Annotated in this window: 104 protein-coding genes, 1 tRNA gene and 1 pseudogene (2 of these 106 running past the window's edge); 59 read left to right on the plus strand and 47 right to left on the minus strand. The window is 71.3% G+C overall.

Translation table 11 applies throughout. The features are described from left to right. From mctP to ACYQ8Q_RS30535, 3 genes are all read right to left on the minus strand, one after another. Positions 1-490, minus strand: the 5' portion of a protein-coding gene (mctP, locus tag ACYQ8Q_RS30525) for a monocarboxylate uptake permease MctP (protein WP_460069346.1). 1,139 nt of this gene lie to the left of the window's left edge; the window shows 490 of its 1,629 coding nt (coding positions 1-490); its start codon is at positions 488-490; the stop codon falls past the left edge of the window. Continuing rightward, a complete protein-coding gene (locus ACYQ8Q_RS30530) occupies positions 487-744 on the minus strand; it encodes a DUF3311 domain-containing protein (protein ID WP_460069348.1) in 258 nt (85 codons plus the stop codon). The genes mctP and ACYQ8Q_RS30530 overlap by 4 nt, the downstream gene beginning before the upstream one ends. Before the next feature lie 148 nt (positions 745-892). Continuing rightward, complete coding sequence (locus ACYQ8Q_RS30535) at positions 893-1,657, minus strand: GntR family transcriptional regulator (RefSeq protein ID WP_460069350.1); 765 nt, start codon at positions 1,655-1,657, stop codon at positions 893-895. A gap of 368 nt (positions 1,658-2,025) precedes the next feature. Here ACYQ8Q_RS30535 and ACYQ8Q_RS30540 point away from each other — a divergent pair, with 368 nt between their 5' ends. From ACYQ8Q_RS30540 to ACYQ8Q_RS30555, 4 genes are all read left to right on the plus strand, one after another. Then, the gene (locus ACYQ8Q_RS30540) at positions 2,026-3,306 is read left to right on the plus strand and encodes an extracellular solute-binding protein (protein ID WP_460069352.1); all 1,281 of its coding nucleotides are present in this window, start codon (positions 2,026-2,028) and stop codon (positions 3,304-3,306) included. 74 nt (positions 3,307-3,380) lie between these two features. Continuing rightward, the gene (locus ACYQ8Q_RS30545) at positions 3,381-4,364 is read left to right on the plus strand and encodes a carbohydrate ABC transporter permease (protein WP_460069354.1); all 984 of its coding nucleotides are present in this window, start codon (positions 3,381-3,383) and stop codon (positions 4,362-4,364) included. Positions 4,365-4,369: 5 nt separating this feature from the next. After that, positions 4,370-5,206 carry a carbohydrate ABC transporter permease gene (locus tag ACYQ8Q_RS30550; protein ID WP_460069356.1) on the plus strand — a complete coding sequence of 279 codons (837 nt, stop codon included), beginning with the start codon at positions 4,370-4,372 and terminating at the stop codon, positions 5,204-5,206. A gap of 7 nt (positions 5,207-5,213) precedes the next feature. Further along, positions 5,214-6,695: a glycoside hydrolase family 3 protein gene (locus ACYQ8Q_RS30555; RefSeq protein WP_460069358.1), complete on the plus strand. Its 1,482-nt coding sequence runs from the start codon at positions 5,214-5,216 to the stop codon at positions 6,693-6,695. A gap of 82 nt (positions 6,696-6,777) precedes the next feature. Here ACYQ8Q_RS30555 and nagB read toward each other — a convergent pair whose 3' ends face one another. Further along, on the minus strand, positions 6,778-7,563 hold the full coding sequence (gene nagB / locus ACYQ8Q_RS30560; protein WP_460069360.1) for a glucosamine-6-phosphate deaminase: 786 nt from the start codon (positions 7,561-7,563) through the stop codon (positions 6,778-6,780). Positions 7,564-8,003: 440 nt separating this feature from the next. Here nagB and ACYQ8Q_RS30565 point away from each other — a divergent pair, with 440 nt between their 5' ends. Continuing rightward, the gene (locus tag ACYQ8Q_RS30565; protein ID WP_460073559.1) at positions 8,004-9,470 is read left to right on the plus strand and encodes a sensor histidine kinase; all 1,467 of its coding nucleotides are present in this window, start codon (positions 8,004-8,006) and stop codon (positions 9,468-9,470) included. 206 nt (positions 9,471-9,676) lie between these two features. On the opposite strand, the gene ACYQ8Q_RS30570 is transcribed toward ACYQ8Q_RS30565, so the two are convergent. After that, positions 9,677-9,934, minus strand: coding sequence for a WhiB family transcriptional regulator (locus ACYQ8Q_RS30570; protein WP_010353616.1), 258 nt, complete (start codon positions 9,932-9,934; stop codon positions 9,677-9,679). A gap of 321 nt (positions 9,935-10,255) precedes the next feature. After that, the gene (locus tag ACYQ8Q_RS30575) at positions 10,256-11,224 is read right to left on the minus strand and encodes a diacylglycerol/lipid kinase family protein (protein WP_460069362.1); all 969 of its coding nucleotides are present in this window, start codon (positions 11,222-11,224) and stop codon (positions 10,256-10,258) included. A 126-nt stretch (positions 11,225-11,350) separates the two neighbouring features. Here ACYQ8Q_RS30575 and ACYQ8Q_RS30580 point away from each other — a divergent pair, with 126 nt between their 5' ends. Continuing rightward, positions 11,351-11,806 carry a hypothetical protein gene (locus tag ACYQ8Q_RS30580; RefSeq protein WP_460069364.1) on the plus strand — a complete coding sequence of 152 codons (456 nt, stop codon included), beginning with the start codon at positions 11,351-11,353 and terminating at the stop codon, positions 11,804-11,806. Between the two features lie 21 nt (positions 11,807-11,827). Here ACYQ8Q_RS30580 and ACYQ8Q_RS30585 read toward each other — a convergent pair whose 3' ends face one another. The 3 genes from ACYQ8Q_RS30585 to ACYQ8Q_RS30595 all read right to left on the minus strand — a co-directional run bounded on the left by ACYQ8Q_RS30585 (position 11,828) and on the right by ACYQ8Q_RS30595 (position 13,897). Further along, entirely contained in the window at positions 11,828-12,958 is a 1,131-nt protein-coding gene (locus ACYQ8Q_RS30585; protein ID WP_460069366.1) for an RNA polymerase sigma factor SigF, read from the minus strand. Further along, positions 12,955-13,368 carry an ATP-binding protein gene (locus tag ACYQ8Q_RS30590; RefSeq protein WP_004925829.1) on the minus strand — a complete coding sequence of 138 codons (414 nt, stop codon included), beginning with the start codon at positions 13,366-13,368 and terminating at the stop codon, positions 12,955-12,957. The genes ACYQ8Q_RS30585 and ACYQ8Q_RS30590 overlap by 4 nt, the downstream gene beginning before the upstream one ends. Positions 13,369-13,636: 268 nt before the next feature. Then, positions 13,637-13,897 (minus strand): UBP-type zinc finger domain-containing protein, encoded by a 261-nt coding sequence (locus tag ACYQ8Q_RS30595; protein ID WP_055634103.1) that lies wholly within the window; start codon positions 13,895-13,897, stop codon positions 13,637-13,639. 59 nt (positions 13,898-13,956) lie between these two features. On the opposite strand from ACYQ8Q_RS30595, the gene ACYQ8Q_RS30600 reads away from it, so the two are divergent. After that, a complete protein-coding gene (locus ACYQ8Q_RS30600; RefSeq protein ID WP_460069368.1) occupies positions 13,957-15,552 on the plus strand; it encodes a Na+/H+ antiporter in 1,596 nt (531 codons plus the stop codon). A gap of 3 nt (positions 15,553-15,555) precedes the next feature. Here ACYQ8Q_RS30600 and ACYQ8Q_RS30605 read toward each other — a convergent pair whose 3' ends face one another. Next, entirely contained in the window at positions 15,556-16,440 is an 885-nt protein-coding gene (locus tag ACYQ8Q_RS30605; RefSeq protein ID WP_460069371.1) for a 1-aminocyclopropane-1-carboxylate deaminase/D-cysteine desulfhydrase, read from the minus strand. Positions 16,441-16,613: 173 nt separating this feature from the next. Here ACYQ8Q_RS30605 and ACYQ8Q_RS30610 point away from each other — a divergent pair, with 173 nt between their 5' ends. From ACYQ8Q_RS30610 to ACYQ8Q_RS30625, 4 genes are all read left to right on the plus strand, one after another. Then, complete coding sequence (locus ACYQ8Q_RS30610) at positions 16,614-18,020, plus strand: family 2B encapsulin nanocompartment shell protein (protein WP_460069373.1); 1,407 nt, start codon at positions 16,614-16,616, stop codon at positions 18,018-18,020. A gap of 44 nt (positions 18,021-18,064) precedes the next feature. Continuing rightward, entirely contained in the window at positions 18,065-19,138 is a 1,074-nt protein-coding gene (locus tag ACYQ8Q_RS30615) for a family 2 encapsulin nanocompartment cargo protein polyprenyl transferase (RefSeq protein WP_460073560.1), read from the plus strand. 244 nt (positions 19,139-19,382) lie between these two features. Then, positions 19,383-19,586, plus strand: coding sequence for a hypothetical protein (locus ACYQ8Q_RS30620; RefSeq protein ID WP_460069375.1), 204 nt, complete (start codon positions 19,383-19,385; stop codon positions 19,584-19,586). A 9-nt stretch (positions 19,587-19,595) separates the two neighbouring features. Then, on the plus strand, positions 19,596-19,934 hold the full coding sequence (locus ACYQ8Q_RS30625) for a DUF952 domain-containing protein (RefSeq protein WP_460069377.1): 339 nt from the start codon (positions 19,596-19,598) through the stop codon (positions 19,932-19,934). A gap of 1 nt (position 19,935) precedes the next feature. On the opposite strand, the gene ACYQ8Q_RS30630 is transcribed toward ACYQ8Q_RS30625, so the two are convergent. From ACYQ8Q_RS30630 to sodN, 3 genes are all read right to left on the minus strand, one after another. Then, the gene (locus ACYQ8Q_RS30630; protein ID WP_460069379.1) at positions 19,936-20,706 is read right to left on the minus strand and encodes a VOC family protein; all 771 of its coding nucleotides are present in this window, start codon (positions 20,704-20,706) and stop codon (positions 19,936-19,938) included. Positions 20,707-20,754: 48 nt separating this feature from the next. After that, positions 20,755-21,105, minus strand: a complete 351-nt coding sequence (locus tag ACYQ8Q_RS30635; protein ID WP_460069380.1) for a cupin domain-containing protein — start codon at positions 21,103-21,105, stop codon at positions 20,755-20,757. 238 nt (positions 21,106-21,343) lie between these two features. Continuing rightward, entirely contained in the window at positions 21,344-21,739 is a 396-nt protein-coding gene (gene sodN / locus ACYQ8Q_RS30640; RefSeq protein WP_055634112.1) for a superoxide dismutase, Ni, read from the minus strand. A 145-nt stretch (positions 21,740-21,884) separates the two neighbouring features. On the opposite strand from sodN, the gene sodX reads away from it, so the two are divergent. Continuing rightward, positions 21,885-22,319 (plus strand): nickel-type superoxide dismutase maturation protease, encoded by a 435-nt coding sequence (gene sodX, locus ACYQ8Q_RS30645; protein WP_460073561.1) that lies wholly within the window; start codon positions 21,885-21,887, stop codon positions 22,317-22,319. On the opposite strand, the gene ACYQ8Q_RS30650 is transcribed toward sodX, so the two are convergent. After that, positions 22,223-22,852, minus strand: a complete 630-nt coding sequence (locus tag ACYQ8Q_RS30650; RefSeq protein ID WP_460069382.1) for a CGNR zinc finger domain-containing protein — start codon at positions 22,850-22,852, stop codon at positions 22,223-22,225. The genes sodX and ACYQ8Q_RS30650 overlap by 97 nt on opposite strands. 99 nt (positions 22,853-22,951) lie before the next feature. Between ACYQ8Q_RS30650 and ACYQ8Q_RS30655 the strand changes: the two genes are divergently transcribed. Beyond that, positions 22,952-23,716 carry a class I SAM-dependent methyltransferase gene (locus ACYQ8Q_RS30655; protein ID WP_460069384.1) on the plus strand — a complete coding sequence of 255 codons (765 nt, stop codon included), beginning with the start codon at positions 22,952-22,954 and terminating at the stop codon, positions 23,714-23,716. 71 nt (positions 23,717-23,787) lie between these two features. On the opposite strand, the gene ACYQ8Q_RS30660 is transcribed toward ACYQ8Q_RS30655, so the two are convergent. The 3 genes from ACYQ8Q_RS30660 to ACYQ8Q_RS30670 are packed head-to-tail and all read right to left on the minus strand — an operon-like array spanning position 23,788 to position 26,513. Next, positions 23,788-24,549 (minus strand): amino acid ABC transporter ATP-binding protein, encoded by a 762-nt coding sequence (locus tag ACYQ8Q_RS30660; protein WP_358997826.1) that lies wholly within the window; start codon positions 24,547-24,549, stop codon positions 23,788-23,790. After that, positions 24,546-25,508, minus strand: a complete 963-nt coding sequence (locus ACYQ8Q_RS30665) for an amino acid ABC transporter permease (protein WP_460069386.1) — start codon at positions 25,506-25,508, stop codon at positions 24,546-24,548. Before ACYQ8Q_RS30665 ends, ACYQ8Q_RS30660 begins: the two co-directional genes overlap by 4 nt. Before the next feature lie 39 nt (positions 25,509-25,547). Then, on the minus strand, positions 25,548-26,513 hold the full coding sequence (locus ACYQ8Q_RS30670) for an ABC transporter substrate-binding protein (RefSeq protein WP_460069388.1): 966 nt from the start codon (positions 26,511-26,513) through the stop codon (positions 25,548-25,550). A 630-nt stretch (positions 26,514-27,143) separates the two neighbouring features. Here ACYQ8Q_RS30670 and ACYQ8Q_RS30675 point away from each other — a divergent pair. The 4 genes from ACYQ8Q_RS30675 (at position 27,144) to ACYQ8Q_RS30690 (ending at position 30,343) form a co-directional block, all read left to right on the plus strand. Beyond that, positions 27,144-28,373, plus strand: coding sequence for an NAD(P)-dependent malic enzyme (locus ACYQ8Q_RS30675; protein WP_460069390.1), 1,230 nt, complete (start codon positions 27,144-27,146; stop codon positions 28,371-28,373). A 197-nt stretch (positions 28,374-28,570) separates the two neighbouring features. Beyond that, positions 28,571-29,536, plus strand: coding sequence for a zinc-binding dehydrogenase (locus ACYQ8Q_RS30680; RefSeq protein WP_460069393.1), 966 nt, complete (start codon positions 28,571-28,573; stop codon positions 29,534-29,536). Positions 29,537-29,585: 49 nt separating this feature from the next. Beyond that, on the plus strand, positions 29,586-29,795 hold the full coding sequence (locus ACYQ8Q_RS30685; protein ID WP_016437953.1) for a helix-turn-helix domain-containing protein: 210 nt from the start codon (positions 29,586-29,588) through the stop codon (positions 29,793-29,795). Further along, a complete protein-coding gene (locus ACYQ8Q_RS30690) occupies positions 29,795-30,343 on the plus strand; it encodes a Clp protease N-terminal domain-containing protein (protein ID WP_460069396.1) in 549 nt (182 codons plus the stop codon). Before ACYQ8Q_RS30685 ends, ACYQ8Q_RS30690 begins: the two co-directional genes overlap by 1 nt. 820 nt (positions 30,344-31,163) lie before the next feature. Here ACYQ8Q_RS30690 and ACYQ8Q_RS30695 read toward each other — a convergent pair. After that, positions 31,164-32,171, minus strand: a complete 1,008-nt coding sequence (locus ACYQ8Q_RS30695; RefSeq protein ID WP_460069398.1) for a PadR family transcriptional regulator — start codon at positions 32,169-32,171, stop codon at positions 31,164-31,166. 1 nt (position 32,172) lies between these two features. Then, complete coding sequence (locus ACYQ8Q_RS30700) at positions 32,173-33,102, minus strand: DUF4097 family beta strand repeat-containing protein (protein ID WP_460069400.1); 930 nt, start codon at positions 33,100-33,102, stop codon at positions 32,173-32,175. A 157-nt stretch (positions 33,103-33,259) separates the two neighbouring features. Here ACYQ8Q_RS30700 and ACYQ8Q_RS30705 point away from each other — a divergent pair, with 157 nt between their 5' ends. Beyond that, positions 33,260-33,442, plus strand: coding sequence for a DUF6104 family protein (locus tag ACYQ8Q_RS30705; protein ID WP_018535226.1), 183 nt, complete (start codon positions 33,260-33,262; stop codon positions 33,440-33,442). Between the two features lie 105 nt (positions 33,443-33,547). Here the strand turns inward: ACYQ8Q_RS30705 and ACYQ8Q_RS30710 are convergent, their stop codons facing one another. The 4 genes from ACYQ8Q_RS30710 to ACYQ8Q_RS30725 all read right to left on the minus strand — a co-directional run bounded on the left by ACYQ8Q_RS30710 (position 33,548) and on the right by ACYQ8Q_RS30725 (position 40,322). After that, positions 33,548-37,348 carry a multifunctional oxoglutarate decarboxylase/oxoglutarate dehydrogenase thiamine pyrophosphate-binding subunit/dihydrolipoyllysine-residue succinyltransferase subunit gene (locus ACYQ8Q_RS30710; protein ID WP_460069403.1) on the minus strand — a complete coding sequence of 1,267 codons (3,801 nt, stop codon included), beginning with the start codon at positions 37,346-37,348 and terminating at the stop codon, positions 33,548-33,550. Between the two features lie 303 nt (positions 37,349-37,651). Continuing rightward, complete coding sequence (locus ACYQ8Q_RS30715) at positions 37,652-38,764, minus strand: sensor histidine kinase (RefSeq protein ID WP_460069405.1); 1,113 nt, start codon at positions 38,762-38,764, stop codon at positions 37,652-37,654. Then, positions 38,761-39,501 carry a response regulator transcription factor gene (locus ACYQ8Q_RS30720; protein WP_055635373.1) on the minus strand — a complete coding sequence of 247 codons (741 nt, stop codon included), beginning with the start codon at positions 39,499-39,501 and terminating at the stop codon, positions 38,761-38,763. Before ACYQ8Q_RS30720 ends, ACYQ8Q_RS30715 begins: the two co-directional genes overlap by 4 nt. A 122-nt stretch (positions 39,502-39,623) precedes the next feature. Next, entirely contained in the window at positions 39,624-40,322 is a 699-nt protein-coding gene (locus ACYQ8Q_RS30725) for a spermidine synthase family protein (protein WP_460069409.1), read from the minus strand. 228 nt (positions 40,323-40,550) lie between these two features. On the opposite strand from ACYQ8Q_RS30725, the gene ACYQ8Q_RS30730 reads away from it, so the two are divergent. Next, complete coding sequence (locus ACYQ8Q_RS30730; RefSeq protein ID WP_460069411.1) at positions 40,551-41,348, plus strand: rhomboid-like protein; 798 nt, start codon at positions 40,551-40,553, stop codon at positions 41,346-41,348. Between the two features lie 75 nt (positions 41,349-41,423). On the opposite strand, the gene ACYQ8Q_RS30735 is transcribed toward ACYQ8Q_RS30730, so the two are convergent. The 3 genes from ACYQ8Q_RS30735 to ACYQ8Q_RS30745 all read right to left on the minus strand — a co-directional run bounded on the left by ACYQ8Q_RS30735 (position 41,424) and on the right by ACYQ8Q_RS30745 (position 44,802). After that, entirely contained in the window at positions 41,424-42,926 is a 1,503-nt protein-coding gene (locus ACYQ8Q_RS30735; RefSeq protein ID WP_460069414.1) for a sulfatase family protein, read from the minus strand. A 133-nt stretch (positions 42,927-43,059) separates the two neighbouring features. After that, a complete protein-coding gene (locus ACYQ8Q_RS30740; RefSeq protein ID WP_460069416.1) occupies positions 43,060-44,079 on the minus strand; it encodes a DUF5954 family protein in 1,020 nt (339 codons plus the stop codon). 351 nt (positions 44,080-44,430) lie between these two features. Beyond that, positions 44,431-44,802, minus strand: a complete 372-nt coding sequence (locus ACYQ8Q_RS30745; RefSeq protein WP_460069417.1) for a hypothetical protein — start codon at positions 44,800-44,802, stop codon at positions 44,431-44,433. Positions 44,803-45,042: 240 nt separating this feature from the next. Here ACYQ8Q_RS30745 and lon point away from each other — a divergent pair, with 240 nt between their 5' ends. Next, positions 45,043-47,463: an endopeptidase La gene (gene lon, locus ACYQ8Q_RS30750; RefSeq protein WP_460069419.1), complete on the plus strand. Its 2,421-nt coding sequence runs from the start codon at positions 45,043-45,045 to the stop codon at positions 47,461-47,463. Between the two features lie 158 nt (positions 47,464-47,621). Then, a complete protein-coding gene (locus ACYQ8Q_RS30755) occupies positions 47,622-48,101 on the plus strand; it encodes a MarR family winged helix-turn-helix transcriptional regulator (protein WP_460069422.1) in 480 nt (159 codons plus the stop codon). A 13-nt stretch (positions 48,102-48,114) separates the two neighbouring features. Here ACYQ8Q_RS30755 and ACYQ8Q_RS30760 read toward each other — a convergent pair whose 3' ends face one another. Next, positions 48,115-48,912 (minus strand): hypothetical protein, encoded by a 798-nt coding sequence (locus ACYQ8Q_RS30760; RefSeq protein ID WP_460069424.1) that lies wholly within the window; start codon positions 48,910-48,912, stop codon positions 48,115-48,117. A gap of 369 nt (positions 48,913-49,281) precedes the next feature. On the opposite strand from ACYQ8Q_RS30760, the gene ACYQ8Q_RS30765 reads away from it, so the two are divergent. The 5 genes from ACYQ8Q_RS30765 to ACYQ8Q_RS30785 are packed head-to-tail and all read left to right on the plus strand — an operon-like array spanning position 49,282 to position 54,984. Further along, a complete protein-coding gene (locus ACYQ8Q_RS30765; protein WP_460069427.1) occupies positions 49,282-52,083 on the plus strand; it encodes a sensor histidine kinase in 2,802 nt (933 codons plus the stop codon). Next, complete coding sequence (locus tag ACYQ8Q_RS30770) at positions 52,080-52,586, plus strand: roadblock/LC7 domain-containing protein (RefSeq protein WP_460069428.1); 507 nt, start codon at positions 52,080-52,082, stop codon at positions 52,584-52,586. Before ACYQ8Q_RS30765 ends, ACYQ8Q_RS30770 begins: the two co-directional genes overlap by 4 nt. Beyond that, positions 52,583-53,053 (plus strand): DUF742 domain-containing protein, encoded by a 471-nt coding sequence (locus ACYQ8Q_RS30775; protein WP_460069430.1) that lies wholly within the window; start codon positions 52,583-52,585, stop codon positions 53,051-53,053. Before ACYQ8Q_RS30770 ends, ACYQ8Q_RS30775 begins: the two co-directional genes overlap by 4 nt. Then, positions 53,034-53,684, plus strand: a complete 651-nt coding sequence (locus ACYQ8Q_RS30780; RefSeq protein WP_460069433.1) for a GTP-binding protein — start codon at positions 53,034-53,036, stop codon at positions 53,682-53,684. Before ACYQ8Q_RS30775 ends, ACYQ8Q_RS30780 begins: the two co-directional genes overlap by 20 nt. Before the next feature lie 46 nt (positions 53,685-53,730). Continuing rightward, positions 53,731-54,984: a styrene monooxygenase/indole monooxygenase family protein gene (locus ACYQ8Q_RS30785; RefSeq protein ID WP_460069435.1), complete on the plus strand. Its 1,254-nt coding sequence runs from the start codon at positions 53,731-53,733 to the stop codon at positions 54,982-54,984. Here ACYQ8Q_RS30785 and ACYQ8Q_RS30790 read toward each other — a convergent pair. From ACYQ8Q_RS30790 to ACYQ8Q_RS30840, 11 genes are all read right to left on the minus strand, one after another. Beyond that, the gene (locus tag ACYQ8Q_RS30790; RefSeq protein WP_460069437.1) at positions 54,981-56,159 is read right to left on the minus strand and encodes a C40 family peptidase; all 1,179 of its coding nucleotides are present in this window, start codon (positions 56,157-56,159) and stop codon (positions 54,981-54,983) included. The genes ACYQ8Q_RS30785 and ACYQ8Q_RS30790 overlap by 4 nt on opposite strands. A gap of 114 nt (positions 56,160-56,273) precedes the next feature. Further along, on the minus strand, positions 56,274-56,582 hold the full coding sequence (locus ACYQ8Q_RS30795) for a hypothetical protein (protein WP_460069439.1): 309 nt from the start codon (positions 56,580-56,582) through the stop codon (positions 56,274-56,276). Between the two features lie 14 nt (positions 56,583-56,596). After that, positions 56,597-57,247, minus strand: coding sequence for a TetR/AcrR family transcriptional regulator (locus ACYQ8Q_RS30800; protein ID WP_460069441.1), 651 nt, complete (start codon positions 57,245-57,247; stop codon positions 56,597-56,599). A 94-nt stretch (positions 57,248-57,341) separates the two neighbouring features. Continuing rightward, the gene (locus ACYQ8Q_RS30805; protein ID WP_460069443.1) at positions 57,342-58,280 is read right to left on the minus strand and encodes an AurF N-oxygenase family protein; all 939 of its coding nucleotides are present in this window, start codon (positions 58,278-58,280) and stop codon (positions 57,342-57,344) included. A 272-nt stretch (positions 58,281-58,552) separates the two neighbouring features. Then, positions 58,553-59,083: a DUF3291 domain-containing protein gene (locus tag ACYQ8Q_RS30810; RefSeq protein ID WP_460069446.1), complete on the minus strand. Its 531-nt coding sequence runs from the start codon at positions 59,081-59,083 to the stop codon at positions 58,553-58,555. Positions 59,084-59,127: 44 nt separating this feature from the next. Then, positions 59,128-60,585, minus strand: a complete 1,458-nt coding sequence (locus ACYQ8Q_RS30815) for a peptidoglycan D,D-transpeptidase FtsI family protein (RefSeq protein WP_460069449.1) — start codon at positions 60,583-60,585, stop codon at positions 59,128-59,130. Between the two features lie 16 nt (positions 60,586-60,601). Then, on the minus strand, positions 60,602-61,975 hold the full coding sequence (locus ACYQ8Q_RS30820; RefSeq protein WP_460069451.1) for an FtsW/RodA/SpoVE family cell cycle protein: 1,374 nt from the start codon (positions 61,973-61,975) through the stop codon (positions 60,602-60,604). A 62-nt stretch (positions 61,976-62,037) separates the two neighbouring features. Further along, a complete protein-coding gene (locus ACYQ8Q_RS30825; RefSeq protein WP_460069453.1) occupies positions 62,038-62,685 on the minus strand; it encodes an SH3 domain-containing protein in 648 nt (215 codons plus the stop codon). A gap of 82 nt (positions 62,686-62,767) precedes the next feature. Further along, positions 62,768-64,033, minus strand: coding sequence for an ATP-binding protein (locus tag ACYQ8Q_RS30830; RefSeq protein WP_460069456.1), 1,266 nt, complete (start codon positions 64,031-64,033; stop codon positions 62,768-62,770). Then, positions 64,030-64,809, minus strand: coding sequence for a hypothetical protein (locus ACYQ8Q_RS30835; RefSeq protein ID WP_460069458.1), 780 nt, complete (start codon positions 64,807-64,809; stop codon positions 64,030-64,032). The genes ACYQ8Q_RS30830 and ACYQ8Q_RS30835 overlap by 4 nt, the downstream gene beginning before the upstream one ends. A 132-nt stretch (positions 64,810-64,941) precedes the next feature. After that, positions 64,942-65,451: a protein-tyrosine phosphatase family protein gene (locus ACYQ8Q_RS30840; RefSeq protein ID WP_460069460.1), complete on the minus strand. Its 510-nt coding sequence runs from the start codon at positions 65,449-65,451 to the stop codon at positions 64,942-64,944. A gap of 118 nt (positions 65,452-65,569) precedes the next feature. On the opposite strand from ACYQ8Q_RS30840, the gene ACYQ8Q_RS30845 reads away from it, so the two are divergent. The 3 genes from ACYQ8Q_RS30845 to ACYQ8Q_RS30855 are packed head-to-tail and all read left to right on the plus strand — an operon-like array spanning position 65,570 to position 67,088. Then, a complete protein-coding gene (locus ACYQ8Q_RS30845) occupies positions 65,570-66,373 on the plus strand; it encodes a nuclease-related domain-containing protein (RefSeq protein ID WP_460069462.1) in 804 nt (267 codons plus the stop codon). A gap of 41 nt (positions 66,374-66,414) precedes the next feature. Beyond that, positions 66,415-66,678, plus strand: coding sequence for a CopG family transcriptional regulator (locus tag ACYQ8Q_RS30850; protein ID WP_460069465.1), 264 nt, complete (start codon positions 66,415-66,417; stop codon positions 66,676-66,678). Then, complete coding sequence (locus tag ACYQ8Q_RS30855; protein ID WP_460069468.1) at positions 66,675-67,088, plus strand: DNA-binding protein; 414 nt, start codon at positions 66,675-66,677, stop codon at positions 67,086-67,088. The genes ACYQ8Q_RS30850 and ACYQ8Q_RS30855 overlap by 4 nt, the downstream gene beginning before the upstream one ends. A gap of 24 nt (positions 67,089-67,112) precedes the next feature. Here the strand turns inward: ACYQ8Q_RS30855 and ligD are convergent, their stop codons facing one another. Then, on the minus strand, positions 67,113-68,003 hold the full coding sequence (gene ligD, locus ACYQ8Q_RS30860; protein WP_460069471.1) for a non-homologous end-joining DNA ligase: 891 nt from the start codon (positions 68,001-68,003) through the stop codon (positions 67,113-67,115). A gap of 56 nt (positions 68,004-68,059) precedes the next feature. Here ligD and ku point away from each other — a divergent pair, with 56 nt between their 5' ends. Continuing rightward, on the plus strand, positions 68,060-69,094 hold the full coding sequence (gene ku, locus ACYQ8Q_RS30865) for a non-homologous end joining protein Ku (RefSeq protein ID WP_460069473.1): 1,035 nt from the start codon (positions 68,060-68,062) through the stop codon (positions 69,092-69,094). 778 nt (positions 69,095-69,872) lie between these two features. Here ku and ACYQ8Q_RS30870 read toward each other — a convergent pair. Beyond that, positions 69,873-71,228, minus strand: a complete 1,356-nt coding sequence (locus tag ACYQ8Q_RS30870) for an acyltransferase family protein (RefSeq protein ID WP_460069476.1) — start codon at positions 71,226-71,228, stop codon at positions 69,873-69,875. A gap of 313 nt (positions 71,229-71,541) precedes the next feature. On the opposite strand from ACYQ8Q_RS30870, the gene ACYQ8Q_RS30875 reads away from it, so the two are divergent. From ACYQ8Q_RS30875 to ACYQ8Q_RS30890, 4 genes are all read left to right on the plus strand, one after another. Then, positions 71,542-72,705, plus strand: a complete 1,164-nt coding sequence (locus ACYQ8Q_RS30875) for an MFS transporter (RefSeq protein ID WP_460069479.1) — start codon at positions 71,542-71,544, stop codon at positions 72,703-72,705. Positions 72,706-72,799: 94 nt separating this feature from the next. Beyond that, complete coding sequence (locus ACYQ8Q_RS30880) at positions 72,800-74,557, plus strand: glycoside hydrolase family 35 protein (RefSeq protein WP_460069481.1); 1,758 nt, start codon at positions 72,800-72,802, stop codon at positions 74,555-74,557. A gap of 834 nt (positions 74,558-75,391) precedes the next feature. Further along, a complete protein-coding gene (locus ACYQ8Q_RS30885) occupies positions 75,392-77,818 on the plus strand; it encodes a beta-galactosidase (protein ID WP_460069483.1) in 2,427 nt (808 codons plus the stop codon). Positions 77,819-77,945: 127 nt separating this feature from the next. Then, positions 77,946-79,016 carry a LacI family DNA-binding transcriptional regulator gene (locus ACYQ8Q_RS30890; RefSeq protein ID WP_460069485.1) on the plus strand — a complete coding sequence of 357 codons (1,071 nt, stop codon included), beginning with the start codon at positions 77,946-77,948 and terminating at the stop codon, positions 79,014-79,016. Here the strand turns inward: ACYQ8Q_RS30890 and ACYQ8Q_RS30895 are convergent. Then, complete coding sequence (locus ACYQ8Q_RS30895) at positions 79,013-79,687, minus strand: DUF4232 domain-containing protein (protein WP_460069488.1); 675 nt, start codon at positions 79,685-79,687, stop codon at positions 79,013-79,015. The two genes, ACYQ8Q_RS30890 and ACYQ8Q_RS30895, sit on opposite strands and share 4 nt — an antisense overlap. A 169-nt stretch (positions 79,688-79,856) precedes the next feature. Between ACYQ8Q_RS30895 and ACYQ8Q_RS30900 the strand changes: the two genes are divergently transcribed. The 6 genes from ACYQ8Q_RS30900 (at position 79,857) to ACYQ8Q_RS30925 (ending at position 87,192) form a co-directional block, all read left to right on the plus strand. After that, on the plus strand, positions 79,857-81,683 hold the full coding sequence (locus ACYQ8Q_RS30900) for an alkaline phosphatase D family protein (protein WP_460069490.1): 1,827 nt from the start codon (positions 79,857-79,859) through the stop codon (positions 81,681-81,683). A 15-nt stretch (positions 81,684-81,698) separates the two neighbouring features. Continuing rightward, positions 81,699-83,366 (plus strand): FG-GAP repeat domain-containing protein, encoded by a 1,668-nt coding sequence (locus ACYQ8Q_RS30905; protein ID WP_460069492.1) that lies wholly within the window; start codon positions 81,699-81,701, stop codon positions 83,364-83,366. A gap of 299 nt (positions 83,367-83,665) precedes the next feature. Next, positions 83,666-84,646: an ATP-binding cassette domain-containing protein gene (locus ACYQ8Q_RS30910; RefSeq protein WP_460069494.1), complete on the plus strand. Its 981-nt coding sequence runs from the start codon at positions 83,666-83,668 to the stop codon at positions 84,644-84,646. Continuing rightward, entirely contained in the window at positions 84,643-85,497 is an 855-nt protein-coding gene (locus ACYQ8Q_RS30915) for an ABC transporter permease (protein ID WP_460069496.1), read from the plus strand. Before ACYQ8Q_RS30910 ends, ACYQ8Q_RS30915 begins: the two co-directional genes overlap by 4 nt. A gap of 85 nt (positions 85,498-85,582) precedes the next feature. Then, the gene (locus ACYQ8Q_RS30920; protein ID WP_460069499.1) at positions 85,583-86,341 is read left to right on the plus strand and encodes a hypothetical protein; all 759 of its coding nucleotides are present in this window, start codon (positions 85,583-85,585) and stop codon (positions 86,339-86,341) included. Between the two features lie 98 nt (positions 86,342-86,439). After that, on the plus strand, positions 86,440-87,192 hold the full coding sequence (locus tag ACYQ8Q_RS30925) for a ferritin-like domain-containing protein (RefSeq protein WP_460069500.1): 753 nt from the start codon (positions 86,440-86,442) through the stop codon (positions 87,190-87,192). A gap of 78 nt (positions 87,193-87,270) precedes the next feature. Here the strand turns inward: ACYQ8Q_RS30925 and ACYQ8Q_RS30930 are convergent, their stop codons facing one another. The 3 genes from ACYQ8Q_RS30930 to ACYQ8Q_RS30940 are packed head-to-tail and all read right to left on the minus strand — an operon-like array spanning position 87,271 to position 91,272. Beyond that, positions 87,271-88,398: an SPFH domain-containing protein gene (locus ACYQ8Q_RS30930; protein ID WP_460069502.1), complete on the minus strand. Its 1,128-nt coding sequence runs from the start codon at positions 88,396-88,398 to the stop codon at positions 87,271-87,273. After that, positions 88,395-89,762 (minus strand): hypothetical protein, encoded by a 1,368-nt coding sequence (locus ACYQ8Q_RS30935; protein ID WP_460069503.1) that lies wholly within the window; start codon positions 89,760-89,762, stop codon positions 88,395-88,397. Before ACYQ8Q_RS30935 ends, ACYQ8Q_RS30930 begins: the two co-directional genes overlap by 4 nt. Before the next feature lie 31 nt (positions 89,763-89,793). Next, positions 89,794-91,272 (minus strand): S8 family peptidase, encoded by a 1,479-nt coding sequence (locus ACYQ8Q_RS30940; RefSeq protein WP_460069505.1) that lies wholly within the window; start codon positions 91,270-91,272, stop codon positions 89,794-89,796. A gap of 522 nt (positions 91,273-91,794) precedes the next feature. Between ACYQ8Q_RS30940 and ACYQ8Q_RS30945 the strand changes: the two genes are divergently transcribed. Next, complete coding sequence (locus ACYQ8Q_RS30945; protein ID WP_460069508.1) at positions 91,795-92,190, plus strand: contact-dependent growth inhibition system immunity protein; 396 nt, start codon at positions 91,795-91,797, stop codon at positions 92,188-92,190. Between the two features lie 51 nt (positions 92,191-92,241). On the opposite strand, the pseudogene ACYQ8Q_RS30950 reads toward ACYQ8Q_RS30945, so the two are convergent. After that, positions 92,242-93,120, minus strand: a pseudogene (locus tag ACYQ8Q_RS30950) (IS5 family transposase); the annotation flags it as partial. A 210-nt stretch (positions 93,121-93,330) separates the two neighbouring features. On the opposite strand from ACYQ8Q_RS30950, the gene ACYQ8Q_RS30955 reads away from it, so the two are divergent. The 5 genes from ACYQ8Q_RS30955 to ACYQ8Q_RS30975 all read left to right on the plus strand — a co-directional run bounded on the left by ACYQ8Q_RS30955 (position 93,331) and on the right by ACYQ8Q_RS30975 (position 96,394). Next, a complete protein-coding gene (locus tag ACYQ8Q_RS30955; protein ID WP_460069510.1) occupies positions 93,331-93,513 on the plus strand; it encodes a hypothetical protein in 183 nt (60 codons plus the stop codon). A gap of 139 nt (positions 93,514-93,652) precedes the next feature. Continuing rightward, positions 93,653-94,351: a hypothetical protein gene (locus tag ACYQ8Q_RS30960; protein ID WP_460069512.1), complete on the plus strand. Its 699-nt coding sequence runs from the start codon at positions 93,653-93,655 to the stop codon at positions 94,349-94,351. Positions 94,352-94,353: 2 nt separating this feature from the next. Beyond that, on the plus strand, positions 94,354-94,746 hold the full coding sequence (locus ACYQ8Q_RS30965; RefSeq protein ID WP_460069514.1) for an HNH endonuclease: 393 nt from the start codon (positions 94,354-94,356) through the stop codon (positions 94,744-94,746). Continuing rightward, entirely contained in the window at positions 94,743-94,937 is a 195-nt protein-coding gene (locus tag ACYQ8Q_RS30970; protein ID WP_460069517.1) for a helix-turn-helix transcriptional regulator, read from the plus strand. Before ACYQ8Q_RS30965 ends, ACYQ8Q_RS30970 begins: the two co-directional genes overlap by 4 nt. Further along, positions 94,934-96,394 carry a tyrosine-type recombinase/integrase gene (locus tag ACYQ8Q_RS30975; protein WP_460069519.1) on the plus strand — a complete coding sequence of 487 codons (1,461 nt, stop codon included), beginning with the start codon at positions 94,934-94,936 and terminating at the stop codon, positions 96,392-96,394. Before ACYQ8Q_RS30970 ends, ACYQ8Q_RS30975 begins: the two co-directional genes overlap by 4 nt. Positions 96,395-96,405: 11 nt before the next feature. On the opposite strand, the gene ACYQ8Q_RS30980 is transcribed toward ACYQ8Q_RS30975, so the two are convergent. Then, positions 96,406-97,011, minus strand: a complete 606-nt coding sequence (locus ACYQ8Q_RS30980) for a hypothetical protein (protein WP_460069521.1) — start codon at positions 97,009-97,011, stop codon at positions 96,406-96,408. A 350-nt stretch (positions 97,012-97,361) separates the two neighbouring features. On the opposite strand from ACYQ8Q_RS30980, the gene ACYQ8Q_RS30985 reads away from it, so the two are divergent. After that, positions 97,362-97,682, plus strand: coding sequence for a hypothetical protein (locus ACYQ8Q_RS30985; protein ID WP_460069522.1), 321 nt, complete (start codon positions 97,362-97,364; stop codon positions 97,680-97,682). A 175-nt stretch (positions 97,683-97,857) separates the two neighbouring features. Here the strand turns inward: ACYQ8Q_RS30985 and ACYQ8Q_RS30990 are convergent. After that, a tRNA-Arg gene (locus tag ACYQ8Q_RS30990) sits at positions 97,858-97,929 on the minus strand. Between the two features lie 187 nt (positions 97,930-98,116). Between ACYQ8Q_RS30990 and ACYQ8Q_RS30995 the strand changes: the two genes are divergently transcribed. The 12 genes from ACYQ8Q_RS30995 to prmC all read left to right on the plus strand — a co-directional run. After that, on the plus strand, positions 98,117-98,572 hold the full coding sequence (locus ACYQ8Q_RS30995) for a response regulator (RefSeq protein ID WP_460073563.1): 456 nt from the start codon (positions 98,117-98,119) through the stop codon (positions 98,570-98,572). Positions 98,573-98,682: 110 nt separating this feature from the next. Next, a complete protein-coding gene (nrtL, locus tag ACYQ8Q_RS31000) occupies positions 98,683-99,894 on the plus strand; it encodes an ArgS-related anticodon-binding protein NrtL (RefSeq protein WP_460069524.1) in 1,212 nt (403 codons plus the stop codon). A 15-nt stretch (positions 99,895-99,909) separates the two neighbouring features. Next, a complete protein-coding gene (gene lysA, locus ACYQ8Q_RS31005) occupies positions 99,910-101,301 on the plus strand; it encodes a diaminopimelate decarboxylase (protein WP_460069526.1) in 1,392 nt (463 codons plus the stop codon). Between the two features lie 288 nt (positions 101,302-101,589). Continuing rightward, positions 101,590-102,882 carry a homoserine dehydrogenase gene (locus ACYQ8Q_RS31010; protein WP_460069528.1) on the plus strand — a complete coding sequence of 431 codons (1,293 nt, stop codon included), beginning with the start codon at positions 101,590-101,592 and terminating at the stop codon, positions 102,880-102,882. 6 nt (positions 102,883-102,888) lie between these two features. After that, positions 102,889-103,947, plus strand: a complete 1,059-nt coding sequence (gene thrC, locus ACYQ8Q_RS31015) for a threonine synthase (RefSeq protein ID WP_460069530.1) — start codon at positions 102,889-102,891, stop codon at positions 103,945-103,947. A 304-nt stretch (positions 103,948-104,251) separates the two neighbouring features. Further along, entirely contained in the window at positions 104,252-105,196 is a 945-nt protein-coding gene (gene thrB, locus ACYQ8Q_RS31020; protein WP_460069532.1) for a homoserine kinase, read from the plus strand. Positions 105,197-105,620: 424 nt separating this feature from the next. Further along, a complete protein-coding gene (gene rho / locus ACYQ8Q_RS31025; RefSeq protein WP_460069534.1) occupies positions 105,621-107,642 on the plus strand; it encodes a transcription termination factor Rho in 2,022 nt (673 codons plus the stop codon). Positions 107,643-107,801: 159 nt separating this feature from the next. After that, positions 107,802-109,622 carry a trypsin-like serine protease gene (locus ACYQ8Q_RS31030; RefSeq protein WP_460069536.1) on the plus strand — a complete coding sequence of 607 codons (1,821 nt, stop codon included), beginning with the start codon at positions 107,802-107,804 and terminating at the stop codon, positions 109,620-109,622. A gap of 168 nt (positions 109,623-109,790) precedes the next feature. Then, complete coding sequence (locus ACYQ8Q_RS31035; RefSeq protein WP_460069537.1) at positions 109,791-110,921, plus strand: LCP family protein; 1,131 nt, start codon at positions 109,791-109,793, stop codon at positions 110,919-110,921. A gap of 245 nt (positions 110,922-111,166) precedes the next feature. Continuing rightward, complete coding sequence (rpmE, locus tag ACYQ8Q_RS31040) at positions 111,167-111,391, plus strand: 50S ribosomal protein L31 (RefSeq protein WP_067247864.1); 225 nt, start codon at positions 111,167-111,169, stop codon at positions 111,389-111,391. A gap of 108 nt (positions 111,392-111,499) precedes the next feature. Further along, positions 111,500-112,576 carry a peptide chain release factor 1 gene (prfA, locus tag ACYQ8Q_RS31045; RefSeq protein ID WP_460069539.1) on the plus strand — a complete coding sequence of 359 codons (1,077 nt, stop codon included), beginning with the start codon at positions 111,500-111,502 and terminating at the stop codon, positions 112,574-112,576. A 36-nt stretch (positions 112,577-112,612) separates the two neighbouring features. Next, positions 112,613-113,127 carry the 5' portion of a peptide chain release factor N(5)-glutamine methyltransferase gene (gene prmC, locus ACYQ8Q_RS31050; protein ID WP_460069541.1) on the plus strand. It continues 331 nt past the right edge of the window, so the window shows 515 of its 846 coding nt (coding positions 1-515); its start codon is at positions 112,613-112,615; its stop codon lies beyond the right edge, outside the window.

The raw sequence follows: 113,127 nt of genomic DNA on the forward strand, positions 1-113,127 counted from the left end.
CGCCGCCGCCGACGCCCATCACGTCGAGCACCGCCTGAATGCCGACGAGCTGGAGCGCGATGTAGGGCATCGTCGCCAGGATGCCGGTCAGCGCCACCGCCAGTGACAGGCCCTTCGAGCCCCAGCGCCCGCGCACGAAGTCCGAGGTGGTCACGTACCCGTGCTTGTGGGAGACCGACCACAGCCGGGGGAGGAAGGTGAAGATCAGCGGGTAGACGAGGATCGTGTAGGGCACGGCGAAGAAGCCGGCCGCGCCCGCCGCGTAGATCGCCGCCGGTACGGCGACGAAGGTGTACGCCGTGTACAGGTCGCCGCCGAGCAGGAACCAGGTGATCCAGGTGCCGAACGACCGGCCGCCCAGACCCCATTCGTCGAGGCTGTGCTCGTTGTCGGCGCGGCGCCAGCGGGCCGCCAGGAAGCCCATGACCGTGACGGCCAGGAAGAAGAGGATGAAGACGGCGAGGGCCACGCCGTTCACGCCGTCCTTCATCGGCCGGCACCTCCCCGGCGGGCCCGCTGGTCACGCTGCCAGAGCTTGTACGCCACCATCGTGAGCGCGGTCGAGATCAGCACCCACAGCATCTGGTACCAGTAGAAGAAGGGGATCCCGATGAACTGCGGATCCACCTTCGCGTAGGAACCCACCCAGAGCATCGCCACGAACGGCGCGATCAGACAGAGGGCGATGACGACGCGTACGGGCGTCACCACCGGCCCTCCGGTCACTTCCGGGGTCTCTGACATCGGCGCTCTCCGTCCCCTCACTGATCACCTTGATCACGGATGTAATGCGCAGGCAATGTAAGTGACGGATAAGCCGAGCGGAAGACCCTCTACAGACCCTCCACGCGCACGAGTGGCCCGTTCTATTCGGTAGGTCTATTCGGTGCGTCTATTCGGTGGGCCGCTTCAGTCGGGCCACGAACTTGTAGCGGTCCCCCCGGTACACCGACCGCACCCATTCCACCGGCTGTCCGTCCTGGTCCAGCGAGTGCCGGGAGAGCATCAGCATCGGCAGGCCGACGTCGGTGCCGAGCAGGCCGGCCTCGCGCGGGGTGGCCAGGGAGGTCTCGATGGTCTCCTCGGCCTCGGCGAGACGGACGTCGTACACCTCGGCCAGCGCGGTGTACAGCGAGGTGTACTTGACCAGCGAGCGGCGCAGGGCCGGGAAGCGCTTGGCGCTCAGATGGGTGGTCTCGATGGCCATCGGCTCGCCGTTGGCCATGCGCAGCCGCTCCACGCGCAGCACCCGGCTGCCGGCGGTGATGTCCAGCAGCCCGGCGAGGGTGTCGTCGGCGGTGATGTAGCCGACGTCCAGCAGCTGCGAGGTGGGTTCGAGGCCCTGGGCGCGCATGTCCTCGGTGTAGGAGGTGAGTTGCAGCGCCTGGGAGACCTTCGGCTTGGCGACGAAGGTGCCCTTGCCCTGGATGCGCTCCAGGCGTCCCTCGACGACCAGTTCCTGGAGGGCCTGGCGGACGGTGGTGCGCGAGGTGTCGAACTCGGCGGCCAGGGTCCGCTCCGGCGGGACCGGGGTGCCCGGCGTCTGAGTCTCCGTCATGTCGAGCAGATGCTTCTTCAAGCGGTAGTACTTGGGCACGCGCGCGGTACGGACGGTCGCCCCACCCTCGTTCTCCGCACTGCTGACGTCGGTGCTCATGGCCTGCCTTCCCGGCTCCGGGAGCCGAAGGGCCGACACACCGTCGGCCGCGGCTTCACATCGTGGCACGGCGGCGGCAGGGCTCGCCCCGCCGTTCCGTGATCCTCTCTGTATACCGTCGCACCCTTCGCTGGTCTAGTCCAGAACGTGAGTGGTCTACCGGACCCCGGCCCTCCGGGGTCGATGATTTCGACGGCTTCTTACTTAAAGGTTCCTGCATATCTAGAACCCATAACGGCTGGTCAAAGCAGTTTCGACCACCCTTGACAGCTGAAATGGTCTGCGCCAAGCTCACCGCACTGGTCTACACCATTGGTCCAGGTCCCGGCATGTGGGCGGGGGGTGTGGGCATCCCTGAGGAGGGTGGCGTGAAGCGCAAGCTGATAGCCGCGATCGGTATCGCGGGCATGATGGTCTCCATCGCGGCGTGCGGCGGCGACAAGGACAGCGGGGACTCCAAGGGCTCCGAGGCCAAGGAACTGACGGTCTGGCTGACGGTCGACGCCCAGAACAACTGGCCCGCGCTGGTCAAGGCGGCCGACGCGGCCGTGCTGAAGAAGCACCCCGGCCTCAAGATCAACCACGAGTACTACGGCTGGCCCGACAAGAACGCCAAGCTCGACGCGGTCCTCGCCACCGACAAGGCCCCCGACGTGGTCGAGATGGGCAACACCGAGATGCTCGGCTACATGGTCAAGGGTGCCTTCGCCCCCCTCGACGCCGCCAAGTTCGACAACTCCTCCGCCTGGCTCGACGGTCTGAAGGCCTCCGTCACGTACGACGGCAAGATCTACGGCGTCCCGTACTACGCCGGTGGCCGCGTCGCCAACTGGCGCAAGGACGTCTTCGCCAAGGTCGGCGTGAAGTCCACGCCGAAGACCTACGCCGAGCTGACCGCCGCCCTCGACAAGGTCCAGAAGAAGGAGGGCGACAAGTTCTCCGCCTGGTACCAGCCCACCCGCGACTGGTACGCGGCCATGTCCTTCGTCTACGACGCCGGCGGCTCGATCGCCGTCGAGTCGGGCGGCAAGTGGAAGGCCAACCTCTCCTCGCCGGAGTCCCTCAAGGGCCTCGACGAGTTCAAGACGATCGTCGACAAGTACATGCACGGCGACAAGACCAAGGACGAGTCCGACCGGTACATCGTCTACGGCCAGGGCAAGTCCGGCATGATCTTCGCCCCCGCCTGGGAGGGCGCGACCGCCGCGGCCAAGGAGAACGACAAGACCGGCAAGCTCGCCGGCAACGTCGAGAACTTCGTGATGCCCGGCCCGTCCGGCAAGAGCCTCCCGGTCTTCCTCGGCGGCTCCGACCTCGCCGTCCCGGTCAAGTCCGACGCCCAGGCCCTCGCGGCCGAGTGGATCAACGCCTTCACCGGCCCCTCCGGCCAGAAGGGCCTGATGGCCAAGGGCAACCTGCCCAACAACAAGACCGACCTCGCCACCCTCAAGAACGACCCGGCGACGGCCGTCCCGGCCACCGCGGCCGAGTCCAACTGGTTCGTCCCGATGGCCCCCGGCTGGGGCCAGGTGGAGAAGGCCCAGGTCCTGCAGAACATGCTGCAGTCCATCGGCACCGGCAAGAAGAGCGTCGAGGACGCCGCGAAGGAAGCCGACGCCGCGATCGACAAGGTCATCAACAACTCGTGACCTGACGGTGGAGCCCCGCCCCACGCGGGGCTCCACCCCCCGTACGACCCGAGGGACCGCTGAGGAGCGCGCGGATGAGTGCCGCAGACACGACCACCCCTGCCAAGGTGCCGCCGACGCGGCCGTCACCCCCACCGCCCGCCCCACCGGGCAGACCCCGGCCCAGGCGGACCTCCGCCGGCACCCCTTGGCTGCTGCTCGCGCCCTGTCTGCTCATCCTCCTGCTGGTGATGGGCTATCCGCTGGTCCGCCTGGTCACCCTCTCCTTCCAGAAGTTCGGCCAGTCCCAGCTCTGGGGCTTCCAGCCCGCCGAGAACATCGGCCTCGACAACTTCACCGGTGTCCTGGACGACGGCGAGTTCTGGCAGGTCGTCGTCCGCACGATCGTCTTCGCCGCGGGCTGCGTGATCCTCACGATGGTCCTCGGCATGCTGATCGCCCTGCTGCTCCAGCGGGTCTCCGGCTGGGTGAAGACCCTCGTCAACATCGCCCTCGTGGCGAGCTGGGGCATGCCCGTCATCGTCGCCACCACCGTCTTCAAGTGGCTGTTCGACTCCGACTACGGCATCCTCAACGCGGTCCTCAGCAAGCTCCCCGGTGTCGATCTGATCGGCCACAACTGGTTCGCCAGCGGACCGCAGGGCCTGGCCGTCATCATGCTGCTGGTGATCTGGGGCGCGGTCCCCTTCGTGGTCATCACCCTCAGCGCCGGCCTCACCCAGGTCCCCGCCGAGCTGGAGGAGGCCGCCCGCCTCGACGGCGCCGGCGCCTGGGGCGTCTTCCGGTACGTCACCCTGCCCATCCTCAAGCCGATCATCGTGATGCTCACGACCCTCTCGGTCATCTGGGACATGGGCGTCTTCCCGCAGGTCTTCGTGATGCGCAACGGCCATCCGGAGCCCGAGTTCCAGCTCCTGACGACGTACTCCTACGACCGCGCCTTCGTCGTCAACGACTACGGCCAGGGCTCGGCGATCGCCCTGATCACCGTGCTGCTCCTGCTCGGGGTGGTCGCCGTCTACATGCGTCAGATGCTGAAGATCGGAGAAGTCGAATGAGCGGCATGAGCACGGTTTCCGTCCGGGGACGGACGCGGCTCGGCTGGAACCTCCTCGGCCTCCTCGTCTTCGCCGCCGCCGGCTTCCCCGTCTACTGGATGCTCAATACGGCGATCAAGCCCGCCAAGGACGCGATCGACCCGGACCCGAGCCTGCTGCCGACCGGCTTCACCCTCGACAACTTCAGCCGCGCCCTGCACATCGCCGACTTCTGGGGCCCCGTCGGGCGCAGCCTGATCGTCTCCCTCGCGGTCGTGGCGATCGGCATCGTCGTCGGCATGCTGGCCGCGCTCGCCATCTCCCGGTTCGCCTTCCGCGGCCGCAAGATCGTGATCGTCGGCATCCTCGCGGTCCAGATGGTCCCGCTGGTCGCCATGATCATCCCGGTCTTCCTGCTGCTGAACGACCTGGATCAGTACGACAAGCTGTCCGGCCTGATCATCACGTATCTGACCTTCATCCTCCCGTTCACGGTGTGGACCCTGCGCGGCTTCATCGTCAACATCCCCAGGGAGCTGGAGGAGGCCGCGATGGTCGACGGCTGCTCCCGCACCGGCGCCTTCATCAGGGTGGTCTTCCCCCTGCTGGCCCCCGGCATGGTCGCCACCTCGGTCTACGGCTTCATCCAGGCCTGGAACGAGTACCTGTACGCACTGATGCTGCTCAGCCAGAAGAACCAGACCGCGACCGTCTGGCTCGGCAACTTCACCACCAAGCACGGCACCGAGTACGCCCCGATGATGGCCGGCGCCACCCTGATGGCCGTCCCCATCGTCGCCCTCTTCCTCCTCGTCCAGCGCAAGATGGCCGCGGGCCTGACCGCGGGCGCCGTGAAGGGATGACGCCCCGATGACCACACTCGCCCGCGGCACGGACACCCTCACCCGTGACGCGCTCACCGTCCTCCAGCCGGGCTTCCCCGGCACCACCGCCCCCGACTGGCTGCTGCGCCGGATCGGCGAGGGACTGGCCTCGGTCGGCCTGTTCGGCCGCAACATCGCCTCCCCGGAGCAACTGGCCGCCCTGACCGCCCAGTTGCGCGCCGAGCGCGACGACGTCCTGGTCGCCGTCGACGAGGAGGGCGGGGACGTCACCCGCCTGGAGGTGCGCACCGGCTCCTCCTTCCCCGGCAACTACGCGCTGGGCGCGGTGGACGACGTCGACCTGACCCGCAGGGTGGCCCACGAACTGGGCCGCCGGCTCGCGGAGTGCGGGGTCAACCTCAACTGGGCCCCGTCCGCCGACGTCAACTCCAACCCGGCGAACCCGGTCATCGGGGTGCGCTCCTTCGGCGCCGACCCCGCCCTGGTCGCCCGGCACACCGCCGCCTATGTCACCGGCCTGCAGTCCGCGGGCGTGGCCGCCTGCACCAAGCACTTCCCCGGCCACGGCGACACGGCCGTCGACTCCCACCACGCGCTCCCGCGCATCGACATCCCGGCCGAGGCCCTCGCCGAACGCGAACTGATCCCCTTCCTCGCGGCCACCGGCGCGGGGACGAAGGCGATCATGAGCGCCCACATCCTGGTCCCGGCCCTGGACCCGATCCGCCCGGCAACGTTGTCCCGCCCGATCCTGACCGACCTGCTCCGCCGCGACCTCGGCTACGAGGGCCTGATCGTCACCGACGGCATGGAGATGCAGGCGGTGGCCGCGACCTACGGCATCGAACGCGGCAGTGTCCTCGCGATCGCCGCCGGCGCCGACGCGATCTGCGTGGGCGGCGGCCTCCAGGACGACGCGACGGTACGGCGGCTGCGCGACGCCCTCGTCACCGCCGTGCGCACCGGAGAACTCCGGGAGGAACGCCTGGCCGACGCGGCCGAGCGGGTACGGTCCCTGGCCCGCTGGACGGCCACGGCCCCCGGCGGGACCGGCGCCCCCGAGCCGGACATCGGTCTGACGGCCGCCCGCCGAGCCCTCCGCATCACGGGCGCGGACGGCTTCACCCCGCTCACCGCCCCTCCCTACGTCGCCGCCCTCACCCCGGTCGCCAACATCGCGGTGGGCAGCGAGACCCCCTGGGGAGTCGCGACCGAACTGGCCCAACTGCTCCCCGGCACGCGGGCCGGCAGCTTCACCGGCGAGAACACGGCCCCCGAGATCCTGGCCGCGGCGGGGGAGCGGCACATCGTCGCCGTGGTCCGCGACGAACACCGCCACCCCTGGATGTCCTCGGCCCTGGACACCCTCCTGACGGCCCGCCCCGACACGATCGTGGTGGAGATGGGCGTCCCCCAGTCCCCGCCCCGAGGCACCCCGCACATCGCCACCCACGGAGCGGCCCGGGTGTGCGGCAGGGCGGCGGCGGAGGCGATAGCGGGGGCGTAGGCCAGGGATGAGGGGGGCAGGGCGAAGCCCTGCCCCCCTCAGGCGCGCGGGGAACTGCGCGACCAGCCCTCACGGCCCGCAGCTAAATCCCCTGCCAACCCGGCTTGTTGACAAACGTGTGCCGGAAGTAGTCCGCAAGCTTCAGCTTGGACGCCGCACCCTCGTCAACGACCACCGTCGCGTGCGGATGCAACTGAAGCGCCGACGCCGGACACACCGCCGCAAGCGGCCCCTCCACCGTCGCCGCCACCGCGTCCGCCTTGTTCTCCCCGGTCGCCAGCAGCACCAGGTGCCGGGCTTCGAGGATCGTCCCGATCCCCTGGGTGATCACGTGATGCGGCACCTGCGCGATGTCCCCGTCGAAGAAGCGCGCGTTGTCCACCCGGGTCTGCTCGGTCAGCGTCTTGATCCGGGTCCGTGAGGCCAGCGAGGAACACGGCTCGTTGAACCCGATGTGCCCGTCGGTCCCGATCCCCAGCAGCTGGAGGTCCACCCCGCCGGCGGCGGCGAGCGCCGCGTCGTACGCCTGGGAGGCCGCCCGTATGTCCTCGGCCGTGCCGTCGGGCCCGAGGAACGCCTCCATGCCGATGCCCAGCGGCTCCAGCACCTCGCGCCGCAGCACCGAGCGGTAGGACTCGGGGTGGTCCGCGGGCAGCCCCACATACTCGTCGAGCTGGGCGATCCGGGCCCGGGAGGTGTCCGCCTCCCCGGCGGCCACCCTGGCCGCCAGCGCCTGGTAGACGGGCAGCGGGGTGGAGCCGGTGGCCACGCCCAGCAGGGCGTCCGGCTTGCGCCGCAGCAGCGACGCCATGGCCTCGGCGATCAGCTCGCCACCCGACCTGGCGTCCGGAACGATGACAACTTCCACGCTGACCTGCCGTTCTGAGCTGAGTGGTTTAGACCAATCCAGAAGTCAATTTATCAGAGGCGGATGAAATTGCTCCCCGCATCTCAGTCCGTGGAGGAACCCGCACGGGCTAGGCTGCGTTATGGACTGTGGGGCATGGACACACCTAGTGGTCTAGTCCACAATGAATCGACTTCCGTTCTCCCCGCACAGGAGGGCGGACCGAGGGTCCGGAGCTCTCTGCCCTGACTGCCCCGGCTCCTCACCTTCGGCCGACGGGACCGCACACCCCGCGGCCGATATTGCTCCGGGCTGCGGTGCCGGGAGGGCTGAGGGTCCCTCCAGGCGCCGCGGCCCGCGGGTGTTTCCGGGGACCGGCGTTGTCCGGGACCGATGTTTTCCGGCATCGGCGTTTTTAGGCCAGGGACAGACCCGCGGGTACGCTCGCACACGTGCCCTCCATGAACGAACTCGTACGCCAGCACACCGCCCTCGACGACTCCGACCTCGAGTGGCTCCACCTGCTGGTCTCGGAGTGGCAGCTGCTCTCCGACCTCTCCTTCGCCGACCTGGTGCTGTGGGTGCCCACCAGCGACGGCACCCGCTATGTCTCCGTGGCCCAGATGCGCCCCAACACCGGGCCCACCTCCTACCAGGACGACATGGTCGGCCACCTCGTCCCGCGCGGCCGGCGCCCCCTCCTCGACGCCGCCCTGGACGAGGGCCGGATCGTGCGCGAGGGCGACCCCGAGTGGCGTGAAGAGGTCCCCGTACGGGTCGAGTCCATCCCCGTACGGCGCGAGGGACGCGTCCTAGGCGTCATCGCCCGCAACACCAACCTGCTCACCGTGCGCACCCCGAGCCGGCTGGAACTGACCTACCTCCAGTCCGCCTCCGACCTGGCGCAGATGATCGCGGCCGGCTCCTTCCCCTTCGCGGGCCAGCAGATGGACATGGACGCCGCCCCGCGCGTCGGCGACGGCCTGATCCGTGTCGACGGCGACGGCATCGTCCAGTACGCCTCCCCGAACGCGCTCTCCGCCTACCACCGCATGGGCCTCGCCTCCGACCTGCTCGGCCACCACCTCGGGCAGACCACCGCCGAACTCGCCCCCACCCGGGGCCCGGTGGACGAGGCCCTGGCCAAGGTCGCCAGCGGCTGGGCGCCCCGCGAGTTCGAGATCGAGGCCAACGACGGCGTCATCCAGTTCCGTACGATCCCGCTCAAGCCCAAGGGCACCCGCATCGGTTCGCTCGTGCTCCTCCGGGACGTCACCGAACTCCGTCGCCGCGAACGCGAGTTGATCACCAAGGACGCCACCATCCGGGAGATCCACCACCGGGTGAAGAACAACCTCCAGACGGTCGCCGCGCTGCTGCGGCTCCAGGCCCGACGGATCGAGTCCGAGCGCGGCCGGGAGGCACTGGAGGAGGCCGTGCGCCGGGTCGGCTCGATCGCGATCGTGCATGAGACGCTGTCTCAGAACCTGGACGAGCGGGTGGAGTTCGACGAGATCGCCGACCGGGTGCTGGCGATGGTCGCGGAGATCTCCCCGGGCAAGGTCACGGGCCGGCGCAGCGGACGCTTCGGCATCCTGGACGCGGAGGTCGCCACCCCGCTGTCCATGGTCCTCACCGAGATCCTCCAGAACGCCCTGGAACACGGCTTCCGCGAGGGCGACACCGGCACGGTCGAGGTCTCGGCGGTCCGCGGCGGCACGGCGAAGGAGGCCCGCCTGCTGGTCACCGTCCAGGACGACGGCGTGGGCCTGCCCGAGGGCTTCGACCCGCACACCTCCGGCAACCTCGGCCTGCAGATCGTACGGACGCTGGTGGAGGGCGAGTTGGGCGGGACGTTCGACATGGTCCCGGCCCCGGACCGCGGCACCCAGGTGATCCTGGACCTCCCGGTACGGGCGCAGAAGTAAGCTCCCCGAAGTAAGCCCCGAAGTAAGCCCTGGGTAAGAACAGCCGGGCACAGCACGAAGCCCCGGACCGTTCAGGGGTCCGGGGCTCGAATGCTCGTTGCCAGCGATTAGCTGCGCATCGGGGGTACTGCGCGCTGCGGCTCGGGGGCGGGAGAAGCGTACTCGCTGTACGCGCCGCCAAGCTCAGGCTTGCGGGGCGGGTGTTGTCAGGCGGTGGCCTGACGGGCCCGGTTGCGGGCGGCGCGACGCTTCATGGCACGGCGCTCGTCCTCGCTGAGACCACCCCAGACGCCGGAGTCCTGGCCGGACTCGAGCGCCCACTGCAGACACTGATCCATGACGGGGCAGCGACGGCAGACGGCCTTGGCTTCCTCGATCTGCAGCAGCGCAGGACCGGTGTTGCCGATGGGGAAGAAGAGCTCGGGGTCTTCCTCGCGGCAAACGGCGTTGTGACGCCAGTCCATGGCTGCTACCTCTCCTTGGTATTACGTGCAAGTTGCTTGTGAATGTGAACGCTTTCACGAATCCCTCAACAAGTGAAGGGCCAACCCGCCGACTCGCGTCGACGTGGTCCTGTGAGTTGAAGAGGGGTTCTGGTGATCAGTGGAGGCTGGTGTTGCGGGCCGTCCCGATCGCCACGTAGAGACTCGCAAACCTCAGCGGCGGATACAACCCCTTCTGGAAAGTTTTTTTTGATTCCTCGGTGTCGACTACATCACAGCCGTACTTCCATGGGGTGGATCCTGGCCTAAACGTTCGAGTGAAAGGACTTCAGCCCTTTCTGCTCACACAATCACACGCAGTGCACGGCGTACGCCTGTGAACGTCACGCTCGTGCGCAGCCCGAGGTGGTCGCCGTCCATCTGCAGGGGCAGAGGCACCTTCGAATGCAAGGTGAACCGGTCCAGGTCATGGAATGAGTGGGCATGCTTCCCCTGCGGGCCGCGCTCGGGGGACGAAGTGAGCAACTGGGTGCCATACCGGGCAACCGCGGCAGTGGACAGACGACTGAGACCGAGTACGTCGAGCCCGGTATCGAACGAGGCCTTAGGCGACGCGTACACCGGGCGATTGCCCAGATAGGTCCACGGAGCCGTGTTGCAGACTATGGACAGCACCAAATCGGTCACCGGGTCCGCGCCCGGCGTCTCCAGGGTGATCGATCCGCGCCGGCGGTCCGGCTCGCCCAGGAGCTGCCGCACGGCCTGCATCAGATAGAGGGCGTGCGTCGACCTCCGGCCCCGCTCCCGCTGCTGCTCGACCCGGCCGACGACCCCCGCGTCGAAACCGAGCCCGGCGTTGAAGGTGAACCAGCGCGAGGGCACCGCCTCGTCCTCCGTGCCCGGCGTGCCCGCGGCGATCCCCAGACCGACCGTGCGCTCGCGCTCCTCGCGCAGGGCGTCCAGCAGGGCACCGGTGGCCTCCACCGGATCGTTGGGCAGGCCCAGGGCGCGGGCGAAGACATTGGTGGAACCGCCGGGGACCACCGCGAGGCCGGGCAGCCGCTCCGGGTCCGGGCCACCGTGCAGCAGACCGTTGACCACCTCGTTGACCGTGCCGTCACCGCCGAGCGCCACCACCAGATCGGTGTTCCCGCTCTCCGCCGCCTGCCGGCCCAGGTCGCGCGCATGTCCGCGGTACTCGGTGGTGACCACTTCCAGCTTCATCTCGCTGGCGAGCGCGTGGATGAGAACGTCACGCGTCCGTGCACTGGTAGTGGTTGCTGCCGGATTGACCACGAGGAGTGCACGCATGGGGTGCAGCGTACCTACTGGGTGGTACCCGGGCACAGGCCGAGGTAGGGAAGCGGTAAGAGATCGGGCGTGAGCCTCGACACGGGTCTCCGGGGGCGCGGCAGAGGGCCGGGCTACCCTTCAGGGGTGAGCAGTGAGCAGACTCCCCTCGCCCCCGAGACCGCCCCGGACGCCACCGGACCGCGCCCCCGCCGGCTGACGTACGCCGCCGCGCTGGCCGCTCTGGAAGGGCTGGCGCTCCTCGTCGGCGGGGTGTGGATCCTGGTCCTCGGCATCACCGGCGCCCCGGACGACCAGGGGCAGGCCGTCACCGGGGGGCTGACCCTGATGGTGCTCGCGCTGCTGCCGCTGATCGCCGCGCGCGGGCTGCTCGGCCGCCGCGGCTGGAGCCGGGGGCCCGCCGTCATCACCCAGATCATGGCGCTGCCGGTGGCCTACAACCTGCTCCAGGCCGACAGCATGGCGATCCCGGCGGGCATCGCCCTCGCGGTCGTCGCCGTGGCGGCGCTGGTCCTGCTCGTCAACGCGGAGACCACCCGGGCCCTCGGGATCCGGGGGCCCGGCAGGGCACAGGGCGAGTAGCCCTCGGGGAGCGGGCCGGGGCTACTCCTCCACCAGCAGCTTCTCCCGCAGCTGCGCCAGGGTGCGCGCCAGCAGCCGGGAGACGTGCATCTGCGAGATGCCGACCTCCTGCGCGATCTGCGACTGGGTCATGTTCCCGAAGAAGCGGAGGAGAAGGATCCGCTTCTCCCGGGGCGGGAGATCCTCCAGCAGCGGCTTGAGCGACTCCCGGTACTCGACGCCCTCCAGCGCCTCGTCCTCCGCGCCGAGCGTGTCGGCGACCGCCGGGGACTCGTCGTCGGTGTCGGGGACGTCCAGCGACAGCGTGGAGTACGCGTTCGCGGACTCCAGGCCCTCCAGGACCTCCTCCTCCGAGATGGCCAGCTTCTCGGCCAGCTCATGGACCGTGGGGGAGCGGCCGTGCTGCTGCGAGAGCTCCGCGGTCGCCGTGGTGAGCGCGAGCCGCAGCTCCTGGAGCCTGCGCGGGACGCGCACCGCCCAGCCCTTGTCGCGGAAGTGCCGCTTGATCTCGCCGACGACCGTCGGGGTCGCGTACGTCGAGAACTCCACGCCGCGGTCCGGGTCGAAACGGTCGACCGACTTGATCAGGCCGATGGTGGCGACCTGGGTGAGGTCGTCGAGCGGCTCGCCACGGTTGCGGAAACGCCGCGCCAGATGCTCCACGAGCGGCAGATGCATCCGGACCAGCTGGTTGCGCAGCTCCGCGTACTCCGGACTGCCGTCCTGCAGTCCGCGCAGCTCGACGAACATCGCCCGTGCCCCGCTGCGGTCGCCCTGCTCCCTCGGCTGGTGCTGGTTCCGGGGTTCGTGCTGGGCACGGGGTTCGTGCTGCGTGCCCGGCACGCCCTGTTCGTCGTCTCGCTCGTGCTCGCTCATCGTCCCGCCCGTCGCCCTCTGTCGAGCCCTGTCCTCAGCCCGGCCGGGGGAGCCCCCGATCCGCCCCTTGCGGGGCGAGCCCTGCGCGGCATCCAGGTCCCCGCGTCCGGTGTCGTCCTCCGGATGCGGCCTGGCCTGCTCGGGAATGCCGTCGACACCGTCGATACCGTCTGCGGTCATGCGTCGGGAACCGCCCGGAGAGACTGAATCGTTCTCGGCCGGCAGCTCCCGTGTGCCGCGCTCCTCGTCCCGCACCGGCCCGTCCCCGTTCCTCACGCCGGACCGGGTCCCGCGCCGCGCTGTTTGTAGAGGCTGATCGAAACGGTTTTGTCCTCGTCGACGGCGGAGGAGACCTTCCCCGCGAGGGCGGACAGCACGGTCCAGGCGAAGGTGTCCCGCGAGGGGGCGTGGCCGTCGGTGGTCGGTGCCGAGACGGTGACCTCGAGCGAGTCGTCGACGAGCCGGAACACACAGCTGAGCACCGAGCCCGGCACGGCCTGCTGGAGCAGGATCGCGCAGGCCTCGTCCACCGCGATGCGCAGGTCCTCGATCTCGTCCAGGGTGAAGTCCAAACGGGCCGCGAGACCGGCCGTGGCCGTCCGCAGCACCGACAGGTAGGCACCCGCAGCCGGCAGCCGGACTTCCACGAAGTCCTGGGTCGCGGGCTCGCCTGCGATCTGGGACACCCTCACCTCCAAGGTGGTACAAGCTTTTCGGGGCCGAGGGTCGCCCCCCGGGGTAACGCGTGGGTGGTGCAGCGGTGACGCTATCGCGCTCTCACGTGTCCTGTCCCGGGACCCCAACCCCCTGGCGTCACTCACAGTAAAGCTGTGAACACGCTCCGTGTCTAGGGGTCTGCGGGCCCAAAAGGGAAGAGGGCGCGCCGGGTTGACGTACCCAGGCGTCAGATGGTCGAACCGTACCCGCCGGACGCCGGGGCCGTCTCTCCGACGCTCATACGAGGACATGATCGACGAAGCACCAGCGCCAGTTCTCCCCGGGCTCGAAGGTCCGCATCACGGGATGCCCGGTCTCGTCGTGATGCCCGGAGGCGTGCCGGCTGGGCGAGGAGTCGCAGCAGCCGACGTGGCCGCACGTCAGGCACAGCCGCAACTGCACCGGGTGGGTGCCGTCCCGCAGACACTCCGGACACGTCTCACCGAGCGGGACGGGTTCCGGGTCGGGCAGCGCTTCGGCGTGCGTGCACTGTTTCATGATTGCCAGATTACGACGGTCGCGCGGAGGACCGCGCGGAAAAACGAGGCGGGCGAGACATGGACGTGATGCCACTGCTGTTGCTGGTGGCGGGCAGCGCGGCGATCGCGGCGGCGGCCCGGCGCACCCCGGTGCCGGCGCCGCTGCTGCTGGTCGCCGCCGGCCTGGTGGTGTCGTACGTACCCGGAGTCCCGGACTACACCCTGGACCCGGACGTCGTCCTGCCCCTGCTGCTGCCCCCGCTGCTGTACACCTCGGCCACCGACAGCTCCTACCTCGACCTGCGCGCCCAGCTGCGGCCGGTGGCCCTGCTCTCGGTCGGATACGTGCTGTTCGCGACGGTCGCCGTCGGCTGGGCCGCCTATCTGCTCGTGCCCGGGCTGCCGCTGACCGCCGCGCTGGTGCTGGGCGCGGTGGTGGCGCCGCCGGACGCCGTCGCGGCCACGGCGGTGGCCCGCCGGGTCGGTCTGCCGTCGAGGATCACCACGATCCTCCAGGGCGAGTCCCTGCTGAACGACGCCACCGCCATCACCGCCTACAAGGTGGCCCTCGCCGTCGTGGTCGGCGAGGGCGCGTCCTGGGCGGGCGGCATCGAGGAGTTCCTGGTCGCGGCGGTCGGCGGGGTCGCCGCGGGCCTGATCCTCATGGCCCCCCTGCACTGGCTGCGCACCCACCTCAAGGAGCCCCTCCTGCAGAACACGCTCTCCCTGCTCATCCCGTTCGTCGCCTATGCCTCCGCCGAACAGTTCCACGCCTCCGGCGTCCTCGCCGTGGTCGTCGTCGCGCTCTACCTCGGCCACCGCGCGTGGGAGGTCGACTTCGCCACCCGCCTCCAGGAGGAGGCCGTGTGGAAGATGGTTGCCTTCGTCCTGGAGTCGGCGGTCTTCGCGCTGATCGGCCTCCAGCTGCCGGTGGTCCTCAGGGGCCTCGGTTCGTACGAGGGTCTGGACGCCGCCTGGTACGCCGTCGCCCTCTTCCTGGTGGTCGTCGCGGCCCGCTTCCTGTGGGTCTACCCGGCGACCTTCCTGCCGCGGGCCCTCTCGGCACGCATCCGCGCGCGCGAGGAGAACCCCACCTGGCGGGGGCCCTTCGTCATCGGCTGGGCCGGCATGCGGGGCGTGGTCTCGCTGGCGATCGCCTTCTCCATCCCGCTCACCGTCGAGCACGGCGAGCCCTTCCCGCACCGCAACCTGATCCTCTTCCTGACGTTCACCACGGTCATCGGCACCCTGGTCGTGCAGGGCCTGACCCTGCCGCCGCTGATCCGCATGCTGAAGTTCCCCACTCCCGACGCCCAGGCCGCCACCCTCGCCGAGGCCAACGCCCAGGCGCAGGCCTCCCGGGTCGCCGAGGAGCGCCTCGACGCGCTGCTGGCCGACGAGCGCAACGCCCTGCCCCCGCCCCTCGCCAACCGGCTCCGCGACGTCCTGGAACGCCGCCGCAACGCCGTCTGGGAGCGCCTCGGCCAGGTCAACCCGGTCACCGGCGAGACCGTCGACGACACCTACCGCCGGCTCTCCCGCGAGATGATCAGCGCCGAGCGCACGATGTTCGTCCGGCTGCGCGACGGCCGCTACATCGACGACGAGATGCTCCGCACCCTGCTGCGCCGACTGGACCTGGAGGAGGCGGCGGCGTACCGCGAGGCGGGCTGAGCCCTACGGAAAGGGCCGCCCGGTGACGACCGCCGCCACCGTCGTCCCGCGCGGGAACGCGCCCTCCTCCGCGAGAGCGACAAGTCCGTAGAGCAACTTGGCGACATAGAGACGTTCGACCGGGACGGCGTGCCGACGGGCGAAGTCCTCGGCGAAGGCCTCCAGCCCGGGGGTGACGCGCGCGTAGCCGCCGAAGTGGAACCGGTCGTCGAGCCGCCAGTCGCCCCGCCGGCCCCCGAACGCCTTCTCCTGCAAGGCCTGTATCTCGTCCTCCAGGAAACCGCCCTTGAGAACCGGAACGCCCAGGGCCCGTTGCCCGGGGCCGAGTCCGGCGGCCAGCCCCGCGAGCGTGCCACCGGTCCCACAGGCCACCGCGACCACGTCGGCCCGCCCCCGCAGCTCCTCGCCGAGCGCCCGGCAGCCGCCGACCGCGAGCGCGTTGCTGCCGCCCTCGGGGACGACGTACGCGTCCTCGGCCCCGGCCGCCCGCAGCACGGCCGTGAGGGTCTCCGGATCGGTCTTGCGGCGATACGTAGCGCGGTCCACGAAGTGCAGCCGCATGCCGTCGGCGGCGCACCGGGCCAGGGAGGGGTTCAGCGGCCGGCCGGCCAGCTCGTCACCGCGCACCACGCCGACCGTGCGCAGCCCGTGGAGCCGCCCGGCCGCGGCGGTGGCGCGCAGATGGTTGGACCAGGCGCCGCCGAAGGTGAGCACCGTCCGCCCGGCCGCCGCCGCCAGATTGGGCACGAGCTTGCGCCACTTGTTGCCGATCAGCTCCGCATGGATCAGGTCGTCCCGCTTCAGCAGCAGCCGCACCCCGTGCCGGGCGAACCGGTCGTCGGCCACCTCTTGGAGCGGGGAGGGCAGGACGGGGCGCAGGTCGGTCATCCGCACATTGTCGAACACCGTTCGCCGAAACGTCCCTCTGCCCAGCTCCCCGATGATCCATTCCCGCTCTTTCGTGTAATACCACGACCACACACCGTGATGGAAGGCTTGTCCGCGTACCAGTGCACCGGCGCAGTTCGGCGCCCGTGCGTGATTCGGGAGGGCATTTCTCCATGTCGGTAGGCGAAGAGGTCCGCACGGACTCGGGCAAGCCGCAGCAGAGTCTCGGCACCGCGGCCGCGCGGAACCTGGCCACCACGACCAAGTCCGCACCGCAGATGCAGGAGATCAGCTCCCGCTGGCTGCTGCGGACCCTGCCCTGGGTGGACGTACAGGGCGGCACGTACCGGGTCAACAGGCGGCTGACGTACGCGGTCGGGGACGGCCGCATCACGTTCGTCAAGACCGGCGACCGCGTCGAGGTGATCCCGGCCGAGCTGGGCGAACTGCCGGCGCTGCGCGACTACAAGGACGACGAGGTGCTGGCGGAGCTGGCCCAGCGCTGCCGGCAGCGGGAGTTCGGCCCCGGCGAGGTCATCGCCTCCTTCGGCAACCAGTCCGACGAGGTCTATCTGCTGGCGCACGGCCGCGTCGAGAAGGTTGGCACCGGCCCCTACGGCGACGACCAGGTGCTCGGCGTCCTCGCCGACGGCGCCTACTTCGGCGACCAGGCGCTGCTCGACGCCGACGCGATCTGGGAGTACACCGCCCGCGCCGACACCGCGTGCACGGTGCTGATCCTGGCCCGCCAGGACGTCGAGCAGGTCGCGGAGCGCTCCGACTCCCTGCGCGCGCACCTGCACCAGCTGCGCGCCATTCCCGAGCAGCGCACCAACAGGTACGGCGAGAAGGCCGTCGACCTGGCCGCGGGCCACGCCGGTGAGCCGGACATCCCGCACACGTTCGTGGACTACGACGCCCGCCCGCGCGAGTACGAACTGAGCATCGCGCAGACCGTCCTGCGCATCCACACGCGCGTGGCCGACCTCTACAACCAGCCCATGAACCAGACCGAGCAGCAGTTGCGGCTCACGGTCGAGGCGATCAAGGAGCGCCAGGAGCACGAGCTCGTCAACAACCGGGAGTTCGGTCTGCTCCACAACTGCGAGTACGACCAGCGGCTCCAGCCGCACGACGGCGTGCCGAGCCCGGACGACCTGGACGAGCTGCTGAGCAGGCGCCGCGGCACCAAGATGCTGCTCGCCCACCCGCGCGCGATCTCTGCGATCGGCCGGGAGCTCAACAAGCGCGGACTGGTGCCCGAGACGATCGACATGGGCGGCAACCGGATCCCCACCTGGCGCGGGGTGCCGATCTATCCGTGCAACAAGATCCCGGTCACCGAGGCCCGTACCAGCTCGATCATCGCGATGCGTCTGGGCGAGCAGGACCAGGGCGTCATCGGTCTGCGCCAGTCCGGGATCCCGGACGAGATCGAGCCGAGCCTGTCCGTGCGGTTCATGGGCATCAACGAGCAGTCGATCATCAACTACCTGGTGACGGCCTACTACTCGGCGGCGGTGTTGGTGCCGGACGCGCTGGGCGTCCTGGAGAACGTCGAGATCGGCCGCTGGCGGTGACCTCCGCCACCAGGCCGTACGGGACGCGGGAGAGGCGGAGGCCCATCGGGAGCCAGGGGGAGAGCCGGACCGGCCCGGCGGCGTCCGACGGGCAGGAGGCGACCGTGATCCTGGAGCGTGCCCGGGCGGCGGTCGACCCCGAACTGCGCGCCGCCGTCGATTCGTTACCCCGCCAGATGCGCCGGGTCGCCCGCTACCACTTCGGCTGGGAGCAGGCCGACGGCACCCCGGCCGCGGGGAACGCGGGCAAGGCGATCCGGCCCGCGCTGGTCCTCGCGGCGGCCGGCGCGCTGGGCGGTCCGGCGGCCCGGGCGGCGGCGGTCCGGGCCGCCGCGGCGGTCGAACTGGTCCACAACTTCACGCTGTTGCACGACGACGTGATGGACCGGGACACCACCCGCCGGCACCGCCCCACCGCCTGGACCGTGTTCGGCGACGCCGACGCGATCCTCGCCGGGGACGCCCTCCAGGCGCAGGCCCTCGGCATGCTCGCCGGGGACCCGCACCCGGCGTCCGCGGCGGCGGTGGCCCGGCTCGCGGCCTGTGTGGTGGAGCTCTGCGAGGGCCAGGGGACCGACACGGCCCTGGAGAGGCGGCCCCCCGCCGAGGTCACCCTGGACGAGGTGCTCGTCATGGCCGAGGCCAAGACGGGTGCGCTGATCGGCTGCGCCTGCGCGGTGGGCGCGTTGTACGCGGGGGCGGCGCCGGAGGAGGTCGACGCGCTGGACGCGTTCGGCCGTGAGGCCGGACTGGCCTTCCAGCTCATCGACGACGTCATCGGCATATGGGGCGACCCCGGGCACACCGGGAAGCCCGCGGGCGCCGACCTCGCCGCCCGCAAGAAGTCCCTGCCGGTGGTCGCCGCCCTGGCCTCCGGCACCCCGGCCGCCGGGGAACTGGCCGAGCTGTACGCCCGGCCGCCCGTGCCGGAGGACCCGGGCGACCTCGACCGCACGGCACTGGCGGTGGAGCGGGCCGGGGGCCGGGCCTGGGCGCAGGACCAGGCGGCCGACCGGATGTCCCGGGCGATGGACGAACTGGCCCGCGCGATCCCGGACCCGGAGTCCGCGGGCGGCCTGCTGTCGCTGGCCGAGTTCGTGACCAGACGCAGCACCTGAAACACCACCTGGCCCCGGCGGGTCCCGCACCTCCCCACGGCGTGCGGGGCCCGTCGGTGTTCTCACGGCGATGCGGCCGGCCGGTCATGCCCCGCATGAGCGCGGTGACCAGCGATCGGTCCCGCGCCTGGAGAACAAGCGGTTCGACACCGTCGTCCACGGCAACGGCGTCGTCGTGCGGACGTACATTCGTACGGACGTACACAAGGGAGCGCTGAGGGCGCACCCGCCCTACGCTGAGGGCATGGACAGAGAACAGCGGGTCTGTCCCGTCTGCGGGCAGCCCGTACAGTCCGTCGTCCAGCGCTACAAGACCCTGGGGGCATGGGTCCCGCGCTGGGTGCCGGGACCGTGCCACAACCCCGAGTGCGCGGCGTACGCCGAGGAGGGCGTCCCCGCGGGGGCGCACGAGGAAAAGCCGGAGGCCCGCCCCGAGCCGACCGGCTAGCGTGCCCCCATGACCGAACCCCTTCCGCACATCCTCCACATCACCGAACGCGCGCTCTGGGCGGCGGCCCGCGACCAGGGCGCCTACACCTGGTCCACCCGGGGCCGCACCCTCGCGGAGGAGGGGTTCATCCACTGCTCCACCCGCACTCAGCTCCCCAAGGTCGCCGCCTTCCTCTACGGCGCCTACGACGGCCCCGACGACCTGGTGGTCCTGGTGGTGGACCCGGCCCGGCTGGACGCCCCGCTCAGGTACGAGGCCCCGGAACCCGGGGGTGAGGAGTTCCCGCACGTGTACGGGCCGATCCCGGTGGACGCCGTGGTGGACGTGGAGCCCTGGAACGGCTGACTCAGCCGGACGGCGGAACCGGCAGTCCGCCCGTCCGCGGGTCACGGCCCGTCAGGCAGTACAGGGCGCCCGCCGGGTCGCGCATCACCGTCCAGTGCGGGGCGGGGGCGACGAGCGACGCCCCGAGCCGCTCGTGCCGGGCGCGCACGGCGTCGATGCCCAAGCCGCAGGCCAGGTCCAGATGGGCGGAGACGGGCCGTTCCTCGCCCAGCCGCTGCAGCAGGATCCGCACCGGCAGCCCCGGCGGGGGCGCGACCACATGGAACTCCGGCAGCGACCCCGGCCGGGCCGACCAGCCCGGCAGCAGCCCGCTCCAGAACGCGACTTCGGCGTCGTACGCCGACGGCGGGACGTCGACGCTCACCTGGTCCAGCCGGCTGCCTCCGACGACGGGCGGCCGCACGGCCTCCCCCTGCCAGGGCACCGCGCAGAACAACTGCCCGGCGGGGGAGCTCAGGACCGTCCACCCGTCGTGCGCGGCGACCGTCCGCGCCCCCAGGTCCGCCGCCGCGCGGGTGAACCCGGGCACGTCCTCCACCGCGAAGTCGAGATGCGCGCCGCCGTCCCCGTCCGCGACGGCCTGGATCTTCACACAGGCGTCGGCGCCGCCGCCCGGCAGCAGGGTGCCGAACTCCTCCCGCCCGCCGCGCAGTGCGGACAGCGTGGTGTCCGTGACGGCGGTCCAGAACGCGCACGCCGTACGGAACCGTTCGGCGGGCCGGTCGACGAAGGCGTACGTCCAGCGGACCGGGACAGGGGTGCGGGGGCTCATGGGGCGATCGTAGAGGCGCCCGGATCGATCCCGTACGGCAGTGGAAGCTCAGCCGACCACACCTCGGCCAAGGTCTCCATGACGCCCGCCCGGCTCCGGGCCGTCGACATTGAAGAGGGACTGCCCGGTCCCGGACCGTACGACGACGATGTCCGCGGGCTCGGCCGAGGGGTTGCTCTCCCGGTGCACCACGTCCTTCGGGACGTACACGAAGTCGCCCGGCCCGGCCACCACCGCCTCGGATCCGGCCGGGCCGAACTCCACCCTGATGGCGCCGGTGAGGACGTAGATGACCGACTCGCACCCGCCGTGATGGTGCCACCCGGAGACCGTGCCGGCCTCGGTACGCACGAACCCCGACCAGGTTCCCTCGGTGGCGAACGCCTGCTGTCTGTCCATTCCCGGAGTCCGCGGCCCCGGCTCCCTGTCCTCGGGAGTCACGACCCGGACCTGGTCTCGCCGCATGTTCATGACCGACTCCACCCGTCACCTGTGGCTGGCCACCCCTCGATGGCAGCCTAACCTCGTCGGACGGCACCCACACGAACAGCACCGCACCCGGACCGCCGTGGACGCCGTGTTCGGCGGCCTGCGGGCCGGGTGCGGGTGCGTGGGAAAAAAAGAAGGTGACCGGCGATCAGGCCTTCTTGGTCTCCCAGAAGATCTTGTCGATCTCGGCGATCAGCTCGAGAGCCTTCTCGCCGGTCTTCGGGTCCGTCGACGCCTTCGCGGCCGACAGGGCCTTCAGGGTGTCGTTGACCAGCACGTGCAGCTGGGGGTACTTCTCGAAGTGCGGGGGCTTGAAGTAGTCGCTCCACAGCACGGAGACGTGGTGCTTCGCGAGCTCGGCACGCTGCTCCTTGATGACGGTGGCGCGCGCCTGGAAGTGCGGGTCGTCGTTGGCGGCCATCTTCTCCTGCACGGCCTTCACCGACTCCGCCTCGATGCGGGCCTGGGCCGGGTCGTACACACCGCAGGGCAGGTCGCAGTGCGCGCTGACCTTGACCTTGGGGGCAAACAGGCGGGAAAGCATGGAGCATTCCTTCCTCGTGATCGTCTTCTCAGGTGGGACATTACTCCCTGCAAGACGGGTTTTCGCGAGTGCCCCCATGGGCTTAGGACAAAAGTCCGGGGTCAGACTGAGACTGGTGGAGGAACGGACCGGGGAGGTGCCGGGGATGCCGGAACTGTCGCAGGAGACCGAGCGGGGGAGGGCCGTGGCGCCCTTCGGGCTGGCAGAGGTGACCGGGCCGTCCATGGTGCCCACGCTGTACCACGGGGATCAGCTGGTGGTGCAGTACGGGGCACGGGTGCGGGCCGGTGACGTCGTCGTACTGCGGCACCCCTTCCAGCAGGACCTGCTGGTGGTCAAGCGGGCCGTCGAGCGGCGGGACGGGGGGTGGTGGGTGCTCGGGGACAACGCGTACGCCGGCGGGGACAGCACCGACTACGGGACCGTGCCCGACGAGCTGATCCTGGGCAAGGTGCGGCTGCGCTACCGGCCGCGCAAGCCGGATCAGCGCTCGCCGCTGGCCGTGGTGCGCTGGGCGCTGTCGGCGGCGAGGCCGGTGCCGGCGGTGCGGTCGGCCTCCAGGCGTTTGCGGGCGCGGTAGGCGGCCACGTTGGCCCGGGTCGCGCAGCGGTCGGAGCAGTAGCGGCGGGAGCGGTTGGTGGAGGTGTCGAGGTAGGCGTTGCGGCAGGGGGCGGCCTCGCACAGGCCGAGCCGGTCGACGCCGTACTCGGTGAGATGGAAGGCCAGGCCCATCGCGGCGATGGCGGCGTAGCCCGCGGTCGCGTTCGAGGGGTGGTCGGCGAGGTGCATGTGCCACAGCGGGCGGCCGTCGTCGTCGCGGTGGTCGTGGCCGGAGATCTGCGGGCTCACCGGGAACTCCAGCAGCAGTGAGTTCAACAGGTCCACGGCGAGGGTCTCGTCGCCGTGGTCGGCCGCCTCGAACACCGCGCGCAGCCGGGCCCGGACCGAGCGGAAGCGGGTGACGTCCGCGTCGGTGGCGCGGCGGGCGGCCGACTGGTTGCCGCCGAAGAGATCGCGGACGGCCTCGACCGAGGTCAGCGCGTCCTTGCCCCGGGCCGGTTCCTCGCTGTTGACGAGGCGTACGGCGTAGTCCGAGTAATAGGCCAGTTCCACTTGTAGTCCTTACGGAGGGGCTTTATGGTCGTGAGGGCGGCCGGGTAACGGCTGATCGTGCTTTCAGGGTATTACGCGACGGGTGACGAGGGGGCTTCCATGACCACCACGGGTACCGGAACGACCGACTGGGCGGCCTGGCAGGAGAGCTGGGACCGGCAGCAGGAGTGGTACATGCCGGACCGGGAGGACCGGTTCCGGGTGATGCTCGACATGGTGGAGGCACTGCTGGGGCCGGAGCCCCGGGTCCTCGACCTCGCCTGCGGCACCGGCACCATCACCGCCCGGCTGCTGGCCCGTCTGCCCGGCGCCACCAGCACCGGCGTCGACCTCGACCCGGCGCTCCTCGCCATCGCCGAGGGCACCTTCGCGGGGGACGACCGGGTCACGCTCGTGACCGCCGACCTCAGGGACCCGCAGTGGCCGTCCCGGCTGCCGTACGGCACGTACGACGCCGTCCTGACGGCCACGGCCCTGCACTGGCTGCACAGCGAACCCCTCGCGGCCCTCTACGGTCGGATCGCGGACCTCGTCCGCGACGGCGGTGTCTTCATGAACGCGGACCACATGATCGACGACACGACGCCCCGGATCAACGCGGCGGAGCGCGCGCTGCGGCACGCGCGCAGGGAACAGGCCAAGGACGGCGGCGCCCTCGACTGGGCCGAGTGGTGGCAGCTGGCCGGCCGTGACCCGGTCCTGGCCGGGCCCACCGCCCGCCGTTTCGAGATCTACGGCGAGCACGCGGACGGGGACATGCCCTCGGCGGCGTGGCACGCGCGCACCCTCCGCGAGGCGGGCTTCGGCGAGGCCCGGCCGGTGTGGTGCTCGCCCGCCGACACCCTGTTGCTCGCGTTGAAGTGACAGCACGGCGAAGGGGCGGTACGGAGTCTCCGTACCGCCCCTTTCGTGTCGTACCGCTGGCTGTCGTACCGCTAGAGCACCTTGGACAGGAACGCCTGCGTCCGCTCGTGCTGCGGGTTGGTCAGGACCTCGCGCGGGTCACCGGACTCGACGACCACGCCGCCGTCCATGAAGACCAGGCTGTCGCCGACCTCACGGGCGAAGCCCATCTCGTGCGTGACGACGACCATCGTCATCCCGGACTCGGCCAGGTCGCGCATGACGTCCAGGACGTCACCGACCAGCTCCGGGTCCAGCGCCGAGGTCGGCTCGTCGAACAGCATCAGCTTCGGGTCCATGGCCAGGGCCCGGGCGATGGCCACGCGCTGCTGCTGACCGCCGGAGAGCTGCGAGGGGTAGCTCCCCGCCTTGTCGGCCAGGCCGACCCGGTCCAGCAGCTCCCGCGCCCGCTCCCTGGCCTGGGCCTTGCTGGTGCCCTTGACCTGGACCGGGGCCTCGACCACGTTGTCCAGCGCGGTCATGTGCGGGAACAGGTTGAACCGCTGGAACACCATGCCGATGTCCCGGCGCTGGAGCGCGACCTCGCTGTCCTTGAGCTCGTACAGCTTGTCGGCCTTCTGGCGGTAGCCCACCAGGTTCCCGTCGACGTACAGCCGCCCGGCGTTGATCTTCTCCAGGTGGTTGATGCACCGGAGGAAGGTGCTCTTGCCGGAGCCGGACGGGCCGATGAGGCAGAACACCTCGCCGGTGTTGACCTGGAGGTCGATGCCCTTGAGGACCTCGACCGCGCCGAAGGACTTGTGGACGCCCTCGGCCTTCACCATCGCGGTCATGCCGTGCTCCTCGAGGATCCGAACAGGTGGCCCTTGATCTTCTGGAAGACCGTGGGCGGGAGGCTGCGGCTGGAACCGCGTGCGTAGTAACGCTCCAGGTAGTACTGGAAGACGCTGAAGACGCTGGTCATGACCAGGTACCAGATCGACGCGACGAACAGCAGCTCCATCACGGCGAACGACGAGGAGCCGATCACCGACGTCGAGCGGAGCAGTTCGTTGTACGTCACCACGTACACCAGCGACGAGGTCTTCAGCATGTTGATGAACTCGTTGCCGGTCGGCGGCACGATCACCCGCATCGCCTGCGGGATCACGATCCGGCGCAGCGTCTTGCCGTGGCTCATGCCGAGCGCGTGCGCCGCCTCGGTCTGGCCCTCGTCCACCGCCAGCAGACCGGCACGGCAGATTTCGGCCATGTACGCGGCCTCGTTCAGTCCCAGGCCGAGCAGGGCGCACATGAACGGCGTCATGACGTCCGTCATCTCGTCCTTGTAGATCGGCCCGAGGTTCAGCATCGGGAAGATCAGCGCCAGGTTGAACCACATCAGCAGCTGGACGTAGACCGGGGTGCCACGGAAGAACCAGATGTACAGCCAGGCGACGGTGCTGGTCACCGGGTTCTTCGACAGCCGCATCACGGCCAGCAGGATGCCGAGCACCACACCGAGCACCATCGCCAGGATGCTGATCAGCAGGGTGCGCCCGGCACCGGCGACGACCGTCGAGTCGAAGACCTTGTCGCCGACCGTCGACCACTGGATGTCACCGTTGGCGAACGCGTTGACCAGCAGCGCGAGCAGCGCGACGACCACGACGCCGCTGACCCAGCGGCCCCAGTGGCGCACCGGGATGGCCTTGATGGCCTCCGGAGGTCCGGCGTACGCCGAGTCCTTGGCGACCGGAGGGGTGTCCTCCGGCGGTGCGCCCGCGGGGGTCTTGTCGAGCTTGTCAGACATGGGGACTGCCCTTCGAAGGCTTCGAGCGGTGCGGGTGGATCACTTGCCGCCGTTGATCGCGGACTGGCTGATCGCGCCGCTCTCGGCGCCCCACTTCTCCAGGACCTTCTGGTACGAGCCGTCCTTGATGATCGCGTCGACGGCCTCCTTCAGGGCGTCGCGCAGCTGGGTGTCCTTCTTGGCGACGACGATGCCGAACGGGGCGGCCTCGTACTGCTTGTCCAGGACCTCGAAGGTGTTGCCGCCACCGGCCTTGCGGGCCATGTCCACGGCGACCGGGTAGTCGTTGACGCCGGCCACGGCACCGCCGGACTTCACGCGGGTCTGGGCCTCGGTGTCGTTCTCGAAGGACTCGATCTTCAGGGCCTTCTTGCCGGCGCCCGTGCAGGTCTTGGACTGCGCCTGGAGGGCCTCCTCGTAGGTGGTGCCCCGCTGCACGGCGACGGTCTGGCCGCAGAGGTCGTCCAGGGACTGGATGCCCTTGGGGTTGCCCTTCTGCACGTAGATGGCCGTACCGGCGGTGAAGTAGTCGACGAAGTCCACGCCCTCGCCGAGCTTCTTGCCGCTGTCGTCCAGGCCCTCCTGGCGCTGCTTGTTGTCCGTGATGGACGACATCGCGATGTTGTAGCGGCCGGAGTTGACGGCGGTGATCAGGGTGTCGAAACCACCGTTGGTGAACTTGAACTCGACACCGAGCTGCTTGCCGAGCGCGGCGGCGATGTCCGGGTCGACACCGACGATCTTGCCGCCGTCGACGGACTCCATGGGGGCGTACTCGGCGTTCGTGCCGACCTGGATGACGCCGCTCTTCTGGATGTCGGCGGGCAGCTTCGAGAACAGGGGGGCCGTGGAGGCGCCGCTCGAGGACTCGGAGGAGCTGCTGCCGCTGTCGTTGGTCTGGTCGCCGCAGGCGGAGAGCAGCAAGGCGCCCGCGACCGCGAGGGATCCGACCGCTGCCAGGCGGGTGCGCGCGGCGGTCGAGCGTCGGGTGGTGCTTGCGGTCATTTTGGGTTCCTCCGGCGGATGGATGGAGATGCCGATGGGTCGACACGCGTCGACCGGTGTCGACAAGTGCCGATGGGTCGACGAGAACACACAGCTTCGGGTGTCGCGACCTCGTGTGATTACGGCATCTTGCCATTCGGACTACGCCAATCAGGGGGCCAGCCATGTCAAAATCGGATAACGGGCGACCCCCGAGCCGCACAGTCCGGTCCATCACGGCCGGGCGACGCCGGACCATCTGCGGGAATCCGTCCCTGCGGCCGGAGGATCTTCGGTTCACCTGATGATGTGATCGCCGACCGTGCGACGCGTCCGTTCAGTTGAGTCCGTGTCAAGGCTCCACCATGCGTTGGCCGGTCTTCGAGCATGAGTCATGTCACTCGTGATCACCTCTGTCGAGGGTCCACAGCCCGAGGAATGTGACCTTGCACGGATTGGACTCGTCGGCTGTGGTCTCCGTCCGGTATGAAGGTTCTTTACACCCCTCATCCGGGGCTCAGGGCGCGTGTGCGGCGCGCCCGACGCGCAGGCGCCCGTCGCAACACCTCTTCAGGGACCTGTGCGATGCCCGCCCACTCCTCACCCGGAGTGGCCACCCTCAAACCAAGAACAGCTAAGGGGTACATCGAAGTGGCAGCGGAGATCGTCAATCCTCGCAGCGAGAGCGCGGACCATACGGGCCAGGAGGGCGGTGCGGAACCCCTCGACTCGTTCGATCCGGCGTTCGCGCTGCACCGTGGCGGAAAGATGGCCGTGCAGGCCACCGTCCCGGTCCGCGACAAGGACGACCTGTCCCTCGCCTACACGCCCGGCGTCGCACGCGTGTGCACCGCGATCGCGGAACAGCCGGACCTGGTGAACGACTACACGTGGAAGTCCTCCGTCGTCGCCGTCGTGACCGACGGCACGGCCGTCCTCGGGCTCGGGGACATCGGGCCGGAGGCCTCCCTCCCGGTCATGGAGGGCAAGGCCATCCTGTTCAAGCAGTTCGGCGGGGTCGACGCGGTTCCGATCGCGCTGGCCTGCACCGGCGTGGACGAGATCGTCGAGACGGTGGTGCGCCTCGCCCCCTCGTTCGGCGGTGTGAACCTGGAGGACATCTCGGCGCCCCGGTGCTTCGAGATCGAGCGCCGGCTCCAGGAGGCGCTCGACATCCCGGTCTTCCACGACGACCAGCACGGTACGGCGGTCGTGACGCTGGCGGCGCTGCGCAACGCGGCGCGGCTGAGCGGGCGGACCATCGGCGAGCTGCGGGCCGTGATCTCGGGCGCCGGCGCGGCCGGGGTCGCCATCGCGAAGATGCTGGTCGAGGCCGGTATCGGGGATGTGGCGCTGACCGACCGCAAGGGCATCGTCTCGACGGACCGCGAGGACCTCACGGACGTCAAGCGCGAGGTCGCCGGGTTCACCAACAAGGCCGGGCTGAGCGGCACGCTTCAGGACGCGCTGGCGGGCGCGGACGTGTTCATCGGCGTCTCCGGCGGTACGGTCCCGGAGGAGGCGGTGGCCTCCATGGCGAAGGGCGCGTTCGTCTTCGCCATGGCCAACCCGAACCCCGAGGTGCACCCGGAGATCGCCCACAAGTACGCGGCGGTCGTCGCGACCGGGCGGTCGGACTTCCCGAACCAGATCAACAACGTGCTGGCGTTCCCCGGGATCTTCGCGGGGGCGCTCCAGGTGCGGGCTTCTCGGATCACCGAGGGCATGAAGATCGCGGCCGCCGAGGCGCTGGCCGGTGTCGTGGGTGACGATCTCGCCGCCGACTACGTCATTCCCTCGCCGTTCGACGAGCGGGTCGCTCCCGCGGTGACCGCGGCGGTTGCCGCGGCTGCTCGTGCCGAGGGCGTTGCCCGTCGCTGACGTGCACCTGAATGGCCCCGTCCGTCAGGGCGGGGCCATTTCTTTGCCCACCCACCCGCCCGTTCGGGTGAGCTGAAGGGCGGGCGTCCCGGGCGCTCCGCCCCCGGCCCCCCGTACCGGACCCGTTTTGGCAAGAGGGTGTGTCTCACAGGCGGCCCCGGTTTCGCCCACCCCGCGCGCCGCCTATCGTCAGGTGCATGTTCGCCGTCTACGCCGCCCGAATCGACCGCGACCAGCCGCTTTCCGGACTGGAGTTGGGGGAGCGACCGGCCCCCGAGGCCCGCCCCGGCTGGAGTACCGTCACCGTGCGGGCCGCCTCCCTCAACCATCACGACCTCTGGTCCCTGCGGGGCGTCGGTCTCGCCGAGGACAAGCTGCCGATGATCCTCGGCTGCGACGCCGCCGGGGTCGACGCCGACGGCAACGAGGTCGTCCTGCACTCCGTCATCGGCCAGACCGGGCACGGCGTCGGCCCCAGGGAGCCGCGCTCCATCCTCACCGAGCACTACCAGGGCACCTTCGCCGAGCAGGTCGCCGTGCCGACCTGGAACATCCTGCCCAAGCCCAAGGAGCTGTCCTTCGCGGAGGCCGCCTGTCTGCCGACGGCCTGGCTGACGGCGTACCGGATGCTCTTCACCAACGCGGGCGTCCGGCCCGGTGACTCGGTCCTCGTCCAGGGGGCCGGCGGGGGTGTCGCCACCGCCGCGATCGTCCTCGGGAAGGCCGCCGGGCTGAAGGTCTTCGCGACCAGCCGTGACGAGGCCAAGCGCAAGCGGGCGCTGGAGCTCGGCGCGGTCGAGGCGGTGGAGCCGGGTGCGCGGCTGCCGCAGCGGGTGGACGCCGTCATCGAGACCGTCGGCGCGGCCACCTGGTCCCACTCGGTGAAGTCCCTGAAGCCCGGGGGCACGCTCGTCATCTCCGGTGCCACCAGCGGGGACCGGCCCTCGCACGCCGAGCTCACCCGGATCTTCTTCCTGGAGCTGAAGGTCGTCGGCTCCACCATGGGGACCAAGGAGGAGCTGGAGGATCTGCTGTCCTTCTGCGCGGTCACTGGGGTCCGTCCCGTCATCGACGAGATCCTTCCGCTGGACCGGGCCCGCGAGGGCTTCGAACGCCTGGAGTCCGGCGACCAGTTCGGCAAGATCGTGCTCACCAGCGACTGAGCCGTCAATTACGGTTGACAGACGGGGCCTGTCAACCTACGTTGACATCATGACCGAAGCAACGGATCTCGCCGAACGCGCCGGCGACCGCGATCCCCGGGTCGGACTGCGCGCCGTCGCCGCGTTGCGCAGGCTGCTGGAGCAGCTGGAGGCGGTGCAGGTGCGCAGTGCGCGGAATCAGGGCTGGTCGTGGCAGGAGATCGCCGCGGAACTCGGAGTCAGCAGGCAGGCCGTGCACAAGAAGTACGGGAGGCACTGATGTTCGAACGGTTCACGAAGGACGCCCGTGACGTGGTGCGGGGTGCCGTCGAGCACGGCGAGAGGGCGGGGGTGCGGACCGTCGGGTCCGAGCATCTGCTGCTCGCCCTGCTGGACCGGCGGGGCAGCCGGGCCTCCTTCGCACTGGCCGCCCTCGGGCTCGCCGACCGCAGGGACTCGGTACGGGAGGCGCTGGAGGAGTCGCGTCGGCGCGCGGGTCTCTCACGCGCCGAGACCGACGCCCTGGCCGGGCTGGGGATCGACGTCACGGAGATCGTCGCCCGGGTGGAGGAGGCGCACGGGGTCGGTGCGATGGCCGCCGGCCGCCGGGCGGGGCGCCCGAGCTTCGGCCGGGACGCCAAGCGGATCCTCGAACAGTCCCTGCGCATGGCACTGGCTCACCGCGACCGGCGCATCGGCGACGAGCACATCCTCCTCGCCCTCACCACCCAGCCCGGCCCCACCGCCGAGGCACTCGCCGACCACGGCGTGACCCATGAGGCCCTGACCCGGATCCTGTACGCCGACCCAGAACCCAAGGCAAGCTAACCCCTCCCGGGGACCTAACGGCCCTTCCGGCCTTCCGGCCTTCCGGCCTTCCGGCCTTCCGGCCTTCCGGCCTTCCGGCCTTCCGGCCTTCCGGCCTTCCGGCCTTCCGGCCTTCCGGCCTTCCGGCCTTCCGGCCTTCCGGCCTTCCGGCCTTCCGGCCTTCCGGCCTTCCGGCCTTCCGGCCTTCCGGCCTTCCGGCCTTCCGGCCTTCCGGCCTTCCGGCCTTCCGGCCTTCCGGCCTTCCGGCCTTCCGGCCTTCCGGGCCAGCCTGGGCGGCCCCAGCCCGGCCGGGCCCATCCCCGGCCCGGACAGCCAGGCCCAACCGAGGCCGGCCTCCGGGCCTCCGGGCCAGCCTGGGCGGCCCCAGCCCGGCCGGGCCCAGCCCCGGCCCGGACAGCCAGGCCCAACCCAGCCTGGCCCGCCCAGTCCAGCCCGACCCCGCCCTGGCTGGACGCGCCACTTCGGTTCTGCCCGGCCTGGCCTCGTCCTGGCTCCGCCCGGCCCGGGACGCCCCGGCCCGGGACGCCCCGGCCCGGGACGGCCCGACCCGGGACGGCCCGACCCGACCCCGCCCTGGCCCACCCGGCCCGATCCCGGCCCGACCCCACTGGCCCGGCCTCGCCACCGCCGCGCCCCGGTCTGCCCCGCCCAGTTCGGTCCGGCCCGACTCAACCCAGCCCGACTCAACCCAGCCCAACCCAACCCAGCCCAACCCAGCCCAGCCCAACCCAGCCCGGGCCCGTCCAAGCCCGGAGGCGTGCCCCGGCCCGGCCCGGGCCCGTCCAAGACGGAGGTGTGCAGGTGCCGGGGTGTTCGTTGGTCAGGGTTTCGGTGTTCGGAGGATCGCTCCGATATGGGCCGCCGCCGAGGACAAGTGGTGGCGGGTGGCCTGGAGTTGGTCGGGGGTGATGCCCTGGTCGCGGGCCGTGTCGCGGATGTCGTCGCGGAAGCGGTCCAGGAGGCGGTCCAGATCGCGGGCCGGGTCGCCGCTGGAGTCCTCATGGGCCCAGGACGGCTCGTACTCGGCGGAGTAGGACGGGGCCGGGCCCGCGGAGGCGCGGCCGAAGCCCAGGTCCTTGCCGAACTCCTTGCCGAAGTCCTTCCCGAACTCGCCGAACTCCCTGGCCAGTTCGGTCAGGCCCTCACGGACCCCCGTCGGCCAGTCGCCACGCGCGAAGTGGTCCTGGACCTGCTCCTGGACACGCCGGGCGATGCGCTGCATCTCCTCCTGGGCCTGGGCCCGCGCATGATCCTGGGCCTCCTTCGCCTGACGGCGGGCCCGCTGGGCCTCTTCGCGCGCCCTGCGGCTCTCGTCCTTGGCCCGGCGGGCCTGTTCCTTCCACTCCTGCTTGACGCGGCGCATCTCCTCCTTGGCGGCCCGCCAGGACTCCTTGTCGCCGTACTCACCCTGCTCGGGGACGGGGCCGGCCCGGCCGTCCCGCCGGGCCTCGGTGGCCGCCTCCCGCATCTCCCGCCGCAGATCACCCGCCGCGCCCCGGACGTCGGCCCGGATCTCCGCGGCCAGCTCGGCGACCGACTCGCGGATCTCCAGTTCCAGATCGGCCAGTTCACCGCTGCGGTCGGCGAGTTCGGCCCGGCCCGCGTCGGTGATCGCGTACACCTTGCGGCCGCCCTCGGTGGTGTGGGTGACCAGGCCCTCCGCCTCCAGCTTGGCCAGCCGGGGGTAGACCGTGCCCGCCGACGGCGCGTACAGCCCCTGGAAGCGCTCCTCCAGGAGGCGGATCACCTCGTAACCGTGGCGCGGGGCCTCGTCCAGCAGCTTCAGCAGATAGAGGCGGAGACGGCCATGGGCGAAGACGGGAGGCATGTCAGAGCACCTTCTTGTCGGTCGTGCTGTCGGCCGGGCCGGCGGAGGGGGAATCGCCGTCGTGGCCGGAAACGGCATTGTCCCCCGGGTCGGAGGCATCCGCGGACCGGTCCCAGCCCCCGTCCTCCACGGGCGGGCGCCGCAGCAGGGCGATCGAGCCGGACACCGTCGTCGCTTTCAGCCGGCCGTTGCCCGCGCCGAGGCGGCCGGTGATCCGCTTGGCGCCCCACTGGCCGCTGACCCGGAGATCCTCGAAGGCGTTGGAGACCGCGCCGCTCGCCGTGTTCGCCTCCACCTCCGCGTCGGCCGGATGCGGCAGCCGGATGGCGATCTCGCCCGAGACGTTGGTCAGGGAGATCTCCGTGGGCCTGCTCGTCGGGTCCACGTCGACCACCATCGAGCCGCTCACCGAGTCCGCCTTGACGGACGAGCCGGCCTCGACCACGGTCAGGTCCCCGGAGACGGAGTTGAAGCGCAGATCGCCGGTGAGCGCCTGGGCCTCCACGCTGCCCGACACCGTGTCCGCGCGGACCGTGCCCGCGAGGCCCACCAGGGTGGCGTCACCGGTGACGCCCTTGATCTCCGTACGCCCGTCGATCCCGGACACCGTCGCGCCGGCGCTCACCACGCCCAGCTCCACCCGGGTGCCGGCCGGGACCGCCAGGGAGACCACCGCGCTGCGCCGCCACCCCTTGCGGTCGAGCCACTTGAGGAACCCCTTCCAGGGCAGGTCCTCGTACGCCACCGTCAAGGTGCCGTCCCGATGACTCACCACGAGGGGTGGCCCCTCGATCCGGGACACCTCCAGCCGGGCCGGGCCCTCGTCCGTGCCCACCACGTTCACCGTGCCGTCGACGATGCGAACGTGCAGGGTGCTGACAGGCTCGTCGAAGGTGAGCTTGCTCGGCTCGGCGACGGACCATTCGGACATGGGAGACCCCTCCTCGGCACGGCTTCCCGGCGCAACGCGCCATATCGCGTCTTCTTCAACTCACGATATATCGCGGACGCGGGAAGTCAAGACACCGGGGGAGTGACCGGCGGCCTACCCTGGGGACGTAGGCCCACAGGAGGAGCAGGAGCGAGAGTTGTACTTCACCGACCGAGGCATCGAGGAGCTGGAGAAGCGGCGGGGCGAGGAGGAGGTCACCTTCGAGTGGCTCGCCGAGCAGCTGCGGACGTTCGTCGACCTGAACCCGGACTTCGAGGTGCCGGTGGAGCGCCTGGCCACCTGGCTCGCCCGGCTGGACGACGAGGACGACGAGGACTGACGTACGACGAGGACCGACGTACGACGAGGACCGACGTACGACGAAGAGCCCGCCCCCGGAGATCAGGGGGCGGGCTCTTCGTCGATCAGCCGGTCAGTCAGAGGCTCACGCGTCGAACACCTCGCGCACCAGCTGCTCCTGCTCCGCCTGGTGGCGCTTGGCGGAGCCGACGGCCGGGGACGAGCCGTGCGGCCGCGAGATGCGGCGCAGCCGCTCGCCGTGCGGGACGTCGGCGCCGACGGCCAGGTCGAGGTGGTCGATCAGGTTCAGGGCGATGAACGGCCAGGCGCCCTGGTTGGCCGGCTCCTCCTGGACCCACAGGTACTTCTCGGCGTTCGGGTACTTGTTGACCTCCGCCTGGACCTCGGCACCCGGCAGCGGGTAGAGGCGCTCGAGACGGATGATCGCCGTGTCCGTGACACCGCGCTTCTGACGCTCGGCCTCCAGGTCGTAGTAGACCTTGCCGGCGCAGAAGACGACCTTCTTGACCGCGTTCGCGTCGACCGAGGTGTCGCCGATGACCGGGCGGAACTCGCCCGAGGTGAACTCCTCCGCCTTCGAGGCCGCCGCCTTCAGGCGCAGCATCGACTTCGGGGTGAAGACGACCAGCGGCTTGTGGTGCGGGTTGTGCACCTGCCACCGCAGGAGGTGGAAGTAGTTCGACGGCAGGGTCGGCATGGCGACCGTCATGTTGTTCTGGGCGCAGAGCTGGAGGAAGCGCTCGACACGGGCCGAGGAGTGGTCCGGGCCCTGTCCCTCGTAGCCGTGGGGGAGGAGGAGCGTGACGCCGCTCGTCTGGCCCCACTTCTGCTCGGCCGCCGAGATGTACTCGTCGACCACCGTCTGCGCGCCGTTGACGAAGTCGCCGAACTGCGCCTCCCACATCACGAGCGCGTCGGGGCGGGCCAGCGAGTAGCCGTACTCGAAGCCCATGACCGCGTACTCGGACAGCAGGGAGTTGTAGACGTTGTAGCGCGCCTGGTCCTCGGCGAGGTACTGGAGCGGGGTGTGCTCCTCACCCGTCTCGCGGTCGATGAGGACCGCGTGGCGCTGGCCGAAGGTGCCGCGCTGGGAGTCCTGGCCGGACAGCCGGACCGGGACGCCCTCCAGCAGCAACGAGCCGACGGCCAGCGTCTCGCCCATGCCCCAGTCGATCGTGCCGTCCTCGACCATCGCCGCCCGGCGCTGGAGCTGCGGCAGCAGACGCGGGTGGACGTGGAAGTAGTCCGGGATGTTGACCTGGGACTCGGCGATGCGCTTGACGACCTCCGAGGAGACCGCGGTCGGGACCGCGACCGGGAAGCCGTCCTGCGGCTCGTGGGCGTCGCCGCCGACGGGCTGCGCGGTGGCCTCGCGGACCTCCGTGAAGACCTTCTCCAGCTGGCCCTGGTAGTCCTGGAGCGCCTGCTCGGCCTCTTCCAGGGTGATGTCGCCGCGACCGATCAGGGACTCGGTGTAGAGCTTGCGCACCGAGCGCTTCTTGTCGATCAGGTCGTACATCAGCGGCTGGGTGAAGGCCGGGTTGTCCGACTCGTTGTGACCGCGGCGGCGGTAGCAGATGAGGTCGATCACCACGTCCTTGTTGAACGCCTGGCGGAACTCGAAGGCGAGCCGCGCGACGCGGACCACGGCCTCCGGGTCGTCGCCGTTCACGTGGAAGATCGGGGCCTCGATCATGCGGGCCACGTCCGTCGCGTACATGGAGGAACGCGAGGACTCGGGGGCCGCGGTGAAGCCGACCTGGTTGTTGATGACGATGTGGACCGTGCCGCCGGTGCGGTAGCCGCGCAGCTGCGACATGTTCAGGGTCTCGGCCACCACGCCCTGGCCCGCGAAGGCCGCGTCGCCGTGCAGGGCCACCGGCAGGACGGTGAAGTCCGTGCCGCCCTTGTTGATGATGTCCTGCTTGGCGCGGGCGATGCCCTCGATGACCGGGTCGACCGTCTCCAGGTGGGACGGGTTCGCGGCCAGCGAGACCTTGATCTGCTCGCCGTCCAGGCCGGTGAAGGTGCCCTCGGCGCCCAGGTGGTACTTCACGTCGCCGGAGCCGTGCATCGACTTCGGGTCGAGGTTGCCCTCGAACTCGCGGAAGATCTGCGCGTACGACTTGCCGACGATGTTGGCGAGGACGTTGAGGCGGCCGCGGTGGGCCATGCCGATGACGACCTCGTCCAGACGGGACTCCGCCGCGCTGTCGATGACCGCGTCCAGCAGCGGGATGACGGACTCGCCGCCCTCCAGGGAGAAGCGCTTCTGGCCGACGTACTTCGTCTGCAGGAAGGTCTCGAAGGCCTCCGCCGCGTTCAGCCGGCGCAGGATGCGCAGCTGCTCCTCGCGCTCCGGCTTGGTGTGGGCGCGCTCGATGCGGTCCTGGATCCAGCGGCGCTGCTTCGGGTCCTGGATGTGCATGAACTCGACGCCGGTGGTGCGGCAGTACGAGTCGCGCAGCACGCCGAGGATGTCGCGCAGCTTCATCAGGGACTTGCCGGCGAAGCCGCCGACGGCGAACTCGCGCTCCAGGTCCCACAGGGTGAGGCCGTGCTCGGTGATGTCCAGGTCGGGGTGCTTGCGCTGGCGGTACTCCAGCGGGTCGGTGTCGGCCATGACATGGCCGCGGACCCGGTAGGAGTGGATCAGCTCGAAGACCCGCGCGGCCTTGGTGACGTCGTCGTCGTGGCTGGCGTCGATGTCCTTGAGCCAGCGGACCGGCTCGTAGGGGATGCGCAGGGCCTCGAAGATCTCGTCGTAGAAGCCGCTCTCGCCGAGCAGGAGGTTCGCGACGATCCGCAGGAACTCGCCGGAGGCGGCGCCCTGGATGACCCGGTGGTCGTAGGTCGACGTGAGCGTCATGACCTTGGAGATGCCGAGCTTGTTCAGGGTGTCCTGGGAGGTGCCCTGGAACTCCGCCGGGTAGTCCATGGAGCCGACGCCCATGATGACCGACTGGCCGGGCATCAGACGCGGCACGGAGTGGACGGTGCCGAGGCCGCCGGGGTTGGTCAGGGAGACCGTGACGCCGGTGAAGTCGTCCATCGTCAGCTTGCCGTCGCGGGCGCGGCGGACGATGTCCTCGTAGGCCTGCCAGAACTCGAAGAAGTTCAGCGTCTCGGCCTTCTTGATGCCGGCGACGACGAGCTGGCGGTCGCCGTTGGCCTTCACCAGGTCGATGGCCAGGCCGAAGTTGACGTGCGGCGGCTTGACGAGGGTGGGCTTCCCGTCCTTCTCCGCGTAGTGCCAGTTCATCGACGGCATGGCCTTGATGGCCTGCACCATCGCGAAGCCGATCAGGTGCGTGAAGGAGATCTTCCCGCCCCGGGCGCGCTTGAGGTGGTTGTTGATGACGATGCGGTTGTCGAACAGCAGCTTCACCGGGACCGCGCGGACCGAGGTGGCCGTCGGCAGCTCCAGTGAGGCGTTCATGTTCTTCGCGACCGCGGCGGCCGGGCCGCGCAGCGTGATCAGCTCGGGGCCCTCGGGCGCCCCGGCGGCTGCCTGGGGAGCGGCGGCGGCCGGCTTCGCGGCGGCGGGAGCGGCCTTCACCGGAGCGGGGGCCGCGGCCGGAGCCGGAGCGGCCGGCGCGGGCGCGGCGGCCGCGGGCTTCGGGGCGGCGGCCGGGGCCGGCACGGCGGCGGGAGCCGGGGCGGCGGGCGCCGGGGGTGTGGAGGTGGTCCCTGCGGCCCCCGCGGCCGCAGTACCCGCCGGAGCCGGGGCGGAGGCCGCGCCCGGCTTGTAGTCGGCGAAGAAGTCCCACCAGGCACGGTCTACCGAATTCGGGTCCTGGAGGTACTGCTGATAGATCTCGTCGACGAGCCACTCGTTCGGGCCGAACGCGGCAGCGGGGTTCTTGCCCGCTTGGTCTGCGTCGGTCGAGATGCTCGATGCGTTACTGGGGGACTGTGGCGACACGGCGGCAACCGCCCTCTTCCGCTTCACAAGGTGATGGACAGCGGGAATAAAGGCTACGCCTCCAAGAGCACGAAGGTCAGGTCGAGCCGGTCCATCGTCGCGTAAGTCACATCGGAAAGTGCGTTTCGAGGGTTGAAATGGCGGGAAACAAGCGCGGTTGCGCTCAGAAAAGGATGCGGTGGGACAGGTCGCGCACAGCAACCGTGCGAACCGGCGCCGACCTGCACCGGCCCTGAGCCTGATCACACGTGTCCGGCAGCGCGGACAGGCGGTGGATCTTGAGGCTCCGGTTCGCACTTTACGTCAACTTGGAAGAGAAGGCTCTCCTGGAAGAGTGATAAGAATCCGGCAACCCCGCTCGGATTCGGCCACTCCGATCCGTCCGCCGTGCAGATCGACCGCCCACCGGGCGATCGCCAGACCCAGCCCCGTACCGCCGTCACTGCCCGGACCGTGCGGCCGGCGGACGGCTCCCCGGTTGAACCGCTCGAACACGCGGTGCCACTCCGAGCGCGGTATGCCCGGACCCTCGTCCAGGATCTCCAGCTCCAGCGAGTCCGGCTGTGTCCCGCGCCGCGCCTTCACCGTCACCCGGCCGTGCGGCGGGCTGTGCTTGACCGCGTTGTCGATCAGGTTCGCCACGACCTGGTGGATGCGCTCCGGGTCCGCGTGCACGGTCAGCTCCGGCGGGCAGACGTCCAGGTGCAGATGGACGTCGGTGCGCGTGTGGCTGCCGCCCGAACCCATGGTCGCCCGCGCCGAGGAGACCATGTTGGCCTCCTTCAGCACGCCCGACAGATACGGCCACACCTCGAAACGGCGCTTGCGCAGCGGTACGACGCCGTTGTCGAGCCGGGACAGGTCGAGCAGCGTCTCCACCAGCCGCCCGAGCCGCTCCGTCTGCTTCAGCGCCGTACGCATCGTCTCCGGATCGGCCTCGGCGATGCCGTCGACCACGTTCTCCAGGACGGCGCGCAGGCCCGCGATCGGGGTGCGCAGCTCGTGCGAGACGTTCGCCACCAGCTCCTTGCGCTGGGCGTCCTGCGCCTCCAGCTCGTCCGCCATCACATTGATCGTCTGGGCCAGGTCGCCCAGCTCGTCCCGCCGGTTCTCCCGGACCCGGCGGGTGTAGTCACCGTGCGAGATGGAGCGCGCGACCGCGTTCATCTCGTCCAGCGGCGCGGTGAGCGAATGCGCCACGAACTGCGTAATCAGCAGTGTGGCGATCATCGAGAAGACCGTGATGAAGCGGAGCTCCGTCTTGGTGTGCACCGCGATCATCGACAGACCCGTGGTGATCAGCACCGAGATGACCACGAGCGCGCCCAGCTTGGTCTTGACCGAGAACGGGCGCACCCGGCCCCAGGGCTCCCCCGGTCCCGAGCCGGGGCTTCTCGGTCCGTCCGCGCCGCTCATGGCGTCGGGGTCTCCAGCGCGTAGCCCACACCGTGCACCGTGCGGATCCGCTCGGCGCCGATCTTCCGGCGCAGCGCCTTGATGTGGCTGTCGACCGTGCGGGTGCCTGAGGCGTCCGCCCAGTCCCAGACCTCGGCGAGGAGCTGCTCACGGGAGAGCACCGCGCGCGGGGTGTTCGCCAGACAGACCAGCAGGTCGAACTCGGTGGGCGTGAGGTGCACGTCCTCCGAGCGCACCCGGACCCGGCGCTGCGCGTGGTCGATCTCCAGCTCGCCGAGGCGCAGGATGCCGCTGCGGGGCGTGGTGGCCGCGATCGCGGCCCGCTCCACCCTGCGCAACAGCACATGCACGCGGGCGGCCAGCTCCCGCATCGAGAACGGCTTGGTCATGTAGTCGTCGGCGCCCACGCCGAGCCCGACCAGCATGTCGGTCTCGTCGTCGCGTGCCGTGAGCATGAGCACCGGCACCGGACGGGCGGCCTGCACCCGGCGGCAGACCTCCAGACCGTCGAAGCCGGGCAGCATGATGTCGAGGATCAGCAGATCGGGCTGCCAGGCCTCGGCGGTGTCGACGGCCGCCGGACCGTCGCCCGCCGTTTGCACGAGGAATCCCTCGGCGCGCAGGCGGACCGCGATGGCGTCGACGATGGTCGGGTCGTCCTCGACCACCAGGACGCGCCGCTGCGCGCCCGGGGTCGCCGTCGTCGTGCCGTTGTGCGAGGTGTGTGTCGTCTCCATCGCCCGCCCCTGAGTGTGCTTTCCGGAACCAGTGGGGTGGTCCCTTGTCTGCGCATGACTGCGGTTGACGCGTAAATGATCGGCGTCAGGGATGCAACGTACCCGGAGTCACCGACGCATTGCTATCCAGGCCCGACGGCGGGACGGACGGCGAGGTGCACGACGTCCGGCACGCCTCGGGCAACCGGGATCTCTTCGGTACGCACCTGCCGGAACCCGGCATTCCGCAAGGTTCCCTCGAATTCCGGAGAGGGCTGGGCGGACCAGACGGCCAGGACGCCACCGGGTGTCAACACCCTTGCGCAGTCCGTGAGTCCGGCCGGTGAGTACAGGCTGTCATTGCCGTCGGTGACGGTCCAGCCGGGCCCGTTGTCGATGTCCAGGCAGATCGCGTCGAACGTGTCGCACGTCTCACGGAGGTGATCCAGCAGGTCCGCCTCGACGATCGCGGTACGCGGATCGGCGAGCGCTCGCGCGGAGAGTCGCCCGAGCGGCCCGTCGAGATGCCAGTCGACGACGGCCCGTTCCCGCTCCACCACGGTGATCGCACCCCAGCGGGCGTCGGCGGCGGCATGGGCGAGCGAGAACCCGACGCCCAGGCCGCCGATCAGCAGCTTCGGCGCGGGGCGGCCGTCCAGCGCGGCGAGCGCGGCGTCGACGAGCAGCCGTTCCGAGCGGCCGTCGGAGGTGTCCATCAGGAAGCAGCCGTTGGCGATGATCTGGAGCAGTTCGCCGTGCCGGCGTAACACGACCTCACCATGGGGTCCCTCACGACGGTCGAGCACCTCGGGGCCGTCGGGGATGTCGTACGAACGGGGCATCGGCCCATCCTGGCACTTCCCTGACGGTCCGTTGACGGGTTTACGGGAGCGCCGGTCGCACGGGGGGTGAGGGACGGGTGTGACGTTGACGCGCCGCTGTGCGCTGGATGTCGTGAAGCCCCCGGGAATCTCGGAGCTTCCTGTGAATCGGCCCGCACGTGGCGCCGGTCACAGACACGGCGCGGGTCGGCCACGAAGGGTGGGGTGAAACGGAAGGAGCGCCTCACAGTGGAACCCGTGGTGGCCCGCACGGGCCCGCCCCTTCCCGACGTCACCGGACTCCTGGACGGCATCCCCGGCCAGCGCGTCCCACAGCAGGTCACGCGGCCCGTCGAGGAGGGCCCGCGCCTCCGGCGCCGGCGCCCGCCCCGGATCCCCGTCCCCTTCACCCTGTCCTACGCCGCCGTCCTCGCCGTCACCTCCTTCGTCGCCGCGCACGCCGATCCGGCCCTCGTGCACGCCCTCCACCAGGGCTCCAGCACGGACGTCGCCCATCTGCTGACCGACCCGGCGCAGGTGCTGATCGCCAGCGCGCTGTGGGTGGCGGGCGGTCTCCTCTCGCCCTTCACCCTCGGCTTCCTGATCGTCCTCACCGCGCTGGAACGCCGGATCGGCGGCGCCCGGACGGCCGTCGTCTTCCTGCTCGGACACGTCCTGGCCACCCTCGCGACCGAGGTCCCGGTCGGCCTCGCCGTCCTGGTCGGCCATCTCCCGGGCAGCTCCCTGCACCGCCTCGACTACGGCATCAGCTTCGGGGTCGCCGCGAGCGTGGGAGCCCTGGCCGGACTGCTCCGCCCCTGGCTGCGCCTGCCCCTCCTGGTCGCCTTCGGCGGCATGCTGCTCCAGGACCTGGTCGCCTTCACCGACCCCCTCACCAACTGGGGCCATCTGATCGCGCTGGCGATAGGCGTCGGGACCTGGCCCCGGGTCCGGCGGTGGAACCGGGAGCGCGCCGAGGGCGCCGCCCAGGGCCTGGCCGGCCGAACAAGTCGCAGGAGAGCAGCGGCCGCTGATCGGCACGGGTGAGCGGGGTGGGGTGCGTGCGGCTACAGGGCGGAGGAGGGCGTCGACGCGATGGCGGCATGACCGGCCGGACAGGTCCTAGGCGGCTCTCGCCGCCGCGAGGTCCCTGGCCAGCGCCGGGATGCCCAGCCGTCGTTCGTCGTCCGGGCTCGCCAGATACAGCAGGTTGGTGAGCTGGTAGGGGTCGGCGCGCAGGTCGTAGTACTCGCGGAAGAGGACCTCTCCGGAGCCCCGCGGGCGGCCGTCGGCGTCCAGGCGGCCCCGGTAGTACTCGGTGTACTGCTCGTTCTTCCCCACGTACGAGGCCCAGGTGTGGATCGGGACCTTGTCCTGGCGGTTCCACCACCACTCGGCGAGGACATGGTGGCGGTCGTTGCGGGCGTCGAGGAGGGAGTGGCCGTCGTGCGGGGTGTCGGGGGTGATGCCGGCCGCGGCCAGAAAGGTGGGCGCGATGTCGACATGGCAGGTCAGACGGTCGTCCCGGCCGCCCTTGGCGAGTCCGCCGGCCGGCCACGACATCAGGAACGGCACCTCCAGACTCGGCCGGTACGGCACCGACTTGCGCAGCCAGCCGTGGTCGCCCCAGGCCAGACCGTGGTCGCTGGTGAACACCACCAGGGTGTTCTCCAGCTGGCCCAGCTCGCGCAGCTTGTCGCGGAAGTCGCGCATCGCGTCGTCCACGGAGAGCAGGGTGCGCAGCTGACGGGCGCGCAGGGCCCTGCCCTCGGCGAAGGAGTGGTTGGCGGTCCGCAGGAAGGGCGGCTTGTCCGGCTTCCCCGTCTCGAACACCGACGGGCGGCCCTTCCAGGGGGGTACGCGCGTGTGGGCGTACGTTCCGTCCGGGATGTTCACCTCGTGCGCCGCGCGGGTGGCGACGTACGCGAACCAGGGGCGGGTGTCCGTGCGGGACCTCTCGATGAAGGCGAGGGCGCGGTCCTTGATGACGGTGGTGTTGTAGCCGGGGATGGTCCGGACCGTACCCCCGTCGTTGTAGTGCCCGTCGACATAGGCGACCGGTTCCTGGAGGAGCCACTCGTCGAAGTGGGGCGGGTTGTCGGCGGGGTGCCAGTAGTTGAGGTACTTGCCGAACAGGCCGGTGCGGTAACCGGCCTCGTGCAGCTGGCGCTGGACGGTGGTGTGCTGGTCCAGGTGGGTGGGGTGCCGGGTGTCGAGGACGCCGTGGTGGTGGGCGTACCGGCCGGACATGATGGATGCCCTCGACGGTGCGCACAGCGGGGTGTTGGCGTGCGCGCGCTCGAAGGTGACGCCGTCGCGGCCCAGCCAGTCGACGGTCTGGCGCAGGGCCCAGTCGGTGTCCTTCGGCTGGTCGTCGGTGAGCACGAAGAGGATGTTGGGCCGGTGGTCGGAGCGCGGGCGCGGGCTGGGGGAGGCCGGGGACGCGCTGTGGCGGGCCGCCGGTGCGGGGGTGGCCGCGGCCGGGGTGGGGCCCTCGTCGGGGGTACGGTGCGCGCGGACCGCCAGGGTGGTGACGACCGCCCCGGCCGCGGTCGCGGTCGCTGCGGCGACGAGGGCGCGGCGGCTCGGCCGGTGCCCGCCGTTCGTCTCGGAAGTGTCGCTCATGTCGTCCCCCTGGCCCCGTTGTGCCCGTGTTTCGGGCGGCTTGCTCACTGTGAATCGCCTTGCAGTGTGCGTGAGTTGCCTGTGAGTTCTGTTGCGGGGATGCGGCGGAGGGCTTGCGAAGGTATGGCGACCGTCAGTCGTCGTAGCGGACGGTGCCGTCCTCGCGCAGGGTCGGGTGGATCTTCATGGGGCCGTACTCGTCGACGTCCGAGGGGCGGGGCGGCTCCGGGCCGTCCGGGCCCATCCGGACCATCCGCTCGACACGGCAGACCCGGAACACCCGGTCGTCCACGCTCGCCTCGTCGGCGCGCCCCGCCGCCCGGAACGCCTCGGCGGCGCGCGCGTAACGGGCCTTCTTGCGCTCGTCGAAGCGGTACAGCATCGCCCAGACGCGGGACATGCCGTCGTAGAGCGAGCGACGGGCGTCGTGCGGGGTCGGGTGCAGGGAGCCGCAGGGGCTCCAGCCGGCCGCGCCGCGCTCGGCCACCGCGAAACCGACGGGCAGCCGCACCACGTCCGGGTGGGTGCCGGCCGCTCGCACCGAGTCGGCGAGCACGTCCTCGGGGAAGCGGGCGCCCGAGTACACGAAGTCGCGCAGGCCCAGCCGCAGGGCGCCCGCCATCGGCCCCTCGTCCCGGCCGGGATCCAGTGCGAAATCGACGTCGGGGGAGGGGATTCCCGCCCGCTCCTCCCACGACGGGCACACCGGTTCGGGGTCGGTGGGCCGCGGCGGCTCCAGACCGTCGTCGCCGGTCCGCGCGAACTCGTCACCGCGGACGACCCGGTAGCGCACGCCCAGCGCCTCCACCTCGTCGGCCGGGTCGCGCTCCAGCACGGAGACGGCCGCGAGGAGCGCGCGCCGGACGGCCGGGTCGTCCGTGCCGTCCTTCGCCGTGAACCACAGATGCGAGTTCAGCCCGTCCCGGGCCTGCTGGGGCATGCCGTCCACCACCGGCTTCAGCAGCCGCCAGCGCGGTTCGCCGCGGGCCGGGTCCCGGACGGCGACACCGAAGACGGGTCCGCGCAGCGCGATGTGCGGATAGCGCCGGGAGGCCTCCACGGCGTCCGCCTCCATCACCCAGGCGACGGGGTCGTCCCGGCGCACGAGATCCGCGTGCAGCGCGTCGAGCCGTCGCTTCCAGTCATCGGTCATACGCGCATTGTGGTCGCCGGATGGGGTGACTTCGGCGTGAATGCCGGAAGTGGGCGGACGGGCCGGGGGGAAGACGGGAGCGGGGAGGCACGGCCGGTCGTGCGGCGTTCGCCGACGCGCCCCCGAGCGCCTCGGGATGCCGGGCTCGCCTCGGCTGTCCGCTTTTGCGCACGGGTACGGGGGTGTGGCCGACGGCGTCGCGAGGTGACTGTGGGGATGCCGGGCCGGGGGTGGGCCGCGGAGCCCGGCCGGTGGCTCAGCGAGCGGCTCCGGTGAACCTCGCGCTCGTCTCCGGTGTCTCTGCGTGCCAGCACAGGGACTCGTGCAGGGCCCGGCCCTGCGGGGTCGCGTTCAGGATCCCCGTCCGGGTGCCCCGGTTGTGGGCCGAGTGCTGGAGGGTGTGCCGAAGCCGCGGCGGCGGTGGGTGGGGGCCGTCTCGACCAGGTCGACCACCGCCGTCGCGCCCGTCGGGGCGATCTGGCCGCGCGCGGCCAGGGAACCGTCCGGGGCGACGATCATCGTGCGGGTCACGCCGCCGGCCGACCAGGTGCGCTGCCGGTGGCCGGAGGGGAGAGGGTCGGGTGCCGTGCCGGTCAGCGGGAGCGTCATCAGACAGCCCGGTTCGGGGTCGATCCACCAGTCCGGGCCGAGCCGGTCGCCGACGACCGCCGGGTCGGCGAACACCTTCAGCCACACGCCCGCCCCGGTCACGGTGCCGGCCACCTCCCGCACGGTCGCCTCGGCCCGTCCCCACGTCGATCGTCCAGCCCCACGGCTCGGTCACCGGTGGCGCGGCCCCTCGCGAGACCACCCATCCGTCCACCCAGGCCCGCCGACGGTAGTCACGGCCCCCGTCCCCCCTCTCGTGATCGCCCACAGCGAACGCGGTGCACCACCGGGAACATTCGGCGGCTCATGTGCATTGAGTCGGCATAGCTCAACTTGACTGCCGAAGGGGAGATCATGGCTTCGACGTCCTCATCGCTCACCCTGCCCGTACTGCCTCTTGATGACGAGGTTGTGCTCCCCGGCATGGTGGTTCCGCTGGACCTCAACGACACCGACGTACGCGCCGCGGTGGAGGCCGCCCAGGCCGCCGCCCGTTCCGAGGGCGGAAAGCCACGGGTGCTGCTGGTGCCACGCATCGACGGGACGTACGCGAGCACGGGTGTGCTCGGCACCGTCGAACAGGTCGGCCGGCTGGCCGACGGCGACCCGGGCGCGCTGATCCGCGGCCGCGGCCGCGTCCGGATCGGCGCCGGCACGACCGGCCCCGGCGCCGCCCTGTGGGTCGAGGGCATCCGGGTCGACCAGGCGGTGCCCGATCCGCTGCCGGGTCATGCCGCCGACCTGGTCAAGGAGTACAAGGCGCTCGCCACCGCCTGGCTGCGCAAGCGCGGCGCCTGGCAGGTCGTCGACCGTGTCCAGGCCATCGACGACGTCTCCGCGCTCGCCGACAACTCCGGCTACTCGCCGTTCCTGACCACCGAACAGAAGGTGGAGCTGCTCGAGACCGCCGACCCGGTGGCCCGCCTCAAGCTCGCCACCCAGCAGCTGCGCGACCACCTCGCCGAGCAGGACGTCGCCGAGACCATCGCCAAGGACGTCCAGGAGGGCGTCGACAAGCAGCAGCGGGAGTTCCTGCTGCGCCGCCAGCTCGAAGCCGTCCGCAAGGAGCTGCGCGAACTCAACGGCGACGCCGCCAAGGACGGCGAGGAGTCCGACGACTACCGTGCCCGCGTGGAGGCCGCCGACCTGCCCGAGAAGGTCCGCGACGCGGCCCTGAAGGAGGTCGACAAGCTGGAGCGGTCCAGCGACCAGTCGCCCGAGGGCTCCTGGATCCGCACCTGGCTGGACACCGTCCTCGAACTGCCGTGGAACGAACGGACCGAGGACGCCTACGACATCCAGGGCGCGAAGGCCGTCCTCGACGCCGAGCACGCGGGCCTGGAGGACGTGAAGGAGCGGATCACCGAGTACCTCGCGGTGCGCAAGCGGCGCAGCGAGCGGGGACTGGGCGTGGTCGGAGGGCGGCGCGGCGGTGCCGTACTCGCCCTGGTCGGTCCTCCCGGTGTCGGCAAGACGAGTCTGGGCGAATCCGTCGCCCACGCCATGGGGCGCAAGTTCGTCCGCGTCGCCCTCGGCGGCGTGCGCGACGAGGCCGAGGTCCGCGGTCACCGCCGTACGTACGTCGGTGCGCTGCCCGGCCGGATCGTGCGGGCCATCAAGGAGGCCGGGTCGATGAACCCGGTGGTGCTCCTCGACGAGATCGACAAGGTGGGCTCCGACTTCCGGGGCGACCCGGCGGCGGCCCTGCTGGAGGTCCTGGACCCGGCGCAGAACCACACCTTCCGGGACCACTACCTGGAGGTCGAGCTGGACCTGTCCGACGTCGTCTTCCTCGCCACCGCCAACGTCCTGGAGGCCATCCCGGAGGCCCTGCTCGACCGTATGGAGCTGGTCCGCCTCGACGGCTACACCGAGGACGAGAAGGTCGTCATCGCCCGCGACCACCTGCTCCCGCGCCAGCTGGAGCGGGCGGGACTGCACCAGGACGAGGTCGTCCTCGACGAGAGCGCGCTGCGCAGGCTCGCCGGCGAGTACACCCGGGAGGCGGGCGTCCGCACCCTGGAGCGGTCGATCGCCCGGCTGCTGCGCAAGATCGCAGCCCAGCACGAACTGGGCGAGCGGGAGCTGCCGTTCACCGTCACCGACGCCGACCTGCGCGCCCTGATCGGACGGCCGCACCATGTGCCCGAGTCCGCCCAGGACCCGGCCGAGCGCCGTACGGCGGTCCCGGGTGTCGCCACCGGCCTCGCGGTCACCGGAGCGGGCGGCGACGTGCTCTACGTCGAGGCGTCCCTGGCCGACCCGGAGACCGGCGCGGCGGGGCTGACCCTGACCGGCCAGCTCGGCGACGTGATGAAGGAGAGCGCGCAGATCGCCCTGTCCTTCCTGCGCTCGCACGGCGCGGAGCTGGAGCTGCCCGTCGGCGATCTCAAGGACCGGGGCGTGCACATCCACTTCCCGGCGGGCGCGGTCCCCAAGGACGGCCCGAGCGCCGGCGTCACCATGACGACCGCCCTCGCCTCCCTGCTGTCGGGCCGGCTGGTCCGCACGGACGTGGCGATGACCGGCGAGGTCTCCCTCACCGGACGGGTGCTGCCGATCGGCGGCGTCAAGCAGAAGCTGCTCGCCGCCCACCGCGCGGGAGTGACGACCGTCGTCATCCCCAAGCGCAACGAACCCGACCTGGACGACGTCCCGGCGGAGGTGCTGGACAAGCTCGACGTCCACGCCGTCACCGACGTCCGGCAGGTCCTGGAACTGGCGCTCGCGCCCGCCACGAACGGCGCGTCGCCGGAGGTTCCGGCCGCGGCGTGACGGACGCGACCGGATCAGGGCAGGGCCCGGGCTCCTCGTGAAGGGAGGCCCGGGCCCTCGCCCGCCCCACCCCTGCAAGCCGCCGAGGGCCCCCGACTGCGAAATACTTGAGGAGCCGCGGCCAGGGCGGGCACCGGCGGAAACAGGAGTGTGCTGACGTGCACGAGGAAGCGAACGGCGAGGCGTCGCCGCGCGGGGTGGACCAGGGCGACCGGGAGTTCCTCTCCCTGGAGCGGGAACTCACGGTGCTGTTCCGGCGCGCCCGCGCCAACCAGGGCGAGATGGCCCGCGAGGTCCACCCGGACCTGGAGTCCGCCGCGTACGGCCTGCTCGTCCGGCTGGAGGAGTGCGGCCGTCAGCGCGCCACCGAGCTGGCCGGATACATCGGCGTCGGCAAGGCCACCATGTCCCGTCAGCTGCGCGCCCTGGAACAGCTCGGACTGATCGCCCGCGAGCCCGACCCGGCCGACGGACGTGCCTGGCTGGTCGACCTGACCGAGGAGGGCCGCAGCCGGGTCGGCCGGGTCCGCGAGGCCCGCCGCGAGCGGTACGTCACGCACTTCTCCGACTGGGACCGGCACGAGGTCGCGGAACTGGCCCGGCTGCTGCACCAGCTGAACCGCGGCATGGAGAAGTAGCCCGCGGGACGCTTCACAGCTCGACGTACACCGCCGTCGCGTCGTCGTGCGTCTTCGCGGTCCCCAGGAACACCCGTCCGGAGCCGGCCGCGCCGTCCGCGCGCTCCCGCTCCCGTACACGCTCCACCAGCGTCTCCACACCGCGCGCGCGGACCAGGGCGAACAGGTCCGTCCAGTCGCCCTCGTGGAAGGTCTCCGTCCAGCGGGCCGCGCCGTCCGACAGCGCCGCCAGGGCGCCGACCCCGGCGCGCGGCACGCTTCCGGTCACCGCCCGCGCGGCCACCGCCGGATCCGCGGCGGCGGTGAAGAAGCCGCCCTCCCGGTTGCGCAGCGAGCCGTCGACGTAGGCCGCGCTCCTGAGCAGCTCGCGCGGCAGCCGGGCCAGCCGGTCGTCGAGGACGGGGGTCACCGCGCCGTCCGGGGCGGCGAGCAGCAGCACCGCGTCGGACAGGACCAGATAGTCCACGGTCTCCGCCGACCAGCGCGCCACGGCCACCGTCGCCTGCGGGGTACGTGGGTGAGAAAGGTCACAGGTTTCGGCGTGGGCCGCGGCGGTACGCGCAACGGCGAGAGAGAGGGCCTCGACCAACGGAACATCCGGTGCCGAAACGGTCAGTTCGGTCAGCGCCCCGCCCAGCCGTGCCGTGAACCAGGGGACCGAATGCAGACAGCCATCGCCGTCCGGCGGCGGAGTCACCCCGTCGAGTACGACGACCGAACCGCCCTGCCCGCAGGCGGGAAGGCCGACGCTCACGAAGTCCTCGTTGGGGCGGGCCGGATCGCCGGGCCGCGACACAAGTTCCGTACGCATCCGGCCAGTCTGCACGACCCCTTCACAGCCTCCGCGAAAGGCTTGCATCACTCGCCGAACGGGCGTAGGCCCGCAGGTCAGACGCCTGTTTTGGGAGGTAATGCAGGGGTCGGGGAAGCGGTGGCGGCGAATCTTGTCAAAGCCCGCCGCCCACGTCCAACCGGCCTGCCGCGCAAGGGCGCTGCACGCGCCAGAGGAACTTGCCCGCCAACTCCCCTCCGATGTTCACTCCTTCGGGTGGCGGGTCAGGCGATGCGCGGTTCCCGCCCACCGGCACTGGGAGGGTCGGGGACCGAACCGGGCGTACGCACCAGTTGACGGGGCGTCATATCCGGCCCATGGGTACACGAGTCAGGAATGCGAGCACCGGTGCAGAAGACGCGGCCTCGGCGCACAGGCAGCAAGACGGCCTCCGAGGGGGGCGCGGAGCGCACCCCTGTCGGCAAGGGCCGTCCCACCCATGTACGCAACCGGCTGATCGTCGCGGTGGCCGTGGTGGCCGCCGCCATCGCCGGAGCCGGCGCCCCCGCCGTCCTCACCGCCTCCGGGCAGCTGAAGGACTCCCAGAACCTGGTCACGCTCGCCGAGCAGACCCAGGACGCCCTCGTCCTCGCCCAGTCCCTCGCGGACGAGCGCGACGAGGTCACCTCCTACATCGCGGCAGGCCGCCCCACGTCACAGACGCCCTCCACCGACGGCAGCGCCCGGGTGGACCGCCAGGCGCGCGAACTGGCGGGAACGGACCTCACCGCCTCGCTGCGCGCCGCCCTCGGCACCCTCGCGTCCGTCCGCGCCGCGGCGCTCACCGGCGACGACACGGCCGTCGAGGCGCACGAGGCGTACTCCGCGATCATCACCGCGCTGCATGTCCTCGCCGACCGGCTCGCCGAGGACATGCCGCCCCGCGCGGGCTCCGGCGCATACGCCCTCGCCGAGCTCGACGCCGCCGTGCAGCAGGCATCCGCGGCCCGCGGACTGCTGCTCGCCGCGCTGAACGTGCCCACCAGCTCCCGGTCCGTCTACGACCCGGCGACCGGTCTGACGACCACCGAGAAGACCTCCTCGGCCGCCGACACCAAGGTCCGCGACGCGCTCACCGCCGCCGCCCAGCAGGCCCGGGTGCGCTCCGACGCGGCCCTCGCCGACTTCCGCGAGGGCGCCCCGGCCGAGACCGTGGACTCCTACGACTCCACCGTCACCGGCGGCGACGTCGACACGGCCGAGAAGTACCTCGCCCGCCTCACCGACCAGCCCGTCCTCGGCGACGACGAACTGGACACCGGCACCAAGAAGCTGGACGCCGCGCTGTCCGCCCGCGTCGAGCTGATGCGCGGTGTCGAGTCCTCGTTCTACGACCACCGCACCAAGGACCTCGCACAGCTCCGCGACGACGACGTCACCGCGCTGGAGATCCGGGTCGCGCTGATCGGCGCCCTCATGCTGCTCGCGGTCGTCGTCAGCACCGGTATGGCGCGCAGTCTGACCTTCCCGCTGTCGGTGCTGCGGCGCGGCTCCGCCCGGCTCGCCGAGGCCGAGAACCCGGGCGCGGAGGAGCCGGTCCGGTTCACCGGCCGCAACGACGAGTTCGCTCAGGTCGTCCGGTCCGTCAACGCCCTCCATGAGCATGCCGTCGCCCTCCACGAGCGCGTCAACACGCTGGAGTCCGACCGCAAGCACCTCGTCGGGCAGCGCCAGCTGATGGCCGACGCCCGTGAGGAGCTGCGTGCCGAACTCGCCGACTCCGCCGATCAGCTGGAGCGGCTGCGCGGCGCCATCGGCGGCACCTTCGTCAACCTCGCCCTGCGCACCCTCGGGCTCGTCGAGCGGCAGCTCGCCGTCATCGAGACCCTGGAGGAGCGCGAGCAGGACCCGGACCGGCTGTCGACCCTCTTCAAGCTGGACCACTTCGCCACCGTCATGCGCCGGCACAGCGAGAACCTCCTCGTGCTGGCCGGCACCGAGCACGTCCAGCAGCACGCGGGGCCGATCCCGCTGGTGGACGTCGTACGGGCGGCGGTCAGCGAGATCGAGCGCTACGAGCGGGTCCGGATCGCCTCCCTGCCGCCGCACGCGCACGTGGCCGGCTTCGCCGCCGACGACCTGAGCCATCTCCTCGCCGAACTCATGGAGAACGCCACCTCGTTCTCCCCGCCGGACCTTCCCGTCGAGATCTCCGGCTGGCTCCTGGAGAGCGGCGAGGTGATGCTCTCGGTCCAGGACGAGGGCATCGGCCTCGACGCGGAGCGACTCGTCCGTCTCAACTCCCGCCTCGCCGACTTCGATCCCGAGACCCCGTACGACCAGGAGGGCGAGGAGGGTCTCGGCCTCGGCCTGTACGTCGTGGCCCGGCTCGCCCACCGGCACGGGGTACGGGTGCAGCTGCGCGAGCAGAAGCAGGGCGGGACCGCGGCCGTGGCCGTCCTGCCGACCGCGCTGCTGGCCGCCGCGCCCGCCGCCGCGGTCCCCTCCGCCACCCCGGCCGGCGCCGCCGGCCACGCCTTCTCCCTCCCGGGCGCCGACGCCGAGGCCAACTCCAACGTCCTCCCCGGCCGCACCAAGCCCACCGACGACCCGTTGGTCGCGCTGGCGGAGAAGGCCGTACGCACGACCGAGGACGCCCCGCGGACGACCGCCCCGCAGGCCGACGAACCGACACCGACGGCCGACGACCCGGCTGCGACCGCCGGAACCGCCGAGCACACGTCCCCGGCCACCGAGCGTCCCGCTCCGGAGGACCAGGTCACCCTCGCGGAGAGCCCCGCCCCCGAGCTCCCCGCCGAGACGACCATGGAGCTTCTGCTGCCGCACCCGCAAGGGGGAGCGGACGCCGGGCCGGACAGCGCCACCGAGCACAGCAGGGTCCCGGACGCGCCCGAGGAACTCGTCGCCGACGAGGAGCCCGTCACCGACAAGGGCCTGCCCAAGCGGACCCCCAAGATCACTGTTCCCACCCAGGCCCCGCGCCGGCTGACCGGTTCGGTCGACGCCGAGGCCCTCCGCCGCCGTCTCGGCGGCTTCCGCCGGGGGGCGGAGGCCGGTTACCGCGAGGTGGAGGCGGAGATCGCGGAGAAGACGGGCCAGAACAAGGTTCCGGCACCCGCGACACCTCAAGATGCACACGCACACGCCGAAGAAGACACGGGGGGCACAGTCGAGGAGGCAAGCAGTTGACCGCGCCCAGTACCTTCGGACTGAGCAGTGAAGCTCGTAACCTGCACTGGCTGTTGACCAACCTCGTGGAGGAGGTCCCCGGCATCCAGTCCGTCGCCGTCGTCTCCTCCGACGGCCTGCTCCTGCTCTCGTCGGACCCCGGCCGCAACGACGAGGCCCGGCAGGCCAGGAGCGGCAAACCCACCGGCCCCCGCGGCTCCTCCGCGGACCTCGCCACCATCGTCTCCGGCATCGGCAGCCTCACCATCGGCGCCGCGAAGCTCATCGACTTCGGCGGGGTCAAGCACACCATGATCGCCATGGAGGAGGGCAGCCTCTTCGTGATGTCGATCAGCGACGGCTCCCTGCTCGGCGTCCACGGCTCCGCCGACTGCGACATGAGCGTCGTGGCGTACCACATGGCCCTCTTCGTGGGCCGGGCCGGACACGTCCTGACCCCCGAACTCCGCAGCGAGCTACGAAAATCGCTGGAGGAGTCGGAGTCGGCGGGGAGCACCCGATGACCAACGACCCGCGCCAGACCGAGCAGCCGCAGCAGTCCAAGAAGCAGCTCCCCGTCCGTGGCGGCGACCGCAGGCCCGCCCGTGTCCGCCCCTACTCGCTCACCGGCGGCCGCACCCGCTTCGGTCATGTCCTCCTCGTGGAGACGTTCGTCGCGGCCCTCGAAGCCCCCGAGGAGCGCAGGGAACTGACTGGGGGCACCGCCCGCGCTATTGGCAGCGGGGGAGGTTCCCTCAAGTCCACGGTCATGCCGGAGCTTCGGGCCATCGTCGAACTGTGCCGCCGGATGCGCACGGTGGCCGAGATCGCCGCGCTGCTGAAGATGCCGCTCGGTGTGGTCCGGGTGCTGCTCAGCGACCTCGCGGACCAGGGAAAGATCCGTGTGTACGGCACCGGTACCGCCCACGGTACGGGCCGTCCCGACCGCGCTCTGCTGGAAAGGGTGCTGAGTGGACTCCGTCGTCTCTGACGCCGCCTCCTCCTTTGGCGTCACCCCCCTCGTCGCACCCGAACCCGACGAGCCCCTTCAGCCCTGGCAGACAGACCGCACCCGGGCCCCCATAGCCACCAAGATCGTGGTGGCGGGCGGGTTCGGCGTCGGCAAGACCACCCTCGTCGGCACCGTCTCGGAGATCGAGCCCCTCCAAACCGAGGCGCTGATGACCGAGGCGAGCGCGGAGACCGACGACCTCACCGGCACGCCCGAGAAGACCACCACCACGGTGGCCATGGACTACGGCCGCATCACGCTCGACGACGACCTGGTGCTGTACCTGTTCGGCACACCGGGCCAGCAGCGGTTCTGGTTCATGTGGGACGACCTGGTGCGCGGTGCGATCGGCGCGGTCGTCCTCGCCGACACCCGCCGGCTGAAGGACTCCTTCCCCGCGCTGGACTACTTCGAGAGCTGCGGGCTGCCGTACGTCGTCGCGGTCAACCACTTCGACGGCAGCGAGCTGTTCGAGCCCGCGGACGTGCGGGAGGCCCTCACGATCCCCGCGCACATACCTGTCATGATCATGGATGCGCGACGCCGGATCTCGGTGATCGAGACCCTTCTGGCCCTGGTGGGCCACGCGCTCGACGAAACCCCCGAGTAGCTCTCGATCCCCCTCCCGAGCAGTCCCCACCAAGGAGTCTCCCCGCATGCGGAAGATACTCGTCGTCGGAGCCGGTCAGTCCGGTCTCCAGCTCGCCCTCGGCCTCCAGTCGCACGGGTACGAGGTCACCCTGATGTCCAACCGGACGGCGGACGAGATCCGCTCCGGCCGGGTCATGTCGACGCAGTGCATGTTCCACACCGCCCTCCAGCACGAGCGCGACCTCCAGCTGGGCTTCTGGGAGTCCCAGGCCCCGAAGATCGCCGGGCTCGGCGTCTCGGTCGCGGCCCCCGGCTCGCACGACCCGGGTCCGACGCAGCGCGCGATCGACTGGGTGGGCACCCTCGACGGGTTCGCCCAGTCCGTCGACCAGCGGGTGAAGATGGCCGGCTGGATGGAGATCTTCGCCCAGCGCGGCGGCCAGCTCGTCATCCACGGCGCGGCCGTCTCCGACCTCGACTACTTCTCCCGCGCCTACGACCTCGTCCTGGTCTCGGCGGGCAAGGGCGAGCTGGTGTCGATGTTCGCCCGCGACCCCGAGCGCTCCCCGTACGCCCAGCCGCAGCGCGCGCTCGCCGTGTCGTACGTCCACGGTGTGGGCCCCCGCCCCGAGCACCCGGACATGGAAGCGGTCCGCTGCAACCTGGTCCCCGGGGTCGGCGAGCTGTTCGTCATGCCGACGTTCACCACCTCCGGCCGCGCCGACATCCTCTTCTGGGAGGGCATACCCGGCGGCCCGCTCGACGTCTTCAACGGCGTCAAGGACCCGGCGGAACACCTCTCCCTGACCCTGGAACTCATGGAGAAGTTCACGCCCTGGGAGTACGCGCGGGCCACGAAGGCCGAACTCACTGACGCCGGTGGCACGCTGGCCGGGCGGTATGCGCCGACCGTGCGCCATCCCATCGGCCGGCTGCCCGGCGGCGGTCTGGTGCTGGGTGTCGCCGACGTCGTCGTCGCCAACGACCCCATCACCGGCCAGGGCTCCAACTCCGCCTCCAAGTGCGCGGCCGCCTACCTCGCGTCGATCCTCGAACACGGGGAGAAGGAGTTCGACGAGGAGTGGATGCGGGCCACCTTCGACCGCTACTGGGACACGGCCCAGCACGTCACCAAGTGGACCAACGCGATGCTGGCTCCGCCGCCGGAGCACATCGTGAACCTGCTGGGGGCGGCGGGGCAGCTGCCGGTCGTGGCTGATCGTTTCGCCAACGCGTTCAACGACCCCGCGGACTTCGAGAACTTCTTCTACGAGCCCGAGAAGACGGCCGCGTATCTGGCGGAGGTCACGGGGGGTTAGAGGCCGGTGGGCGGCTGCGGGTTGTCCGTGGTCGCTCGCGCCCGCGCGGCGGAGCCGCATGTGTCGCAGCCCCGCGCCCCTTCAGGCGGGGAATCCGGGCGTACCGCTCCCAGGATCGGGTTGGACGCGATCGGGGAGATCTTGATCTTCTCGCCCGTTCTGGGGGCCTGGACCACCATGCCGTCCCCCATGTAGATCGCCACGTGCGTGGCCTCGGGGAAGTAGAGGACCAGGTCTCCGGGGCGCAGGTCGGCGAGGGGGATGCGCGGGAGCCTGGCCCACTGTTCCTGGCTGGTGCGGGGGATGGGGGTGCCGGCCCGGTGCCAGGCCTGGGAGGTCAGGCCCGAGCAGTCGTACGTCTTCGGGCCCTCCGCGCCCCACTCGTACGGCTTGCCGATCTGGCGGACGGCGTAGCGCAGGGCCTCCTCTCCCGCGGGCGAGGCCTGGTGGTCGTCCTGGAGGGCGCCGGACGCGATCAGCTCGCGCTGGGCCTGCGCCACCCCGTCCTGCTCCAGTTCGGCGATGGCCGCGAGCTGGGCCGCGGTGAGGGAGGCGAGGAGTCGCTCGACGTCGTCGAGGCGGCGGCGGACGTCGTCGCGCTCCTTCCTGCTCCGCTCGGTGAGCGTGAGCTGGCGGTCCAGGGCCGTGCGCGCCTCGCGGGCCAGCCCGTCCGCCCGGCGCTCGCTGCCCTCCAGCCGGCCCACCGTCTCGGCCCGCTCGCGCGCCAGCCGGCCGATGACATGCCCCTGGTCCAGGGCCTGCTGCGGGTCACGGGCCAGCAGCAGCCGTACGTACGGGGAGATGTCGACGCTGTTCTGGTACTGCTGGCGGGCCAGTCGCCCGGCCGCGCCCCGGCTCTCGTGCAGGGTCAGCCGGGCCGCGGCCAGATCCGCGTCGAGGCGGTCCGTCTCGGACTGGCGCTGTTTGAGCGCCTCCTCGGTGGCGTTGTAGGCCTCGGTCGCCTTCTCGGCCTCCCGGTACAGCCGCTGAAGGTCCGTCAGCAGCTCGGCCACCGTCCGCCCGCCGGGCGGCGTCGGACTCGGGGTCGGACTCGGGGCCGGGGCCGGGGCCGACGGTTCCGGTACGGCCATGGCGACACCGCCCGCCAGAACGGCCTGCGCGGCCAGCGCCGCCGTGGAGACCGCACAGGCCAGACGCAGCAGCCTTCCTGACACGTCATCACCTCCGCTGCGGGGAGGCGGCCCGGGTGGCCCCTCGAACCCGCAGGGTGATAATGGGACATGTAGGAAGAAAGTGCTCGGCCGGCTGCTCGGTTCGGCCCAGTCACGTCACCCTTCGGTGTCGTCCCGGTGCTTCACCGGCGTGGTGGGTTCCGGCTTCGACCACGGCCACCTCGGCCGGCCGGACCCCGTGTCGCCCTCGGCGGCGTACTCGTACTTCCACCCCTGCTGGAGCCCCAGCCGCTTGCTGTGTCCCCGCGGCACCCGCCGGTACACCAGAACCGTCGGCGGGCCGCCCGCCGCGTCGGGGACCGGGATGCGGTACGTCTTCGGCGGGTGCCCGGTCATGCCCACCAGGACCGGCAGCACCCGGCCGTCCATCGGGCCGCCCTCGAAGGGGGTGTCTTCGCTCTTCACCGCACCAGTGTCGGTCAGTCCGCGGCGCTCAGCGCGTCCCGCACCAGATCGGCGGTCTGCGGATCCCGGGCCGCGGTCACCGTGAGGACCGCCACGAACTGCTCCATCAGCCAGTCCCGCAGCTCCTCGGCGGGCGGCTCCTTGCCCTCGTCCAGCCAGATCAGCGAGGCCGCCTCGACCGCGGTGATCCACATCCGCACGGTCATCCGCAGCCGGGGGCCCGGATCGGTGACCCCGAGATGGCTGTGGATGTGCTCGGCCGCGGACCGCCGTACGCCGTCCACGATGGCCGTCGTACGGGAGGTCTCCACCACGCTGCCGCCCTGGAGCAGGGCGCTGAAGCCGGCGTCGTGGCGGGCGACGAAGCCGAGGTAGCGGTCCAGGGCGCGGGCCAGGCGGGGGAGGAGGGGGCCGCTGCGGGGCTCGTCGAAGCAGTGCTGGAGCTCTTCGGCGGCGGAGCGGAGCGCGGCCTCGTAGAGCTGCTGCTTGCCGCCCGGGAAGTAGCGGTAGACCAGTGGTCGGGACACCCCGGCGGCCTCCGCCACGTCGTCCAGCGAGACCTCTTCGGGGAGTCGGTGGGCGAAGAGGGTGAGCGCCGCGTCGAGGAGCTGGCTGCGGCGCTCCTCGACACTGAGGCGGCGGTAGGCGGGGGCGGCGGGGGTCATGTGTGCAGCGTAGTCCGGCCGCCTTTCGGGTGCGGGTGCGTTGTGGCTGGTCGCGCAGTTCCCCGCGCCCCTTCAGGTGGGCGAGCTCAGCTTCTCAGGCAAGCAACCCCGATGACTTCCACAGGCGCCGCCCCACACCCCTGAGCACCCCTATCTCGTCCAGGAAGTCCGTCAGGCGTTTCGAGCCCGTCTGCATGACCTCGCGGCGGTGGGCGCTCGCCTTCACCTGGGCCATCGCCTCGCGCTTGTCCAGGCCGACGTTCGCGTAGACGTCCGGGTTCACGAAGGCGACCGAGAAGATGCGGGCGAACTCGCCGGACGTCACCCGGGTGAACTCCTGGGACCACCTGGGGGCGGTCACCATCTGGCGGCGGAGTTCCTCACGGGCGTACCGGACGTGCCGGGCCTCCTCCACCACATGGATGCGGGTGACGCCCCGGATCAGGGGCTGGACGCGCTCGTCCGGGAAGGTCAGGCGCTGCATCCAGTCGAGGACCTCCTCGCCGAGGAGGGTGGCGGTGAAGGAGCCGGGGGTGGTGGAGACGGTCTTGAACAGGCGGCCCATGTTCTGGTGGACCCGGCTCACCGGGTACCAGGGGGTGCCGCCCCGGGCGATCAGCCGGGCGAACATCTTCGAGTGCCGGCACTCGTCCTCGATCTCGGTGAGCGCGTACCGCACATGCGCGCTCGTCGCCGCCTTGTCGTAGATGTGCCGGACGAGCAGCTGCATCAGGATGATCTCGAACCAGATCCCCAGCGAGGCCAGCGCCGCCGCCTCGTGCCGCGACAGCAGGATCCGCTGCTCCTCGCCCATCCGCTTCCACAGCGGGGTGTCGTACAGCGACACCAGCTCCGGGGGCCAGAACCACTTGCCCTCCTCGAAGGGCGCGTCCCAGTCCAGCTCCTGGTCGGGGTCGAAGGAGTGCTTGGCGGAGGAGGCGAGGAGCCGCTCGGCCACCTGTTCGCGGTCCTTGAGCAGGCCGAGCGCGTCGCGCGGTCCGGTCGGCGCCTCGTCGTCCGTGAGGGTCGTCATGGCTCTTATGAGACTGCTTGTCAGCAAGGACGTCAATCCCCTGCGCGCGGGGAGTGCCGTGTGTGCGCCGCTAGGGCGTGTTGCGAAAGTCCCGCCTGCCGCCCGACGCCCGGCACGCACTCTCGCCGCACCGGGCGAAAACCCGAGTACATCCAGTACGAGGGCTTCCGCCCGGCACTCCCCCAGCCTTCGGCCGGGGGGACCCCCAGAGCACGCACCGGACGCCGGTCGGCCCGCCCTCCGGGCGGACGACGGGACTTTCGCAACACGCCCTAGACCGAGCAGCCGAGGCCCTCGGGCACCTCGAAGCGCAGCGGCTCGGCGCCCTGGGGCGGGAACGAGGTGCGCAGGGTGAAGGCGTACGGCGTCGGGCCGTGGGTCCGCAGATGCAGCAGCCGGGCCTCCGCCTCCGCGACGGTGGGGCGGTGGCCGGCCGGCACCCACCACAGGGTCGCCATCGCCTCCCGCACCCGCTCGAACCACTCCCGCCGGCGCGCGAGCATCTCCCGGTGCCGCCCCTGGTACATGTACGAGGTCAGCGCGTTCGTGTCCCGCCACACCGACATGTTCAGGATCAGCCAGGCGTCGCCGAAGACCTCGATGCCGGTCGCGTCCCCCTCCTCCGACTGGAGCCGCCAGACGAACCCGTCCGCGGCGTCCGCGTCCGCGTTGACCGGGTCGAGCGCGTCGACGAAGTCCTTCAACTCCGGTGAGTCCAGCGGGAACTTGACGCGGGCGATATTGACCTGGGCGAGTTCGAAGGCGGCGGGTTCCGTGGTCCTGGTCCTCGTGGCGTCAGTCATGCGCGAACCGTAGGACGGACCTGTCGCCTCCGGAACCCCCCGTCTCACGGAGCGAGCACCGCCGCCATCACCGCCCGCGCGATCGGCGCCGCCATCCCGCCCCCGGTGATCTCCCCGCGGTTCGCCGAACCGTCCTCCACCACCACCGCCACCGCGACGCTCGGCTCGATGTCCCGCCGCCCCTGCGCCCAGGAGATGCACCAGGCGTACGGCGTCCCGGCGTTGCCGATGCCGTGCTGCGCGGTGCCGGTCTTGGCGCCGACCCGGGCGCCGCGGATCGCCGCCCTGGTCCCCGTGCCCTCGCGCACCACGTCCTCCATCAGCTCCCGCAGCCGTACGGCGGTCGAGGGGTACATCGCCTGCCGCGCCGAGCGGGAACCGGCCGTGCCCACCGTGGCGCCGCCCCGCCGTGTGGTCCGCTCCACCAGGTACGGCTCGCGCACCTGACCCCCGTTGGCCACCGCCGCCGACACCATCGCCATCTGCAGCGGAGTGGCCCGGGTGTTGTACTGCCCGATCGACGACAGCGCGAGCTGGGCCCGGTCCAGCGAGGTGTCGAAGGTGCTGGTGGCCACCGGGAACGGGATCCGTACGTCGGGGTCGTTGAAGCCGAACGCCTGCGCCGTGCGCGTCATCCGGGCCAGCCCCACCTCCACCCCGAGTTTCGCGAACACGGTGTTGCACGACCATTCGAGGGCGTCCCGCACCGGAGCGTTCCGGCAGCCGTCGCCCGAGTTCGTCAGCCGGGTCGTCGTCCCCGGCAGCCGGTACGGCACGGGCGAGTCGGTCGGCGCGTCCGGATCCGTCACCACCCCCGCGTCCAGCGCCGCCGCCGCGGTCACCACCTTGAAGGTGGACCCCGGCGGATACGTCTGGCTCACCGCCCGGTTCAGCATCGGCCGGTCGGGATCGCCGTTCAGCCGCTCCCAGGCCGCCTCGGCGCCCGGGTCGTTCCCGGACAGCAGCGCGGGGTCGTACGACGGACCGGACACCAGCGCCAGCACCCGGCCCGTCGCCGGTTCCACCGCGGCGACCGCGCCCTTGCGCCCGTCGAGTGCGTCGTAAGCCGCCTGCTGGGCGCGGCGGTCGAGGGTCGTCACGACGTTCCCGCCGGGCGGGCGGCCGCGCGTCACGTCGTTCCACAGCGGGAACGGCGCGAGCATCGGGTCCAGGCCGGAGAGGAGATCGTCCTCGGCGTGCTCCAGGAACGTCGTCCCGTACTCCTGCGAGGCGAAGCCCGTCACCGGCGCGTACAACGGGCCGTCGAGGTACGTCCGTTCGTAGCGCAACTGCTCCCCGGTGTCCCGGGAGCCGGTGACCGGGGCGCCGCCGACCAGGATGTCACCGCGCGGCTGGCCGTACCGGGCGATGGACTCACGGCGGTTGGCCGGGTTGCCGTCGTAGGCGGCGGACCGGACGACCTGCACACGCAGGGCGTTGACCAGCAGCGCCAGCAGGAGCAGGGCGCAGAACGCGGCGGCGTGCCGGATGTGCCGGGTCACTCCGATACCTCTCTGGTCAGGGGGCGGTGCTTCCGTCGTACTGCCGTCGTGCCGAGTCGCTCACCCGGATCAGCAGCGCCACGATCGCCCAGTTGGTGACGACCGAGGAGCCGCCCTGGGCCAGGAAGGGCATGGCCATGCCGGTCAGCGGGATCAGACCGGTCACCCCGCCCGCGATGACGAACACCTGGAGCGCCACGATCGAGGCGAGCCCGACGGCGAGGAGCCGGCCGAACGGGTCGCGCAGGGCGAGACCGGCCCGGTAGCCGCGCTCCACCAGCAGGCCGTACAGCAGGAAGAGCGCCGACAGACCGGCGAGGCCCAGTTCCTCGCCCGCCGTCGCCAGGATGAAGTCCGACTTCGCCGCGAACCCGATGAGGACGGAGTGGCCGAGCCCCAGCCCGGTGCCGAGCACCCCGCCCGCCGAGAAGGCGAAGAGGGACTGGGCGAGCTGGTTGGGCCCCAGACCCGCGTCGATCGACGCGAAGGGGTGCAGCCAGTCCTCGATCCTGCCGTGCACATGCGGTTCGAGTCGGCCGACGGCCACCGCGCCGAGCGAGGCGAGCAGCAGCCCGACCGCGATCCAGCCGGTGCGGCCGGTGGCGACGTACAGCATGACCACGAAGAGCCCGAAGAAGAGCAGCGAGGTGCCCAGGTCCCGCTCCAGGACCAGCACTCCCACGCTCAGCAGCCAGATCGCGACGATCGGACCGAGCACCCGGCCGGTCGGCAGCTGCACGAACCAGATCTTCCGGCCCGCGTACGCCAGCGCCGTGCGGTTCGCCGCCAGGTACGCGGCGAAGAACACCGCGAGCAGCACCTTCGCGAACTCGCCCGGCTGGATGGAGAACCCGGCGATCCGGATCCAGATCCGGGCGCCGTTCACGGCCGGGAAGAGGATCGGCAGGGTGAGCAGGGCGAGCGCGGCGACCACGCTGACGTACGCGTACCGCTGGAGCACCCGGTGGTCGCGCAGCGCCGCCACGACCAGGATGAACAGGGTGATGCCGAGGGTGGACCACACCAGCTGGGCGGGCGCCGCCCGGTCGCCCGGTGTCTCCAGGTCCAGGCGGTAGATCAGCACCAGCCCGATGCCGTTGAGCAGCACGCCGATCGGGAGCGGGAGGGGGTCGGCGTAGGGGGCGCGCAGCCGAACGGCGAGATGGGCGACCAGCGCGAGCACGCCGAGCCCGGCGCCGTAGCCCGCGGCGCCGGGTGGGAGGGAGCCGTGCCGGGCGACGCCGACCGCGCAGTAGCCGTACACGGACAGCAGGACGGCCACGACGATGAGGGCGAGCTCGATGCCGCGGCGCCGGGGGAGGCGTACGGCGGGGGAGGGTGCGCCGGTCGCGGCGAACGTGGTCGCGGCTCCGGTTCCGGCACTCGTCATGTCCGGAACCTACCCAAATGATGCCGCTTGTGAGCCTGATGAGCCTGGAGAGTGAGGGTGTGTCAGCACCAGCGCGGAGCCTCGCCGATGTTCTCGATGTAGCGGGCCGAGCCCCAGGCCCAGGTGCCGTCGGTCAGGAGGTACCAGAGCGGGTTGCCGTCGACGTTCTGGCCGGGCGTCTTGCAGAAGATCGACACGATCTCGCCGCGGTGGACGGACCGGATCACCTCGCTGGCCCGGGTGGGCTTGCTGCGCAGCAGCAGGGTGTTCGCGGTGACACGGCCGCGGAAGAGACGCTGGGTGTCGTGGTGGCCGCCCTGGTTCCACTGGTCGTCACCGCCCTGGCCGGCGCCCTGGGTCCATCCGCCGCCGTCGCCGCCGCCGCTCTGACCGCCGCCCTGGTTCCATCCGCCGCCGCTGCTCTGGCCGCCGCCCTGGTTCTGCCAGCTGTTGGTGTTGGTGTTGGTGTTGCTGTTCGTGTTGCTGTTCGGGTTCGTGTTGCTGTTGGTGTTGCCGCCGGTGTTCCAGCCCCCGCCGCTCTGGCCTCCCTCGTCCCAGGTGCTGGTGTTGGTGTTGCTGGTGCCGGGGTCGCCGCCGTTGTCGTTCCAGTCGTCGTCGGCGGTGGCGGGGGTGGCGACGGCCGCGGTGACCAGTGCGCCGACGGCGGTCGCCAGGGCGAGGCGGGTGAGGGCGGAGCGGCGCAGGGGCATGGCGATACCTCCATGAAGAGGGTGAAACCGGCTCAGAAGCTGACTTGACGCCAGATTAGGAGCGGCTCGCGCGTGTCGCCCGTCACGCTGCGCCATCGGGGAGACGCGGTGCCTGAGGCAGCGTCAGCGTGGCCACCGCCCCGCCCTCCGGCGCGTTGGTGAAAGCCAGCACGGCCCCCAGCACCTCCGCCTGGCCGACCGCGATGGTCAGCCCGAGCCCGTGACCCTTCGCCCCGCCCTCCGTACGGAACCGCTGCGGCCCGTGCGCGAGGAGGTACTCCGGATAGCCGTCCCCGTGATCCCGTACGGCGACCACCGGCCCGTCCACCGTGAGGACGACGGGCCCCCGCCCGTGCCGGTGCGCATTGGCCACCAGATTGCCGAGCACCCGTTCGAGGCGCCGCCGGTCGGTCTCGACCCGTGCGTCCCGTACGACCCTGATCTCCGTGTCGGCTCCGGACGCCCGTACGACCCGCCGCGCCAGCGCGCCCAGTTCCTCGGTGTCCAGCTCCAGCCGCTCCCGCCCGGTGTCGAGCCGGGAGATCTCCAGCAGGTCCTCGGTGAGCGTGCGCAGCGCGGCGACCCGGTCGCGCACGAGCTCCGTCGGCCGGCCCGGCGGCAGCAGCTCGGCCGCGGCGTGCAGCCCGGTCAGCGGGGTGCGCAGCTCATGGGCCACGTCGGCGGTGAAGCGCTGCTCGCTCAGCAGCTTGCTCTGGAGGGTGGCCGCCATGGTGTCGAGCGCGGCGGCGACCGCGCCCACCTCGTCCTGCGGCCGGCCCCGCTGCCTGGCCCGGGGGTCGTCCACCCGCGCGTCCAGATCGCCGGCGCTGATCCGCCGGGCCACCCGCGCGGTGGTGTGCAGCCTGCGGGTCACCCGGGTCACCGCGAACGCGCCCACCAGGAGCGTGGCGCCGATGGCCAGCCCCGCGGACCACAGGATCGCGGAGTCGAGCGCCTCGATGGTGCGGGCGCTCTGTGCGTAGTCGACCCGTACGGCGAGGGCCCGTCCGCCGTCGGCCGGGCCGGCCGCCCACATCGTGGGGCGCCCGGCGGTGTCGGCGACCATCGTGCCGCGCTCCCCGGCCAGCGCCAGGGTCCGCAGCGAGTCGGGCAGCCCCGGCGGGTCGACGCCCGCGCCCCAGCCGAGGCTGTCCCCGGCCTCGAACGCGGTCGTCGCGTCCGCCAGCCGGGACAGCGCGAGATCACGGGCCTGGCCGACGGTCTGGTTGGTCACCGACACATGCACGAGGACACCGAGCAGGGCGGCGAGCGCGCAGCACATCACCGTGATGAACACGGCGGCCTTCAGCGCGAGCGTGCCGGCCCACCGGGGGAGCGCGAGCCTCATCGGCCGCTCGCGGAGGGGGAGGCGGAGGCGGAGGGGGAGGGGGAGGCGGAGGGGCGGGGAGCGGGGGATCTCCTGGCCGTTCCGGTGCGCAGCATCTCGTCGTGGGTGAGCAGCATGGCGCGCTGCTGCGGGTCCCAGGTCCACTGCAGGCGGTACTCGTAGCCGGCGACCTCCGAGGGGGCCCGGATGATGACCGCGCGGCCGGCCAGCTCGACGCCGCTGACGGCGTCCTCGTAGGCCATGACCTGGACGAGCCGGTGGCCGCGGACGGTGTACACCCGGACGGCGGTGAGCTTGCCGGGCAGCTGCCGGAAGCCGAGCGTCATGTCGTCGCGCCCGTCGCCGGTCAGATCGCGGTAGTACGCCTTGAGGACGGGGCACGCGTGCCCGGCCGCGCCGCTCCTGCCGCAGTCGCTCATCCGCCGGGCGGTCTCCTGGTACGCCCCCGGGCCGTAGTCGCCGGGGCGTGCGGCGATCTCCGCGCGGACGACGGCGACCGGGTCCACCTCGTGGATGTCCCCGCCGGGTACGGCGACGCCCTTCACCACCTCGGTCTCCACCTCGCCGATGTCGAAGGCGGGGCTGGAGGCGGGGGTGAGATCGGGCCAGAGCCGGTCCGGGCTGATCGCGGTCGCGGTCGGGCCCGCGCCCTGGAGCCCGCCCGCGTCACCGCAGGCCGCGGTCGCCGAGGCCAGCAGGGCGGCTGCGGCGACGGTGCGGGCGATGCGGAGGGGGCGGGTGGTGCGGCTGGGCGGCACGGGACTCCTGAGGTGCATGGCGATGCGCGGCCCCGTACACCTTATTCGTAGGGAAGTCCTTTTTGCGTACCGGGTGTCAGGGCCGGTGGGTGGGCCGGAGGGCGGACGGAAAGGTGGACCGGAGGGTGGAGAGGAAACGATTGTGCATGGTCATTCAGCCAGCTCCTCCAGCAACCTGGCCGTCGGCAGTCCGGCCCGCAGGTACTCCACGAACAACTCGTTGTGCAGGGCCCAGGGCGAGCGCCGCGACCGTATCAGCCGGATCGCCTCGTCGGCCGGGTGGCCCCGCCTCATCAGCGTATGGGCGACGACCAGCCCCGACCGGTTGTATCCGCTGTAGCACCGCACCAGCACACTGCGCCCTTGGTCCAGGGCGTCGCCGGCGGCCTGGGCCAGCCGGATCACGCCCGCGAGCTGGGTGCCGTCCAGCGGCCCGTCCGGGATCGGCCACACATGGTGCACCACCCCCGGGTTGGGACCGTGGCCCGAGCGGGCCCGGGTCAGCGTCTGGACGAGATCGAACTCGTCCCGCACCACGGCGAGGGCCGGCTGCCCGGAGGCCCCCCGGTACTCGTGGCAGCCCATCCACAGCCCCGGCACGATCTCGTCCCACGGACGATCCGGAGCCGGTACGTCGGGTTGCTTCCTGCGGGTCCGCAACGGCGCCTCCCCACGCGCGCTCCCTGAGCCCTATGACCTGCCCAACTCCTCCCCAAGGTAACCGCCTTCTTGCCCTCGCAGCACCCCGCCTGTTCCCATGGTCATGGGGTGATGACGCATGACCGGACTACGCGTCGTACCGACCTGGCGGCATGGCCGGGAGCGGCTCTACGTCTGTCTCACCGACGGCAGGAACATCGCCTGGTACGACCGTGAGGCAGCCCGGGTCAATCTGCTCGCCGACGACCGGCGGGAGGACGTCCTGGAGGCGCTCGGCCCCTTCCTGACCGGCTCGGTCACCGTCGGCCCGCCCCCGGTGCCCACCCCCGCCGAACTGGTGCGTCTCGCCCTCCACCCGGACGACGACCTCGCCCCGAACCGTCCCGGCGAGGCCCTCCTGGTCTCCCTGGACCGCGACCCGGCCCCCGCCCACCGCCTACGGCCCGACCCGCGCCGGCACGCCCTGAGCGCGGAGCAGACCGTCGGCGAGGCCCTGGACCGCCTGGACGGGGCCGGATGGCACGCCCTGCATTCGATCCCCCTCCCCGGCGGCGACCGCCTCCACCACCTGGCGATCGGCCCGGGCGGCCTGTTCACGATCCACTCCCTCTACGCCCGCAAGACCCGCGTCCGTGTCTCCGACCCCCACGTCACCCTGGGCCGCCGCGACTCCGAGCCCCTCCTGCGCCGACTGCGCCTCGAGGCCGCCCGGGCCTCCCACGCCCTCACCGCCGAGGTCCACTCCGTCCTGGCCCTGGTCGCGCCCGCGGAGGTCACGTTCACCACGGTGCCCCGCGAGGTCCGCGTCCTCACGGCCCCCGAGATCGAGAACTTCACCCGCCTCGGCGGAGTCCTGAAACCGGCGGACGTGGAAGCCCTCCACGCGATGGCCCGAGACCGCAACACCTGGACCCACCTCTGACCGCCCCGGCCGGCGGGAGGATGACTGGTAGGATAGGTAGCATGGGCGAGCCTACAGGCAAGTACTCGATCACCATGCCGCGCGACATCGCCGAAGCCGCCAAAGCCCGCAGCGGTCCCTCCGGACTCTCCGCCTACGTCGCCGCAGCCGTTGCCCGTCAGATCGAGCGGGACAACCTCAACGAACTCATCGCGGTCGCAGAGGCCGAACACGGCCCCATCACCGACGAGGAGATCCAGGGCCTGCGCGACCAGCTTCACCAGGCCCGGGAGCAACAGTCCCAGGCCGGGGCGGACGCCGCGTGACCAGGTCCCCCGCCATCCCCGGCGGCACCCTGGTCCTCGACAGCGAAGGGCTGGCCAAGGCTGTTCTGCGGGACCGTACGGTCACCGGCTGGCTCGCCCTCGCCCGCGCCGACGACCTGCGGGTGATCACTTCGGCGGCCACCCTCGTGGAAGTGATCCATCCGCGGATCAATCGCCCAGCCCTCGGATGGACCCTGTCCCGCCTCGTCGTCGAACCCGTCACCGAAGCCGTCGCCCGTCACGCCGCCGCCCTCCTCGCCGACGCCGGACTGCACGGTCACCAGCACGCCATCGACGCCATGCTCGGCGCCACGGCCCTCGCCGCCCCTGGTCCGGCCACGATCCTCACCTCGGACCCCGAGGACCTGACCGCCCTGTGCGGCTCCCGCATCACCGTCATCAAAGTCTGAGGCCGGCCATCGGGGAGGCTGTGGTCAGGGCACCGCGCCCGCGCGGCCCGCGTCGAGCACCGGTGCCAGCAGGTCACCCCGCTCCCGCACCCGCTCCGCGACCTCCGCCGCCCCCAGCGCCAGCCGCCCGGCCTCCCCCGACTCCGCGACCTCCCCCACCTCCTCCCACCGCACCGGCGCCGACACCAGCGGCTCGTCCCGGGCCCGCAGGGTGTAGGCCGTGGCCGTCGTCTTGCGGGCCGCGTTCTGGCTCCAGTCCACGAACACCTTCCCCGGCCGCAGGCTGCGCGTCATCCGGTGCAGCACCAGCGAGGGCATCGCCTTCTCCGCCTCCACCGCCAGCCTCTTCGCGTACTCCGTCACCCGCTGCGACGACGCACCCCGTACCGCCGCCACCAGGTGCAGCCCCTTCGACCCGGACGTCTTCGCGTACGCCTCGATCCCGTCCCCGGCCAGCCGCTCCCGCAGCCACAGCGCGACCTCGCAGCACTCCACCACCCCGGCCGGCGCCCCCGGATCGAGGTCGAAGACCAGCCGGTCGGCGTGCCCGGGGTCCTGGATCACCCACTGGGGCGTATGGAACTCGGTCACCAGATTCGCCGCCCACACCAGGCTCGCCAGATCCTGTACGACCACCATCCGGGCCGGTCCCTCGGACCGCGGCACCTCGGCCGTGGTCACCCACTCGGGCGTCCCCGGCGGCACGTTCTTGGCGAAGAACACCTGCCCGCCCGGCCCGTCCGGATACCGCAGGAAGGACAGCGGCCGGTCCCGCAGATGGGGGAGCAAGGCGTCGGCGACCGTGGCGTAGTAGTGCAGCACCTCGCCCTTGGTGAAGCCGGTCGCCGGATACAGCACCTTCTCCAGATTGCTGAGCGCGAGCCTCCGCCCCTCCACCTCTGTGATCGGCGTCATACGATGAGAATCACATGAAAACGGCACAAAGTATCTGCCTCAGGAGGCCGCTGCCCGTGCGATCCATTTGGAACGGCGCCATCTCCTTCGGTCTCGTCAGCATTCCGATCAAGCTGGTGAACGCCACCGAGAGCCACTCGATCTCCTTCCGCCAGATCCACGCCGAGGACGGCGGCCGCATCCGCTACCGCAAGGTCTGCGAGCTGGAGGACCGCGAGGTGGACTCCGCGGAGATCGGCAAGGGCTACGAGGACGCGGACGGCACGATCATCCCGATCACCGACGAGGACCTGTCCCACCTCCCTCTCCCCACCGCGCGGACGATCGAGATCGTGGCCTTCGTGCCGGGGGACCGGATCGACCCCCTCCAGATGGACGCCGCGTACTACCTCCAGGCGGGCGGCGCCCCGGCCGCGAAGCCGTACACCCTCCTGAGGGAGGCGCTGAAGCGCAGCAACAAGGTCGCCATCGCCAAGTACGCGCTGCGCGGCCGTGAGCGCCTCGGCATGCTCCGGGTGGTCGGCGACGCGATCGCCATGCACGGCCTGCTCTGGCCGGACGAGGTCCGCGCCCCCGAGGGCGTCGCCCCCGACACCGACGTCACCGTCCGCGACCAGGAACTCGACCTCGCGGACGCCCTGATGGACACCCTCGGCGAGGTCGACCTGGACGACCTGCACGACGAGTACCGGGAGGCCGTGGAGGAGGTCATCGCGGCGAAGGCGGCCGGCGAGACACCCCCGGAGGCCCCCTCGGCACCGTCCGGCGGCAAGGTCCTGGACCTGATGGCGGCCCTGGAGAAGAGCGTGCGCGCCGCGAAGGAGTCGCGGGGCGAGGGGCCCCCGGCGGAGGCCGGGCTCAGATCCCTCCCGCGCCCCAAGGAGCCGGCCGGGAAGAAGTCCACGTCCACGACACGAAAGACGGCGGAGCCCTCCGCCCGCAAGTCGACGGCCAAGACCGCCAAGTCGGCACAGAGCGCGAAGAAGACCACGTCGACCGCGAAGAGCACGGCCAAGAAGGCAACGACGAAGAAGGCGACCGCCAAGAAGACCCCGGCGAAAAAGACGACCCCCCGCAAACGCACAGCCTGACCCACCCCGCCCGGCCCCGTAATCGGCCTTCCCCACGGCATCCGCGTTGCCCGGCTCTCTGCGTGGCCTTTTCCATGGCATCCGCGCCGCGCGGCTTCCTGTGCGGCCTTCGCTACGGCGCCCGCGCTGTCCGGCTCTCTGCGTGGCCTTTCCCGTGGCATCCGCGCCGCGCGGCTTCCTGTGCGGCCTTCGCTACGGCGCCCGCGCTGTCCGGCTCTCTGCGTGGCCTTTCCCGTGGCATCCGCGCCGCGCGGCTTCCTGTGCGGCCTTCGCTACGGCGCCCGCGCTGTCCGGCTCTCTGCGTGGCCTTTCCCGTGGCATCCGCGCCGCGCGGCTTCCTGTGCGGCCTTCGCTACGGCGCCCGCGCTGTCCGGCTCTCTGCGTGGCCTTTTCCATGGCATCCGCGCCGCGCGGCTTCCTGTGCGGCCTTCGCTACGGCGCCCGCGCTGTCCGGCTCTCTGCGTGGCCTTTCCCGTGGCATCCGCGCCGCGCGGCTTCCTGTGCGGCCTTCGCTACGGCGCCCGCGCTGTCCGGCTCTCTGCGTGGCCTTTTCCATGGCATCCGCGCCGCGCGGCTTCCTGTGCGGCCTTCGCTACGGCGCCCGCGCTGTCCGGCTCTCTGCGTGGCCTTTTCCATGGCATCCGCGCCGCGCGGCTTCCTGTGCGGCCTTCGCTACGGCGCCCGCGCTGTCCGGCTCTCTGCGTGGCCTTTCCCGTGGCATCCGCGCCGCGCGGCCCCCTGTGCGGCCTTCGCTACGGCGCCCGCGCTGTCCGGCTCTCTACGCGGCCTTCCCCACGGCATCCGCGCCGTCCCGGGGGCCCTCTGTCGGTCGTCGTCGCGGATCCGCCCGTCCCGGGAACAGCAGCAACCCCACCCCCAGAGCCAGCCCCGTCGCCGCGAGGAGCGGGAAACGGCCGCCGTAGGCGAACCCGTGGCCGGCGAAGTACGTCAGCGCCCATCCGCTCACCCCGGTCCCCGCCCACATCCGCCACGCCGCCACACCCCGGAGTCCCGCATCGGGCCGTACCCGGGCCCCCCACACCCGCAGCCCCCGCTCCACCGGCCGCAGCGCCCGGAGCACGCCCGCCAGAACGCCCCCGAGCACCACCATCCACGGCACCCGAAGCGCCCACCAGGCCGCCGAGCCGTACCCGGGTTCGGGCGCGAGGTCCGTCAGATAGAAGGCGGCGGCCACCACCAGCACCGGCGCCATGTGCCAGAGGTACAGCGTCATGCTCGCCGCCCCCAGCCCCCGTACGGCCCGCCACACCCGGGCCCGCTCCAGCGCCCGTCGCACCCCCGGCGCGATCAGCAGACACACCCCTGTCTGCGCCACGGACCACGCCAGCATCGCCGCCGAGGGCGGGTTGGTGTTGCTGAGGTCCTGTCCGGTCACCAGGATCAGACTCACGGGGAACGGCCCGGGGCCGACCAGCAGGGCGAAGCCGGCCGCACCGCCCACGGCCATGGCCGTCGGCACCATCCGTCCGCCACCCAGCAGGCCGTCCCGCCAGCAGAAGCCGAGCTGGTAGACGACACCCCACACGAGCAGATAGTTCACCGCGCCCACGGCTCCGACGGCCTCCGCATATCGCCCTTCGACCGTCGCGACCAGCGTGCCGACGCCGAGAGCGGCCACCCCCATCGCCACCGGGACCCGCGGCCCCCAGCGCCGGTGCAGGGCGTACAGCGCGGGGGTGAGGCCGCTGAGCAGCAGGTACACCGGCAGGAACCAGAACTGCATCGCCATCGCCCACCCCACCAGGGCGAGCGTGACCGGATCGACGCCGAGGGGCGAGCAGACCGCGACGGCGAGCAGCACCAGCCCGCTGTACACCGCCACCGGCAGCAGCAGCCGTACCGCCCGGCCGCCCACCCAGCCCGCGGCCGTCGCCCCGTCCGCCCGGGCCCGCTCCCACGACCCGCTCGCGGCGTGCCCGCCCGCCAGGAAGAACAGCGGCATGATCTGGAAGCCCAGCGTCAGCCACTGTGTCCAGGGGAGGGTCGCCAGCAGCTCCGGCGCGCTGATCTCCCCGTCCGGGTGCCTGACCAGCCCCGTGATCAGCCAGTGGCCCGCCACGACGAGCGTGATCGCCCATGCCCGCAGAAAGTCGACGTATCGGTCCCGGTCCATGCCGGCATGGTTCCGCCCGCCCAACTCCCGCACACCGAAAGCCCCTTGTCGCAACCAAGCCGTGCCCGTGCCGACACCGTGCCGATCGGCGTCCCGCCTCCGTCCGCCCCCTCGCGCGACCTTCCGCACGACATCTTGACGGCGGTGATGTTACCGGTAACATCGACGCTCGTCGGAGCAACACACCCCTGCCCGCACCCCCGGCCCACACCGCCGTGGGCCGTCCGCCCCTGGAGGCCGCGTGACCGACCAGCCCACGCGGCAACGGCGTACCCCGCCGGTGCCGGGACCGCCGGACAGTCCTGTTCTCCCGGTGTTCAGCACCGCCGCCGTCGTGGCCGCCTGCGCCGCCTTCGCGCTGATGGGCGCGCTCCAGGCCTTCTACGGTCCCGCCATCCCCGCCCTGCGGGGGGAGTTCGGCCTCTCGCCCTCCACCGCCGGGCTGGCCCTGAGCGCCCACTTCGTCGGGGGAGTCGCGGGAGTGCTCCTCTTCGACCGGCTGTACGGCCGTATCGGCAACCGGCATCTGCTCGGCTCCTCGTACCTGCTGATGGCGACCGGCGCGGCGGGCTTCGCGCTCGCGCCTCACTGGGCCACGGCCCTCGCCGCCGCCCTGCTCGCAGGTCTCGGCGCGGGCGGGGTCGACTACGGCCTCAACCAGCTCTTCGCCGTCGGCTTCGGCAACCGTTCCACCGCGATGCTCAACATCCTCAACGCCCACTTCGGCATCGGCGCGATCCTCGGCCCCGCCCTGATCGGCGCGGTCGGCGCCGACCGCTACCCGGCCGTCTTCCTCGCCTTCGCCCTGGTCACCCTGCCACTGCTGCTGTGCCTGCGCGGCGTCCGCGACCACATCCCGCCGCGGCTCGGCGACGCCCCCGCCGGGCCCGCGCCCGGGTCAGGGCCCGGTGGGGGCGTCGCCGCCCGCCGCGCCCTGCGCTCCGTCCTCGCCGCCTTCGTCGCCCTCTACGTCCTGCACGTCGGCATCGAGGCCGGCGTCGGCGGCTGGGAGCCCACCCATCTGGAGACCGTCGGCTACGGCGCCGGGCTCGCCGCCACCGCCACCTCCGTGTACTGGCTGATGATGACGGCCGGCCGCTTCCTCGCCGCCCCGCTCGCCCTGCGCTTCTCCGCCCAGACGATCATCACGGTCTCCTGCGCGGGGATGACGGTCTGCCTGCTGCTGGCCGCCGTACCGGACCTCGCGCCGTACGCCTACGCGGGCGTCGGCCTCTTCATCGCGCCGATCTTCCCGACCGGCCTGCCCTGGCTCCACCGGGCCGCACCCCACGCCCGCCGGGCCGGCGCCCTGGTCATCGCCGCCTCCCTGGCGGGCGGTGTCGCGGCGGGCCCCTCGCTCGGCAAGGTCATCGAGTGGTCGGGCGTCCGCGCCGTACCGCTGCTGCTCGCCGCGGTGTCGGCCGGGTGTCTCGCCGCGACCCTGTGGCTGACCCGCGCGACCCGCACGTCCCCCTGACCGTCCGCCCGCTCACCCGCTCACCCGCACACCCTTCCGCCCGCCCACCCGCACCAGGTCACCGCCGTACCGCCACGTACCGAAGGGGAACCCCATGCCCGCCCTGACCACGACCGCCGACGGCTTCCTCCTGCACGGCACCCCCTTCCGCATCCTCTCCGGCGCCCTCCACTACTTCCGCGTCCACCCGGACCAATGGCCCGACCGCCTGCGCAAGGCCCGCCTCATGGGCCTGAACACGGTGGAGACCTACCTCCCCTGGAACCTCCACGAGCCCACCCCCGGCACCCTCGACCTCGACGGCCTCCTCGACCTCCCCCGCTTCCTCCGCCTCGCCCAGCAGGAAGGCCTCCACGTCCTCCTGCGCCCCGGTCCCTTCATCTGCGCCGAATGGGACGGCGGCGGCCTGCCCTACTGGCTGACCTCCGACCCCGACATCCGCCTGCGCACCAGCGACCCCCGCTTCACCGACGCCTTCGACCGCTACCTCGACCTGCTCCTCCCCGCCCTCCTGCCGTACATGGCCGCGTCGGGCGGCCCGGTCATCGCCGTACAGGTGGAGAACGAGTACGGCGCGTACGGCGACGACACCGCCTACCTCAAGCACGTGGAGAGCAGCCTGCGCTCGCGCGGCGTCGAGGAACTCCTCTTCACCTGCGACCAGACCGACGGCGACCACCTCGCCCACGGCACCCTCCCCGGCGTCCTCGCCACCGGCACCTTCGGCAGCCGCGTCGACGCCTCCCTCGCCCGGCTGCGCGAGCACCAGCCCGAAGGCCCGCTGATGTGCTCGGAGTTCTGGATCGGCTGGTTCGACCACTGGGGCGGCCCGCACCACGGCCGGGACGCCGCGGACGCCGCCGCCGATCTGGACCGCCTTCTCACCGCGGGCGCGTCCGTCAACATCTACATGTTCCACGGCGGCACCAACTTCGGTTACACCAACGGCGCCAACCACCACCACGCCTACGCGCCCACCATCACCTCGTACGACTACGACGCTCCCCTCACCGAGAGCGGCGACCCCGGCCCCAAGTACCACGCCTTCCGCGAGGTGATCGCCCGCCATACCGCGGTCCCGGACGAGCCGGTGCCGTCCCCGGCTCCCAAACTGCCGCACACCGAGGTCGAGTTGACCCACCGCCTCGCCCTCTTCGAGCGGCTCGGCCAGGACGGGGTGCGCTCCGCCGACCCCGTCACCGCCGACGCGCTGGACCGGCGCGCCGGATACGTCCTCTACCGGACCACCGTCCCCGCCGCCGGGCCCGGTCTGCTCCACTTCGAGGGCGGAGTCGGCGACCGCGCCCAGGTCTTCGTCGACGGCGCCCCGGCCGGCGTCCTCGAACGCGAGCGCTACGACGAGACGCTCCCGATCCAGGTCCCCCGCGCCGGTGCCCGGCTGGACGTCCTGGTGGAGAACATGGGCCGGGTCAACTACGGCCCCCGCATCGGCGTCCCCAAGGGACTGCTGGGCCCGGTCACCCTCGACGGCGAGGCCCTCCAGGGCTGGGACTGCCACCCGCTGCCCGTGGACGACGCGTCGCCCAGCGCCGCCTTCGCCCCGGCGACCGCGCCCACCTCGGCCGAACCGGCCTTCCACCGGGGCACGTTCGAGGTCGCCGAACCCGCCGACACGTTCCTCTCCCTCCCCGGGTGGACCAAGGGCCAGGCCTGGATCAACGGCTTCCACCTGGGCCGCTACTGGAACCGCGGCCCCCAGCGCACCCTCTACGTCCCGGCCCCCGTCCTGCGCCCCGGCACCAACGACCTGGTCCTCCTCGAACTCCACGGCACGACCACCCCCCGGGCCCACCTGGTGGACACCCCGGACCTGGGCCCGACAACTCCCTGACCCCAACACCAACCCAAACCCGGTCCCAACCGGATCCCGACCCGGACCCGGCCCCGGTACCGCCCGGACCGCCGCCCCGGCCCCGGCCTGGACCTGGTTCCGGTTCCGGTTCCGTCTGGGACGCCGACCTGGTCCTGCCCGGACGCTGACGCGGTTCTGCCCGGACGCCGACCTGGTCCTGCCCGGACGCTGACGCGGCCCGGACCCGGACCCGGACACGGCCGGACCCGGACGCGGCCCGGACACGGCCGGACCCGGACACGGCCCGGACCTGGTTCCGGTTCTGCCCGGACGCCGACCCGGTCCTGCCCGGACGTCGACGCGGTCCCGGCCTGGACCTGGTTCCGCCCGGACCGCCGACCCGGCCCTGCCCTGCCCGCCGACCCGGCCCCAGCCTGGACCTGGTTCCGGTTTCGCCCAGGACGCCGACCCGGCTCTGCCCCGACGCCGACGCCGACGCCGACGCCGACGCGGTCCTGGTCCCGACCCGGTCCTGGTCCCGGCCTGGACCTGGTTCCGGTTCTGCCCGGGACCGCCGACCCGGCGCTGCCCGGACGCCGAGCCGGACACGGTCCGGACCCGCACACGGCCCGGACCTGGTTCCGGTCCCTGACTTCACCCCGACCTCACTTCACCCCGACCCGACCCGACCCGACCCGACCCGACCCGACCTGACCCGGGCCCGGTCCCGACCACGATTCGCCCCGGCGCCCCGGCGCCCCGGCGCCCCGGCGCCCCGGCGCCCCGGACCCGATCCCCGATCCTCGATCCCCGGCGCCCGGCGCGCCGTTCGCTCGTGCCAGGGGGTCGGGGCCCGACCCCGGAGTTCACCCGATGCCGTGTCACCACCTTCAGGTCCCCGTCCCCTCCGCCCCGCCCCTGCGGGGGCACCTCCCCTTCTCCGATGCCCCGGGCGTCCCCGATCCCATCGAGGTGACCAGCCGGTGGCTGACCCGGGCCGGCCGCCCCTGGTTCCCCGTCTCCGGCGAGTTCCACTACTCCCGCCACCCGGCGGCCCACTGGGAGGAGGAACTCCTGAAGATGAAGGCGGGCGGGGTGACCGCGGTCGCCTCCTACCTCATCTGGATCCACCACCAGGAGACCGAGGGCGACCTGCGCTTCGACGGCGACCGCGACCTGCGCCGGTTCGCCCGCCTCTGCGCCCGCCACGGCCTCGACTTCATCCCCCGCATCGGCCCCTGGTCCCACGCCGAGGTCCGTAACGGCGGCCTCCCCGACTGGGTCCTGGCCCGCACCACCGCACCCCGCACGGACGACCCGGCGTACCTCGCCGCCGTGCGCCCCTGGTTCGCCGCGATCGGGACCCAACTCGCCGATCTGGGACGTGGGTCCGGCGGGCCGATCGTCGCCGTGCAGATCGAGAACGAGCTGTACGACCAGCCCGGCCACCTGCTGACCCTGAAGCACATGGCCCGGGAGGCCGGGCTCGACGCCCCCCTGTGGACGTCCACCGCCTGGGGCGGCGTCCAGCTCCCGGGAGACGAACTGCTCCCGCTCTACGGCGGCTACCCGGAGACCTTCTGGACCGAGCACGACGGCGGCTGGCCCGACACCTGCCGCAAGCACTTCTTCTTCACCCACCAGCGCGACGACGAGGGCATCGGCGCCGACCTGCGCCCCACGACCGTCCGCGGCACCGACCCCGCGGCCTACGCCGACCGTTTCCCCTGGGCCACCTGCGAGCTGGGCGGCGGCATGGCGGTCGCCTACCACCGCCGCCCGCGCGTCGACGCCGCCGACATCGGCGCCCTCGCGCTCACCAAGATCGGCTGCGGCTCGGTCTGGCAGGGCTACTACATGTTCCACGGCGGCACCAACCCGCCCGGCGGCCACACCACACTCCAGGAGTCCCACGCCACCGCCTACCCCAACGACCTGCCCGTCCTGACGTACGACTTCCAGGCCCCGCTGGGCGAGTACGGCCAGTACCGGCCGTCGTACGACGAACTCCGCCTCCAGCACCTCCTGCTCGCGGAGTTCGGCGAGCGGATCGCCCCCATGGAGTCGGCCCTGCCCGCCGACGGCCCCGACGGCCAGCACGACAGCGCCACCCTGCGCTGGGCGGTCCGCACCGACGGCCGCGCCTGCGGCTTCCTCTTCGTCACCAACCACCAGCCGCACGAGCCGCTGCCCGACCACGAGGGGACCACCTTCACGGTCGCGTTCCCCGACGCCGAACCCCTCACCCTCCCCACCACCCCCGTCACCGTCCCCTCCGGCGCCTACTTCTGCTGGCCGCTGCGCCTGGACGTGGCGGGCCTGCGCCTCGACTGGGCCACCGCCCAGCCGGTCTGCACGGTCGCCGACGAGGACGGCCGCACGGTGCTGGTGCTCGCCGCGACGGACGGCATCCCGCCCGAACTGGCCCTCGACGCACGGACGGTGAGGAAGGTCGTCGGAGCGGGGACGGGGACCGTACGGCGGGCGGACGGCCGGGTCCTGATCACCGGCCTGCGCCCCGGCACCGACGCCCTCGTGGAGACGGAGACCGCCGACGGCACCCGGGTGGCCGTGCTGGTGCTGGACGCGACGACGGCCCGTACGGCCTACAAGGGCCGGGCCTGGGGAGCCGCGCGGCTGATCCTGTCCCCGGACGGGGTCGTCCTCGACGAGCGACGGGACGAGGTACGCCTCCACACCCGCACGGACCCGCACCCCGGCGAGCGGCCGACCCTCGCGGTCCTCCCCGCCCCGCCCCACCCCCCGACGGTCGCGGGCGCCACCCTGAAGGAGACCCGGGACGGCTCCCTGACCCGCTACACCCTCTTCCCCGACCCCGACCCCGACCCCGACCCGGACCCGGAGACGGGGGACACCCTCCTGCCGGAACCCTCGGTCCGCCTCCTGCGCCCGCCGGGTCCGGCGCCCACCCCCACCACCGGTGTCCTGAACCGCGCGAGCGCCCCGGCCGACGAGCACTACGACGCCGTCGCCGCCGTGTACCGGGTGGACATCCCCCGGGACGTCCCCGAGGGAACCCTGCTGCGCCTGCGCTGGACGGGGGACACGGCACGGGCGTACACACGGGAGGGGCACCTGGTGGCGGACCAGTTCTTCTCGGGGCGCCCCTGGGAGCTGGCCGCGGAGCTGGTGCCCCCGGGCGAGCCCGTCCTGCTGAAGGTGCTGCCGGCGGCCGCGGGGGCGAAGGTGCACACGCCGGTGGAGCCGGCCCCGGGCGTGGCGGAGGTGACGGGCGCGCAGTGGATACGCCGCCCGAAGTGGACGCTCCGCCGGACCTGACCCCGGCCCCCGCACCCCGCCCGGCCTATCCTGTGGGTCAGCCGGGCGGGGCAGGCCCGGTGGACCCGCGGTCGGCGCCAGGCCCGCCCGCGGAGCAGCCCAGGCCGAAGGAAGCAGAGCACCCACCATGACCCCAGGCGCCGCCGACGGCCCGGCGACCAAGGGACGCAGCCGCCGCAACTTCGCCGGCGCGCGCCCCGTGATGGACGACGTGGCGAAACTCGCCGGCGTCTCCAAACAGACGGTCTCCCGGGTGCTCAACGACAACCCGGCCGTGCGCGCCGAGACCCGTGAGGCCGTCCAGGCGGCGATGCGCACGCTCGGCTACCGCCCGAGCCGCAGCGCCCGTTCCCTGGCCAGCGGCCGGACCCGGATGCTCGGCGTGATCTCCTTCGACGCCGCCCGCTACGGTCCCGCGTCCACCCTCACGGCCATCAACACGGCCGCGCAGGAGGCCGGTTACCTGGTCAGCTCGATCGCCCTGGACACCGCCGACAAGGACACCGTCGTCCGCGCGGCGGACCGGCTCTCCGCCGAGGGCGCGGACGGCGTGATCGCGATCGCCCCCCAGCTCTGGGTCGCCCGGGCGCTGGCCGAGGCGCACCTGGACACCCCGCTGGTGGTCATGGACAACGACCTCGGCGACGGCACCCCCATGGTCACCTCGGACGCCCGCACCGGCGCCCGCAAGGCCACCGAGCACCTCCTGTCCCTCGGCCACCCCACCGTCCGGCATGTGGCGGGCCCGACCGGCTGGACCTCCGCCGACCGCCGCGCCGACAGCTGGCGGGACACCCTGAAGGCGGCCGGCGCCGAGATCCACGCCCCGCTCATCGGCGACTGGAGCGCCGACTCCGGCTACGACCTCGGCCGTGAACTCGCCAAGGACCCGTCCGTCACCGCGATCTTCGTCTCCAACGACCAGATGGCCCTGGGCGTCCTGCGCGCCCTGCACGAGGCCGGCCGCGGTGTCCCCGAGGACGTCAGCGTCGTCGGCTACGACGACATCCCGGAGGCCGCGCACTTCCTGCCCCCGCTGACCACCATCCGTACGGACTTCACGGACATCGGCACCATCTCGCTGCGCATCCTGCTGGACCGCATCGACGCCTCCGCCGGTCCGCAGGCGCCGGTACCGCCGCTGACCCTGATCCCCGTGGACCTGCGCGTCCGGGACAGCACGCGCGGTGCCGGCTAACCGGTGGTGAAGGCCCGTACCCGCACCCCGGTGTCGCAGACGCGCACCGCCTTCTTCTTCCCGTCCGCGGTGGTGAAGGCCGGAGTCAGCGGCCGTGACTCCCCGGGCGGGACGACATCGAGCCCGGTGATCGCGTCGCATTCGTCGAGGCTGGTGAAGGTGAGCGCGGCGACGGCGGAATCGCCCGGCCCGAGGGTGACCTTCGTGGCCTCGGCGGCCGACCCGGCCCAGTCCACGGGCAGTTCGGTCCGTCCGGTCGGGCCCTCGAAGAGCAGGGACGGGAAGCCGCGTACCGTACAGGAGCCGTCGCCCTTGTGGGTGAGCACGACGGAGGCCCGGCCCGCCCCGGTGCTGCGCGCCACGGCCGTCAGGTCCTGCGTACGGCAGTGATCGGCGGCGGGACTGGGCAGGGAATCGGCGCCGAAGAGCACGCCGGCGGACGGGGTGGACGTGTCCTGACCGGCACCGGCACGTTCCTCGCCGGTCTTCCCGGTGCTGTCGTCGTCGGGGCTCGTGTCCGGTGCCGTACCCGATCCACCCCTGGGGACGTACCCGGTCTCGGACGCCGACGTCTCGGGGGAGGCACCTGACGCCGAGTCGGGGTCGGACGAGCAGCCCGCCGCCCCCACGAGCAGCAGGATCGCGGAGGCGTACCTCATCGGTCGGCGCATGACTCCTGCTGGTTCGTCGGACGGATGGACGGACAGATCAACGGATTATGGCCCCCTGGCCCACGGCTGTGAGGGTATTGCATAGAATCCACGGCGATCACATTCACGGTGCTGCGCAGCGCACCGCCTTTGGGGGAAAGGCACACGGGTGCAGTCGAGCGACCATTCCATGCGCGCGGGCGAGACCGAGGGCATACGCCGACGGAGGTTCCTGGGCGCCGGGGCCGTCACTCTGGGAGCCGCGGGAGCGGCCGCCGCCGGGCAGTTGCTGCCGGACAGCGCCTCCGCCTCGGTGAGCGGGGCGGCCGCCGCGGCCGGCGCGGGCGCGGAGGTGAGCGGCACCGTCTTCAAGCTCGGCGTCGCCTCCGGAGACCCCCTGCCCACCGCGATCGTGCTGTGGACGAGGGTGCTGCCCGCGACCCGGGGCAGCTCCGGCATCCTGCCGCCCACGGTGGCGGTGACCTGGGAACTCGCCTCGGACAGCGGTTTCACCACCATCGTCAAGAGCGGTACGGCGACGGCGAGCAGCAGCCTCGGGCACAGCGTCCACGTGGACGTCACGGGCCTGACGCCGGCCACCGACTACTGGTACCGGTTCAAGGCGCTGGACCGTACCTCCCCCACCGGCCGCACCCGTACCGCCCCCGCCGCCGGCAGCACCCCCGAGAACCTGCGGATCGCGCTCGCCTCCTGCCAGAACTGGCAGCACGGCTACTTCACCGCGTACCAGGACATGCGCGAACAGCAGCCGGACCTGGTGCTGTTCGTCGGCGACTACATCTACGAGAGCTCCGCGTACTCGTACCGCGTACGCCGTCACGAGGGCACCGGACAGCCCGTCACGCTCGCCCAGTACCGCGCCCGCCACGAGCAGTACAACACCGACCCGGACCTCCAGGCGATGCGCGCCGCCGCCCCGTTCGTCGTCGTCTTCGACGACCACGAGGTGGAGCAGGACTGGGCGGGTGACGTGGCGAACGACCCGGTGGCCTGGCCGACCGCCAAGTTCCTGGCCCGCCGTGCCGCCGCCTTCCAGGCCTTCTACGAGCACATGCCGATCCGGACCGCGCAGAAGCCCAGCGGCCCGGACGTCCAGATGTACCGCTCGCTCGACTTCGGCACCCTGGCCCGGCTGCACGTCCTGGACACCCGGCAGTACCGCGACGACCAGGCCACCACCGACGCCGGCGCGCTGCAGGACGGCCGGGTCATCATGGGCGACACCCAGCGGGACTGGCTGGTGAACAGCATGACCGGCTCCGGCGCCCGCTGGAACCTGGTCGCCTCCCAGGTGATGATGGCCGAGACCGACTTCCTGGCGGGGGTCGGCAAGGAGTGGTCGTACGACGCCTGGGACGGCTACCAGAAGGAACGGGCCGCGCTGCTGGCCGAGTTCCAGGGCGTCCGCAACCCGGTCGTCCTGTCCGGCGACCGCCACCGCACGATCGTCAGCGACCTCAAACTGGACTTCGCCGACGCCGACTCGGCCGTGGTCGGCGCGGAGTTCGTCGGGACGTCCATCTCCAGCAGCGGCGACGAGGATCTCATCGCCTTCGCCGCCGAGTGGGCGCCCAAGCTGGCGGACAACCCGCACTGGAAGATGATCGACGCCCGGCGCGGCTATCTCCTGCTCGACATCACCGCCGACGGCATCGAGGCCCGGCTGCGGGCGATCTCCACGGTGCTCACCAAGAACGGCACGACCGCGACGGCCGCGACCTTCCGGGTGGAGGACGGGGTGCCGGGCGTGTACCAGGTGGGGGCGGAGACGCGGACGACGGCGAGCACGGAGGCGTCGGAGTCGGCGGAGTCACCGACCGGGACGGACGGGACGACGGCCGCCGAGACACCGGCCGAGTCCGCGACGCCTTCCGACACCTCCTCCCCGGGCGGGACGACGGCCACGGCGGACGCGTCCGCCGATGCCACCTCCGCGACGACCGCGGACACGACCTCCGGCAGCTCCGTCACCCCCGAAGCCTCCATCACCCCCTGACCTCCGGGAGAGCATGTGTTCACCCTCCGATCCCGGCAGCGCGAGTCAGGCACCGAACGCCGTTCCGGTCGCCGCCGCCCCCGCGCCAGGAAGGCATCGGCGCTGGCCGGCACGGTGGCGGTACTGGCGGCCGGCGTCTTCGTCCTGTCGCCCGGCGACGCGGACGCGACCGCTCCGGCGCGCGGCGACTTCGACGGGGACGGCACGTCCGACCTGGTCTACCGCAATGTGGCGGGCCAGCTGTACGTCAACACCGGCGCGGCCGAGACGATGGCCCTCGACACGGACGTGGCCAAGGTCAAGGACGTGCTGACCCCGGGCGACCTCGACTCCGACGGCGTCCAGGACGTGCTGACCCTGAGCCCGGCCGGCGTGCTCTACTTCCACTCGGGCGTCTACGCCCGTACCCCCGGCGGCCTGGGCTCGTACCGTACGGTCGCGTCCGGCTGGCAGATCTACAACAAGGTCGTCGCCCCGGGGGACCTGAACGGCGACGGCAAGGCCGACCTGCTGGCCCGCACCCCGGCCGGCACCCTCTACTACTACCCGGGCAAGGGCACCGGTGCCTTCGGCAGCCGGGTGACGGTCGGGACGGGCTGGCAGCAGTACGACGAACTGATCGGCGCCGGTGACCTCGACGGCGACGGCGTCGGCGACGTCCTGGCCCGCACCCCGGCCGGGGTCCTCTACCGCTACACGGGCAAGAAGGGCGGCACCTTCAACACCCGGGTCAAGGACACCAAGACCGACTGGGCCTCGTACAGCCAGATCATCGGCGGCGGCGACTGGGACGGCAACGGCAAGACCGACCTGCTGGCCAGGGACTTCGCCGGCCGGCTCTGGTTCTACGCCGGCACCGGCAAGGGCACTTTCGGCACCAGGTCCGCCCGCAGTACGGGCTGGGGCAAGGTGACGCAGTTCGCGGGGGCGGGGAACAACCCGCACTACGGCAAGTACGGCGCGCTGGCCCGTACCTCGGCCGGGGCGGTCTACAGCTACCAGGTGACCGGCACGGGCACCCTCACCGGAAAACTCCTGGTCGGCACCTCCTGGCCCACCTCCACCACCCGGCTGTCCTACGCCGTCTCCCTCCGCCAGAACGGCCTGGCCGACCTCGTCGTCCAGTCCGTCAGCACGGGCAAGCTGACCAACCCGGCGTACTACGCCCTCTCGGACCCCGCCCTCGCCACGGGCTCCACCTCCTACAACCGGATCGTGGGCCCCGGTGACGTGACCGGCGACGGCAAGAGCGATCTGCTGGCCGTCACCACCGCCGGCACCCTCTATGTCTACCCGGGCGACGGCACCGGCACGACGGTCGCCTCCCGCGTCAAGATCAGCACCGGCTGGCAGCGCTACAACGCCCTGGTCGGCGCGGGCGACTTCACCGGCGACGGCCGCCCCGACCTGCTGGCCCGGGACACCTCCGGCACCCTGTGGCGCTACGCGGGCACGGGTTCCGCCTCCGCGCCCTTCGGCGCCCGGGTGAAGGTGGGCACGGGCTGGCAGACGTACAAGAAGCTCTTCTCCCCGGGCGACGCCAACGGCGACGGCAAACCCGACCTGATGGCCACGACGTCCGCGGGCGCCCTGTACTTCTACGCCGGCACGGGGACGGGCGGCTTCAAGGCGCGGGTGAGCAAGGCGAGCAGCGGCTGGGGGAGTTGGGCGGATCTGCTGTGAACTGGACCGGCGCCCACCGGCTTGTCGTCTCCGGGCCGGAACGCGGCTAATCAAACTTGCATAGTGGGTGACCCGCGCCTTAGTTTGAAGCAGTGGTCAAATTTGATTACCGACCCGGGCGTGCCGCCGGTCATGAGCGCAGAGCCTCATGGCGCACAGCCCTCCCATGGCGCACAGCCCTCCCATGGCGCACAGCCCCCCATGGCGCACAGCCCCCCATGGCGCACAGCCCCCCATGGCGCACAGCCCCTCACGGCGCACAGCCCCTCACGGCGCATCAGGACCAAAGGAGCCACAGATTGAGTTCGCCATCCACTCCTGCCATCGAGACGTCGGACCTCGTCAAGGTCTTCGATGAGCAGCGTGCCGTCGACGGCGTCGACCTGGTCGTCCCCCAGGGCGTCGTGTACGGCGTGCTGGGACCCAACGGAGCGGGCAAGACGACGACGATCCGGATGCTGTCCACCCTGCTGACCCCCGACGGCGGAACCGCCCGGGTCCTCGGGCACGACGTGGTCAAGGAGGCCGAGGCGGTCCGCAGCCGGGTGAGCCTCACCGGCCAGTTCGCCTCGGTCGACGAGGACCTCACCGCCGCCGAGAACCTGATCCTGCTCGCCAGGCTGCTGGGCTTCTCCCGCGCCCAGGCGGCGGACCGGGCCGAGGAACTGCTCGCGGCCTTCGACCTCACGGACGCCGCCGGACGCCAGGCCAAGACCCTCTCCGGGGGCATGCGCCGCCGGCTCGACATCGCCGCCGGCCTCGTCGTCACCCCCGACCTGCTCATCCTGGACGAGCCGACCACCGGACTCGACCCGCGCAGCCGCAACCAGGTGTGGGACAGCGTGCGGGCCATGGTGGCCCTGGGCACCACGATCCTGCTCACCACGCAGTACCTGGACGAGGCCGACCAGCTGGCCGACCGGATCGCCGTCATCGACCACGGCCGGGTCATCGCCGAGGGCACCACCGGCGAGCTGAAGTCCTCGGTCGGCGCCGGCGCCCTGCACATCCGGCTCGTCCACGCCGAACAGCGCCCCGAGGCAGCCCAGTTGCTCACCCGGGTCCTCGCCTCGCCGGCCCTGCGGGAGCCCGACCCGTTCTCGCTGTCCGTGCGGACCGACGACCACGAGAACGTGGCCCGCGCCCTGGCCGAGCTCGCCCGCTCGGAGATCACCGTCTCGGACCTCGCCTTCGGCCGGCCCAGCCTCGACGAGGTCTTCCTCACCCTGACCGGCCGCCCCGCCGAAGCCGGCAACCCCGACCAGGAGGACGCGGCATGACCCTCGCATCCGGGACCACGGCCGGCGCGGGCGCGCCCGTCGACGCCCTGCGCAAGGCCCTCACCAGCCGGATCCGCCCCTCCCGCACCCACCCGCTGACCGCCGTACGGGTCTTGGCCTGGCGGACGATGCGCAAGATGAAGCACTACGGCGTGGCCGTCCTGCTGGACGTCACCCTCATGCCCGTCGTCTTCCTGCTCACCTTCACCTATCTCTTCGGCGGCGCGTTCGCCGGATCGACCGAGGAGTACCTCCGGTACTTCCTGCCGGGCGTCCTCGTACAGACCGTCGTGATGCCGACGGTCTACACCGGAACCGCGCTCACCACGGACATCACCCGGGGCGTCCACGACCGCTTCCGCACCCTGCCGTTCTGGCAGCCGGCCACCATCGTGGGCAGCCTCCTCGGCGACATCGTCCGCTACGTGCTGGCCCTGACCACCACGACGGCCGTCGGCCTGGCGCTGGGCTTCCGCCCCGACGGCGGAGTGGGCGGCGTACTGGCCGCGATGCTTCTGCTGCTGGTCTTCGCGGTGAGCGTGAGCTGGATCTTCGCCGCCCTGGGCGTCGTCGCCAAGGCCCCCGAGACGGTCTCCGGTTCCAGCATGCTGGTGATGTTCCCCCTGATCTTCACCAGCAACATCTTCGTGGAGCCCGAGACGATGCCCGGCTGGATGGAGGCGATCGTCGAGGCCAACCCGGTCAGCGACGCCGCCACCGCCGTACGCGGCCTGATCCACGGCGACGCGAACGGCTCCGACATCGGCTGGGTCCTGCTGGCCTGCGCGATCATCACGGCGGTCTTCGCCCCGCTGACGATGTACCTCTACCGGGCCAGGAGCCGCACCTGACACCACCACCCCCGCCGCCTGCCGTGTACGGTGTCGATCTTCGGCAGGCGGAAGCCGTCCGGAGTCCTCGAAGGCTGGGCACCTCATGCATCCCGCAGCCCGCGGCCGCCTCACCGCCGCCCTGGAGAACCTCTCCGTCACCTTCCACGGCATGACCGCACACCCGGACGAGCACAACTGCCCCTGCCACTGGGGGAGTCCGGAGGAACTCGCCCTCCTGAAGACACCGGACGTGGCACTGGATCCGGACCTTCTGCGCCGGACCTGGCGAGCCGTCGACTGGACCGACCACGCGGCCGTACTGCGCCGTGTCCTCCCGCAGTTCGCCACATCCCTGGTCACCGGCCGTACGGACCCCACCTACGGACTGGAGGACGCCGGCGACTCCTTCGCCCGAGCACGCTGGCACCACTGGCCCGCGGAACAGGCCGCCGCGGTACGGGAGTTCCTGCACGCCTGGTGGGTGCAGAGCCTCACGGACCCGGCCGCGGCCGTCCCGGCGCACCAGGTGTTCGCCCTGTGCGCCGAGGCGTCCGGAACGCTGGGCCCCTGGCTCACCGACTGGGAGGAGCAGACCGGACACCTCGCCGACCGACGCCTCGCCGAGGCGGCCGCGGCATGGGAGTACGAGCTGCTGGGAGACAATCTCCCCTGGAGAGTCGGCTGGTACGAGCACGACGAGGAGAGACTCCGCGCCGACCTGGTCGCCTGGCTCCTCGGCCATGCCGCGGAGCGCCTCCGGGCGTCGGGCGCACCGGTCGAACTCCGGCACCGCATACGTCTGCTGGGACTCACCGACGAGGACCGCTGGACGGATCCGCACTGGCCCGGCCACCGCTACTGACCGGTCGCGGTGTCAGGTGTCAGGGGGAACGGTTCGCCGTTCATCGGCGTCGTCCCTCTCCGGGGCCCGGTGGCGGGCCCCGGAGAGGGGGAGACGGGGTGCACACGGGCGGCGATTTCGCGAAGTGGGCAAGGCGGTTCGAGGAGGAGCGCGAGCGCAGACACGCCCAGGGCGACCCGGACTGGGAGCAGGGCGCGACGCTGCATCCCGCGGTGTGGGCCGGCATCCAGCGCTTCCAGCTCGGCGAGAACGGCGACGGCGCCTGCCTGCTGGCCAAGGCGGACAGGGCCGGTGACGCCGACTACGGACAGGCGGTCCGCCTCTTCGTCGCCGAGGAACAGAACCACGCCCGCCTCCTGGCCCGCCTGTTGACGGCGGGCGGCATACCGACGCTGACGCACCACTGGAGCGACACGGCCTTCGTCCGGCTACGGCGCCTCATGGGCCTGCGCATGGAACTGCTGATCCTGCTGATCGCCGAAGTGGTGGCGCTGCGCTACTACCGAGCCCTGCGCGACGGCACCGACGATCCCCTCACCGCGGAGGTGGCGGGGCGGATCCTGTCCGACGAACAGCGCCACGTCCCGTTCCACTGCGACCGACTGCACGTCTGCCTGGCAGAACTGCCCCGCCCGGCACGCCGCCCACTGCTGGCCCTGTGGCAACTCGGCCTCCTCACGGTCTCCCTGGCGGTCGCCACCGACCACGGCCCGGCACTGCGCCGACTCCACCTGGGCCGCCTGCGCTTCGTGGCCGATGTCGCGGCCTCGTCCCGGGCGGTGATCTCCGCAATCCTCACGCTCCACCCGGACACAGGGACCAGCCCGCTGTGGGACGCCCCGAAACCCTGACCGGCTCGCCGCCCGGCCGAGGAGAGCCCGCTCACCTTCGGCCGCCCACCGCGCCCACCGACCTCGGCCGTGTCCGTCTCAGCCCTCCACGGGCCGCTCGACCGGCGCCGTGCCGTCGTCAAGACGCTGTTCCAGCGGACGCTGCCCGGTGGGGATCTCGTCGAAGATCTTGCGGACCTCCTCCATGATCGGCAGCCCGTGCGAGGCAAGTCCCTTGATCAGAGCGGGCAGGCCCTCGTGGTCGGAACCGCCGATGTACGTGCGCAGCTCAGGCAGGAGCTTGCCCTGGGCCTCCAGTACCTGCGGCAGCCTCTCCACGAGCGTGGTCCGCAGAATGATCTGCTCGTACTCGCTGCGCACCGCGTACTCCTGCTGAAGCTGCTCGGCGGCGAGCCGGGCCTGCGCCGCCTGGTGCTCCCGGTCGGCCTCGCGCTGGTGACGGTCCACGTCGACCCGTTCGATCGACGTCTGGATGCGGTGCCGCTCCTCGTACCTCCACTGGTCCGCGCGGGCCTGCGCCTCGCGCTTCTCGCGCTCCACCTGGGCCGCGTGCAGCAGGTCCTGCTGATGGATGTCGAGGCGGGTGGTCTCGATCTGCTGCCGCAGCGTCAGCTGCCGTGCACGGGCGGTCTCGTAGCCGTCCGGGAGAAGCACATCCACGCCCAGGGACACCAGACTCAGCCCCACACCGGCGAAGTCGGCGGCGACCGGCCCGCTCGCCCGCTCGATGATCAGCGCCGAGCCCAGCTCGGCCTGCTCGGTCGACAGCGTCTCCAGCACGGCCTGGAGATGCCGGGTGAGGACCGCGTCGACCTGCGGCGTCAGCTCGTCGCCGGCCTCGCCGAAGTTCCGGAAGAACTCCAGTACGTCCCGTTCCTCCCGGCCCACCTGGAAGGTGAGCCGGACCATGACGTGCAGCACCGCTCTGTCCTGGGTACGGCACTGCACCTTGCACTCCGCGGAACGCATGCCCAGCGAGATCAGATGCAGCCGCTCGCCGGGCAGGACCATCACCCGGCGCCCCAGGAGGGCCCGGTCGGGGCGGCCGCCCCAGCGTCCGGAGATCACGGCCGCCTCCCCCGACCCCAGCGCGTGCGACAAACTGGCCAAGACCACCGACCTCCCGGTGAGTAGAAGTACGACGAGGAGAAATACGACGAGGAGCAGTACGACGAGGAGCAGCAGGACGACGACGTACCGCGTCATGCCGTCACCGCGCTCAGGACGGCGTGGGCCATCTCGTGTCCGGCCACATCGTGGTGACCGCTGACGAACGCGTCGGCGCGCAGGTTGTGCACCCGACCGGGGCGCCAGGTGTAGGGCTCGCCCACCCCCAGCAGCGTGAGACCGTCGGCCTCCGGCGTGCGCCGTGCCCCGTTGCGTCCGAGGGCTCCATAGGCGCTGTCGGGGCCACCGAGGCCGACGCCGACATGCCCCAGCAGCAGGGAGGCCACCGCGTACGGATAGCCGACGGCCCGGTCGTTGACCGTGTGGGTGACCAGGAGCGGCCCGCTCACCCGCTGTCGGCCGACCAGGCCGCGGAACGCCCCGTCGGCGGTTCCGTCCCAGCGGTGGGCCAGTCCGTAGTGCGAGAACGCGGCCTGGAGCAGGCACAGCGAGCGCACCTGCCCCGGCCCGGCCGTGGCGAGGGCCGCCGCGGAGACCAGCCGCGCCCCGAAGCTGTGCCCCACCAGGTGGACGGCGCAGTGGGGCACGAGGCCGTGGAGCCGGTCCAGCACCGGCGCCAGCCCCCGGGCTCCGATCCGCCCGGCCCGGTCCCGCATCACGGCGTAGGTGCCGAAGTCCAGCAGCCGCACGGCGGCCCGGGAGTGACGGCCGGTCACCCCGCCGCCGACGCCGACCGTACCGTCGCCCTCCTGGTCGGCGGGCGAGACCACGTCCGAGGAGAGGCTGCGCACCACGTCCTCCGGGTCGGCGGTGGCCAGGAGTCCGTTCTCGTCGTCGGGCTCGGATACGCCGTCCGGGGCGCCGACGGGCGCCGGCCCGCCGGGCAGCACGGTCTGGACCCAGCGCACCAGACGTACTCGGGCCGACAGCGACCGCTCGATGTCGAACGCCAGGGTGGCGCCGTCCGGCGCGTCCGCCCGGGCCTCGGGTCCGAGCGCGCCGACGAGCCGCTCGAACCCGTCGCGCACCTCTGCGGGGCGAGCGCCTCTGGTGTGCGGGAGCCATCCCGCGGCCGCGCCGGACACGGGCTCCGTCAACGGGTCGGTGACCGGTGCGAAGTGCCGCGCGGGCCAGTGCACACCGACGAGATGGATACGACGGCTCCCCGCGCCGGGAACCCGGGACAGCACGGCACGCGCGGAGGCCGCCAGGGTGTCGTACAGCCGGTGCGCGGTGGGGGTGTCGTTGCGCCAGCCGTGTGACAGCACCACCACGTCGGTGGCCCGCCCGGCCGTCAGCCACGCCGCCAGGCTGTCGGCGTCGAGGCCGCCGCCGCTCGACACGCTCGACGCGCTCGACGCGCTCGGCACGCTCGACACCAGGGCGCCGGTGGCGTCGAACCGCAGCGACGCGTAGGGAAAACCGCTCAATCTCGCCGTCATCGGGCGCCCCCTCCCTGTGTACGGCCGTCACTCAGACGGATTGGAGTGCCCTCATCAGGTCGACGAGGCCACGCCCTTGGAACTCCGGCAGCCGGCCCAGGTCCACCGCCGAATCGGTGAAGATCTCCCGCACCCGGTCGACCTGCCCGATGAACTCCCGGCGTACGGACAGGAAGGCCGCGATGGCGCCCGAGACATGGGGCGCCGCGAAACTGGTGCCGCTGAACTCCGTGTACGCGGGGTTGTCCCACTCCTTCTCGTCGGGCTGGGGGCACAGACTCGCGGCGGACAGCACCCGCTCGCCCGGCGCGACGAGGTCGGGCTTGAGCCGGCCGTCGCCGGTCGGGCCCTTCGCGGAGAAGCAGGAGACGCCGTAGGTGTGCGGGGCCTCGCGGTGGGTGGAGCCGACGGTGAGGGCGTAGCGCGCGTTCCCGGGATCGGTGATCGTCAGCTGCGCCCCGAAGGCGCCCTGCGCGCCGGCCACGCCGCCGCCGACCGAGTTCAGCCGTACCAGGCCCGTGTTGCCCGCCGCGGCCACCACGACGACCCCGGACCGGGTGAGCCGGTCCACCTCGGTGCACAGCGGCGAGTAGCTGCCGACGAACCAGTCCGGGTCGATGGGGTAGCCGAGGCTCAGATTGACGCCGTGGATGCGCAGATTGCGGCCGTGGTCGTTGACGCGCTGGATGTGCGCCAGCGCGGCCAGCACCGTGCTGACGCTGCTCGGCCTCCGTGGGCTGAACACCTTGTAGGACACCAGCTTGCACTGCGGGGCGACGCCGCTGATGTGCTCCAGGGTCTCGGCCTTGGCGTCGATGCCGCGGTCGCCGTCGAGCAGGGTGCGCCGGATCCGCAGCGGACCGTCCTCCCCGCTGCGTGCCTCGCCTCCGATGATGCCGGCCACCGCCGTGCCGTGCCCGACCCCCACTTCGTCGCTGAGCGGGGAGCGCTCCCCGGTGAAGTCGACGTGCTCGACGTGCATCGGCAGGTCGAGGTTGCGCCACGTACGGAAGTGTGGATTCCGGTGATCGATCCCGGAGTCGACGACCGCCCAGGTGATGCCCGCACCGGCAGCGGCGAAGGCCGCCCGGGCGGCGTCGGCCTTGATCGTGGCCAGCGACCGGTCGAGCAACGGATGGACCTGGAAATCGGGCCACACCCTGCGGATCGCCCGCAGGCTCCAGTCGTCGCGCTCCGCCTGCTCCAGATCCCGGCGCACGATCCACAGCAGCGCCTGGGGCGAGAGCAGAGCGGCCACGTAGGGCCCGCCCAGGTCGTGCGGTGTACGGGGCTGCTCCCCGGGATCGACCCTGCCGAACTCGATGGCGGCCTGCCCGAGCAGCACGCCGACCTCGGATGCCGCGCCCGCCAGTCCGCGCGTGTAGTCCGGGTTGAGATCGAAGATCACTCTCAGGGTGGAGTCGCCCGCGTCCAGGCACTCGTACAGCGCGGGCGAGATGACTGAACGGTCGGCCCGCACCCGGCCCGGCCCGCCTCCGGCAGCATCCATACGTTTCCCTCGAGACAGGCGTGCGTCAGGCGTCGCCCCCGCGCACGGAACATGGACCGTCCCGGCTGGGGCCAACGACGTGGAATCCCCCCGGAGACGTCCCTGCACGCTAGGCGAGGCGCGGACAGGCGGGCAGCGGAACAGCGGACTACACGACCACCGCACCGCGGCGCACGGACGTACTCGGGGGGCGCGTACGACACCAGCCCACGCCCCAGCCCCTTCATCGCCCCGGTCCCCTCCGCCCGCGCCTCACCACCCCGCTGCCGCCCACCGAACCCAACGCCACCCAACTCACCCGAATCGACCAGCACTTCACCACGAAGACCCCACCCTCAACGCTTCCACCGGTGACGGGGTCTCGGGGCTCCCCACACAGACCGCCCTCGACAGGATCCGAACCGGCGCACAAGGCGCCCACACGTCTCTGCCGTTGACCGAGGCTGCCCCCCCCGTACGTGTCAGCGCGAAGAAGAGCCTCTGAGGCCGCGTTTGAGATCTGCGGCGTGGGACGATCGACCGGTGATTCGACTCGTAGACCGTGACAGCTCTCTGGAGGAGCTTGAGCGCGACCGTTGGCCGGCCCCGTCGGCTGAGGCAAGTCGCCTTGTTGCGACGGTGCACGCCCTTCGGCGTCGGCCGATCGGCGAGCTGACCGTCGAGGACATGCGTCTGCTGATTGGGCAGGACGTGGGACTTGCTTATCTTCTGCCGCTCGCGCTGGAGGTGCTGCGCGACGACCCCATGGCCGAGGGCGACATGTACGAGGGCGATCTGCTGTCCGCCGTCCTGACCAGAAGTCCCGCAGTCTGGAGAGACTGGCCCGAGCTCGGGCGGGAGCTGGGTGTGATCGTCTCGGAGCTGACCGATTTGCCGCCGTCCTTGATGCAGGAGACCGCGAGGTTCCGGGCCCGGTAGGTGTTTCGGCGCGGGCCGGTGTGGTCGCACTGTCCACGAAGGCTGCTGCCGCAGGAGTGGGCGCGGTCCTGGCCGTGTCGCGGGGCGGCCGCGAGTCAGGCGGTGAACCATGATGCCGATCATCGCCCAGCGGATCATCGTCTCGGAGCGGGCCGGACTGGTCTCGTCATCGCGGGCGAGGCGACGGTGGGCGGTGATCCACGAGAGCGTGCGCTCGACCGCCCACCGCTTCGGCTGTATCTGGAACCCCTGCTGATCAGGGTCTTTACGGACGATCTCCAGCTCGCGGCCGAGCACGGCGGTGGTCCAGTCGACCAGGCGCCCGGCGAAGCCCTGGTCCGCCCAGATCTTCTTGACACCCGGGTGATCGAGACGCGTCCACAGCAGCGGTCGGCGGGCCGGTCGCGGTCCCGCACGCTCGCCGCGACCACGTGCACGGCCAGCGGCAGGCCGAGAGTGTCGGTGACGATGAACCGCTGACGACCCTTGACCTTCCTGCCCGCGTCGAACCCCCCTGGTGGCGGCCGGAACGGTATCGGCAGTACGGACGGACTGCGAATCGATCAGGCCCGCGCTCGGCTCGGCGCCCCGTCCGCCGGCTCCACGGACCTGACCCCGAGGGGCGTCATGGATCCGCTCGACCGTGCCGTCGTCGTGCCATCACGTGAAATTCCAGTACACCGTCGGCCACGGCGCGAAGTCCTTCGGCAGCTGCCGCCAAGCGCAGCCCGTCCGCACGACGGAGAAGATCGCGTCCACAATCCGCCGACGCGGATGCTTCTCCCGCCGCCCGCCCTTCGGCCCCACCCTCGCCGGCGGAAGCAACGGCTCCACCAACGCCCACTGCCCGTCCGCCAAGTCCGACGGATACTCTCCCCCAGCACCGCTCACATGAGGCTCAACGACCACGCACCCACCTGGGCACGGCAGATCTCAAACACGGTCTCAGTTTGCGAAGCCCAGGTGTTCTAGGGTCAATCACCCCACTGACCTGCAGCAGAGAGTTTGGGATCTGACCGTCGGGTTGGTCTAGGACCTTCACGCCCCTGCTGCGAACGAAGGAGAGCAGAGCGGTTCCCCCGGGCCTACCGCCTGGTCCGCGCGGGCCAGGGAGCGGCGCTGACCATCTCTGTCGACGGCATGAGCGCTGAGGCACTCGCCCGCAACGGTGTGGTGGAGCTGGACGGCGAGTGCCCGTGCCGTGGGACGGGCGGGATCGCCGTGTGGGGTGACGACCCGGACGCGTCGTGCGAGATCATGTGCCCGGTCCACCGCCGGGCCCAGATCGACGCGTTCCACCGCGCCCGCCGGGCGGCCCGCTGATGACCACCCTGGGACCGCTCAACGCGCTGTACGCCCGCATGGCGGCCCCGGCCGCTCCCGCCCTGCCTCTGGCAGGGCGGGAGCGCCGCCGGGCCCCTGAAGACTTCCCCGCCATCCCCATCCGGGGATTGGGCTGAGCGTGGGCGAAGTCGCCGCCGCACTGTTCGAGACGGGTGCGGACGAACTCGCCCTTCCGGCACCCGATACGGACACCCACACCGACACCCTGTACGACGCCCTCAACGGCGCCGTGCGCACGCTCGGTCCGGCCGGAATCGCCGAAGTCGTCGGCATCTTCACCGACTTGGACGCAGAGGAGTTCCCCGAGGTGGGCGTCTGCCGCCAGTTCGCCTACCGGCTGGCCCTGTCGTTCTGGTACGACGGGGCCCGCTCCCGCCCCATGACGGCCGGGGAAGCGGCTGTTGCCCTGTACCTGTCGGACGCCTACCGCCACCACCAGGTCGACGCGGTCACCGTGCGGCGGGCCCCGCTGCTGGTCTCCCGCGCGATCCGCCAGGGTGCCGCCCTGGTCCCCACCGAGACGCTGATGCGACTCGGAGAGGCCATGGTCCGGGAGTTCGCATCACCGGCCCTGACCTGCGTGACGCCCGGCGTCACGGCCCCGTCACGGCCGGGCGCCACGGGCGGGGGCTGGCTTTACCGGCAGGCCCTGCCGGACTACCACCGGCGCCGGTTCTGCTTCGACCTGATGCGCTCCGACACCCGCCAGCCCTCACCCCTCGTGGTGCGGCTGGACGGCGGGACGTACGCGGTCGGCGCGACCCCGCCGGCCGGACCGGACGGCACGTGGACGCGCACGCTACGGGCGGGGTGGTAGCCGTGACCGCGACCACCCGCCGCATCAAGACCGAGTCCCGGCGCCTGCGTAAGCGGCAGCTCGCCCGCCGGTACGGCCCACGCTGCTGTTACTGCCGCACCGGGTTCGCCGACCTGCGGGACGCGACCCTCGATCACATCGTGCCCAACAGCCTGTATCCGACGGGCACTTACAGCGCGCTCATGCTCGCGTGCTGGGACTGCAACCACCGCAAGGGCGACCGGTTCCCCCTCTCGATCGCCTTGCTGTTGCTGCGGTCGGTCGACCCGACTCGCCCCGTCATCCGCCCGGCCGTGCTGCCGCTGCTGGCTCGACTCGCGTACGCCCATCGGTCTACCCCCCACCTGCCCGAATCGATCCCGAACCACCCGACCCCGGAGAGGACGGCGGCATGAGCGCCCGCATGGTGGACGACAAGATGACCGTCAAGGAAGTCATTGCCGATCTGAAGGTCGCTCCCTCGACCTTCTACCGGTGGCGCCAGCTCGGAAAGGGGCCCCGCTCGATCAAGCTCCCGAACGGTGACGTGCGGATCCGACGGTCCGAGTACGAACGTTGGCTTACGGAGCGGGAGGACGCTGCGTGAGCACGACTGGCGACACTCCGGCCCGCCGCCCGCACGGGGAGGCGCGGCCGGGGTACTCCCTCGACATCCGGCTGTGGAAGGTGACGAAGGTCGACCGGAAGGCCCGTCCGTACCAACTCCGTTGGGTCGTAGGCGGGAAAGTGAGCAGCGCGACGTTCGCCACGTCGGCACTTGCCGAGAGTCGACGTTCGGAACTGCGGCAGGCAATGCGCAGGGGTGAGGCGTTCGAGATCTCCAGCGGACAGCCTGAGTCCGAGGTGCGCGCGGCGGCGGAAGCGGCCGAAGCGGCGGCGGCTCAGGAGACGCTGAGGTGGTTCGAGTTCTGCCGGAAGTACGTGGCCGGGCGGTGGCGTACGAGCGCGGCCAAGACCCGTGAGGGCATGGCGGACGGTCTAGCGGCCGTGAGCCTCGCCATGGTCAAGCGCGGGGACGGCATTCCCCCGGATGAGCAACTGCGCCTGGCGTTCCGGTGGGGGATCGTGCCCGCGAACGCGGCAGAGGACCCGCCGGCCGAACTGAAGGCCGCGTATGACTGGCTCACGACAGCGGACCGTCCGATCCTCGATGTGACCGACGCCGAAGTGTTCGAAGACGTGCTGTACCGCATCGCGTACAAGCTCGATGGCACCCCCGCGGCGGGCGACACGTACAGGCGTCGCCGCCGGGCCCTGAACACCGCCCTCGAACACGCGGTGGTCGCGGGGGAGCTCCCGGAGAACCCGCTTCAGCGCGCCCGCCGGAAGCACATCGGTTCCAACGACGTGGTGGACCGGCGCGTCCTCGTGAACGCCCTACAGGCACGTCAGTTGCTCGCGGGAGTCTCCTACGTCGGATCGTGGCAGCGGTGCCGTGGGAGGCGCCTGACGGCCTTCTACGCGGTCCTGTATTACGCGGGCTTGCGTCCGGCTGAGGCGGTCGGGTTGAGGCTGTCTGACTGTGATCTCCCGGACGCGGGATGGGGCACGCTGACACTCCGGGAGACGCGCCCCGTCTCAGGGAAGCAGTGGACCGATTCCGGCGAGCGTCACGACCGGCGGGGACTGAAGGCGCGAGAGGCCAAGAGCGACCGACCCGTGCCCATCCCGCCAATCCTGGTGGCGATCCTGCGGGCGCACCTGGACACGTTCGGCACGGCCAAGGAAGGGCGCGTGTTCGGCAACGAGCGCGGGGGAGTGGTCGGCTCTTCTACCTACTGGCGAGTGTGGGAGGAAGCACGGGAGTACGCGCTACCGCCTGAGCGTGTCGCCTCACCGTTGGCCGGACGCCCGTACGACCTGCGGCACGCGTGCATCACGCGGTGGCTGAACGCGGGGGTCCCGATCGCGGAGGTTGCGCGACGTGTCGGCAACTCCCCAGAAGTGATCCACCGCCGATATCACGGCTGCATCGACGGTCACGAGGAAGCCGCCAACGCGAAGATCGCAAAGGTACTGGAGGAGGAAGGCGACGCGACTTAGGTACGCTCGCTTCAGAGGGCGGCTCCCTGCGAGTCGCCCTCTTCTGGTGCTCTGAGAGACTGCTTCGCGACGACGATGAGCTGTCCCCATTGCGCGTTAAGCTCCTGACGTGCCGCTTGAAAGGCTTCGATGAATTCATCAGCCGGGGTGCCCGAGTTAACCGCATGCTCCCACTGCGCCCACGCGTTGTAGATGTTCTGCGCCAGAGCAGCGATGTTCTGGCCGTTGACTCGGGCCTGGTCTGGTCCCCAGATCCCTAGCCGGAACACGTTCCGCGATAGCGCAGCGTGTGCGGTCATGAACTGTTCGTGTACGGTGTCCGACGGCGGCTCGCCAAGGGTCAGTTTCACGCGTGCGGTTCTCAGGGTGCTGTCGATCGCGGTGACCTGATCGACCGTGTCCATGAGCGTCTGGCTCTGTCGATCTCGCGTCCAGTGCGCCCAATCGGCTGAGCGCTGCTCAGCCACCATGATCTTGGCTGCGTCTAGTTGAACCTTTGCAGCCTCGACTGCCTTATGGGCCCCGTACCGGCTCGCCAGCCAGGCGCCACCAGTCGACACGAAGACCCCGAGCAGCCCCACTCCGCCTACGATCAGTGCCGTCTTACCTTCATCCATCGGGACATCATCGCGACACGGCGCGCTTCTGGGCGACCGGTACCTCAGAGCGCTTTCGCAGGCGGCAGGTGGTTCGGCCGTGGCTGTCTCGTCGAGGAGCGCGCATCTGAGTCCTGTCTCTATCTACCGCTGTCGTTGAGATGGTCGCGTGCGGCGGTTTTGAACTCCTCTACGGCTGCGTCCAGAGCATCTCTGTTGGTCCGGCGTGCATGGAAGTAGACCTGGCGCGCGATGAGGCGGTAGGCAAGGGTGGCGGTGCGAGTGGTGGGGAAAAGCCAGGGCGGATAGGAACGAGCGATTGAGTCATAACTTTCGGCGCGTGCCACGACGTGTCGGGCAAGGATTGTGATGTGCGTTGGGCCTTCTACCTCCACGACGTCGCAGGCGTCTCGCAGCGCCTGCAGATCGACCAGATTTCTATTTCCCCGGTCGAGACGCGCAGCGGTGGTGAATGCGAGGTAGGCATCACGCTGAGACTCGCGCCGTACGGCGTCCACAGGGCCTCGGTGGGCTCCACGGGCCTGGGCTCGGCCGGCTGCATAGGCGGCCGTGGCAGCAACGACACTCGTGGGAACGGCTATGAGCGCGGCGATGATTGCGGGGTCCACGACACCATCGTGCCGAATGCCTCCGGCAGAGGGGGCTGTTCCGGGCAGGAAGTTTGCGGCTGATGACACAGTTTTCACCGACACCCCCACTCAGGATGGGCCTGGTCGCGTGTATCGCAGATAGTGCGCAAACAGTGAGAGACAACGAGAGAGGGCGGGAGTCAGTGAGACTGACTCCCGCCCTCTTCTCTCGGCATCCGCCCTGGTCAGCGCTTGATCTCTGCTGTTCCTAGGCGAGTGCCCCCGGCAGGATTCGAACCTGCGCACACGGCTCCGGAGGCCGTTGCTCTATCCCCTGAGCTACGGGGGCGTGTCGGGTGCGGGCTGTTGCTCGCGGCGACAGGTGGAACACTACCAGCTCCCTCGGGGTGTTCATGAACGGGTTTACGTGGGCGGGGAGGGGCGCGGGTCGCCCGCAGGGGGTGGAAGTGGGGAAAACCCGGACGCGGTGGCCGGTGTCGACCTACTCTCGAGTTGTGCCAGGCGCGTCGGGTCGGGTGCTTGTTGTGGACGACAACAAGGTCATCCGGCAGCTGATCAGGGTCAATCTCGAGCTTGAGGGTCTCGAGGTCGTGACCGCCTCCGATGGTGCCGAGTGTCTGGAAGTCGTTCATCAGGTGCGGCCCGACGTCGTCACGCTCGATGTCGTCATGCCCCGTCTGGACGGCCTTCGGACCGCCGCTCGGCTGCGTTCCGATTCGCGGACGCGTGATCTCCCCCTCGCGATCATCAGCGCGTGTACCCCGTTCGAGGTCGAGACCGGCCTCGAGGTCGGCGTCGACGCGTTCCTCGCCAAGCCCTTCGAACCTCACCAACTCGTCACCCTCGTAAGGCAGTTGCTGGAGGGGGAGCGGCCGGAGGGCAGCTCTGGCCGTGGGGTGGGTATGGGGTTCGGGCTCGGGACCTCCCTCGGGGCCGGGCACGGAAGCGGAGGGCCCGCCGGTTCGGAGTAGGGAGGGAGTCAGGGGGCGAGGGGCCGGGGGCATCGACTCCGGCGTCCACATCGCGGGACCTCCCCAAACCGGCTCGCCTACCCACCCCCCTCCTCCCCTACGCTTGTCCCGTGACACCCGTCGAGCTCTCCCGCACCGTGCTGCACGCGGTGCGTCGTGCTGTCGACGCCGGAGAGCTGAGCGTGGCCGTCCCGGCGCGGGCCGTCGTCGCTCCGCCGGGGCCCGGAGGGGCCGGGGACTACGCCACGAACATCGCCCTGCAGCTGGCCCGCCCCGCAGGGCAGCCCGCCCTGCGGGTCGCCGAGGTGCTGCGGACCCATCTCGCCCGCGCCGAAGGCGTCACCCGCGTCGAGATCACCGGGCCCGGATTCCTCAACATCAGCCTCGATCAGCAGGCCGCCGGCACCGCGCTCGTCCGGCGGATCCGGACGGAAGGGATGCGGTACGGGCACGGCGACGGCCTCGCCGGGCAGGTGTACGAGGTGCGCGTGCCGTTCGAGGTCCGGGCCGAGGTTCTGGCCGACGCCCTGGCGCGCATCGTCGCCTCCCAGAGCGGTCGCCTCGCCATCCATCACCTTGCCTCGCAGGGCGGTCGCGTCGCCACGCGGCGTGTCTCGTCGCGGGACGGTCGCGTCGCCACGCGTCATGTTGCTTCGCCGGACGAGTGCGTTCCCGCCCCTCACCTCGCCCCGCAGCCCCCTCGCCTCGCCTCGCAGCCCTCTCACCTCGCCGTGCGGGACGGGCGCCTTTCCGCTCTCCGCCCCGAGTCGGACAGCAAGAGCCACCCCACCCCCTTCGAGCTCCGCCCCCACCCCGCTCCCGAGGACCCCACCCCCCTCGGTCTCGACGCCGCCTGCTGGGCGCTGCTCCACCCCGCCCCCCACGACCGGCCGCGCATCACCGCCGATCATCTGGTCCAGCGCGAGAGCAACCCGCTCTTCCGCGTCCGTTACGCCCACGCCCGCACCCGGGCCCTCGGCCGAAACGCCACCGATCTCGGATTCGCAGCAGAGGTCGGAGAGGGCGGCGAGGGCGCACAGGCGTCGGTGTCCCTTCTCTCCCTCCTCGCCGACTATCCCCGCGTCCTCGCCACCGTCGCCGCCCTGCCCCGTACGGAGGGGATCGCCGCGCCCTCCCGGCTGGCGCGGCATCTCGTCGCGCTCGCGGACGCCACGCTGCTTCTGCTCCCCGTCGTGCTGCCGCTCGGTGAGGAGAAACCCTCGGCCGCCCACCGTGCCCGGCTCGCGCTCGCCGAAGCCGCCGGGACGGTGCTGGCCGGCGGCCTGTCCCTGCTCGGCATCGACGCACCCGACCATCTCTAGAGAGCCAGTCAGAACATGAGCCGTTCCGCCCACCCCGCCGGGCCCCGTCACGCCGATGTCCTTCCCGAGGGGCACTACTCCGCGCCGCCCAGTGACCTCAATGTCCTCGACCCGAAGGTCTGGGCGCAGACCGTCGGGCGGGATGAGGACGGGGTCGTCACCGTTGGGGGCATTGACGTCAAGACGCTTGCCGAGGAGTACGGGACCCCCGCCTACATCCTCGACGAGACCGACTTCCGGGCCCGGGCCCGGGCCTGGCGCAGTGCGTTCGGGAACGATGCCGACGTGTTCTACGCCGGCAAGGCCTTCCTCTCGCGGGCCGTCGTGCGGTGGCTGCATGAGGAGGGGCTCAACCTCGACGTGTGTTCGGGGGGCGAGCTGGCCACCGCGCTGTCCGCGGGGATGCCGGCCGAGCGGATCGCCTTCCACGGCAACAACAAGTCGAGCGAGGAGATCCACCGGGCCGTCGGCGCCGGGGTCGGACGGATCGTGCTCGACTCCTTCCAGGAGATCGTGCGGGTCGCTCACATCGCTCAGTCGCTCGGCAAGCGGCAGCGGGTGCAGATCCGGATCACCGTGGGGGTGGAGGCGCACACCCATGAGTTCATCGCCACCGCTCATGAGGACCAGAAGTTCGGGATTCCCCTTGCGGGGGGCGTGGCCGCCGAGGCGGTGCGGCGGGCGCTGAAGCTCGACGGGATCGAGCTCATTGGCATCCACAGTCACATCGGCTCGCAGATCTTCGACATGTCCGGGTTCGAGGTCGCCGCGCACCGGGTCGTCGGGCTGCTCAAGGACGTCCGGGACGAGCACGGCGTCGAGCTGCCCGAGATCGATCTGGGCGGTGGGCTCGGGATCGCGTACACGAGTGACGACGACCCTCGTGAGCCGCACGAGATCGCCAAGGCGCTGACCGAGATCGTCACGCGGGAGTGCGAGGCGGCCAAGCTGCGCACGCCACGGATCTCGGTGGAGCCCGGGCGGGCCATCGTCGGGCCGACCGCCTTCACGCTCTACGAGGTCGGCACCATCAAGCCGCTCGACGGGCTGCGCACCTACGTCTCCGTCGACGGGGGGATGTCCGACAACATCCGGACCGCGCTGTACGACGCCGAGTACAGCGTCGCTCTCGTCTCGCGCACCTCGGACGCCGAGCCGATGCTCGCGCGGGTCGTCGGCAAGCACTGCGAGAGCGGGGACATCGTGGTCAAGGACGCGTTCCTGCCGTCGGACCTGGCACCGGGTGACCTGATCGCCGTACCGGCCACGGGCGCCTACTGCCGGTCCATGGCCAGCAACTACAACCATGTGCTGCGGCCGCCGGTCGTCGCCGTGGCCGACGGGGAGTCGCGGGTCATCGTCCGGCGCGAGACGGAGGACGACCTTCTGCGGCTCGACGTCGGATGAACCGTATGACTCGATGGCGGATGAACCGGATGACTCGATGTCTGACGGCTCGATGCCGGATGGCTGGAAGTCTGATGGCTTGATGACCGGTGAACCCGATGTCGGGTGAGCCTGGATTCTGGTAAGGGAAAAGCCGAGCAGAAACGAAAACAGAGGGGCGGGAGAATCTTCTGTCTGCCGCCCTTGTGAAAATGAAATAGATGTCTCACGATCCGGACCGGGGATAGAAACTGCGGTCCGGTGGGTGAGACTGGTCCAACCGTAGACGGTATGAGGAAACGAGGTCGGATGATGCGTACGCGTCCGCTGAAGGTGGCGCTGCTGGGCTGTGGAGTGGTCGGCTCAGAGGTGGCGCGCATCATGACGACGCACGCCGACGACCTCGCCCAGAGGATCGGTGCCCCGGTGGAGCTCGCCGGGGTGGCCGTGCGGCGGCCGTCGAAGGTGCGCGACGGCATCGACCCGGCCCTCGTCACCACCGATGCCACCGCCCTCGTCAAACGCGGGGACATTGATGTCGTGGTGGAGGTCATCGGGGGGATCGAGCCGGCGCGGACGCTCATCACCGCCGCCTTCGAGCACGGTGCGTCCGTGGTCAGCGCCAACAAGGCGCTGCTGGCCCAGGACGGGGCCGCGTTGCACGCCGCCGCCGACGAGCACGGCAAGGATCTCTATTACGAGGCCGCCGTCGCCGGGGCCATTCCGCTGATCAGGCCGCTGCGGGAGTCCCTCGCCGGCGACAAGATCAACCGGGTGATGGGCATCGTCAACGGGACGACCAACTTCATCCTCGACAAGATGGACAGCACGGGGGCGGGGTACCAGGAAGCCCTCGACGAGGCCACCGCCCTCGGGTACGCGGAGGCCGACCCGACCGCCGACGTGGAGGCCTTCGACGCCGCCGCCAAGGCCGCCATCCTCGCCGGGATCGCCTTCCACACGCGCGTGCGGCTCGACGACGTCTACCGCGAGGGGATGACCGAGGTCACCGCGGCCGACTTCGCCTCCGCCAAGAACATGGGCTGCACCATCAAGCTGCTCGCCATCTGTGAGCGGGCCGCCGACGGGGGGTCCGTGACCGCGCGGGTGCATCCCGCCATGATTCCGCTGAGCCATCCGCTCGCCTCCGTGCGCGGCGCGTACAACGCCGTCTTCGTGGAGTCCGACGCGGCCGGTCAGCTGATGTTCTACGGCCCCGGCGCCGGCGGTGCCCCCACCGCCTCCGCCGTGCTCGGCGACCTGGTCGCCGTCTGCCGCAACCGGCTCAGCGGGGCAACGGGGCCCGGCGAGTCGGCGTACGCCGCCCTGCCCGTGTCGCCGATGGGTGACGTCGTCACCCGGTACCACATCAGCCTGGACGTGGCCGACAAGCCGGGTGTACTCGCCCAGGTCGCCACCGTCTTCGCCGAGCACGGCGTGTCGATCGACACCGTCCGGCAGCAGGGCAAGGACGGCGAGGCCTCCCTCGTCGTCGTCACCCACCGCGCGTCCGACGCCTCCCTCAGCGGGACCGTCGAGGCGCTGCGCAAGCTCGACACCGTGCGGGGTGTCGCCAGCATCATGCGGGTTGAAGGAGAGTAACCAGCAATGACCCACCAGTGGCGCGGAATCATCGAGGAATACCGGGATCGGCTGCCGGTGTCCGCCAGCACTCCCGTGGTGACGCTCCGTGAGGGCGGTACGCCCCTCGTACCCGCGCAGGTGCTCTCCGAGCGCACGGGCTGCGAGGTCCACCTCAAGGTGGAGGGCGCCAACCCGACGGGGTCCTTCAAGGACCGCGGGATGACCATGGCCATCAGCAAGGCCAAGGAGGAGGGCGCCAAGGCGGTCATCTGTGCCTCCACGGGCAACACCTCTGCCTCGGCCGCCGCCTACGCGGTCCGCGCGGGCATGGTCTCCGCCGTGCTCGTGCCGCAGGGCAAGATCGCGCTCGGCAAGATGGGCCAGGCCCTCGTCCACGGCGCGCAGATCCTCCAGGTCGACGGCAACTTCGACGACTGCCTCACGCTCGCCCGTCAGCTGAGCGACAACTACCCTGTCGCGCTGGTGAATTCGGTCAACCCGGTGCGCATCGAGGGGCAGAAGACCGCCGCCTTCGAGATCGTGGACATGCTCGGCGACGCCCCTGACATCCATGTCCTGCCGGTCGGCAACGCGGGCAATATCACCGCGTACTGGAAGGGATACAAGGAGTACGCCGGCGACGGCATCGCCTCGAAGACGCCCCGGATGTGGGGCTTCCAGGCCTCCGGCTCGGCGCCCATCGTGCGCGGCGAGGTCGTCAAGGACCCGTCCACCCTCGCCACCGCGATCCGGATCGGCAACCCCGCGTCCTGGCAGTACGCGCTGGCCGCGCGGGACGAGTCGGGCGGCATCATCGACGAGGTGACGGACCGTGAGATCCTGCGCGCCTACCGGCTGTTGGCCGCGCAGGAGGGTGTTTTCGTGGAGCCCGCGTCCGCCGCGTCCGTGGCGGGTCTGCTGAAGGCCGCCGAGCGCGGCGACGTCGACCCGGGGCAGCGGATCGTCTGCACGGTCACCGGCAACGGCCTCAAGGACCCGGGCTGGGCCACCGAGGGCGCCCCGCGTCCGGTGGTCGTCCCCGTCGACGCGGCGGCGGCAGCGGCCCGCCTGGGTCTCGCGTAGGACGGCGCCGCACCGGCCGTATCGCGCGACACGTCGCCGTGCGATACGGCCCCGCGCGCCACGTCGACGCGGGGTTAACCCCGTAAGGGATGCACAGGGGGCTTGCGACACGCATCGTGCGCCTCCTGTGCGCCCTATGTCGCCGCAGAACCTTCCTTCGATAGGCTGTACCGAACCCGCCCGCTGCATATGCCGCAGCGTCGTGTCGCCCTCGCGGCCCCGGGCTCGTCACGTATCTATCGAACGTCATTCGACAGTCACGCAGCTCAAGACAGTCACGCAGCTCAAGGAGAGTCATCGAGAGATGGCCGGTCCCGCCTTCCGCGCCGCCCCCGTACGGGTGCGCGTCCCCGCCACCAGCGCCAACCTCGGCCCGGGCTTCGACGCCTTCGGCCTCGGCCTGGGGCTCTACGACGACGTCGTCGTCCGGGTGGCCGACTCCGGGCTGCACATCGACATCGCGGGCGAGGGCAGCGAGACCCTGCCGCGTGACGAGAAGCACCTCCTCGTCCGCTCCCTGCGCACCGCCTTCGACGTCCTGGGCGGCCAGCCGCGCGGCCTGGAGATCGTCTGCGCGAACCGCATCCCGCACGGACGGGGCCTCGGCTCCTCCTCCGCCGCGATCTGCGCCGGCATCGTCGCCGCGCGCGCGGTGACGATAGGCGGCGAGTCCCGGCTCGACGACGCCGGTCTGCTCGAACTCGCCACCGAGATCGAGGGCCACCCCGACAATGTCGCCGCCTGTCTGCTCGGCGGATTCACCCTCTCCTGGATGGAGGCGGGCGCCGCGCGGGCGATCAGGATGGAGCCCGCCGATTCCATCGTTCCGGTGGTTTTCGTGCCCGGAAAGCCGGTACTGACCGAAACGGCGCGCGGCCTGCTCCCGCGCACCGTGCCGCATGTCGACGCCGCCGCCAACGCGGGCCGCGCCGCCCTGCTCGTCGAGGCCCTCACCCGGCGCCCCGAGCTGCTGCTGCCGGCCACCGAGGACCGTCTGCACCAGGAGTACCGCGCCCCGGCGATGCCGGAGAGCGCCGCCCTGGTGGAGCGGCTGCGCGCCGACGGGATCCCCGCGGTGATCTCCGGCGCCGGCCCCACCGTGATGGCGCTGGCCGACGCGGGAACGGCCGACAAGGTCGAGGCCCTGGCGGGCGCGGACTGGGCCGCGAACCGGCTGGCACTGGATCTTCAGGGAGCGAGTGTGCTGCCGCTCGCTCCCGCAGGTGAAACGCACTCCGGCGACATTTAAGTGCACGGTTGCCGGATTTCGAGAGGGGGAATGTTTGTTGGATCCGGTAGTGTTAACCTCAAGTCTGCACCCGACCCCACCATGGCGAGGTGCTTCGTGTCCCCGTCCGGGACAGACATTCTTCCGGGAGCTCCCCAAGCCGCACTGCGCTTCGTACGTCGTATCTGGGCAGTACGCCGTACACCGGCGCTGAGCGGTCCGCAGGTGGGGGTCCCCCCTCTGGGGGAGCTCCGGAATCGGTGCTACCACGCCACGTGACACTGGGTGTCACGGTTCGTCGGGGCAGCGCCATCACCAGCAAATCTCTCTTCCGCCGTTGTGGCGGACCACCGCCCCGGCTTCGCCAGAGCAAGGACCGAAGCCGGACAGCACAACCGGTCGCCGAGCCAGACAGGCCGACGTCCGCTCCAGGGAAGGACCCTTCGTGAGCGACACCACCGATCTGATGGGCGCACGTGTCGAGGAGACCGCTGCCGCGCCCGCCACGGACGCCTCCGCGCCTGCCACCGGTGCCGGCTCCCGGCGGCGCCGCGGTACCGGCCTCGAGGGCATGGTGCTGGCCGAGCTCCAGCAGGTCGCATCCGGCCTCGGCATCAGGGGCACCGCGCGGATGCGCAAGAGCCAGCTGATCGAGGTCATCAAGGAGGCGCAGGCCGCCGGAGGCTCCGCCCCGGCGAAGGCCGACGCCCCGGCCGCCGAGGCCAAGCCCAAGCGCCGCGCCGCCGCCAAGGCCCGCACGGGCGAGGACGCCGCCGAGAAGAAGGCGGACGCCGCCCCCCAGGCCGAGGCCCCCGCCGAGAAGGCCGTGGCCCAGCAGCAGATCGAGATCCCCGGCCAGCCGGCCAGCAACGACGCTCCCGTCGAGCGCCGCCGTCGCCGTGCCACCGCCGACGCGGGCAGCCCGACGGCCTCCGGCGCCGAGACCGTCGTCGCCGAGGCCAAGGCCGAGCCCAAGGCCGAGACGCCCGCGCAGCCGCAGGCCGAGGCCCGCACCGCCGAGGCCGGCGAGGCCGACGGCCGCCGCCAGGGCCGCCGTGAGCGGGGCGACCGCGGGGACCGCGGCCGTGACCGTGGCGAGCGCGGAGACCGCGGCGACCGCCGTGGCAAGGGCGACGACCAGCAGGGCGGCCAGCAGCAGCGCGGCCAGCAGACCCAGCAGCAGAGCCGTCAGGACCGCAACACCGGTCCGCAGGACGACGACGACTTCGGCGACGGCCGCCGTGGCCGCCGCGGCCGCTACCGCGACCGCCGTGGCCGCCGTGGGCGCGACGAGATCGGCACCGCCGAGCCGCAGCTCGCCGACGACGACGTCCTGATCCCCGTCGCGGGCATCCTCGACATCCTCGACAACTACGCGTTCATCCGGACCTCCGGCTACCTGCCGGGCCCGAACGACGTGTACGTCTCCCTCGCCCAGGTCCGCAAGAACGGCCTGCGCAAGGGCGACCACATCACCGGCGCGGTCCGCCAGCCCAAGGAAGGCGAGCGGCGCGAGAAGTTCAACGCGCTGGTCCGCCTGGACTCCGTCAACGGCATGGCGCCCGAACACGGCCGTGGCCGCCCGGAGTTCAACAAGCTGACCCCGCTCTACCCGCAGGACCGCCTCCGTCTGGAGACGGACCCGGGCGTGCTGACCACCCGGATCATCGACCTCGTGTCGCCGATCGGCAAGGGCCAGCGCGGTCTGATCGTGGCCCCGCCGAAGACCGGCAAGACCATGATCATGCAGGCGATCGCCAACGCGATCACGCACAACAACCCCGAGTGCCACCTGATGGTCGTCCTGGTCGACGAGCGTCCGGAAGAGGTCACCGACATGCAGCGGTCGGTCAAGGGCGAGGTCATCTCCTCGACCTTCGACCGCCCGGCCGAGGACCACACCACGGTCGCCGAGCTCGCCATCGAGCGCGCCAAGCGTCTGGTGGAGCTGGGCCACGACGTGGTCGTGCTGCTCGACTCGATCACGCGTCTGGGCCGTGCGTACAACCTCGCCGCCCCGGCCTCCGGCCGCATCCTGTCCGGTGGTGTCGACTCGACCGCCCTGTACCCGCCGAAGCGCTTCTTCGGTGCGGCCCGCAACATCGAGGACGGCGGTTCGCTGACCATCCTCGCCACCGCGCTGGTGGACACCGGGTCCCGCATGGACGAGGTGATCTTCGAGGAGTTCAAGGGCACCGGCAACATGGAGCTCAAGCTCGACCGGAAGCTCGCCGACAAGCGCATCTTCCCGGCGGTGGACGTCGACGCGTCCGGCACCCGCAAGGAGGAGATCCTGCTCGGCGCCGAGGAGCTGGGCATCGTGTGGAAGCTGCGCCGGGTGCTGCACGCGCTCGACCAGCAGCAGGCGATCGAGCTGCTCCTCGACAAGATGAAGCAGACCAAGTCGAACGCCGAGTTCCTGATGCAGATCCAGAAGACGACCCCGTCGCCGGGCAACAACGACTGAGGTCGCACTTCACGCCGTACAGGCACCCCATGAAGGGCCGCTCCCGTAACCGGGGGCGGCCCTTCGGCATGTCGGTGGGCGTTGTTACGATCGCGCCCTTCGGTCGGCCGTTCGAGCCGGGACCGAAGCTCAGACTTCTGATCCCTAGGGGGGACTCGAGTGGGTACACCCACGTCCGGGAGCCGACGGCACAGACGCCGGATACGGATCGCGCTGCCCGTCGCCGCGGCCGGTCTGGCCGCCGCCGTCGCCGGTGTGTTCGTGACCACGTCGGCGGGGGCGGCCACCGCGGCGCCGACGCCCGTGCGCAGCACGCCGTCCGCGTCCGAGATCGAGGCACGCCTGTCGACCGCGCTCGCCGGTGACGACACCGCGGGGGAGACGTCCAAGTCCTCCCTCGGCGCAAGCACGGGCAGCAGCTCCACCTCCGTCGACCCGAAGATCATCGGTGGTTCGACGACGACCATCACCACCGCGCCGTACATGGCGCAGCTCTGGTACGGCGACGACCGCGGCACCTCCACCACCAGCGACGACATCGGCTTCTTCTGCGGGGGCGCGGTCATCGCCCCGACGAAGATCCTCACCGCCGCGCACTGTGTCGCCGGTTACAACTGGAAGGCGCACGGCGTCGTCATCACGGGCACCGCGCAGCTGCTGTCCGAGACGTCCAGTGGTGGCGTCGACCTGCACGGCGGCACCGCCAGCGGGGTCTGGCGGCAGTGGAACAACCCGTCGTACGACGACTACACCATCGACAACGACCTCGCCGTCCTGACCCTGCCGGACCCGGTCGAGGCGACGCCGATCCCGATGACGACGGCCGGCGACACCGCGTCGTACACGGCGGGAACCGAGGCGCAGGTCTTCGGCTGGGGCCGGACCAGTTCGACCAGCCAGGACATCTCCGACACCCTGAAGACGGCCACGCTGCCGATCCAGTCCAACGCCACCTGCTCGGGCGAGTACGGCAGCGACTTCATCGCCGGCCACATGGTGTGCGCGGGCGAGCCCGCCACCGGCTCGGACGACGGCACCACCTCCGCCTGCAACGGCGACTCCGGCGGCCCGCTGGTCGTCGGAGGCAAGGTCGTGGGCGTCGTGTCCTGGGGTGTGAAGGACTGCGTGGCGGCGGGCGCGTACAGCGTCTTCACCAAGCTCACCACGTACGTCGCCGCCGCCGCTCCGCGCGTCGACGACACCAACCTCAGCGGCGACCACAAGGCCGACCTCTTCGTGCGCAACTCGTCCACGAAGACCGGCTACGAGATCGACTCCAAGGGCACCTCGCTGGCCTCCCGCCTGTCCTGGGGCTCGTACAGCGCCTGGAACCTGGTCCTGCAGACCGACCTCGACCGTGACGGCTACACGGACTTCGTGCAGCGCCGCGCCTCCGACGGCGACCTGTACTGGCGGCACTGCGTGTTCCCCGCCAACGGAACCACCTGCACCTGGACCAGCAACCTGATCGGCGACAACTGGAAGAGCCGCCTCGCGGTCGTCGCCCCCGGTGACGTCACCGGCGACGCCCTGCCCGACCTGCTGTCCGTGGACTCCGCGGGCGTGCTGTGGATCTACCCGGGCAAGGGCGACGGCAAGTTCGCCACCCGGGTGAAGGTCTCCACCGGCTGGAACCAGTACAACGTCGTGCGCGGCCACGGCGACCTCAGCAACGACGGCAGGGCCGACCTGCTCGCCCGCAACAAGAGCACCGGCGCGCTCTACCTCTACAAGGGCACCGGAAAGGCCGGCACGGGCGCCTTCTCGGCCCGCGTCAAGGTCCGCACCTGGAGCAACACGACGTACAACGCCTTCGACGCGGTCGGCGACGTCAACGGCGACGGCAAGGCCGACTTCCTGGCCCGTACGCCGGGCGGCACGCTCTATCTCTACAAGGGCACCGGAAAGGCCACGAGCGAGATCTTTGCCACAAGGGTGTCACTCGGTACCAGTTTCAAGCAGTACGACCTGTTCGGCTGAGTTCGGCCGAAAGCGCAGGTGAGCGGGGGCGTACCCCGCTCCGCTCCACACGCTCTGTGTCCGTTCGGCCATCGATCGGGCACAGAGCGTTGTGCAACCCTCTCCCGAGTTTCCCCGTCTGACCAGGCGGGGCGACGATGGTGAGGTTGCACGAGAACAGAGGAGCAGATGTCCGCCGAGCACACGCCGGAGCCCGGCATACCGGGTGAGACCGGCCCGACGGGTGAGAACGACAGCGGCCCGAGGCACCGCAGACGGCGGAGCCGGCGCAAGGGGCTGCTGATCACGGCGTGGACGGCCGCCGGCATCGTCGCCCTGGGCGGCACCGGCGCGGGCTACCTGTACTTCAAGCTGAACGGCAACATCAAGAGCGTCGACATCGACCAGGCCCTCGGCACCGACCGGCCCACGAAGGCCGACAACGGCTCGGAGAACATCCTGGTCCTCGGCTCGGACACCCGCTCCGGCTCCAACCGCAGGCTCGGCGGCGGCACCGACGACGGCAGCGCCCGCTCCGACACCGCGATGATCATCCATGTGTACGAGGGCCACAAGCGGGCCAGTGTGGTCTCCATCCCGCGCGACACCCTCATCGACCGGCCGGCCTGCACCGACACCCGGGGTGTCCGGCACGACGCGGCGAACGGCGTGATGTTCAACTCGGCGTACACCACGGGCGGCGCCGCGTGTGCCGTGAAGACCGTCGAGTCGATCAGCGGCCTGCGGATGGACCACTACCTCGAGGTCGACTTCTCCGGCTTCGAGAAGCTGGTCGACGAGCTGGGCGGGGTCGAGGTCACCACCACCAAGGCGATCGACGACTCCGAGAGCCATCTCAAGCTCAAGGCCGGCACCCACACGCTCAACGGCAAGCAGGCCCTCGGTCTGGTGCGCACCCGGCACGGCGTCGGCGACGGCTCCGACCTCGGGCGCATCCAGCTCCAGCAGGCGTTCATCAAGGCGCTCGTCACCCAGGTCAAGCACATCGGCCTGTTCACCAGCCCGAAGAAGCTGTACGACCTCGCGGACACCGCGACGAAGGCCGTCACCACCGACTCCGACCTCGGCACGGTCAACTCGCTGATGTCCTTCGTCAACGGCCTCAAGGGCATCAGCGCGTCGAAGATGCACATGGTGACGATGCCGGTGCGCTACGACCCGGCCAACCTCAACCGGGTCGTCGTCCTGGAGAACAAGGCCCGGCAGGTCTGGACGGCCCTGAAGAACGACCGGCCGATCCCGGCGGCGGCGACCGAGGGGAACGCGACGGGGGAGGCGGCGGGGGTGGTGACGCCGTAGGCCGGGTGCGGGTGCGTCGTGGCCGTTCGCGCAGTTCCCCGCGCCCCTCAAGAAGCTCCAGTCGGCCTACCTCAGGGGCGCCGGGAACTGCGCGACAAGCCACGACGCACCCGCACGGAATAGATCCGCGCACCCCCCGGTTTTGGGGGATGGCGCCAGTCCTGGCAGACTGGTACGTCGGCTCCGGTTCACGTTTCCGTATCCCGCGGCAGCGACCCGGCGCCCTCCCGAAACTAGGAGACACCTTGAAGCGCGAGATCCACCCCGAGTACGTCGAGACGCAGGTCAGCTGCACCTGTGGCGCGTCGTTCACCACCCGCAGCACGATCGGCAGCGGTGCCATCCGCGCCGACGTCTGCTCCGAGTGCCACCCGTTCTACACGGGCAAGCAGAAGATCCTCGACACCGGTGGCCGTGTGGCCCGCTTCGAGGCCCGCTTCGGCAAGGCTGCCGCCGGCTCCAAGAAGTAGCGAGCTCCATTTCGCCGGTCCACGGCCGTGCCCCCGCCCGGGGTGCGCCGGGACCGGCGTTTTTGGTCGTTCGCCTTCATCCACGCCACAGCACTTCAGGAGCCCATCATGTTCGAGGCAGTCGAGGAGCTGGTCGGTGAGCACGCCGACCTGGAGAAGAAGCTCGCCGACCCGTCGGTCTTCGCCGACCAGGCCAACGCGCGCAAGCTGAACAAGCGCTACGCCGAGCTCACGCCGATCGTCGCCACGTACCGCTCCTGGAAGCAGACCGGCGACGACATGGAGACCGCGCGCGAGTTCGCGGCCGCCGACCCGGACTTCGCCGCCGAGGTCAAGGAACTCGACAAGCAGCGCGAGGAACTCACCGAGAAGCTCCGGCTGTTGCTCGTGCCCCGGGACCCGTCCGACGACAAGGACGTCATCCTGGAGATCAAGGCCGGGGCGGGGGGTGACGAGTCGGCGCTGTTCGCGGGCGACCTGCTGCGCATGTATCTGCGCTACGCCGAGCGCGTCGGCTGGAAGACCGAGATCATCGACGCCACCGAGTCCGAGCTGGGCGGCTACAAGGACGTCCAAGTCGCCGTGAAGACCAAGGGCGGCCAGGGGGCGACGGAGCCCGGGCAGGGCGTCTGGGCGCGGCTGAAGTACGAAGGCGGCGTGCACCGGGTGCAGCGCGTGCCGGCGACCGAGTCGCAGGGCCGGATCCACACCTCCGCGGCCGGTGTCCTCGTGACCCCCGAGGCCGAGGAGGTCGACGTCGAGATCAACCCGAACGACCTCCGCATCGACGTCTACCGCTCCTCCGGACCGGGCGGGCAGTCCGTCAACACCACCGACTCCGCGGTGCGCATCACGCACATTCCCACCGGAGTCGTCGCCTCCTGCCAGAACGAGAAGAGCCAGTTGCAGAACAAGGAGCAGGCGATGCGTATCCTGCGCTCCAGGCTCCTCGCCGCGGCGCAGGAGGAGGCGGAGCGGGAGGCCGCCGACGCCCGCCGCAGCCAGGTCCGCACCGTCGACCGCTCCGAGAAGATCCGCACGTACAACTTCCCGGAGAACCGCATCTCGGACCACCGCGTCGGCTTCAAGTCGTACAACCTGGACCAGGTCCTGGACGGCGACCTCGACGCGGTGATCCAGGCCTGCGTCGACGCGGACTCGGCCGCCAAGCTCGCCGCCGCGTAACAACGGCACGTACGAGTACCACCACGGAGGACTTGCGTGAACCTGCTGCTCTCGGAGGTGGCCCAGGCCACCCAGCGGCTGGCCGACGCCGGCGTGCCCTCGCCGCGCAACGACGCGGAGGAGCTCGCCGCGTTCGTGCACGGTGTGAAGCGCGGCGGACTGCACTCCGTGAAGGACTCCGACTTCGACGCCCGCTACTGGGAGGTCATCGCCCGGCGCGAGCAGCGCGAGCCGCTCCAGCACATCACCGGGCGGGCCTACTTCCGCTATCTGGAGCTCCAGGTCGGCCCCGGTGTCTTCGTGCCGCGTCCCGAGACCGAGTCGGTCGTCGGGTGGGCCATAGACGCCGTACGGGCCATGGACGTCGTGGAGCCGTGCATCGTCGACCTGTGCACCGGCTCCGGCGCCATCGCCCTCGCCCTCGCCCAGGAGGTGCCGCGCTCCAGCGTGTACGCCGTGGAGCTGTCCGAGGACGCCCTGGTGTGGACCCGCAAGAACATGGAGGGGTCCCGCGTCGACCTGCGCCAGGGCAACGCCCTGGACGCCTTCCG

The organism is Streptomyces sp. YKOK-I1, assembly GCF_054660435.1.

Excerpts from the sequence above, each read along its gene's own strand:
- ACYQ8Q_RS30530 (WP_460069348.1), bottom strand. The coding sequence starts at position 744 with ATGTCAGAGACCCCGGAAGTGACCGGAGGGCCGGTGGTGACGCCCGTA.
- ACYQ8Q_RS30535 (WP_460069350.1), bottom strand. The coding sequence starts at position 1,657 with ATGAGCACCGACGTCAGCAGTGCGGAGAACGAGGGTGGGGCGACCGTC.
- ACYQ8Q_RS30545 (WP_460069354.1), top strand. The coding sequence starts at position 3,381 with ATGAGTGCCGCAGACACGACCACCCCTGCCAAGGTGCCGCCGACGCGG.
- ACYQ8Q_RS30550 (WP_460069356.1), top strand. The coding sequence starts at position 4,370 with ATGAGCACGGTTTCCGTCCGGGGACGGACGCGGCTCGGCTGGAACCTC.
- ACYQ8Q_RS30555 (WP_460069358.1), top strand. The coding sequence starts at position 5,214 with ATGACCACACTCGCCCGCGGCACGGACACCCTCACCCGTGACGCGCTC.
- ACYQ8Q_RS30565 (WP_460073559.1), top strand. The coding sequence starts at position 8,004 with ATGAACGAACTCGTACGCCAGCACACCGCCCTCGACGACTCCGACCTC.
- ACYQ8Q_RS30570 (WP_010353616.1), bottom strand. The coding sequence starts at position 9,934 with ATGGACTGGCGTCACAACGCCGTTTGCCGCGAGGAAGACCCCGAGCTC.
- ACYQ8Q_RS30575 (WP_460069362.1), bottom strand. The coding sequence starts at position 11,224 with ATGCGTGCACTCCTCGTGGTCAATCCGGCAGCAACCACTACCAGTGCA.
- ACYQ8Q_RS30595 (WP_055634103.1), bottom strand. The coding sequence starts at position 13,897 with ATGAAACAGTGCACGCACGCCGAAGCGCTGCCCGACCCGGAACCCGTC.
- ACYQ8Q_RS30600 (WP_460069368.1), top strand. The coding sequence starts at position 13,957 with ATGGACGTGATGCCACTGCTGTTGCTGGTGGCGGGCAGCGCGGCGATC.
- ACYQ8Q_RS30605 (WP_460069371.1), bottom strand. The coding sequence starts at position 16,440 with ATGACCGACCTGCGCCCCGTCCTGCCCTCCCCGCTCCAAGAGGTGGCC.
- ACYQ8Q_RS30610 (WP_460069373.1), top strand. The coding sequence starts at position 16,614 with ATGTCGGTAGGCGAAGAGGTCCGCACGGACTCGGGCAAGCCGCAGCAG.
- ACYQ8Q_RS30620 (WP_460069375.1), top strand. The coding sequence starts at position 19,383 with ATGGACAGAGAACAGCGGGTCTGTCCCGTCTGCGGGCAGCCCGTACAG.
- ACYQ8Q_RS30625 (WP_460069377.1), top strand. The coding sequence starts at position 19,596 with ATGACCGAACCCCTTCCGCACATCCTCCACATCACCGAACGCGCGCTC.
- ACYQ8Q_RS30630 (WP_460069379.1), bottom strand. The coding sequence starts at position 20,706 with ATGAGCCCCCGCACCCCTGTCCCGGTCCGCTGGACGTACGCCTTCGTC.
- ACYQ8Q_RS30635 (WP_460069380.1), bottom strand. The coding sequence starts at position 21,105 with ATGGACAGACAGCAGGCGTTCGCCACCGAGGGAACCTGGTCGGGGTTC.
- sodN (WP_055634112.1), bottom strand. The coding sequence starts at position 21,739 with ATGCTTTCCCGCCTGTTTGCCCCCAAGGTCAAGGTCAGCGCGCACTGC.
- sodX (WP_460073561.1), top strand. The coding sequence starts at position 21,885 with ATGCCGGAACTGTCGCAGGAGACCGAGCGGGGGAGGGCCGTGGCGCCC.
- ACYQ8Q_RS30655 (WP_460069384.1), top strand. The coding sequence starts at position 22,952 with ATGACCACCACGGGTACCGGAACGACCGACTGGGCGGCCTGGCAGGAG.
- ACYQ8Q_RS30660 (WP_358997826.1), bottom strand. The coding sequence starts at position 24,549 with ATGACCGCGATGGTGAAGGCCGAGGGCGTCCACAAGTCCTTCGGCGCG.
- ACYQ8Q_RS30665 (WP_460069386.1), bottom strand. The coding sequence starts at position 25,508 with ATGTCTGACAAGCTCGACAAGACCCCCGCGGGCGCACCGCCGGAGGAC.
- ACYQ8Q_RS30670 (WP_460069388.1), bottom strand. The coding sequence starts at position 26,513 with ATGACCGCAAGCACCACCCGACGCTCGACCGCCGCGCGCACCCGCCTG.
- ACYQ8Q_RS30680 (WP_460069393.1), top strand. The coding sequence starts at position 28,571 with ATGTTCGCCGTCTACGCCGCCCGAATCGACCGCGACCAGCCGCTTTCC.
- ACYQ8Q_RS30685 (WP_016437953.1), top strand. The coding sequence starts at position 29,586 with ATGACCGAAGCAACGGATCTCGCCGAACGCGCCGGCGACCGCGATCCC.
- ACYQ8Q_RS30690 (WP_460069396.1), top strand. The coding sequence starts at position 29,795 with ATGTTCGAACGGTTCACGAAGGACGCCCGTGACGTGGTGCGGGGTGCC.
- ACYQ8Q_RS30695 (WP_460069398.1), bottom strand. The coding sequence starts at position 32,171 with ATGCCTCCCGTCTTCGCCCATGGCCGTCTCCGCCTCTATCTGCTGAAG.
- ACYQ8Q_RS30700 (WP_460069400.1), bottom strand. The coding sequence starts at position 33,102 with ATGTCCGAATGGTCCGTCGCCGAGCCGAGCAAGCTCACCTTCGACGAG.
- ACYQ8Q_RS30715 (WP_460069405.1), bottom strand. The coding sequence starts at position 38,764 with ATGAGCGGCGCGGACGGACCGAGAAGCCCCGGCTCGGGACCGGGGGAG.
- ACYQ8Q_RS30720 (WP_055635373.1), bottom strand. The coding sequence starts at position 39,501 with ATGGAGACGACACACACCTCGCACAACGGCACGACGACGGCGACCCCG.
- ACYQ8Q_RS30725 (WP_460069409.1), bottom strand. The coding sequence starts at position 40,322 with ATGCCCCGTTCGTACGACATCCCCGACGGCCCCGAGGTGCTCGACCGT.
- ACYQ8Q_RS30735 (WP_460069414.1), bottom strand. The coding sequence starts at position 42,926 with ATGAGCGACACTTCCGAGACGAACGGCGGGCACCGGCCGAGCCGCCGC.
- ACYQ8Q_RS30740 (WP_460069416.1), bottom strand. The coding sequence starts at position 44,079 with ATGACCGATGACTGGAAGCGACGGCTCGACGCGCTGCACGCGGATCTC.
- lon (WP_460069419.1), top strand. The coding sequence starts at position 45,043 with ATGGCTTCGACGTCCTCATCGCTCACCCTGCCCGTACTGCCTCTTGAT.
- ACYQ8Q_RS30760 (WP_460069424.1), bottom strand. The coding sequence starts at position 48,912 with ATGCGTACGGAACTTGTGTCGCGGCCCGGCGATCCGGCCCGCCCCAAC.
- ACYQ8Q_RS30775 (WP_460069430.1), top strand. The coding sequence starts at position 52,583 with ATGACCAACGACCCGCGCCAGACCGAGCAGCCGCAGCAGTCCAAGAAG.
- ACYQ8Q_RS30785 (WP_460069435.1), top strand. The coding sequence starts at position 53,731 with ATGCGGAAGATACTCGTCGTCGGAGCCGGTCAGTCCGGTCTCCAGCTC.
- ACYQ8Q_RS30800 (WP_460069441.1), bottom strand. The coding sequence starts at position 57,247 with ATGACCCCCGCCGCCCCCGCCTACCGCCGCCTCAGTGTCGAGGAGCGC.
- ACYQ8Q_RS30805 (WP_460069443.1), bottom strand. The coding sequence starts at position 58,280 with ATGACGACCCTCACGGACGACGAGGCGCCGACCGGACCGCGCGACGCG.
- ACYQ8Q_RS30810 (WP_460069446.1), bottom strand. The coding sequence starts at position 59,083 with ATGACTGACGCCACGAGGACCAGGACCACGGAACCCGCCGCCTTCGAA.
- ACYQ8Q_RS30820 (WP_460069451.1), bottom strand. The coding sequence starts at position 61,975 with ATGACGAGTGCCGGAACCGGAGCCGCGACCACGTTCGCCGCGACCGGC.
- ACYQ8Q_RS30825 (WP_460069453.1), bottom strand. The coding sequence starts at position 62,685 with ATGCCCCTGCGCCGCTCCGCCCTCACCCGCCTCGCCCTGGCGACCGCC.
- ACYQ8Q_RS30830 (WP_460069456.1), bottom strand. The coding sequence starts at position 64,033 with ATGAGGCTCGCGCTCCCCCGGTGGGCCGGCACGCTCGCGCTGAAGGCC.
- ACYQ8Q_RS30835 (WP_460069458.1), bottom strand. The coding sequence starts at position 64,809 with ATGCACCTCAGGAGTCCCGTGCCGCCCAGCCGCACCACCCGCCCCCTC.
- ACYQ8Q_RS30845 (WP_460069462.1), top strand. The coding sequence starts at position 65,570 with ATGACCGGACTACGCGTCGTACCGACCTGGCGGCATGGCCGGGAGCGG.
- ACYQ8Q_RS30850 (WP_460069465.1), top strand. The coding sequence starts at position 66,415 with ATGGGCGAGCCTACAGGCAAGTACTCGATCACCATGCCGCGCGACATC.
- ligD (WP_460069471.1), bottom strand. The coding sequence starts at position 68,003 with ATGACGCCGATCACAGAGGTGGAGGGGCGGAGGCTCGCGCTCAGCAAT.
- ACYQ8Q_RS30870 (WP_460069476.1), bottom strand. The coding sequence starts at position 71,228 with ATGGACCGGGACCGATACGTCGACTTTCTGCGGGCATGGGCGATCACG.
- ACYQ8Q_RS30880 (WP_460069481.1), top strand. The coding sequence starts at position 72,800 with ATGCCCGCCCTGACCACGACCGCCGACGGCTTCCTCCTGCACGGCACC.
- ACYQ8Q_RS30885 (WP_460069483.1), top strand. The coding sequence starts at position 75,392 with ATGCCGTGTCACCACCTTCAGGTCCCCGTCCCCTCCGCCCCGCCCCTG.
- ACYQ8Q_RS30890 (WP_460069485.1), top strand. The coding sequence starts at position 77,946 with ATGACCCCAGGCGCCGCCGACGGCCCGGCGACCAAGGGACGCAGCCGC.
- ACYQ8Q_RS30895 (WP_460069488.1), bottom strand. The coding sequence starts at position 79,687 with ATGCGCCGACCGATGAGGTACGCCTCCGCGATCCTGCTGCTCGTGGGG.
- ACYQ8Q_RS30900 (WP_460069490.1), top strand. The coding sequence starts at position 79,857 with ATGCGCGCGGGCGAGACCGAGGGCATACGCCGACGGAGGTTCCTGGGC.
- ACYQ8Q_RS30915 (WP_460069496.1), top strand. The coding sequence starts at position 84,643 with ATGACCCTCGCATCCGGGACCACGGCCGGCGCGGGCGCGCCCGTCGAC.
- ACYQ8Q_RS30920 (WP_460069499.1), top strand. The coding sequence starts at position 85,583 with ATGCATCCCGCAGCCCGCGGCCGCCTCACCGCCGCCCTGGAGAACCTC.
- ACYQ8Q_RS30930 (WP_460069502.1), bottom strand. The coding sequence starts at position 88,398 with ATGACGCGGTACGTCGTCGTCCTGCTGCTCCTCGTCGTACTGCTCCTC.
- ACYQ8Q_RS30935 (WP_460069503.1), bottom strand. The coding sequence starts at position 89,762 with ATGACGGCGAGATTGAGCGGTTTTCCCTACGCGTCGCTGCGGTTCGAC.
- ACYQ8Q_RS30940 (WP_460069505.1), bottom strand. The coding sequence starts at position 91,272 with ATGGATGCTGCCGGAGGCGGGCCGGGCCGGGTGCGGGCCGACCGTTCA.
- ACYQ8Q_RS30955 (WP_460069510.1), top strand. The coding sequence starts at position 93,331 with ATGAGCGCTGAGGCACTCGCCCGCAACGGTGTGGTGGAGCTGGACGGC.
- ACYQ8Q_RS30970 (WP_460069517.1), top strand. The coding sequence starts at position 94,743 with ATGAGCGCCCGCATGGTGGACGACAAGATGACCGTCAAGGAAGTCATT.
- ACYQ8Q_RS30980 (WP_460069521.1), bottom strand. The coding sequence starts at position 97,011 with ATGGATGAAGGTAAGACGGCACTGATCGTAGGCGGAGTGGGGCTGCTC.
- lysA (WP_460069526.1), top strand. The coding sequence starts at position 99,910 with ATGAGCCGTTCCGCCCACCCCGCCGGGCCCCGTCACGCCGATGTCCTT.
- ACYQ8Q_RS31010 (WP_460069528.1), top strand. The coding sequence starts at position 101,590 with ATGATGCGTACGCGTCCGCTGAAGGTGGCGCTGCTGGGCTGTGGAGTG.
- thrC (WP_460069530.1), top strand. The coding sequence starts at position 102,889 with ATGACCCACCAGTGGCGCGGAATCATCGAGGAATACCGGGATCGGCTG.
- thrB (WP_460069532.1), top strand. The coding sequence starts at position 104,252 with ATGGCCGGTCCCGCCTTCCGCGCCGCCCCCGTACGGGTGCGCGTCCCC.
- ACYQ8Q_RS31035 (WP_460069537.1), top strand. The coding sequence starts at position 109,791 with ATGTCCGCCGAGCACACGCCGGAGCCCGGCATACCGGGTGAGACCGGC.
- prfA (WP_460069539.1), top strand. The coding sequence starts at position 111,500 with ATGTTCGAGGCAGTCGAGGAGCTGGTCGGTGAGCACGCCGACCTGGAG.